This window comes from Shinella sp. HZN7, from assembly GCF_001652565.1.
Classification (GTDB): Bacteria; Pseudomonadota; Alphaproteobacteria; order Rhizobiales; family Rhizobiaceae; genus Shinella; species Shinella granuli.
The window spans coordinates 57,672-171,099 of the sequence record NZ_CP015738.1 but is presented as its reverse complement, the minus strand read 5'-3'; the positions used below and the strand labels follow the sequence as shown (position 1 = coordinate 171,099).

Annotated in this window: 105 protein-coding genes and 4 pseudogenes (2 of these 109 only partly in view); 57 read left to right on the top strand and 52 right to left on the bottom strand. The window is 63.9% G+C overall.

From position 1 onward, the window contains the following. The 3 genes from shn_RS26065 to shn_RS26055 form a co-directional block, all read left to right on the top strand. Nucleotides 1-441, top strand: the end of a protein-coding gene (locus tag shn_RS26065; RefSeq protein WP_064333443.1) for a bifunctional methylenetetrahydrofolate dehydrogenase/methenyltetrahydrofolate cyclohydrolase. The gene continues 456 nt to the left of window position 1, outside the view; 441 of the gene's 897 nt are visible here — the last part of the coding sequence; its start codon lies off the left edge, out of view; it ends in the stop codon at nt 439-441. Nucleotides 442-461: 20 nt separating this feature from the next. Further along, a complete protein-coding gene (gene purU, locus shn_RS26060; RefSeq protein WP_064333442.1) occupies nt 462-1,358 on the top strand; it encodes a formyltetrahydrofolate deformylase in 897 nt (298 codons plus the stop codon). A 150-nt stretch (nt 1,359-1,508) separates the two neighbouring features. Next, nucleotides 1,509-2,840 carry a D-serine ammonia-lyase gene (locus tag shn_RS26055; protein ID WP_064333441.1) on the top strand — a complete coding sequence of 444 codons (1,332 nt, stop codon included), beginning with the start codon at nt 1,509-1,511 and terminating at the stop codon, nt 2,838-2,840. Between the two features lie 96 nt (nt 2,841-2,936). On the opposite strand, the gene shn_RS37195 is transcribed toward shn_RS26055, so the two are convergent. The 5 genes from shn_RS37195 to repA all read right to left on the bottom strand — a co-directional run bounded on the left by shn_RS37195 (nt 2,937) and on the right by repA (nt 10,702). Beyond that, on the bottom strand, nt 2,937-4,067 hold the full coding sequence (locus tag shn_RS37195; protein ID WP_245337489.1) for a caspase family protein: 1,131 nt from the start codon (nt 4,065-4,067) through the stop codon (nt 2,937-2,939). Between the two features lie 17 nt (nt 4,068-4,084). Beyond that, nucleotides 4,085-6,559, bottom strand: a complete 2,475-nt coding sequence (locus shn_RS26050) for a lysozyme inhibitor LprI family protein (RefSeq protein WP_168168972.1) — start codon at nt 6,557-6,559, stop codon at nt 4,085-4,087. Nucleotides 6,560-6,884: 325 nt separating this feature from the next. Further along, the gene (gene repC / locus shn_RS26045) at nt 6,885-8,111 is read right to left on the bottom strand and encodes a plasmid replication protein RepC (RefSeq protein WP_064333439.1); all 1,227 of its coding nucleotides are present in this window, start codon (nt 8,109-8,111) and stop codon (nt 6,885-6,887) included. 261 nt (nt 8,112-8,372) lie between these two features. Next, the gene (gene repB / locus shn_RS26040) at nt 8,373-9,449 is read right to left on the bottom strand and encodes a plasmid partitioning protein RepB (RefSeq protein WP_064333661.1); all 1,077 of its coding nucleotides are present in this window, start codon (nt 9,447-9,449) and stop codon (nt 8,373-8,375) included. Further along, a complete protein-coding gene (gene repA, locus shn_RS26035; RefSeq protein ID WP_064333438.1) occupies nt 9,449-10,702 on the bottom strand; it encodes a plasmid partitioning protein RepA in 1,254 nt (417 codons plus the stop codon). Before repA ends, repB begins: the two co-directional genes overlap by 1 nt. Before the next feature lie 490 nt (nt 10,703-11,192). On the opposite strand from repA, the gene shn_RS26030 reads away from it, so the two are divergent. Then, nucleotides 11,193-11,450, top strand: coding sequence for a WGR domain-containing protein (locus shn_RS26030; protein ID WP_064333437.1), 258 nt, complete (start codon nt 11,193-11,195; stop codon nt 11,448-11,450). A 245-nt stretch (nt 11,451-11,695) separates the two neighbouring features. Here the strand turns inward: shn_RS26030 and shn_RS26025 are convergent, their stop codons facing one another. Genes shn_RS26025 through shn_RS26000 form a run of 6 tightly spaced genes read right to left on the bottom strand, consistent with a single transcriptional unit; the run spans nt 11,696 to nt 18,083 of the window. Next, a complete protein-coding gene (locus tag shn_RS26025) occupies nt 11,696-12,820 on the bottom strand; it encodes a substrate-binding domain-containing protein (RefSeq protein ID WP_064333436.1) in 1,125 nt (374 codons plus the stop codon). 60 nt (nt 12,821-12,880) lie between these two features. Beyond that, nucleotides 12,881-13,882 (bottom strand): ABC transporter permease, encoded by a 1,002-nt coding sequence (locus tag shn_RS26020; protein ID WP_064333435.1) that lies wholly within the window; start codon nt 13,880-13,882, stop codon nt 12,881-12,883. Beyond that, a complete protein-coding gene (locus tag shn_RS26015) occupies nt 13,879-14,859 on the bottom strand; it encodes an ABC transporter permease (RefSeq protein WP_064333434.1) in 981 nt (326 codons plus the stop codon). Before shn_RS26015 ends, shn_RS26020 begins: the two co-directional genes overlap by 4 nt. Continuing rightward, on the bottom strand, nt 14,856-16,364 hold the full coding sequence (locus tag shn_RS26010) for a sugar ABC transporter ATP-binding protein (RefSeq protein WP_084438568.1): 1,509 nt from the start codon (nt 16,362-16,364) through the stop codon (nt 14,856-14,858). The genes shn_RS26015 and shn_RS26010 overlap by 4 nt, the downstream gene beginning before the upstream one ends. After that, entirely contained in the window at nt 16,361-17,209 is an 849-nt protein-coding gene (locus shn_RS26005; RefSeq protein ID WP_064333432.1) for a sugar phosphate isomerase/epimerase, read from the bottom strand. Before shn_RS26005 ends, shn_RS26010 begins: the two co-directional genes overlap by 4 nt. Before the next feature lie 7 nt (nt 17,210-17,216). Further along, on the bottom strand, nt 17,217-18,083 hold the full coding sequence (locus shn_RS26000; RefSeq protein WP_168168971.1) for a sugar phosphate isomerase/epimerase: 867 nt from the start codon (nt 18,081-18,083) through the stop codon (nt 17,217-17,219). Between the two features lie 162 nt (nt 18,084-18,245). Here shn_RS26000 and shn_RS25995 point away from each other — a divergent pair, with 162 nt between their 5' ends. Next, a complete protein-coding gene (locus shn_RS25995; protein ID WP_084438512.1) occupies nt 18,246-19,280 on the top strand; it encodes an AraC family transcriptional regulator in 1,035 nt (344 codons plus the stop codon). Nucleotides 19,281-19,352: 72 nt separating this feature from the next. On the opposite strand, the gene shn_RS25990 is transcribed toward shn_RS25995, so the two are convergent. Both shn_RS25990 and shn_RS25985 read right to left on the bottom strand, forming a co-directional pair. Next, on the bottom strand, nt 19,353-19,730 hold the full coding sequence (locus shn_RS25990; RefSeq protein ID WP_064333430.1) for a DUF4112 domain-containing protein: 378 nt from the start codon (nt 19,728-19,730) through the stop codon (nt 19,353-19,355). 106 nt (nt 19,731-19,836) lie between these two features. Further along, nucleotides 19,837-20,298: an MgtC/SapB family protein gene (locus shn_RS25985; RefSeq protein WP_064333429.1), complete on the bottom strand. Its 462-nt coding sequence runs from the start codon at nt 20,296-20,298 to the stop codon at nt 19,837-19,839. A gap of 250 nt (nt 20,299-20,548) precedes the next feature. Here shn_RS25985 and shn_RS25980 point away from each other — a divergent pair, with 250 nt between their 5' ends. From shn_RS25980 to shn_RS25960, 5 genes are read left to right on the top strand one after another with little or no spacing between them, the layout of a single operon-like run. Continuing rightward, entirely contained in the window at nt 20,549-21,163 is a 615-nt protein-coding gene (locus shn_RS25980) for a gluconate 2-dehydrogenase subunit 3 family protein (protein WP_245337484.1), read from the top strand. Nucleotides 21,164-21,177: 14 nt separating this feature from the next. After that, on the top strand, nt 21,178-22,938 hold the full coding sequence (locus tag shn_RS25975) for a GMC family oxidoreductase (RefSeq protein WP_064333427.1): 1,761 nt from the start codon (nt 21,178-21,180) through the stop codon (nt 22,936-22,938). After that, entirely contained in the window at nt 22,935-24,158 is a 1,224-nt protein-coding gene (locus tag shn_RS25970) for a cytochrome c (protein WP_064333426.1), read from the top strand. The genes shn_RS25975 and shn_RS25970 overlap by 4 nt, the downstream gene beginning before the upstream one ends. Beyond that, nucleotides 24,155-24,916 (top strand): cytochrome c oxidase assembly protein, encoded by a 762-nt coding sequence (locus shn_RS25965; protein WP_245337483.1) that lies wholly within the window; start codon nt 24,155-24,157, stop codon nt 24,914-24,916. Before shn_RS25970 ends, shn_RS25965 begins: the two co-directional genes overlap by 4 nt. Beyond that, the gene (locus tag shn_RS25960) at nt 24,913-25,413 is read left to right on the top strand and encodes a CopD family protein (RefSeq protein ID WP_064333424.1); all 501 of its coding nucleotides are present in this window, start codon (nt 24,913-24,915) and stop codon (nt 25,411-25,413) included. The genes shn_RS25965 and shn_RS25960 overlap by 4 nt, the downstream gene beginning before the upstream one ends. On the opposite strand, the gene shn_RS25955 is transcribed toward shn_RS25960, so the two are convergent. After that, nucleotides 25,391-25,891, bottom strand: coding sequence for a DUF2231 domain-containing protein (locus tag shn_RS25955; protein ID WP_064333423.1), 501 nt, complete (start codon nt 25,889-25,891; stop codon nt 25,391-25,393). The two genes, shn_RS25960 and shn_RS25955, sit on opposite strands and share 23 nt — an antisense overlap. A 27-nt stretch (nt 25,892-25,918) precedes the next feature. On the opposite strand from shn_RS25955, the gene coxB reads away from it, so the two are divergent. From coxB to shn_RS25935, 4 genes are read left to right on the top strand one after another with little or no spacing between them, the layout of a single operon-like run. Further along, nucleotides 25,919-26,623 (top strand): cytochrome c oxidase subunit II, encoded by a 705-nt coding sequence (coxB, locus tag shn_RS25950; RefSeq protein WP_064333422.1) that lies wholly within the window; start codon nt 25,919-25,921, stop codon nt 26,621-26,623. Then, nucleotides 26,620-29,127: a cytochrome c oxidase subunit I gene (gene ctaD / locus shn_RS25945; protein WP_064333421.1), complete on the top strand. Its 2,508-nt coding sequence runs from the start codon at nt 26,620-26,622 to the stop codon at nt 29,125-29,127. The genes coxB and ctaD overlap by 4 nt, the downstream gene beginning before the upstream one ends. Beyond that, complete coding sequence (locus tag shn_RS25940; RefSeq protein ID WP_064333420.1) at nt 29,124-29,441, top strand: hypothetical protein; 318 nt, start codon at nt 29,124-29,126, stop codon at nt 29,439-29,441. The genes ctaD and shn_RS25940 overlap by 4 nt, the downstream gene beginning before the upstream one ends. A gap of 36 nt (nt 29,442-29,477) precedes the next feature. Then, entirely contained in the window at nt 29,478-29,837 is a 360-nt protein-coding gene (locus shn_RS25935; protein ID WP_084438510.1) for a hypothetical protein, read from the top strand. A 105-nt stretch (nt 29,838-29,942) separates the two neighbouring features. Here the strand turns inward: shn_RS25935 and shn_RS25930 are convergent, their stop codons facing one another. Continuing rightward, nucleotides 29,943-31,016 carry a helix-turn-helix domain-containing protein gene (locus shn_RS25930; RefSeq protein WP_168168970.1) on the bottom strand — a complete coding sequence of 358 codons (1,074 nt, stop codon included), beginning with the start codon at nt 31,014-31,016 and terminating at the stop codon, nt 29,943-29,945. A 219-nt stretch (nt 31,017-31,235) separates the two neighbouring features. Next, nucleotides 31,236-32,852, bottom strand: a complete 1,617-nt coding sequence (locus shn_RS25925; protein ID WP_064333658.1) for a GMC family oxidoreductase — start codon at nt 32,850-32,852, stop codon at nt 31,236-31,238. A 281-nt stretch (nt 32,853-33,133) separates the two neighbouring features. Between shn_RS25925 and shn_RS36870 the strand changes: the two genes are divergently transcribed. Continuing rightward, the gene (locus shn_RS36870; RefSeq protein ID WP_206362244.1) at nt 33,134-33,301 is read left to right on the top strand and encodes a hypothetical protein; all 168 of its coding nucleotides are present in this window, start codon (nt 33,134-33,136) and stop codon (nt 33,299-33,301) included. 142 nt (nt 33,302-33,443) lie between these two features. Here the strand turns inward: shn_RS36870 and shn_RS25915 are convergent, their stop codons facing one another. Further along, entirely contained in the window at nt 33,444-33,914 is a 471-nt protein-coding gene (locus shn_RS25915; protein ID WP_064333417.1) for a MarR family winged helix-turn-helix transcriptional regulator, read from the bottom strand. A 167-nt stretch (nt 33,915-34,081) separates the two neighbouring features. On the opposite strand from shn_RS25915, the gene shn_RS25910 reads away from it, so the two are divergent. After that, nucleotides 34,082-34,864: an alpha/beta hydrolase gene (locus shn_RS25910; protein WP_145926075.1), complete on the top strand. Its 783-nt coding sequence runs from the start codon at nt 34,082-34,084 to the stop codon at nt 34,862-34,864. Nucleotides 34,865-34,950: 86 nt separating this feature from the next. On the opposite strand, the gene shn_RS25905 is transcribed toward shn_RS25910, so the two are convergent. Continuing rightward, a complete protein-coding gene (locus tag shn_RS25905) occupies nt 34,951-35,427 on the bottom strand; it encodes an Lrp/AsnC family transcriptional regulator (protein WP_064333415.1) in 477 nt (158 codons plus the stop codon). A gap of 154 nt (nt 35,428-35,581) precedes the next feature. On the opposite strand from shn_RS25905, the gene shn_RS25900 reads away from it, so the two are divergent. Next, the gene (locus tag shn_RS25900) at nt 35,582-36,601 is read left to right on the top strand and encodes a 1-aminocyclopropane-1-carboxylate deaminase (RefSeq protein ID WP_064333414.1); all 1,020 of its coding nucleotides are present in this window, start codon (nt 35,582-35,584) and stop codon (nt 36,599-36,601) included. Nucleotides 36,602-36,752: 151 nt separating this feature from the next. Here the strand turns inward: shn_RS25900 and shn_RS25895 are convergent, their stop codons facing one another. Beyond that, nucleotides 36,753-37,535 (bottom strand): SDR family oxidoreductase, encoded by a 783-nt coding sequence (locus shn_RS25895; RefSeq protein ID WP_064333413.1) that lies wholly within the window; start codon nt 37,533-37,535, stop codon nt 36,753-36,755. Continuing rightward, the gene (locus tag shn_RS25890; RefSeq protein ID WP_064333657.1) at nt 37,532-37,861 is read right to left on the bottom strand and encodes a nuclear transport factor 2 family protein; all 330 of its coding nucleotides are present in this window, start codon (nt 37,859-37,861) and stop codon (nt 37,532-37,534) included. The genes shn_RS25895 and shn_RS25890 overlap by 4 nt, the downstream gene beginning before the upstream one ends. Nucleotides 37,862-38,059: 198 nt before the next feature. On the opposite strand from shn_RS25890, the gene shn_RS25885 reads away from it, so the two are divergent. From shn_RS25885 to shn_RS25800, 18 genes are all read left to right on the top strand, one after another. Beyond that, nucleotides 38,060-38,464 carry a helix-turn-helix domain-containing protein gene (locus shn_RS25885; protein ID WP_084438506.1) on the top strand — a complete coding sequence of 135 codons (405 nt, stop codon included), beginning with the start codon at nt 38,060-38,062 and terminating at the stop codon, nt 38,462-38,464. A 453-nt stretch (nt 38,465-38,917) separates the two neighbouring features. Continuing rightward, nucleotides 38,918-40,024, top strand: coding sequence for an ABC transporter substrate-binding protein (locus shn_RS25880; protein WP_064333412.1), 1,107 nt, complete (start codon nt 38,918-38,920; stop codon nt 40,022-40,024). 41 nt (nt 40,025-40,065) lie between these two features. Next, nucleotides 40,066-41,175 carry an iron ABC transporter permease gene (locus shn_RS25875; RefSeq protein ID WP_064333411.1) on the top strand — a complete coding sequence of 370 codons (1,110 nt, stop codon included), beginning with the start codon at nt 40,066-40,068 and terminating at the stop codon, nt 41,173-41,175. Next, nucleotides 41,172-42,023 (top strand): ABC transporter ATP-binding protein, encoded by an 852-nt coding sequence (locus shn_RS25870; RefSeq protein WP_064333410.1) that lies wholly within the window; start codon nt 41,172-41,174, stop codon nt 42,021-42,023. The genes shn_RS25875 and shn_RS25870 overlap by 4 nt, the downstream gene beginning before the upstream one ends. 31 nt (nt 42,024-42,054) lie before the next feature. Beyond that, on the top strand, nt 42,055-43,374 hold the full coding sequence (locus tag shn_RS25865; protein WP_064333409.1) for an NtaA/DmoA family FMN-dependent monooxygenase: 1,320 nt from the start codon (nt 42,055-42,057) through the stop codon (nt 43,372-43,374). A gap of 52 nt (nt 43,375-43,426) precedes the next feature. Beyond that, entirely contained in the window at nt 43,427-44,455 is a 1,029-nt protein-coding gene (locus shn_RS25860) for a ketopantoate reductase family protein (RefSeq protein ID WP_064333408.1), read from the top strand. Between the two features lie 94 nt (nt 44,456-44,549). After that, the gene (locus shn_RS25855) at nt 44,550-45,152 is read left to right on the top strand and encodes a 2-hydroxychromene-2-carboxylate isomerase (RefSeq protein WP_064333407.1); all 603 of its coding nucleotides are present in this window, start codon (nt 44,550-44,552) and stop codon (nt 45,150-45,152) included. Between the two features lie 96 nt (nt 45,153-45,248). Next, entirely contained in the window at nt 45,249-46,628 is a 1,380-nt protein-coding gene (locus tag shn_RS25850; protein WP_064333406.1) for an FAD-binding oxidoreductase, read from the top strand. 146 nt (nt 46,629-46,774) lie between these two features. Further along, the gene (locus tag shn_RS25845; protein WP_064333405.1) at nt 46,775-47,347 is read left to right on the top strand and encodes a TetR/AcrR family transcriptional regulator; all 573 of its coding nucleotides are present in this window, start codon (nt 46,775-46,777) and stop codon (nt 47,345-47,347) included. Between the two features lie 272 nt (nt 47,348-47,619). After that, a complete protein-coding gene (locus shn_RS25840) occupies nt 47,620-49,272 on the top strand; it encodes an ABC transporter substrate-binding protein (protein WP_064333404.1) in 1,653 nt (550 codons plus the stop codon). 35 nt (nt 49,273-49,307) lie between these two features. After that, a complete protein-coding gene (locus tag shn_RS25835) occupies nt 49,308-50,315 on the top strand; it encodes an ABC transporter permease (RefSeq protein WP_064333655.1) in 1,008 nt (335 codons plus the stop codon). Then, nucleotides 50,312-51,154 (top strand): ABC transporter permease, encoded by an 843-nt coding sequence (locus shn_RS25830; RefSeq protein WP_064333403.1) that lies wholly within the window; start codon nt 50,312-50,314, stop codon nt 51,152-51,154. The genes shn_RS25835 and shn_RS25830 overlap by 4 nt, the downstream gene beginning before the upstream one ends. Further along, nucleotides 51,133-52,854, top strand: coding sequence for an ABC transporter ATP-binding protein (locus shn_RS25825; RefSeq protein ID WP_064333402.1), 1,722 nt, complete (start codon nt 51,133-51,135; stop codon nt 52,852-52,854). Before shn_RS25830 ends, shn_RS25825 begins: the two co-directional genes overlap by 22 nt. Continuing rightward, complete coding sequence (locus shn_RS25820) at nt 52,851-53,939, top strand: LLM class flavin-dependent oxidoreductase (protein WP_064333401.1); 1,089 nt, start codon at nt 52,851-52,853, stop codon at nt 53,937-53,939. The genes shn_RS25825 and shn_RS25820 overlap by 4 nt, the downstream gene beginning before the upstream one ends. Nucleotides 53,940-54,080: 141 nt before the next feature. Next, entirely contained in the window at nt 54,081-55,184 is a 1,104-nt protein-coding gene (locus shn_RS25815; RefSeq protein WP_064333400.1) for an LLM class flavin-dependent oxidoreductase, read from the top strand. Then, nucleotides 55,184-56,407: an acyl-CoA dehydrogenase family protein gene (locus shn_RS25810; protein ID WP_064333399.1), complete on the top strand. Its 1,224-nt coding sequence runs from the start codon at nt 55,184-55,186 to the stop codon at nt 56,405-56,407. Before shn_RS25815 ends, shn_RS25810 begins: the two co-directional genes overlap by 1 nt. 56 nt (nt 56,408-56,463) lie before the next feature. Next, nucleotides 56,464-57,024, top strand: coding sequence for an FMN reductase (gene msuE, locus shn_RS25805; protein WP_064333398.1), 561 nt, complete (start codon nt 56,464-56,466; stop codon nt 57,022-57,024). Between the two features lie 84 nt (nt 57,025-57,108). Beyond that, a complete protein-coding gene (locus shn_RS25800) occupies nt 57,109-58,119 on the top strand; it encodes a C-terminal binding protein (protein WP_064333397.1) in 1,011 nt (336 codons plus the stop codon). Nucleotides 58,120-58,164: 45 nt separating this feature from the next. On the opposite strand, the gene shn_RS25795 is transcribed toward shn_RS25800, so the two are convergent. Continuing rightward, entirely contained in the window at nt 58,165-59,352 is a 1,188-nt protein-coding gene (locus shn_RS25795; protein WP_064333396.1) for an alpha/beta fold hydrolase, read from the bottom strand. A 135-nt stretch (nt 59,353-59,487) separates the two neighbouring features. Between shn_RS25795 and shn_RS36570 the strand changes: the two genes are divergently transcribed. The 3 genes from shn_RS36570 to shn_RS25780 all read left to right on the top strand — a co-directional run bounded on the left by shn_RS36570 (nt 59,488) and on the right by shn_RS25780 (nt 61,667). Then, on the top strand, nt 59,488-59,745 hold the full coding sequence (locus tag shn_RS36570; protein WP_064333395.1) for a hypothetical protein: 258 nt from the start codon (nt 59,488-59,490) through the stop codon (nt 59,743-59,745). A gap of 217 nt (nt 59,746-59,962) precedes the next feature. After that, a complete protein-coding gene (locus tag shn_RS25785) occupies nt 59,963-60,382 on the top strand; it encodes a hypothetical protein (protein WP_064333394.1) in 420 nt (139 codons plus the stop codon). A gap of 31 nt (nt 60,383-60,413) precedes the next feature. Continuing rightward, complete coding sequence (locus shn_RS25780) at nt 60,414-61,667, top strand: PHB depolymerase family esterase (RefSeq protein WP_064333393.1); 1,254 nt, start codon at nt 60,414-60,416, stop codon at nt 61,665-61,667. 108 nt (nt 61,668-61,775) lie between these two features. On the opposite strand, the gene shn_RS25775 is transcribed toward shn_RS25780, so the two are convergent. The 9 genes from shn_RS25775 to shn_RS25735 are packed head-to-tail and all read right to left on the bottom strand — an operon-like array spanning nt 61,776 to nt 71,256. Continuing rightward, nucleotides 61,776-62,135, bottom strand: a complete 360-nt coding sequence (locus shn_RS25775) for a cupin domain-containing protein (protein ID WP_064333392.1) — start codon at nt 62,133-62,135, stop codon at nt 61,776-61,778. Nucleotides 62,136-62,146: 11 nt separating this feature from the next. Next, entirely contained in the window at nt 62,147-63,529 is a 1,383-nt protein-coding gene (locus tag shn_RS25770; protein WP_064333391.1) for an FAD-binding oxidoreductase, read from the bottom strand. A gap of 26 nt (nt 63,530-63,555) precedes the next feature. Then, a complete protein-coding gene (locus tag shn_RS25765; protein WP_064333390.1) occupies nt 63,556-65,043 on the bottom strand; it encodes an aldehyde dehydrogenase family protein in 1,488 nt (495 codons plus the stop codon). A 35-nt stretch (nt 65,044-65,078) separates the two neighbouring features. Beyond that, nucleotides 65,079-66,179: a class II histone deacetylase gene (locus shn_RS25760; protein WP_245337482.1), complete on the bottom strand. Its 1,101-nt coding sequence runs from the start codon at nt 66,177-66,179 to the stop codon at nt 65,079-65,081. A gap of 7 nt (nt 66,180-66,186) precedes the next feature. After that, nucleotides 66,187-67,338, bottom strand: coding sequence for a Xaa-Pro peptidase family protein (locus shn_RS25755; protein ID WP_064333389.1), 1,152 nt, complete (start codon nt 67,336-67,338; stop codon nt 66,187-66,189). A gap of 23 nt (nt 67,339-67,361) precedes the next feature. Further along, nucleotides 67,362-68,129 carry an ABC transporter permease gene (locus shn_RS25750; RefSeq protein WP_064333388.1) on the bottom strand — a complete coding sequence of 256 codons (768 nt, stop codon included), beginning with the start codon at nt 68,127-68,129 and terminating at the stop codon, nt 67,362-67,364. Continuing rightward, nucleotides 68,126-68,971 carry an ABC transporter permease gene (locus shn_RS25745; protein ID WP_064333387.1) on the bottom strand — a complete coding sequence of 282 codons (846 nt, stop codon included), beginning with the start codon at nt 68,969-68,971 and terminating at the stop codon, nt 68,126-68,128. Before shn_RS25745 ends, shn_RS25750 begins: the two co-directional genes overlap by 4 nt. Nucleotides 68,972-69,025: 54 nt before the next feature. Next, nucleotides 69,026-70,105 carry an ABC transporter substrate-binding protein gene (locus shn_RS25740; RefSeq protein ID WP_084438564.1) on the bottom strand — a complete coding sequence of 360 codons (1,080 nt, stop codon included), beginning with the start codon at nt 70,103-70,105 and terminating at the stop codon, nt 69,026-69,028. A 35-nt stretch (nt 70,106-70,140) separates the two neighbouring features. Further along, entirely contained in the window at nt 70,141-71,256 is a 1,116-nt protein-coding gene (locus shn_RS25735) for an ABC transporter ATP-binding protein (protein WP_245337481.1), read from the bottom strand. Nucleotides 71,257-71,378: 122 nt separating this feature from the next. Here shn_RS25735 and shn_RS25730 point away from each other — a divergent pair, with 122 nt between their 5' ends. Further along, on the top strand, nt 71,379-72,251 hold the full coding sequence (locus shn_RS25730) for a LysR substrate-binding domain-containing protein (RefSeq protein ID WP_064333384.1): 873 nt from the start codon (nt 71,379-71,381) through the stop codon (nt 72,249-72,251). Nucleotides 72,252-72,472: 221 nt separating this feature from the next. On the opposite strand, the gene shn_RS35230 is transcribed toward shn_RS25730, so the two are convergent. After that, nucleotides 72,473-72,736 (bottom strand): DUF2798 domain-containing protein, encoded by a 264-nt coding sequence (locus shn_RS35230; protein ID WP_084438502.1) that lies wholly within the window; start codon nt 72,734-72,736, stop codon nt 72,473-72,475. A gap of 4 nt (nt 72,737-72,740) precedes the next feature. Next, nucleotides 72,741-73,640, bottom strand: coding sequence for an NmrA/HSCARG family protein (locus shn_RS25720; protein WP_064333653.1), 900 nt, complete (start codon nt 73,638-73,640; stop codon nt 72,741-72,743). Between the two features lie 108 nt (nt 73,641-73,748). Here shn_RS25720 and shn_RS25715 point away from each other — a divergent pair. Further along, a pseudogene (locus shn_RS25715) lies at nt 73,749-74,641 on the top strand (LysR substrate-binding domain-containing protein). An 81-nt stretch (nt 74,642-74,722) separates the two neighbouring features. Here the strand turns inward: shn_RS25715 and shn_RS25710 are convergent. Continuing rightward, nucleotides 74,723-75,592, bottom strand: coding sequence for an NAD(P)-dependent oxidoreductase (locus tag shn_RS25710; protein WP_064333652.1), 870 nt, complete (start codon nt 75,590-75,592; stop codon nt 74,723-74,725). 1 nt (nt 75,593) lies between these two features. Further along, the gene (locus shn_RS25705) at nt 75,594-77,213 is read right to left on the bottom strand and encodes an MFS transporter (protein ID WP_245337480.1); all 1,620 of its coding nucleotides are present in this window, start codon (nt 77,211-77,213) and stop codon (nt 75,594-75,596) included. A 91-nt stretch (nt 77,214-77,304) separates the two neighbouring features. Between shn_RS25705 and shn_RS25700 the strand changes: the two genes are divergently transcribed. Continuing rightward, nucleotides 77,305-78,207: a LysR substrate-binding domain-containing protein gene (locus shn_RS25700; protein ID WP_064333382.1), complete on the top strand. Its 903-nt coding sequence runs from the start codon at nt 77,305-77,307 to the stop codon at nt 78,205-78,207. 83 nt (nt 78,208-78,290) lie between these two features. Here the strand turns inward: shn_RS25700 and shn_RS25695 are convergent, their stop codons facing one another. The 7 genes and pseudogenes from shn_RS25695 to istA form a co-directional block, all read right to left on the bottom strand. Beyond that, entirely contained in the window at nt 78,291-78,737 is a 447-nt protein-coding gene (locus shn_RS25695) for a hypothetical protein (RefSeq protein ID WP_064333381.1), read from the bottom strand. 16 nt (nt 78,738-78,753) lie between these two features. Next, nucleotides 78,754-78,981, bottom strand: a complete 228-nt coding sequence (locus shn_RS25690) for a MarR family winged helix-turn-helix transcriptional regulator (RefSeq protein ID WP_133034784.1) — start codon at nt 78,979-78,981, stop codon at nt 78,754-78,756. Between the two features lie 189 nt (nt 78,982-79,170). Further along, nucleotides 79,171-80,169: an ABC transporter ATP-binding protein gene (locus tag shn_RS25685; RefSeq protein ID WP_245337479.1), complete on the bottom strand. Its 999-nt coding sequence runs from the start codon at nt 80,167-80,169 to the stop codon at nt 79,171-79,173. Between the two features lie 19 nt (nt 80,170-80,188). Continuing rightward, a pseudogene (locus tag shn_RS25680) lies at nt 80,189-81,216 on the bottom strand (ABC transporter ATP-binding protein). A gap of 5 nt (nt 81,217-81,221) precedes the next feature. Beyond that, a pseudogene (locus shn_RS25675) lies at nt 81,222-81,788 on the bottom strand (ABC transporter permease); the annotation flags it as partial. Nucleotides 81,789-81,860: 72 nt separating this feature from the next. Next, nucleotides 81,861-82,655 carry an IS21-like element helper ATPase IstB gene (gene istB / locus shn_RS25670; protein ID WP_064328778.1) on the bottom strand — a complete coding sequence of 265 codons (795 nt, stop codon included), beginning with the start codon at nt 82,653-82,655 and terminating at the stop codon, nt 81,861-81,863. After that, nucleotides 82,645-84,177: an IS21 family transposase gene (gene istA / locus shn_RS25665; protein ID WP_145925847.1), complete on the bottom strand. Its 1,533-nt coding sequence runs from the start codon at nt 84,175-84,177 to the stop codon at nt 82,645-82,647. The genes istB and istA overlap by 11 nt, the downstream gene beginning before the upstream one ends. Nucleotides 84,178-84,292: 115 nt before the next feature. On the opposite strand from istA, the pseudogene shn_RS25660 reads away from it, so the two are divergent. Both shn_RS25660 and shn_RS25655 read left to right on the top strand, forming a co-directional pair. Next, nucleotides 84,293-84,643: pseudogene (locus shn_RS25660) on the top strand (amino acid ABC transporter permease); the annotation flags it as partial. A gap of 129 nt (nt 84,644-84,772) precedes the next feature. Next, nucleotides 84,773-85,573: a transporter substrate-binding domain-containing protein gene (locus shn_RS25655; RefSeq protein WP_064333379.1), complete on the top strand. Its 801-nt coding sequence runs from the start codon at nt 84,773-84,775 to the stop codon at nt 85,571-85,573. 87 nt (nt 85,574-85,660) lie between these two features. Here shn_RS25655 and shn_RS25650 read toward each other — a convergent pair whose 3' ends face one another. Further along, the gene (locus tag shn_RS25650) at nt 85,661-86,809 is read right to left on the bottom strand and encodes a Xaa-Pro peptidase family protein (RefSeq protein WP_064333378.1); all 1,149 of its coding nucleotides are present in this window, start codon (nt 86,807-86,809) and stop codon (nt 85,661-85,663) included. 175 nt (nt 86,810-86,984) lie between these two features. Here shn_RS25650 and shn_RS25645 point away from each other — a divergent pair, with 175 nt between their 5' ends. The 4 genes from shn_RS25645 (at nt 86,985) to shn_RS25630 (ending at nt 89,912) form a co-directional block, all read left to right on the top strand. Then, a complete protein-coding gene (locus shn_RS25645) occupies nt 86,985-87,896 on the top strand; it encodes an NAD(P)-dependent oxidoreductase (RefSeq protein WP_145926061.1) in 912 nt (303 codons plus the stop codon). 61 nt (nt 87,897-87,957) lie between these two features. Continuing rightward, the gene (locus tag shn_RS25640; protein ID WP_064333376.1) at nt 87,958-88,623 is read left to right on the top strand and encodes a GntR family transcriptional regulator; all 666 of its coding nucleotides are present in this window, start codon (nt 87,958-87,960) and stop codon (nt 88,621-88,623) included. Nucleotides 88,624-88,721: 98 nt separating this feature from the next. Further along, entirely contained in the window at nt 88,722-89,333 is a 612-nt protein-coding gene (locus shn_RS25635) for a glutathione S-transferase family protein (RefSeq protein ID WP_064333375.1), read from the top strand. Between the two features lie 78 nt (nt 89,334-89,411). After that, nucleotides 89,412-89,912: a cupin domain-containing protein gene (locus shn_RS25630; protein ID WP_064333374.1), complete on the top strand. Its 501-nt coding sequence runs from the start codon at nt 89,412-89,414 to the stop codon at nt 89,910-89,912. Between the two features lie 413 nt (nt 89,913-90,325). On the opposite strand, the gene shn_RS25625 is transcribed toward shn_RS25630, so the two are convergent. Both shn_RS25625 and shn_RS25615 read right to left on the bottom strand, forming a co-directional pair. Beyond that, nucleotides 90,326-91,539 (bottom strand): IS3 family transposase gene (locus shn_RS25625; RefSeq protein ID WP_145926060.1). Its coding sequence is split into 2 segments (ribosomal slippage): nt 90,326-91,203 and nt 91,203-91,539, totalling 1,215 coding nucleotides; the frame shifts between segments, so codons are not numbered across the junction. Further along, nucleotides 91,506-92,744, bottom strand: coding sequence for an MFS transporter (locus shn_RS25615; protein WP_084438496.1), 1,239 nt, complete (start codon nt 92,742-92,744; stop codon nt 91,506-91,508). The genes shn_RS25625 and shn_RS25615 overlap by 34 nt, the downstream gene beginning before the upstream one ends. A gap of 93 nt (nt 92,745-92,837) precedes the next feature. Between shn_RS25615 and shn_RS25610 the strand changes: the two genes are divergently transcribed. The 6 genes from shn_RS25610 (at nt 92,838) to shn_RS25585 (ending at nt 99,067) form a co-directional block, all read left to right on the top strand. Continuing rightward, nucleotides 92,838-93,290: a helix-turn-helix domain-containing protein gene (locus shn_RS25610; protein WP_064333371.1), complete on the top strand. Its 453-nt coding sequence runs from the start codon at nt 92,838-92,840 to the stop codon at nt 93,288-93,290. Between the two features lie 30 nt (nt 93,291-93,320). Continuing rightward, nucleotides 93,321-94,664: an aminotransferase class V-fold PLP-dependent enzyme gene (locus tag shn_RS25605; RefSeq protein WP_064333649.1), complete on the top strand. Its 1,344-nt coding sequence runs from the start codon at nt 93,321-93,323 to the stop codon at nt 94,662-94,664. Nucleotides 94,665-95,187: 523 nt separating this feature from the next. After that, entirely contained in the window at nt 95,188-96,015 is an 828-nt protein-coding gene (locus tag shn_RS25600; RefSeq protein WP_064333370.1) for a methyltransferase domain-containing protein, read from the top strand. A 15-nt stretch (nt 96,016-96,030) separates the two neighbouring features. Continuing rightward, nucleotides 96,031-97,197: an ABC transporter substrate-binding protein gene (locus shn_RS25595; protein WP_064333369.1), complete on the top strand. Its 1,167-nt coding sequence runs from the start codon at nt 96,031-96,033 to the stop codon at nt 97,195-97,197. A gap of 41 nt (nt 97,198-97,238) precedes the next feature. Continuing rightward, nucleotides 97,239-98,297 carry an iron ABC transporter permease gene (locus shn_RS25590; protein ID WP_064333368.1) on the top strand — a complete coding sequence of 353 codons (1,059 nt, stop codon included), beginning with the start codon at nt 97,239-97,241 and terminating at the stop codon, nt 98,295-98,297. Next, complete coding sequence (locus shn_RS25585) at nt 98,294-99,067, top strand: ABC transporter ATP-binding protein (protein WP_064333367.1); 774 nt, start codon at nt 98,294-98,296, stop codon at nt 99,065-99,067. The genes shn_RS25590 and shn_RS25585 overlap by 4 nt, the downstream gene beginning before the upstream one ends. 160 nt (nt 99,068-99,227) lie before the next feature. Here shn_RS25585 and shn_RS25580 read toward each other — a convergent pair whose 3' ends face one another. The 8 genes from shn_RS25580 to shn_RS25545 are packed head-to-tail and all read right to left on the bottom strand — an operon-like array spanning nt 99,228 to nt 108,445. Beyond that, nucleotides 99,228-99,638 carry a helix-turn-helix transcriptional regulator gene (locus tag shn_RS25580; RefSeq protein WP_145926058.1) on the bottom strand — a complete coding sequence of 137 codons (411 nt, stop codon included), beginning with the start codon at nt 99,636-99,638 and terminating at the stop codon, nt 99,228-99,230. A 6-nt stretch (nt 99,639-99,644) separates the two neighbouring features. Beyond that, nucleotides 99,645-100,349 (bottom strand): PAS domain-containing protein, encoded by a 705-nt coding sequence (locus tag shn_RS25575; RefSeq protein ID WP_084438492.1) that lies wholly within the window; start codon nt 100,347-100,349, stop codon nt 99,645-99,647. An 8-nt stretch (nt 100,350-100,357) separates the two neighbouring features. After that, a complete protein-coding gene (locus shn_RS25570; RefSeq protein ID WP_064333365.1) occupies nt 100,358-101,854 on the bottom strand; it encodes a sugar ABC transporter ATP-binding protein in 1,497 nt (498 codons plus the stop codon). Continuing rightward, on the bottom strand, nt 101,851-102,927 hold the full coding sequence (locus shn_RS25565) for a strictosidine synthase (RefSeq protein WP_145926057.1): 1,077 nt from the start codon (nt 102,925-102,927) through the stop codon (nt 101,851-101,853). Before shn_RS25565 ends, shn_RS25570 begins: the two co-directional genes overlap by 4 nt. Further along, a complete protein-coding gene (locus tag shn_RS25560) occupies nt 102,924-105,035 on the bottom strand; it encodes an SMP-30/gluconolactonase/LRE family protein (RefSeq protein ID WP_064333363.1) in 2,112 nt (703 codons plus the stop codon). The genes shn_RS25565 and shn_RS25560 overlap by 4 nt, the downstream gene beginning before the upstream one ends. Nucleotides 105,036-105,048: 13 nt before the next feature. Continuing rightward, entirely contained in the window at nt 105,049-106,065 is a 1,017-nt protein-coding gene (locus shn_RS25555) for a sugar ABC transporter substrate-binding protein (protein WP_064333362.1), read from the bottom strand. A gap of 38 nt (nt 106,066-106,103) precedes the next feature. After that, nucleotides 106,104-107,120, bottom strand: coding sequence for an ABC transporter permease (locus shn_RS25550; protein WP_064333361.1), 1,017 nt, complete (start codon nt 107,118-107,120; stop codon nt 106,104-106,106). Beyond that, entirely contained in the window at nt 107,120-108,445 is a 1,326-nt protein-coding gene (locus tag shn_RS25545) for a hydroxymethylglutaryl-CoA reductase, degradative (protein ID WP_064333360.1), read from the bottom strand. Before shn_RS25545 ends, shn_RS25550 begins: the two co-directional genes overlap by 1 nt. Nucleotides 108,446-108,559: 114 nt before the next feature. Here shn_RS25545 and shn_RS25540 point away from each other — a divergent pair, with 114 nt between their 5' ends. From shn_RS25540 to shn_RS25525, 4 genes are all read left to right on the top strand, one after another. Next, the gene (locus shn_RS25540; protein ID WP_245337478.1) at nt 108,560-109,960 is read left to right on the top strand and encodes a PLP-dependent aminotransferase family protein; all 1,401 of its coding nucleotides are present in this window, start codon (nt 108,560-108,562) and stop codon (nt 109,958-109,960) included. A gap of 294 nt (nt 109,961-110,254) precedes the next feature. Further along, nucleotides 110,255-110,866 carry a hypothetical protein gene (locus shn_RS25535; protein WP_064333359.1) on the top strand — a complete coding sequence of 204 codons (612 nt, stop codon included), beginning with the start codon at nt 110,255-110,257 and terminating at the stop codon, nt 110,864-110,866. 260 nt (nt 110,867-111,126) lie between these two features. Beyond that, a complete protein-coding gene (locus shn_RS25530) occupies nt 111,127-112,770 on the top strand; it encodes a Na+/H+ antiporter (protein ID WP_064333358.1) in 1,644 nt (547 codons plus the stop codon). 331 nt (nt 112,771-113,101) lie between these two features. Continuing rightward, a protein-coding gene (locus shn_RS25525; protein WP_064333357.1) for an ABC transporter substrate-binding protein crosses the window boundary here: on the top strand, nt 113,102-113,428 show its 5' end (the start). The gene runs 717 nt beyond the window's last position; the window shows 327 of its 1,044 coding nt (coding positions 1-327); it begins with the start codon at nt 113,102-113,104; its stop codon lies off the right edge, out of view.

Sequence of the window (113,428 nt, the reverse complement as noted above, 5' to 3'; positions counted from 1 at the left end):
CTGATGCTGCTGAAGCACCGGCTCGGCGGCGATCTTTCCGGCCTGCACGCCGTGGTGGTCGGCAAGTCGAACATCGTCGGCAAGCCGATGGCGCAACTGCTGCTTTCGGAAAACTGCACGGTGACCATCGCCCATTCGCGCACGCGGAACACGCCGGAGCTCTGCCGCACCGCGGACATTCTCGTCGTCGCGGTCGGGCGGCCGGGCCTCGTGCGCGGCGACTGGATCAAGCCGGGCGCCACCGTCATCGACGTCGGCATCAACCGGGTGGAGATCGACGGCAGGTCGCGCATCGTCGGCGACGTCGCCTTCGAGGAGGCCCGCCATGTGGCCGGCGCGATCACGCCCGTTCCGGGCGGCGTCGGCCCCATGACGATCGCCTGCCTGCTCTCCAACACGCTCACGGCCTTCAGCCGCCAGCATTCCATCCCTATCGACTGATCGACCCGAAAGGATCGCCAATGTCCGCCCTTTCCAACCGCTATGCCCTGCGCGTCGCCTGCCCCTCGATCCGGGGCGTGACCGCCACCATCGCCACCTACCTCTCCGCCAACGGCTGCAACATCTCCGACAGCGCCCAGTTCGACGACAAGAGCACCGGCCGCTACTTCATGCGCGTCAGCTTCCAGTCCGAGGAGGGCCGCACGCTGGAAGCGCTGCGCGAGGGTTTCGCCGAGATCGCCGCGGCCTATCAGGCGGATGCCGAATTCTTCGACGAGACGACCAAGCGCAGGGTCATCCTCATGGTCTCGCGCTTCGGCCATTGCCTCAACGACCTGCTCTATCGCCAGCGCATCGGCGCCCTGCCGATCGACATCGTCGGCGTCATCTCCAATCATTTCGATTACCAGAAGGTGGTCGTGAACCACGACATCCCCTTCCACCACATCAAGGTGACGAAGGAGAACAAGCCGGAGGCCGAGGCCGAGCAGATGCGCATCGTCGAGGAGACGGGCGCCGAGCTCGTCGTGCTCGCCCGCTACATGCAGGTGCTCTCCGACGAGATGTGCCGGACGATGTCGGGCCGCATCATCAACATCCACCATTCCTTCCTGCCGTCCTTCAAGGGCGCCAATCCCTACAAGCAGGCCTTCGAGCGCGGCGTGAAGCTGATCGGCGCGACCTCGCACTACGTGACCGCCGATCTCGACGAGGGCCCGATCATCGAGCAGGACACGGTGCGCGTGACGCACGCCCAGAGCGCCGAAGACTATGTCAGCCTCGGCCGCGACGTGGAAAGCCAGGTGCTCGCCCGCGCCATCCACGCCCATATCCACGGCCGCGTGTTCCTCAATGGCAACCGGACCATCGTCTTCCCGCCCTCGCCCGGCTCCTATGCTTCCGAGCGCATGGGTTAGGCCCCGCCCGCCGCGGGACCCGTGAAAGGCGTCATTCCCGGCACGCGCCTTGCCAGGTCGAGATCGCCGCGGCTATCGCTACCCCCTGAAGACCGGCACGCCGCCGCCAATGGCGCGGCGCGCGCCTCCCACCCGAAGCAGGATCACGACATGGCCATCCACCTACCCGACAATCCCGCCCGCTCGGATGTGCTGGCGGCGCGCCCGACGCTCTGGACGAACCCGCACTACACGGAGAACGCCATCGCGGATGCGACGCTTCCCGTGCGGCCGTCGGATGTGGACGAGGCGCGGGAAAACTGGCGGCGGCTCGCGCCCCTGCTGGAAGCCTGCTTCCCCGAACTGCAAGCCACGAACGGCGAAATCCGCTCCGATCTCGTGCCGCTGGAGGCCATGCGCAAGGCGCTGGGCTATGACGCCGCCGAATTCGGCACCCTTCTCGTCAAGGCCGACAACGCCCTTCCCGTCGCCGGGTCGATCAAGGCGCGCGGCGGCGTCTACGAGGTCTTCCTGTTCGCCGAACGGCTGGCCCGGCGCGAGGGCCTGCTGAAGGCGGGCGAGGACATCCGGCGCCTTGCCGGACCGGACGCGAAAGCCTTCTTCTCCCGCTACACCATCGCCGTCGGCAGCACCGGCAATCTCGGGCTCAGCGTGGGCGTCGCGGCCCGCGCGCTCGGCTTCAGGGCGACGGTCCACATGTCCGCCGACGCCAAGGCGTGGAAGGTCGAGCGGCTGACGCGGCTCGGCGTCGCGGTCGTCAGGCACGACGCCGACTATACGACCGCGGTGGAAAATGCCCGCATCGCCGCCGAGAGCGACCCGACGATCTACTTCGTCGACGACGAGCAATCCCGGCAGCTTTTCCTCGGCTACAGCGTCGCCGCGCTGGAGCTTGCCGGACAGCTCCAGGCCCGCGGCATCGTCGTCGATGCGGAGCATCCGCTGTTCCTCTACCTGCCCTGCGGCATCGGCGGCGCACCGGGCGGCGTCGCCTATGGCGCGAAGACGGTCTTCGGGGACAATGTGCACTGCTTCTTCGTCGAGCCGGTGCAATCGCCCTGCGCGCTGGTCCATCTCATGAGCGGTTCAGCGGATCTCGTCTCCGTCTACGATGTCGGCCTGACCAACCGCACGGAGGCGGACGGCATGGCCGTCGCCCGCATGTCGGCCTTCGTCGCCACCGTCATGCGCCGCATGCTGGCCGGCGTCTTCACCGTCGACGACCCGTCCCTGTTCCGCTGGCTCCTGAGCGCCCACCAGAGCCAGAACCTGCGCCTCGAACCGTCCGCCGCCGCCGGCTTTGCCGGCCCGGACTTCCTGGTGAAGCACCCGGCAGGCAAGGACTTCTGCGCGCAATGGCAGATCGGCGGCCGCCTCGCCCAGACCACCCATGTCATCTGGACCACCGGCGGCGCCTTCGTGCCGGAGGACCGGTTCCAGGCCTTCCTGCGCACGGCGAACGAGATGGGCGGGCCGACCTGACGGCCGGCAACCCGCCTTGGTGCAAAGCGGACATACCGCGGCACGGCCCGTTCGCATCATCGATGCGTGCGCCACCAAGCGCCCGTATCCGCCGCCTCAGAACAAGGCCATGTCGCCGACCAGCAGGTTGCGGGCGAGCCACGGGCTTTGCCGGCCTTCCGTGTCGCGCAGCACGCGGGTCTTGACCGCGGCGTAGAACTCGCCGAGGTCGATGACGCCGTTGGCGTCCGCATCCGCCGCGCCGCGCCCGGCGCCCAGCACCTCGACGATGGCCGAGGTGAAGACGCCGCCGCCCCTGCCGGCGCTTTCCAGCGCCACCTGCCGGCCCTTCGAGGCGGCGAGCACCACCATGGGCGCGCCGGCACGGGTCAGGAGCGCGCCGGCCACGTCGTCGTTGGTCGCGAAGGCGCTGCTGCCGGCAAGGCCCGTATGGCAGGCATCGAGCAGCACCACGACCTTCGCCTCGGCCTTGGCCAGGACGGCCGCGACCTCCCGCCAGACCAGCGCGGTTTCCTTCAGCGCCGCGGTGCGCGTGCCGGGCAGCGCGAGCAGCAATTCGCCCGTCGTGCCGCGCTCGCCCGAGCCGACGGCATGGCCGGCGAAGGAGAAGAGCAGCGTATCCTCCGGCCCCGCCGCCGCGACGGCATCCGCCACCGCCTTCAGGATCGTTTCCGCCCGCGCGGCCTCGTCGGTCAGCAGGATCGGTTCCCTGCGCCCGTCGCCCGCCTGCGCCAGAACCGCCTTCAGGCGCTCGGCATCGCTGCGCGCGAAGGAAAGCGCGGGAATGGCGGGATCGCCGCTATAGGCGTCGATGCCGACGAGGACGGCATGGAGCGTTCCCCGGCCGCCCGCGGGCGGCGGCAGGACGAGGCCCTTCGGCGTGCTGACGAGGCCGTCGGCATCGTCGGCGAGCACGGTGATCCAGTGGCCGCCGCCGGGATCGTCTATCTCGAAGACCGCCTCGGCCGTCGCGCCCGTAACGGCGCGCTCGCTCACCAGGCGGCCGTCGACGAAGACGCGCAGGCGGGCAAGCGCGGTATCGTCGCTGGCGCTGACGACGAGGCGGCGCCGGCCGGCCTCCGCCGCGCGCGCGGAAAAGGCGACCAGCGGCGGCGCGCCGAGCGTTTCCGGCCGCGCGGCGACGTCGTGGCCCGCCAGCACCGCCTGTGCAAGGCCGGGCCGGTGCAGCGCCGCGCCGAACTGGTGGACGGTCTGCAGGCCGGCCATGCCGGCAAAGCGGACATTCAGCGCATGCGCGCCCTCGTAGCTGGTGTCGAAGCGGCCGTCCGGCAGCATGACGACGATCTCGTCGTCGATATGCACGCCCGCCAGCGCCTGCTCGCCGGTATCGACGCGGGAGACAGTGAAGCGGCCGTCGTGGTTGAGCTGCACCAGATGCCGGCCGTCGCGGGTGAGCCGCATGGCGCGCACCAGCGTCGGGTTGTCCAGCGGCATGAGGTTGCCGATGCGCCTGCCGGTGCGCGTGTCGATGACGGCGGCCATGCCGGAATAACTGGCGGAGACGAGGATGCGCTCCTGCGCCACCGCAAAAACGCTGATCGCGCTGGCATCGGACGCACTCCAGCCGAAGGCGCTCGTATCCTCGGAGGCCTTGTCGGGCACGAGCTGCCGGTCGATATCCACGATGAGGCCGTCCGAAACCAGGATGAGGCCCGCCTGGCTGATCCGCGAGCTGCCGGCATAACAATTGACGAACAGCAGGCGGCGGACCTTCGTCTCCTCCCCCAGCGCCAGGCTTGCTCGATGGCGGCCGGATCGAACGCCTCGGCGGAGGTGCTGCATGCAAGGCCGATGTCTTCCCGCGGCAGCGGGCGGATGCGCCCGCGGATGGCCGGCGTGGCCGCGGCGATCTCTGTCACGAGCGCGTCGATCTTCGCCTTCCGCGCGGCGCCGAAATCCATATGGTCGCCATAGGTGTCGTGATCGATCCGCGACACGCGGTCGATCTCGCCGATGACATCGCCGATCCGGTCGAAGATTGTCGCCTCGGAGGTCTGGAAGACGGGTTGCGGCAGGCGGCCGAGGCCGCGGCCCGCCACCGCGACGGCGCAGAGCACGTCCCCGCCCTCCACGCGGGCAAGGCCGCGCCCGTCCTCGGCCGTTTCACAGCGCTCGTCGGTGTCCGCCGCCGTCGCCGTCACCGCCGGCAGGGGATTTTCGACGGCTTGGTCCTCGGCCACGAAGGCCTGCACGTCCGGTTCGCGCGCGTTGATACGGTAGCTCTCCATGCCATGGGTGACACGAACGGGTTCGCCGAACCGCCAAAGCGGGCTTTCAAGCGGAATATCGATGCCGCGGTGGGTTTTCACAAGCTGGCGAAGCGCCTTGCGTGCGCCATCGGGCTCGAAATCGTCGCTCTTGCCCTGTGCCATCAAGGCAAGGAGCCCCGGCCCGCTTTCCGCTAGATCGTGGGTCTCATCGGAAATCATGTCCCAGAACAGCCCGCCGTCCTTCAAGCCGTCGGCGTTGGGGCCGGTCATCGCCACGAACATGCGGTCGATATCGAGCACGATTTCGGTGAGCCAGCCGACCTCCATGTTCCGCATGGAGGTTCCGGTGACAAGATCGCTGTCGAGGGTGGAGACGACGGTGTTTTCCAACTGGCGGATTTCCGCGCCGAGCACGATGAAACTGTCGTTGCGCGCCCAGGCGAGCACTCCGGGGCGCAGCACCTGGATCACCGCGCCATCGGCAAGGTCGACGACCTCGATCCGGTTGTCCGTCGCCCGCCCCGCCGCCACGAACCGCCCCGCCGGCGAGAACCGCGGGTTCAGCCCCGCCCGGGCGAGCAGCAGCGCGCCCGTCTCCCGGTCGAAGACCTCGTAGCGGCCGTCATAGACCTTCATCGCGTGGCGGCCGGAGGCATCGGCCAACACCATCTCCGGCGCATCGGTCGTGAAGCGGTCCTGGACAACGATCTCCGGCAGGCCGAGCTGGACCGTCAGGTCTGGCGAACGCTCCGTGCGCAGCACATGTTCGCCGCATTTTCCGCCCGTCACCAGGCTGACGCCGATATCCTGCCGGCCGGCGGAAAGCAGGAAGGCCGTGATGAGCCCGCTTGCCGCGGGCTGGCGGCCGGAGAGCGGGATGATGGCGCGCGTGCGCGCCTGCGCATGACGCAGGCCGTCCGGCCCCTTCGCCCCGGCCGTCAGCGGCAGGAAGCCCTTGCCCCTGAAGCGCGTGGCGGGCGGGAAATCGGCGACGATGAACAGCGGCAGGGGCGAAGGCCGCGCCGCCGGGAACTGGTAGCCCAGTTGCAGGCCGGTGCCCGGCGTCAGCTTCTGCGTCAGGCCGATGGTGAACCGGATGCCGGCGACGAGCGCCCGCGCCTCGGCGAGCGCCTCGGGACAGGCCAGCGTCCCGGTCTCCACAACGGGAGAGCGCCGGAGCGCGGCGATCCTTTCGCGCATCTGCCGGCCGAGGCAGGCGGCATCGCCGCCGCAGCGGCCGCGTTGCCGCAGCCAGGCGCGCTGCTCCGCCACCAGCGTCTCCGCGGCGCTGCCCGTCGCCGCGGCGCGCGCGGCGCCGTAGACCGCCGACATTTCGGCATCGAGCGCCGCCAGTGCCGGATCAGCGCAGATCGCCCGCTCCACCGCGTTCGAGGCCTTCCGGCAATCGAAGCTGGGCTGGGCGGTCGCGGAAAGGGCGAAAAGCAGCAGGAGAACTGCGGAGGCCGGCAGGACGAATGTCAGGCGCATCGGCATCACCTCGGAAACGAAACCGCGATCCCTTGTCTTCCGTGCCCCGGCGCTTACGGATTGTCCGCCCTCTTCGCGCCCCGCCCCAGAACGTCGTGCATGGGAATTCCGGGCCAGGCGGCGACTCCACGCTCACTTGTTAGCGCTAACGGATCAAAGGCGCCGCTCATTCGCGGCATGGTTAAATAAAAGACAAAGGAGGCGCCCCGTCGATCTCACATCAACACGCCAAGCGGAGGCGTTCTTGCGCCCCAATGCAATATCGCAAGCGAACGAGATCGATGCCCGGTCGGGCCGGATTTTGTCGAAGGCGGGCGCTTTTGCATCAGTCGTCCCCGGCGGACCGCCCGCGTTCGAGTGCCTGCAGCATCGGATAGATGCTGAACGCCCCGCGGACGGCCTTTTCGGTGAGATCGCGCAGGTAGCCGCCGGGCGAGCGGATGGCTTCGCCCCGCTGCAGGAGGGCGGCGATCACCACCGCGGCCGCCTGTTCGCCCATCGCGGCCTTGGCCTTCTGCCAGGCATCGGGCGAAATGCCCAGCATGGAGCGCACGAGATCGGCCGCCGCCAGAAGATCGGCCCAGCTTGTCAGGCCGTCCCGTCCATAATCGGCGATGTCGGGGCAAAGCCTGACCAGCCGGCCAAGGCTGATCGCCATTTTCTGTTCCGGCGCCGGCCTCGCCTCGTTCACGGCCTTCGCCTTTTGGGTTTCCCGGCCGTAGGATTCAAGATTCTGGTCTGTGTTTGAATTCTGTATATGCTGCTCGGTTTGAAGGTCATTGCCGCTCATTTCTTCTTCCGAAAGGCTTGAGAGATAAGCGTTTTCCACTTCGGCCCGAAGGCGCAGCAGCCCCGCGCGCCGCGCCGCGAGGAGATCGCCGGCGGCGCGGCGGCCGAGCCCGGCGGAAAGGTCTGCCAGGCGCGCGGAATAATCCAGCCAGTCGCCGGCCCTACCCTCCTCCAGGGCCGTGGCGAGGATCTTGGCGATGTCGCGCTGGTGCAGCGTCACCTCGCCGCGCAGGGCCCGCACGGCCCTGTCCTCGGCCCGCACGGCCTCCGCCGCCTCGAAGATCTCGCCGGCCCGCAGCGCCAGCGGCGCAAGGTCGAAGCCGAAGGCATCCTCCAGCGCGCCCGTCTCGTCGCGGCGGCAGAAGCGCTTGCCGTTGGCGCTGTCGCGGCGGAAGATCAGGCCGGCCTCGACGAGCGCCGCAAGATGGCGGCGGATCGTCGCCGGGGCCATGCCGCGCGCGCGCAGCGAAAGCTCGCGATTGGACGGGAAGACGATGATCGGCGCCGCGCCGTCGAGCTCCCGCTCGGCGACGAAGGAGACGAGCGCCTCCAGCACGCTGATCGTGCGGTCGCCGATGCCGTAGGCCCGGCGGGCCTCCGTCACGGCGCGCATGAGCTGCCACTTGTCGGCGCGCCCGGTGTCGTTGCCGCCCGCGCCGGCGCGCAGCTTTTCCTGCCGCCCAGCCGCCGCGCGCTGGCGCAGGAAAAGGCGCGCACTCATCCGTCCGCCGCCGAAAGGCGTCGTTGCAATCTGCTCCATCATTGTCGGGTCCCCTTTTCCGAGGCAAGGAGGTCCCGTCGACGCCGGCCATCAGGCAGACGAAGTCCTTCATTTCGTGCGGCGACCAGGCCGGACGACTCTTGACTTTGACTGTTGGAAGTGATTCTCTCGAATTGCTACATAGAAGAGGGCTTCCGAAATGGTGACGTTTTGGGGGCCTTTTTTCTTGTCTCCGCGTTTCCTTTCGCTGGTTTCTCAGGTGTTTGCCGGCCGCTCAGGCGGTCGAATCACATGTGTTCGCGCTCAGTCCCTGCCCGCCTTTTCGGCCAGAAAGACCGCATAATCCTCCCGCAGGCGGCCCGTCAGCGCCGCGATGAAGGCCGGATCGACATCCTTCGCGAAGGAAAGGCGCACCGCCCTGCCCTTGCGCTCGACCGTGGCAAGCAGCGCGCCGTCGGCCCGCACGATCTTCTCTTCGGCCGCCGCCGGCGCCTTCTGCGCCGGGCGCAGCAGCCGGTCGAACAGCATCTGGAAGCGCTCGTCGCTTGCCGCCGCCGCAAAGCGCTCGGAGGTCGTCTCGTCGGCCGCCTTCTCGATCTCCGCCCCGTTGCCGTTGGAAAACAGCGTGCCGAGCGCCATCCAGCGCTCGCGCCCCGCCTTCGGCGCCGGGCCGATCGCGCGGATGAAGCGGAAGGGCACCGCCTCGGCCACCTGCAGCAGCCGCGACAACTCGCTCTTCTGCACCGTCAGCGCATCGCAGACGAGCCGGCGCTCGAAGCCGCGGCCGACCAGCGTATGGGCAAAGAGCGCGCGCTCGATGAAGCTCAGATTGCGCCGCTCGGCATTCTCCTTGCCCTGGGCGAGCACCAGCTCGTCGTCGGTGAGCGGCCGCACGATCGCCTTGACCTTAACGCCGAGGCGGTGGGCGGCCTTCAGGCGGCGGTGACCGTAGGCAACCTGGTAGCGGCCTTCGCCCTCCCCTGCCCCGCCCGCCGCCGGCGAGGGGCGCACGAGGATCGGCACCTGCTGGCCGTTCTCGCGCATGCTCTCGACGAGGGCGAGGAAATCCGGGTCGTCGCGCTCCTCGTCGGAAAGGCGGTCGCTGACGAAGGAGACGTCGATCCGACCGGTATCGAGCGAGACGATGCGCTCGCCCTCTTCCAGCGCCTGGCGCAGCGCGCGCGCCTCCTCCGCCTCGCGGGTGATGGAGGAGAGCGTCAGCCCCATCGCCTTGACGGCGCCGGAGGACGCGCGGCCGGAGACGGCGGGCGTCTCGGCGCCGGGAAGCGACTTCGTCTCGGGCGCGCGCTCGGGGCCAGCGGGCAGGATGTCGCCGCCGAACAGCGCCTTGATCGAATTCTTGCGGTCGCGGCCGGTCATCATGCACGACCCCATGCGCTGTGGACGAGCTGCTCGATCTCCTGGTTGACGGCTTCGAGCGAATCCATCGCCCGGTCGTAGGTGCCGCGGGAGAAATTCTCGCGGCCGACCTCGTAGAGCGTCTGCTTGGTGAGGCCGGCATCGGAGACGGCGGTGGATTTCAGCATGGCCGCGGTCAGCACGCGGTTGCCGAAGAGCGAGCGCAGGAAGCCGACGATCTGCGCCTGCGGCCCGTCATGCGGCTCGTAGCGGGTGACGAGGTAGCGCAGGAAATCGAAATTGAGCTGGCCGCCCGCCTCGCGCACCACGCCGAGCAGGTCCGAGGTCATGAACAGGAACTGGCTCATCGAGGCAACGTCGAGCATCTGCGGATGCACGGTGACGATGACCGAGGTGGAGGCGCAGAGCGCCGAGAGCGTGAGGTAGCCGAGCTGCGGCGGGCAATCGATGACGACGACGTCGTAATCGTCGGCGACCGAGGCGAGCGCCGCCTGCACGCGGGTGAAGAACAGGCCGTGCGCCTCCCCTGCCCGGCGCTCGGCGAGCGCGCGCGGCGTCGCATGCTCGAATTCCTGCAATTCCAGATTGCCCGGCACGAGGTCGAGATTGTGGAAATAGGTCTTTCGCACGATGGCGGAGAGCGGGCGGGCCTCGCCGTCATAGCGGATCGCGCCGTAGATCGTGTCGTTGCCGGCCAGGTCGAGCTCCGGCTGGTAGCCGAAGAGCGCCGAGAGCGAGGCCTGTGGGTCGAGATCGATGGCGAGCACCCGGTGGCCGGTCATGGCGAGGTGCTGGGCGAGGTGCACGGAGGAGGTCGTCTTGCCGGAGCCGCCCTTGAAATTGGTGACGGAGAGGACCTGCAGGTGCTCGCCGCGCGCCGGATCGCGCCACTTCACATAGGAGCGGGCCTTCGCCGCATTGCCCTTGGCGCGGGCCTGTTCGGCGAGGTGATGGCGCAGCGCATCGATGTCGGCGAGCGAATACATGCGCCGCCCGCCGGGACCCGTGGCCAGTTCCGGCCCCTCTCCCGCCAGCGAGATCTGCCGCAGGTAGCCGTCCGAAACGCCGATCAGCCGGGCCGCCTCGCCCGACGTGAAGCTGCGCAGCGTCTTCTGCGAGGTCGGCGGGAAGAGCCGGTCGCGCATCGCCTGGAGCTGCACGGACAGCGCCTGTGCATCCTCCGCAATGGTTTCGTCGGCCGGGCGAAGCGTCGACATGGATTCTCCCAGGGCTGTGTGCGACGGCTTGGCCATCGGCAGTCTCCGTTCATTCCCGACCCGCGGCCCCTCATGGTCCGGCGGATCGCCTTGCCCATAGTCTCCCCGATTCTCCACCCGGGGATATGCGGGGACGGAAAAATCTACAGAGGCTTCTGGCAGTTACGGCAAAAAACACAATCTTTGCCCAGTTCCGTAAGAGACGGTGGGACAGGTTCCGAGTCGCGTCAAGCGTTTTTTGGTTAACGAGCCCTTAACGGAGGAGGGCCGGAGTCCCGGAGAATCAGGGTTCATGCGAGTCTTGCGGGATCGTCGTCCACCGGATTCTGGCTCCGCCGCGCGTGAGGCCGGACGACCGCTGCGCCAGGCCGCATGCCGATCCTCGGCCGATTCGCGTCCCCGCCTTACCGGCCCACGCCGTTGACAACTGTCAACGGCGCGATCCATCAGCATCGTGAATCGATGCGACGTCATCGATTCCAAAAAGGCGTTGGACGGGATTCGCTCCACCGGCGAGACTCGCCCCATGGAAGAGACGAGGTCAAGCCATTTCGAGCGCCGCGATGCGGCCCGCAACATGCAGCGCTTCTACCGCCTGACGGTGACGCGCGATCTCTTCGGCGCCGTGCTGCTGGTGCGCGAATGGGGACGCATCGGCGCCTATGCCCGCGAGCGCAGGGAGGTCAAGGCAAGCCTCGCGGACGCCCGCCGGGACGCCGCGAGGCTTGCCGCGCAAAAACAGCGGCGCGGCTACCGCGCCGTCGAAGAAGGGGACCGGCGTTGAGACCCCTTGAGAAGGGCTTTTCGGCCTTGTCGCCGAAGCGCCGGAAAGGTTGCTGGTCCGCCGCGTCGCGCGACGATCTCTTCCGAGAGCCCCCAACATGTCGGCGCTCATCCTCACCGACGGCCCGCTGATAATCGAAAACCCGGCCATCATCGACTGGATCGCGTCAAGGCTCGACGGCGCTGCTGCAGCGCCGCCGTGCCTTTCGAGAAACCGGGCCGCGCGTCGCACGGCCCGGCTCCTGTTTACTTGCCGCCCCAGGCGGCCGGATAGTCCGGCAGCTTTTCGCAGCCGCACATGGCGTGGTGCAGCGGCGGCATCTTCTCGTTGACGTACTGGTCGAGCGTCTCGGCGGTGATGGATGGCTGCGGCATCACCCATTCCGGACCCGGCACCGCCTCGCCGTTCAGCACCTTGACGGCGGCAATGATCGGCGTGCGCCACTGGTAGGTCGGATAGGTCGGGGCGATCGCCTTGAAGCCCTCGGCCTTCCATTTCATCAGGAAGTCCTGCTGGTCCTCCCCGGTGATGATCGGCAGCGGCAGGCCGGAATCCTCGAAGGCTTCCAATGCCGCGACAGCCGTCGCGCCCGCATCCATCCAGATCGCATCGATCGAGCCGCGTTGCAGATAGTCCTCGACGATCGACTTGGTCTTGGCATTGTCGCCCTCGGTGAATTCCTCGCCGATGACGTTCAGTCCCTTCTCCTTGAAGATGCGCTTGGCGGCGGAGGCGCGGGTCTCCAGCACGTCGACGCCGGGCACGATGCGCAGCATCAGCACGTTGGCGCCGGCCGCGGCGTTGGCGGCCACGAACTCGCCGGCCTGGATGCCGAAACCGTAGCCGCCGACCGGATGGATGAAGGTCACCGGGCACTTGGTGTTGACGCCGCGGTCGAAGACGATGACCGGCAGCCTGGCGCAGGCCTTCTCGACAGCGGGGGTCAGGGCGGCGGTGGTGTTCGGCGAGACGATCAGCACCGAGCACTTGCCGCCGTTGATCAGGTCGTCGATGTCGGAAATCTGCTTATCGTCGGAACCTTCGGCATCGACGTGGATGAGCTCCTTGATCTCCGGATGCAGCTTCACCTCGGCCTGCATGTTGGTCCAGCCGGTCACGCGCCAGGCATTGTTCACCCCGGCATTGGAGAAGCAGATCGTATGGGGACCGTCCTTCCTGTACTGTGCGGTGTCGGCCATCTGGTCACCGTAATATTGCACCCATGGCTCCCCCTCCGGGCCATTGGCCTTCGCCGTCAGCATCTCGCGCTGCCTGGCGAATTCGGCGGGGTCGTCGAAGTTCAGCTGTTGGGCCTGCGCGGTGCCCGCAAAAAGGGCAGCCGAAACAGCGGCGGTCAGCAGTCTTTTCATGTCTCACTCCCGTTGATCATGATGTTCAGTTCCTCCCGGCGGCCTTGCGGCCGACGAAATTCAGGTCCCGCCGGCGCGGTTGCGCCGGTAGGTGGCAAGCACGACGGCGACGATCAGGATCAGGCCCTGCACGACATCGCGCACCGGCTTCGGCAAGCCGATGAAGTTGAGCAGCGTGAAGATGGCGGTCAGCGTCAGCGCACCTGCAATCGACGCCGGCACCGAGCCACGCCCGCCGAGAAGCTGCGCCCCGCCGATGACGCAGGCGGTGATCGCCTGCAATTCGTAGCCCACGCCGACATCGGTCGACACGCCCGCAAAGCCGCCGAGCAGGATGCCGGCCGTCACCGCGCTCAGCGACGAGATGACGAAGGCGATGATGCGCACCTTCTCGATCGGCACGCCCGACATCTGGGCGGCCCGCGGATTGTCGCCGAGCGCATGCAGCATGCGCCCGAGATTGGTGCGGTGCATGAGCCAGAACAGCACCGTGCCGACGACCATGAGCACCAGCAGCGCCACCGGCAGGAACTGGACGAGCGGGATGCCCTGGAGGTTCACGCGCCCGAAAAAGCGGAACGTCTCCGGCAGGTAGCCGCGCGGCGAACCGCTCGACCACATGAAGGCCGCGCCGTTCAGCGTGATCATCATGCCGAGCGTGGCGATCAGCGAGGGCACCCTCAGGAAGCTGACGACGACGCCGTTGACGACCCCCACCGCCAGCCCGACGGCGTACATGACCGGGATCACCCACCAGGTCGCATCGGCATTGTTGTCGAGCAGCATGGAGGAACCGACCACCGTCAGGGTGATCAGCGAGCCGGCGGACAGGTCGAAGCCGCCGGAGACGATGACGTAGATCTGGCCGGCCGCGAGGATGGCGAGCGGCGCGGCACGCTTCAGGAAATTCATGTAGCCGGTGGGCTCGACGAAGTTCGGGTTCGACAGCGTGATGGCGACGAGAAGCGCTGCCAGCACGAAGAAGACGGGATTGATCTTCGGCAGGCGCCCCGCCCTGGCCGCGGCGTGCGTCTTTGCGGAGCCGGCGGTTTCCCGGATCATGCCACTATCCTCTTTGAACGTATGGCGTAGAAGGCGACGGCGGCGACGATGATGATGCCGCGCATGACCTGCTTGGCGAAAGCGTCGACGCCGGCCAGGTTGAAGATGGAGTCGATCAGCGAGAAGATGATCACGCCGGCGACGGTGCCCCAGATCCCGCCCTTGCCGCCGGACAGGATCGTGCCGCCGATGACGACGACCGCGATCGATTCCAGGTCGTAGGCGCCCTCCGTGCCGATCCAGGGCGAGCCGGATTTCAGGCGGCTGGCGAGATAGAGGCCGGCCAGCGATGCGCACAGGCTGCAGATGATGTGGCTCGCCATCACCACGCGCGTCGTCTTGATGCCGGCCGCGCGCGCCGTGTCGCGGTTGCCGCCGACCGAATAGATGTTGGAGCCGAAGCGGGTGAAGCGCAGCACGATCCACGCGGCAAGGACGAGAAGCGTCAGCACGATGAGGCTGACCGGCAGGCCCAGCACCGCGCCATAGGCGAAATACTGGAACGCATCCGGCACCGAACCGCCGAACCGGCCGTGGAAGGAGGCAAGGCACCCCTGGATGACCAGCGCCATGCCGAGCGTCGCGATCAGCGGATTGACCTCCAGCCGGGTGATCATCAGCCCGTTCAGCGTGCCGACCAGCGCCCCCATGAGAAGCACGGCAAGAACGGCCGGCAGCATCATCGCCGGATCGCCGTTCATGATGACGGAGGCGACCACCGCCGATGCCGAGATCAGGTGCGCCACCGACAGGTCGATGGAGCCGACGAGGATGGCGAAGGTCTGGCCGACGGCCGTGATGCCGAGCGCGATGGACCGGTTGAGGATGGCGATCGCCGCCTCCGGCGTCAGGAAGCGCGTGAGGCCGAGGCCGAGTGCGATGGCGACGTAGATGGCGAGCGCCACGCCGAGCAGCAGCGCGGGTGCGTAGCGTTCCATGCGCCGGGCCGGGCGCTTGACGAAAATTGCCGTGCTCATGCCGCGACCGCCTCCTCGCCGGTTGCCGCCAGCATGACATCCGCCTCGCTGACGCCGCGCGGGAACGCCGCCACGAGCGCCCCGCTGCGCATGACGAGGATGCGGTCGGACGCGCCCAGCACTTCCGGCAGATCGGACGAGACCATCATGATGGCCGCGCCCTTGCGCGCCAGATCGCGCATGAGATGGTAGATGCCGGCCTTGGCGTTGACGTCGATGCCGCGGGTCGGCTCGATGAAGATCAGCAGGCGCGGCGCCAGCGCCAGCCAGCGCGCGACGATGGCCTTCTGCTGGTTGCCGCCGGACAGGGCCTTGATGTCCTGCGAGAAGCTGCCGGCGCGCACATCGACATTGCGCAGCAGCATCTCCATCTCCCCTGCCGAGACGAAGGGCGTGGCGTCGGCCTTTGCGGAAAGGCTGGACAGTGCCCGCGCCGTCAGCATGCCATTGTCCGAGACCGACTGCATCAGCACCAGCGCCTCGGCCTTGCGGTCTCCCGGCAGGAGGCCGACGCCGGCGCGGATGGCCTCGCGCGGACTGGTAAAGCGTGCCGGCGTGCCGGCGAGCGTGACCTCGCCCTCGGTGAACGGCGTAAACCCGAATATCGCCTGGGCGAGCGCGACGCGCCCTGCCCCCTGCAATCCGGCGAAACCGACGATCTCGCCGGCGCGCAGATCGAACGACACGGATTTCAGCCGGTCATTTCCGGCGTTTCGCACGCTGAGCACGACATCGCCGATCTCCTCCGGCCTGGCCGGCTCGGCATAGAAATCGCCGAGGTCGCGGCCGACCATGGCGCGCACGATCGCATCGGGCTCCGGCACATGGTCGAAGCTTGCCGCCGTCTCGCCGTCCTTGAGCACCGTCACCCGGTCGGCCAGCCGCGTGATCTCACGCATGCGGTGGGTGATGTAGACGATCGCAACGCCCCTTTTCCTCAGCGTGTCGACGAGGCCGAAGAGGACCTCGCATTCCGCCTCGTTCAGCGCGGCGGTCGGCTCGTCCATCACGATCACCCGCGCGTCGAGCGACACCGCCTTGGCGATCTCGACCAATTGCTGGCTGGCGACGTCGAGGTCTGCCACAACCGTGTCCGGCTCGATGCGGTGCGCCGAGCCGAACAGCGCGAGCACGCGCCGCGCCTCGTCGTTCATCGCCCTGTGGTCGATCAGGCCGAGGCGCGTCGGCTCGCGGCCGAGGAAGATGTTCTGCGCGACCGTGCGCTCCGGCAGCAGGGAGAATTCCTGGTAGATCACGGCAATGCCCGCGCGGATCGCCGCCAGCGGATGGGTGAAATGCCGTTCCGTACCGCCGACGACCACGGCGCCGCCATCCGGCCGGTAGAGGCCGGAGAGGATCTTCATCAGGGTCGACTTGCCGGCGCCGTTCTCGCCGGCAAGCGCGTGCACCTCGCCGGAAAAGGCCGAGAAGCTCACGCTCTTCAGCGCCTTCACGCCGGGGAAACTCTTGGTGATGCCGCGCATCTCGATTGCGGGACTGCTCATGCTGCTGCCCATGTCTTGCGAATGAAGGTTGCGCTTTCGGAGAAAAGCGTCTCGAAATCCGGGAACAGCGGCCGCCAGACGCGGGTCGCCGTCGCGATGGCCGGCAGTCCGGCCCCGAAGGCCTCCAGCGTCAGCCAGCCGTCATAACCGATCTCCTTCAGCACCGTGAACATCGCCGGAAAGTCTATGTGCCCGCGCCCGGGGATGCCACGGTCGTTCTCCGAGACATGGAAGACGCCGATATGCTCTCCGATCAGCCGGATGGCCTCCTGCGGCCGGCGCTCCTCCACATTGGCGTGGAAGGTGTCGTACATGATCTTGAAGGCGGGATGCCCGACCCGGTCGACATAGGCGCGGGCCTGTTCCATCGTGTTGAGGTAATAGGTCTCGAAACGATTGAGCGGCTCCAGGCTCAGATGCATGCCGCTGGCCGCCGCCCGCTCGGCCAGCGCCCGGTGCGCATCCGCGCCGTATCTCAGCTCGTCCTCGCTGGCGCCCGCGCCGGTAAAGAAGCCGATCGGCGCATGGAACGGTCCGCCCATGCTTTCGGCGCCGAGCGCAATGGCGCAATCGAGCGCCCAGTCGAGATGGGCAAGGCCGCGCGCGCGCATCGCGGCATCGAGGCTGACCGGATTGGCGTCCGGCGTCGGCACGATCGACGTCGTCGACCGGCCGAGCCCGAGGGCATCCAGCCTCCTGCCCAGCCGCTCGTAGTGTCCGACCTCGCCCTTGAGGACCGGCACTTCGACGCCGTCATAGCCGAGGTCGCGCAGCCGCCCGATGCTGTCGAGATGCCTCTCCTCGACGAAATCGGTCAGGCAAAGGAGATTGATGCCGAGTTTCATGATGCGCTCAATGCAGCCTGATGCCGAGATCGCCGCAGGTCGCGCGGAGCCAGGCCAAGGATTTTTCGATCATCGGGCCGGCGGTTCCCTCGCATTCGAGGCTGAGCACGCCGTCGTAGCCATGGTCGCGCAATATCGCGAGGCAGGCCTTGATGTTGTCCGCATTGACGCCGTCGCCCAGCGCGCAATGGCTGACCGCAATGCCGGTCTGCCCGCCGCGCACCGCATCCGCCAGCGATTGCGACACGTCCTTGACGTGGACATGGCTCACCTTGTCGATGAAGCGCTGCAGGAATTCCGTCGGCTCCTGGCCGGCGATAAAGGTGTTGCCGGTGTCCATGTTCAGGCGCAGCCACCTGGAATCGACGAAGGCCAGCATGCGCTCCATGAATTCCGGACGGGTGGTGAAATATCCGTGCGGCTCGATGTTGACGATGATCTCGTGCGCTTCCGCAACCTCGATGATCGTCTCGTAGCTGCGCTTCATCAGCGCCATCGATTCTTCCTCGGAAAGGCCCTCGGGCATATGGAGGCCGTCGGTCGTATCGACGCAGGGGCTGCCGGCCTGCGCGGCCCAGGCGATCGACTTCAGCACATAGGGCACGCCCCGCAGCGGCCCGTCCTTGCCCGAAAGCGGATAGGCGGCATCGACCTGGGAGAAGCGTACGCCGTAGCGGTCCATCTTCCGGCGCAGCAGGACAGGATCCTCGTAAAGCGCGACATGCGGCTGGTAGCCAAGCCCGTGGATCCAGCTCACGCCGTCGATCAGGCCGCATTCGATGAAGTGCACATCATTGTCGCTCGCCCACTGCAAGCATTTTTCGAACGACCAGTAGGCCGAGTTGAACGCGTCCGTGTGGAAGCCTATCCGCACCGGCAAATCCTCCCAATTTCTCCTCCATACCGTTGAACTTCAACGGTAATCACCAGCGCCTCCATTTTGTCGCTTGATGATGGCGCAGCATTGCGCAATAAATCCCTGCCCGCGTTCGAAATAGAGGACTGGTAAATTTCAAACACGGGCGGAGGAGATTTCATGAGCAAGACCAACAACGAACGCGCCGTGAACCGGCCGGCGGTTTTCCGCGAGCCGGGCGCGCTGCTCTATGCCGGAAACTGCCAGGACCTGATGAAAGCGTCGCTCGCCGGCCAGGTTGCGCTCAATGCGTGGACACGGCGCGGCTATCCCGGCATAGACCTCGGCAAGGCCCTGCCGCAGGTCTGCTCCGTCGGCGGCTGGGATGCCACGACCCCGCAGGACTGGGGTCTGCGCGAGCATTGCAACGAGGGTGTCAAGATCGCCTATCTCGCACGCGGCTCGCTGACGATCACCATGGATGGCCGCAAGACCACCATCAGCGAGGGGCAGATGTTCGTCGTGCGGCCCTGGCAGTTGCATGCGCTCGGCGATCCCACGATCGGCGCCAGCCACATCATCTGGGTTCTCATGGACATGGGCGTGCGACGCCCGCACGAGACCTGGCTCTGGCCCGACTGGATCGGCTGGCCGGAACGGGACCGCAAGCGGCTGAGCGAGCTCCTGTCGAAAAACGAGCAGATGTCCTACCTCGCCTCACGCGACGTCGCCCGCACCTTCCTGGAGATCCACGAGGTGGTCGCGGGGGGCGATATCGAGGGCGGCGAGGCACGGTTGCGCCTGCTGATCTCGATGATGTTGCTGCAGTTCCGCCAGATGCTGGAAAGCCAGTCGCCCGTGTTGGACCTTGCGCTTGCAAGCTCCAAGCGCACGGTGGAGATTTTCCTGAAGCGGCTCAGGCATGCGCTCGACGAAGACTGGACGCTGGAAAACATGGCCGCCGAGTGCAATCTTTCCCGCACCCAGTTCACCCAGCATTGCCAGGTCCTGACCAACATGACGCCCGTGCGCTACCTGCAGATGCTGCGGCTCAATGCGGCGCGCGAACTGCTCGAAAACGGCCAGCACTCGGTCACGCACGTCGCCTTTGACTGCGGCTTCTCCTCCAGCCAGTATTTCGCCACCTGCTACAAGAAACGCTTCGGCTTCTCGCCGATCGAGACGCCCCGGCCGCAGGTATCCATCGCCAATTGAGCCACAGGCTCGAATGCATGGCGTTACCGAGCGTGATGCGACGCACGGGATCGTGCGTCGGCCTGACCGGCGTTACCGGTCAAGGTCGCCCTGATCGAGACCGAAGTGATCCAGCACCAGTTGAAGATTACGGCGGTTGGATTTGAAATAGACATCGAAGACGTCGCCCAGCACCGGCACGCTTCCCGCGACCGTGTCGAAGCCGACATTGACCAGCATCCTGACGAGCTTGTCGTTGGGCACGCCAAGGCGGCGGGCCTCGTTGACGATGACGAGGCTGACGGCCGCGGCCGCGAAATCGCCGATGCCCGGGATCAGCCCGAGGACCGAGTCCGCCCCGAGCGAGATCCGCGTGCCCGGAACGCGAAGCGCCGTGTCCATCAGACGCGCCAGTCCGCGGATCCGTCGAAGACGCGTCAAATGCTCGATGGGTATGTCCTGCTTTTTCATTCTCCTTATGTGGTCTCCGCGCCCTGGCATTCAAATGTCATGCCGCAGCCTTGTGCTTGCCGAGGCAGCCACCCCGGCGACGATGCGCGGGCGCTTCGCCCCGGGGTCATTCGTGCGGCCTGGCGGCATCGTCAGGATCATCCTTGAAGGTCGACATCGCGCGAAGGGTCACGAAGGTCACCACGGAAAGCACGATTGCGGTATCGTAGGATCCCAGACCGACGGCCGTGCCGATGGCACCCGTCGCCCAAAGGCTTGCGGCCGTCGCCGTTCCGCGCACGCTGTTCTTCACGACCAGGATCGCCCCTCCGCCGATAAAACCCATGCCCGTTATCAGGCCTTCCACGATGCGTGCGGTCGCTTCCGCATTGCCCTGAAGAAGCGGCTCGGCGGCCTGTACGAAGCCGCAACTCGCGATGGCGACGAGGGGAAAGGTTCTCAGCCCTGCGCTGCGTTCGTGCCTCTCGCGGTCCCACCCTATCGGAAGCGCAAGAATATAGGCGGTCAACAAGGTAGCGAGGTGAGGAAGCACGTCGAGATTGACGCCGATTGTCTGCAGCCACTGCATGGAGGATCCGGGGTTCGGGTTTATTCCTGACGTGCGAAATAGCCGCCCTCGTCATCACGGCAAGGTCACGGCCAGTCACATCTTTGTTTTGGAACCATTCCAAGTCACCGCGGTTCAGACGTTTGGCTGAGGGAGGAGCGACTTGGCGACGCGTCGACAGTTCATTCATTCGATTTTGTTTGCAAGCGCAGCGATTGCTGCGCCTTCGGCTTTCGCAAGGACGATATCCGGAATCCCGTGGGTTGCGGGCATGGCGGACCAGCCTGCGCTGCCGGACCCAACCCGGACGTTCTTCACTGCGGCCGAGCGCGCCTGCGTGCGCGCCATCAGCGCGCGCCTGATACCCTCGGACGACACCGGTCCGGGTGCCGAGGAGGCCGACGTCGTCACCTTCATCGACCGGCAGCTTGCCGGCTTTTATGGCCGCGGCGAACGCTGGTACACGAAAGGCCCTTTCTCCGAGGGCACCGAGCAGCAAGGATACCAGTTCGAAAGCCCGCCGGCCGGGCTCTACCGCAAGGCGCTCGCCGCGCTCGACGCGCACTGCCGCAGGACCCATGAAGGAAAGGCGTTCGACGAACTCGGCGCCGAGGTCCAGGACGGCATCCTCACGGCCATGGAGGAAGGCGAACTCGAATTCGAGGGCGTCGCGGCGGCGGCCTTTTTCGAACTCGTTCTCGACAACACGATCGAGGGTTTCTTCAGCGATCCGATTTATGGCGGCAACCGGGACATGGTCGGCTGGCGCCTCGTCGGCTTTCCCGGCGCGCGCTACGACTACCGCGACTACCTCGACCATGACGGAAAACGCCTCGACATCCCTCCCGTCGGCCTCGCCGGACGGCCGGAATGGAAAACCCCGTAGGAGGAGGCGAAGGCATGGCGAAAAAATTGCCGCCGGTGGATGTGGTACTCGTCGGCTTCGGCTGGACCGGCGCGATCATGGCGCAGGAACTGACGGAGGCCGGCCTTCAGGTTCTGGCGCTCGAACGCGGCGGCTGGCGCGACACGCCGACCCACTTTCCGACGACGATCGCGCCCGATGAACTGCGCTTCTACTGGCGGCACGAGATGTTCCAGGACACGGCCCGCGAAACACTGACCTTCCGCAACAACGACAGCCAGAGGGCCCTGCCGATGCGCCGCTGGGGATCGTTCCTGCCCGGCAGCGGCGTCGGTGGAAGCGGCGTGCACTGGAATGGCCAGACCTTCCGCTTCCTGCCGTCGGATTTCGTCGCCGCCAGCCACAATACCGATCGCTACGGCCCGCTACCGGAGGGCATGACCGTGCAGGATTACGGCGTCACCTATGACGAACTGGAAACCCATTTCGACCGCTTCGAGAAGCTCTGCGGCATCGGCGGCAAGGCCGGTAACCTGCGCGGCGCGCTGCAGGCCGGCGGCAATCCGTTCGAGGGCCGGCGCAGCGACGACTATCCCAACCCGCCCATGGAGATGACATTCGCCCAGAAGCAGTTCGGCACGGCGGCGAGGGAACTCGGCCTGAACCCCTTTCCCGCGCCGTCCGCAAACATGAGCCGCCCCTATACCAATCCGCTCGGCGTGCAACTGGCGCCCTGCACCTATTGCGGCTTCTGCGAGAAATACGGCTGCGGCAACTATTCCAAGGCCATTCCGCAGACGACGATCCTGCCCGTCCTGATGGGAAAGCACAACTTCACGCTGAAGACGCACAACGAGGTGCTGGAGATCAGGCGCGACAGCAGCGGCCGGCGGGCGACCGGCGTCACGCATGTCGACGTGCACGGCGAGGTCTTCGAACAGCCGGCCGAGATCGTCATCCTCTGCGCCTATCCCCTGCAGAACGCCCGGCTGATGATGCTCTCCGGCATCGGAAGAACCTACGACCCACGCAGCGGCGAAGGCCTTGTCGGCAAGAACTACTGCTATCAGGTGGTCTCGTCCGTCGATGTCTTCTACGAGGACAGGTACACCAACCAGTTCGTCGGGGCCGGCGCGCTCGGCATGGTGATCGACGAGTACAACGGCGATAATTTCGACCATGCCGGGCTCGGCTTCATCGGCGGCGGCTACCTCGCCTGCTGGACGACCAATGCGCGGCCCATCGAAACGCACCGCACCCCGGAGGGCACGCCGGAATGGGGCGCGGGCTGGAAGAAGGCCGTCAAGGAGAACTTCCTGAAATCGACCGGCGTCTCGACCCACGGCGCGTCCATGGCCTATGCGCAGAACCACTTGGACCTCGACCCGACCTATACGGACGTCTACGGCCGGCCGCTCCTGCGCATGACCTACGACTTCACGCCGAACGACCGCGCCATGACGGCGTATCTCACCGAACGCGCCACGGAGATCGCAAAGCGGATGGGCGGCCGGGAGATCAAGGTGAATGCGCGCGAGGGCGCCTACGATTCCATGCCCTACCAGACGACGCACAATACGGGCGGCACGATCATGGGCAGCACGCCGGCAAACAGCGTCGTCAACCGCTACCTGCAAAGCTGGGACGTGCCGAACCTCTTCGTGATGGGCGCGGGCGTCTTCCCCCAGAATGCCGGCTACAACCCGACGGGCACCGTCGCCGCGCTGACCTACTGGGCGGCCGAGGCCATCAAGTCCCGCTATCTTCCAGATCCCGGCCCGATGGTGCGGGCATGAGGAAGAGCGCGTCCTTCCTTGTCGCGGGCTCGGCTCTTCTCGGGGCGGTCGAAGCCGCTCGGGCCAACGATTTCGCTGCGGTCGAACGCGGGCGCTATCTCACACAGGCCGGCAATTGCCAGGGCTGCCACACGCCTGCGGGCGAGGAACCCTTCGCTGGAAGCCGCCCGCTGGAGACACCCTTCGGCGTGATCTACACCCCCAACATCACCTTCGACACCGAGACCGGTCTCGGGCGCTGGACCAAGGACGATTTCTGGCGGGCGATGCACGAGGGCAAGGCGAAGGACGGGTCTCAGCTCTATCCCGCCTTTCCCTACCCGCACTTCACGAAGATGCCGCGCGAGGACGTGGATGCGATCTACGCCTATCTCGCGACGCTCGAACCGGTGCGCAAGAAGAGGCCGGAGAACGAACTGCCCTTCCCGCTGAACTGGCGCTTCACCGTCAAGGGCTGGAACATGACGTTCTTCGAACCCGGCGTCTTCCGGCCGGATCCCGAAAAATCACAGGCCTGGAACCGGGGGGCATATCTCGTCGAGGGCCCGGGGCACTGTTCGGGCTGCCACACGGAGAAGAACCTCCTCGGGGCTGACAAGAAGGGCAGGCACCTGGCGGGCGGCAGGCTGGAGAACTGGTCGGCGCCCGATATCCGCGCAGGACGGCACGGCGGGCTGGAGAAATGGTCCGAGGAGGAGATCGTCGAGTTCTTGCGAACCGGGCGCAATGCCCATAGCGCCGCATTCTCGATCATGTCCGAGGTCATTTCCTACTCCACGCAGCACATGGCCGAAGCGGATCTGAAGGCGATCGCCACCTATCTCAAGGACCTCACGGGCGAGGAACGCGCAGCACCACGAAAACCGGCCGACGCCGTGATGACGGCGGGCGCGGCGATCTATCTCGACAATTGCACGGCCTGCCACGTTTCCGATGGCAGCGGCATTCCCCGCTTCTTCCCGCCGCTCGCGGGCTCCGGCAAGGTGAACAACCCGGATCCGACGACCGTCATCCGCGTGCTCCTCGAAGGCGCGCGGGCGGTGCCGACGAAGACGCATCCTTCGCCGCTCACCATGCCTGCCTTCGGCTGGAAGCTCGACGACGATGAAATCGCGGCGGTTGCGACCTATGTCAGGTCGAGCTGGGGCAATTCCGGCGGCGCAGTGGAGGCGGACGAGGTGCGCAAGCTGCGCGGCCTGCTTGCAGAAGGTCCGCCATGATGGGAGCTCCGAGGGAGACGACGATGCCGCAGGCCATCTACGACATCTATTGCGGCCCCGCTCCCGATCTTGCGTCCCTGCCGTGGCGCTGGAACCTCGATCCCCTACTGCTTGCCGCATTGGCCGTGCTCGCGCTCGCCCTTTTCCGGAACGGGGGTGAGCGTGTCTCCGCGGCGCTCGGGCTCACGGTCCTCGTCGTCGCCTTCGTCTCGCCGCTCTGCGCGCTGGCCTCGGCGCTGTTTTCCGCGCGCGTGTTCCATCATGTGCTGCTGGTCGCCGTCGCAGCGCCCTTCCTGGCCCTGGCGCTCGGCCGCGCGCCCTGGCTCGCGCGCGCGCCGCAATTCGGCTTCGCCGCCCATACGCTGCTGTTCTGGCTCTGGCATTCGCCGGCCGCCTATGGCTTTGCGCTTTCGTCCCACACCGCCTACTGGCTGATGCAGCTTTCCCTGCTGGGCTCGGCGGTTTGGCTCTGGGCGGCGGCTCTGAATCCACGCACGCCGGTTGGCAGCGCCTGCGCCCTTCTGTTCGGCTCCGTGCTCCAGATGGGCATGCTCGCCGCGCTTCTCACCTTTTCCCGCGCACCGCTTTACGACGCGCATTTCGCAACGACCGCGGCATTCGGCCTGACACCGCTTGAAGACCAGCAGCTTGCCGGCGTGCTGATGTGGGTTCCGGCCGCAGGCCCCTATCTTCTCGCGATGCTGTGGCGCATCCGCGCGGTCCTTTCGGAACGCAGCCCCGATCGGCGGGCTCCATGATCGCGCTCACCAAGTTCATGCACATTGCAGCGATCGCGATCTGGGCTGCGGGCGTGGTCAGCCTGCCGGGCCTTTACGTGCAGAGGGCCCATGTGAAGGACGAGGATGCGCTTCTGCGTCTACAGCGGCTGGTGCGGTTCGCCTATGTAGCCGTCATTTCGCCGGCCGCTTTTCTCGCCGTTGTCACGGGAACGGCGCTGATCTTCCTGCGCCAGACATTCGAGCCGTGGTTCTCGGTGAAGCTCGCCTTCGTCGGCGTTCTCGCGACCTTCCACGTCCTCACCGGGCTCGTCGTCATCCGGCTCTTCCGCAAGGGGGAGATCTATCCGGTCTGGCGCTTCGTCACGGCAACGGTGCTCAGCGGCGCGGTCGTCGTCGCGATCTTCTTCATCGTCCTCGCCAAGCCGGCCATCGACCTTGCCGTTCTCGACGTCCTTGCCGAACCCGGCGGCCTCAAGCGTCTCTATGACGAATTCAGTCCTTGGAGGAAACCATGAGGCCGACGCCGTGATCGAAGATAAGCTTGCCCCCGTGCCAGCCGGCGATCCCCGTAAGAACGGCGGAAAGCCCCGACAGGAACAGCCCCTGCGGCAGGACGTCGAGCAGGTTGGTCGCGCGCACGCCCCAGTTGGCACCCATCACCGCGATGAGGGTCATGGCCGCAATGGCATGCGCCCAGCTTGCAACGCGCGCGCGGATGCCCGGGACGAGCAACAGTTCAGCCGTTCCGACGGCACCGGCGGCCATGCCGAGGAAGAACGCGCCGCCGGAAGACCAGAGCCCGACACGAAGCCAGAATGCATCACCCGTCCACCAGTAAAGGAGGTCCACACCGAGCGTGGCAAAGACGAAGGCGATGGGAAAATGCACGCTCATGGCATGCAGCGGATGGCCACTGATCGCAACGAGCGAACTCGCATCCTTTTCTTCCACCTTCTGGATGACCGGATTTCCCTGATCTCGCGTTTCTTCCATGCGCGTTCTCCCTTCCGGCCGATAACCATGCGGCGCGCCATCGGGTTCCGCGGCGTGCTCGCCTTTTCCTCGGTCCTTCCGCTCGCCGGCTGCACGGGCGACCTTTCCGCGCTCGATCCGGCCGGCCCCTTCGCCGCCGCCATCGCGGATCTTTGGTGGCTGATGCTGGCAGGCGGGGCGGCGATCTTCCTTCTCGTCCTCGGGCTGTTCCTGCTTGTCCTCTTCAGGCCGGGATCGGGACGGCGGATATCGCCCTCCCGCTGGATCTGGGTCGGCGGCGTCGTCTTTCCGCTCGTCACGCTGGTCGCACTCATCGGCCACGGCCTGATGCGCGGCGAGTACATCCTCAACCTGCGGATCGGCGGCGATCCTGTCGAGGTGGAGGCGCGCGGCAGCATGTGGCACTGGGAGTTCCGCTATGCGGACGGCGCGCGCGCAAGCCGCGGCGTTCTTCATATTCCGGTGGGCAGGACGGTCGTGGTGACGGCAACCAGCAAGGACGTGATCCATAGCTTCTGGGCGCCGCGGCTCGGCGGCAAGATCGACGCGATCCCCGGCCATGCCGCCACCGTGCGCATCCTCGCCGACCGCCCCGGCATCTACGGCGGCATCTGCTCGGAATATTGCGGCACGGGCCATGAGGGCATGCGCTTCGAGGTCCATGCGCATCCGGCCGAGGCGTACGAGGCGGTGCTGGCCGGCCTTTCGGACGAACGGGAGGCGGCGCGATGACCCCTTCCCGCCATAAAACGGCCCTGCGCCTCCACCGGGAACTGACGGACATCTGGGCCACGCCACCGGGATGGGGCCGCCTGCAGGCGGTCAACCACACGGTCATCGGCAAGCGCTTCATGCTGACCGCGCTCGTCTTCTTCGCCATCGGCGGCGTGCTGGCGATGCTGATCCGCACGCAGCTTGCGACGACGCAAAGCGCTTTCCTCGACGCCGCCGCCTATGCGCAGGTCTTCACCATGCATGGCGTGGTGATGATGTTCCTTTTCGCCATACCTTTCTTCGAGGGGCTGGCCATGTACCTGCTGCCGAAGATGCTGGGCAGCCGCGACCTCGCCTTCCCGCGCATGTCCGCCTATGGCTACTGGTGCTACCTTTTCGGCGGCATGTTCCTCGTGGGCGCGCTTGTCGCCGGCGTCGCGCCCGATGGCGGCTGGTTCATGTACACGCCGCTCTCCTCGGCAACCTATACGCCGGGCGTCAATGCCGACGTCTGGCTGCTCGGCATCACCTTCGTCGAAATCTCCGCCCTTTCCGCGGCGATCGAGATCCTCGTCTCCGTGCTGAAGCTGCGCGCGCCCGGCATGTCGCTGACGCGGATGCCGATCTTCGCCTGGTACATGCTCGTCGTCGCGGGCATGATGCTGATCGGCTTTCCGCCGCTGATCCTCGGCTCCATCCTCCTGGAGGCCGAAAGAGCTTTCGGCCTGCCCTTCTTCGATCCGGCCCGCGGCGGCGATCCGCTGCTGTGGCAGCATCTCTTCTGGCTGTTCGGCCATCCGGAGGTCTACATCATCTTCCTGCCGGCCGCCGGCGCCCTCTCGACGATCATACCGACGCTCGCCCGCCGCCCGCTCGAAGGCTACGAGATCGTCGTCGCGGCGGTCATCGCCATCGCCTTCCTCTCCTTCGGCCTGTGGGTCCACCACATGTACACGGTCGGCATTCCGCATGTCGCCCTCTCCTTCTTCTCGGCGGCGAGCGGGCTGGTCGCGGTCCCGACCGGCGTGCAGATCTTCGCCTGGCTCGCGACGCTCGCGCATGGAAAGCCACGCATGTCGGTGCCCATGCTGCATGTCTTCGGCTTCCTGTTCGTCTTCGTGCTGGGCGGGCTGACGGGCGTGATGCTTGCCATGGTGCCCTTCGACTGGCAGGCGCACGACACGCATTTCGTCGTCGCGCATCTCCATTACGTGCTGGTCGGCGGCTTCGTCTTCCCCATGATGGCGGCCGCCTATTACTGGCTGCCGCACATCTTCGGCCGGCAGTCCGTGCAGCATCTCTCGCACGCGGCCTTCTGGATGATCTTCATCGGTTTCAACCTCACCTTCTTCGCCATGCACCTCACGGGGTTGCGCGGCATGCCCCGGCGCATCTCCACCTATCCGCCGGAGGCCGGCTGGGAGACGCTCAACTTCGTCTCCTCCATGGGCGGCTTCATCATGACGACGGGCTTTGCCCTCGTGGCGCTCGACTTCCTGTTGCTCGCCGTCTTCGGCAAGCCCTTTCGTCGCAACCCCTGGCGGGCGGGAACGCTGGAATGGGCGATGCCGACACCGCCGCCGGCCTATGCCTTCGCATCGCTTCCCGGGATCTCGGCGCGCGCGGACCGGCTCGACCCCGACCGGCTCGGACCGGCGCTTGCAGCGGGAAAAGGCTATCTGGGTTCCACCCGCCACGGATGGATGGAGATTCTCGGCGTCGACATGGTAACCGGACGGGCCGAGCAGGTCGTCGTCCTGCCCAACAGAACCTGCCTTCCCCTGCTGACGGCGCTCGCGAGCGGCAGCGTCTTCGCGCTCCTCCTCCTGAAGCTCTATTGGCTCGCCCCGCTGGCTCTTCTCGTCGTGGTCGCGCTGTTTCTGCTATGGACCCGCGATTGCGGTCTGACGTCCGATCTTGCCGACCTGCCCGTCGGCCATGGTCCGAACCTGCCGCATCACTACCATGCCGAAAGACCGCCATCCTACTGGGCGATGGTCTTCACCCTCGCCGCCGACGCGACGCTCTATGCATCGCTCCTGTTCGGGGCACTCTTCCTCTGGCTGTCCGCCCCCAACTGGCCACCCGGCCTCGACATCCCCGTCGATGCCTTCACCTGCGTGGCGGTCGTCGCGGCCTTGGTCATCGCGGCAGCTTTCGGCCGCCGATCCCTTTCCGGCAATGACAGGGCGGCGAGAAGCCTGTGCTTTGCCGCGCTCGCCTATGGCGCCGCGCTGATCGTCCTCGTCGCCTTCCTCGTCGGCATCCATGGCGCGGCGACACGGCACGCCGCCGTCGCCAGCATCTTTGCCGTCAAGAGCTACGCTGCCCTTCACATTGCCGTCGGTCTCGTCCTGTCGTTGTTCTGCTTGTGGCGCATCGGAAGCGGACATGTTTCCGCCCGCAGGGATCTCGACCTGCGTCTCGGTCGGCTCTGGCATATGTTCACCTTGATCACGGGCCTTGCCGCCATGGCCTTCCCGTTCATCCTCACACTCCTGGCCGGCGGAGCAGGCCCATGAGCGGAAATCCCCTGTTTGGTCTCTTCGCAGCCTGGATCGGCTGGGCCGGCGGCTTTCTCATCCTCTACACCCTTCAAGCGACCGGCTGCCGGGCGGGCTGGGACAGCCACATGATAGGCCCGGTCTCCACGCTCCGCCTGCTGCTGGTCGCGACCGCCTTGACCATCGTCTTCGTCCTCCTCGGACTTTCATGGAAGGCGAGGCGGAACGGGCCGGCATCACCGCTGGCGAGGATCGGCGCCCTGGCAAACGGCGCGGCGATCCTCGCCACGCTGTGTTTCGCCGGCGTCCTGTGGCTGGGCATGTGCGCGTAACCTGGAAGAGACCGCCTGACAGGCAGGCATAATTTGATGCAGGCGGAACAAATTGTTCTTGTCGATGTTCCTGCGATACTGATTGCGTCGGGGTCCGTAGCAGCCGCTCGCACCGACCACGCTTGCCTCGACATTGGCTGTTTGAGCGGAGGCAAGGCGATGCCGAAATTTTATTTTCACGTAAGGACCGCTTTCACCTTCCACAGGGACCTGGAAGGCAGTGTCCTCGCCACCATGGACATGGCGAGGCAGCAAGCGGTCGCCGCCGCACGAGAGATCTTGTCCCACTCTGTCGCGCGTGGCCAGACGATAGACGGGCGCTCCTTCGAGATCGTCAATGAAGACGGCGTGATACTTGAGATCATATCCTTCATGTCGGCGATCCGGCGTGGCTGATTTCGCGGATGGGCTGGTCATTCGCAACCCCGGCGCCGGATGCAACAATGGTGCACTATCACGTTACAATGCGCATTCGGCCAGCAACGTGGTCAGCCTATCCTCTTATGCGCGAAAACCCGCTGCTTCTCGTTGAAGCACCATCAGATGAATCCGCTGGGAAGCTGCCTCGGCAATGGTGATGAGCGCTTCACGGTCTTCCTTGCCCAGCGTCCTGGGGACGACGTCGATGACACATATCGAACCCAGCGCAAAACCGAGCGGGTCGCGGACGGGCGCGCCGGCATAGAACCGAAAGCCATAGGGTTCGGCCAAGGTCGGATTCTGCGCGAATTTGTTCGCTTTCGTAAGATCCTCAATCACGGTCAGTTCGTTCGCGACGAGCGTTTCATTGCAGAAAGCCCAATCTCGCGGGGTATCGGAGCCCTCGAAACCAACCCGCGATTTGAACCACTGTTCGGCCTGCGTGATAAGCGTAAACATCGCGATAGGAGCACGGGTAGCGTGCGCCGCCAAGCGTACAAGCCGGTCGAAACCGGCATCCGGTGGAGAACCCACCAATCCCGACTGCCTCACCGCCTCCAGGCGTGCGCGCTCGCTCCAAGGCTTCGGGAATGCCGCAGGCTCGCTCTCGTCCTGCTCGTGGGCGGAGAGATAGTCCACAATTGCGGCACTCGTTGCGGCAACATCGGCCGCCATCCTGAACTGGACATGCCGTGGCGCCAAAGCGACGGGACCAGCGGCGCCGGCCGCTTTCAGGCTGATGATGAGCGTCCGGTTGAAGCGCACGTCATTGCTGAGCGCGGCCACCAGCCTCTTCCGCTCCCCCTCATCGGCGTTCTCGACGACGACAAGCATGGGCGGAATGAAAGCGAGCCACGCCTTCACGATTTGAATTTCTTCGGCAACATCCACCAGCAGCCCCGATCCGGGAAGACCGGCAGTGCGCCACCGGGCGGCACGCCCTTCGCCCGCCAATATCACGGCATGAGCCCGGACGGCCGATTGCTCGTGGGCGGAGTTGTCAATGAGATCGAGCACAGCCTGACGCGGTATCCGCCGGTGACCTCCGGGCGTTTTCCAGGAGGGCAACTGACCGCTCTCCACCCAAAGCTGGGCAGTGCGTACCGATACGCCTAGTAACTGGGCTGCCTTCGCAGTTGTAAGAACATCATCCACGGCTTGATCCACGATTGTGGCGCAAGATATAGTAAAAAATGCTAAATATGCAATAAATGAAAGACGCCACCTTCCCGCGCAGCCTCGGCTGACGGCCCGGGGAGACGCGGACTTGGAACGACGCAACCGACTGGCGGCATAAGTTCGAGAAAACCGGGCCGGACGTGGCGATGGATATCGCCACGTGCTGAACTGCCTGAAAGCAGCTACCTATGAACTTCAGCCTTGTTCGCTGTTTCGTGCGGGCGACAAGCCGTGCTGCAGCCGGATCATGTCGGCGGCCCGTTCTCCGATGACGACGCAGGGCGCCATTGTGTTTCCGACGGTAATTCGCGGCATGATGGAGGCATCGGCGATGCGAAGGCCTTCTATGCCGTAAACCTTGAGCCGGTTGTCGACCACCGACATCCAATCACGCCCCATCTTTGCCGTGCAGGACTGATGCCAGTAGGTGACCGCGGACCTGCGAATGAAGTCGATCATTCCCGCCCGGTCCCGCATGCGCGGGGCCGTCTCCCCCTTGATCAGCGGGGTGAAAGCCTCGCTGTTTCCGACCTCGCGGCACAGTTCCACGGCCGCCAAGGCGGCAGCCATGTCTTCAGGCTCGCTCAGAGAGTTTGGCTCGATGAGGATAGGATCATCCGCAGCAGGCCCCGAGAGGCGCAGCCGACCACGGCTTTTCGGTTGTGCAAGCCCGGCAAACATCGTCCAGCCATGCTCCGGCGTCTCCACTTCCACCTCTGCCGGCGAAGGCACCGCGAATTCGAGCTGGCACTGAAGGATATCCGGCTGGCGGAGACGCGAATCGCTTTTCCAGTAGAGTGTCGCTTCGCAGCCACCGCCGCCGACGCCTTCAGGCTTGCGGTAGGCCCAGGTGCAGCCGAACGCGATGTGATCCTGGTGATTGCGGCCGACGCCCGGGAGATGCTGGACAACAGGAATTCCGTGGGCCTGCAACTCTTCCTTGGGACCGATGCCAGACTGCATGAGGACTTTCGGCGTATGGACCGCGCCGAGGGACAGCACCGTCTCGCAGCGCGCGCGATACTGGCGGTGCTCGCCATCGAGCAGAACGTCGACCCCGATCACCGTCTTGCCATCGAGCATCAGCCGCGTCACCAGCGCATTCGTGAGAACGGTCAGGTTCGGCCGCGCCATCATTGGATAAACGTAGGAGCGGAACACAGATTCCCGCTTGCCGCCGCGGATTCGCAACTCCGCGATCGATGCGCCTCCCGCACCTTCCATCATCTCTCCATTGGGGCTGTCAAACACCGGAATGCCCGCCAGGCCCGCGGCGTCGACCAGGGCCTGTGCGACCGGCTGGGGGCTATCAGGCTGCGCCACGTAGACCGGTCCTCCGGTTCCCCTTCGCAAGGGATCCGGTGCGCCACGCCAGTCTTCGATCCGGCGATAGTAGCCCAGCACCGACTCATAACCCCAAGCCTCATCGCCCGCTTCGGCTGCGAAGTGGTTCCAGTCCTCCTTGTGGCCGCGCGCCCACACCATGACGTTGATGCTCGAGCCGCCGCCAAGCCCCTTGCCCATGCTCAAAGGAAGCCGCCGTCCATTAAGCCCGGGTGTGGGTTCTCCGGAGAAACCCCAATCCCGCTCGCTGCCGAGGTTCAGCGGCCACCGGGATGGATCGGAGACACTCTCGGCCGCGTCGTCCCCGCCCGCCTCGAGAAGCAGCACCCGCGCATTGCCGTCTTCCGCCAATCGGGCTGCGACGACGGATCCGCTGGAGCCGCCACCGCACACGATGAAATCGAAATCGTTGCCGGAATATTCGCGCAGCACGTCCTGTTTCTCTGACCGGGCTTCGGCTTCGGTCATGAGCTCAATTGTCCTTTTCATGGGATCGACCTTTCCTGAGGGTTTCCAGTGAAGAGGGTTGCTACATAACCTGAGCTATTTTCAAAAACAACAATTTTATCATTTCTATCGTTTTTTACGAATTCTATCATCCGTGAAGAGGGCTGAGCAGGGCGTGCATCGGGGCAGCCGCGACCGAAGATCGCCGGCTCAGACGGGGAAAAATTGATGAGCAGCGATAGGACCGCATGCACCTGTCCCACCTTCCGATCCGGCCGAAGCGGCTTGCGCAGCAAAGGCCCATGGAAGGCAGGCAGGCATGGCTTGCCGCCAGATCGGGATTTATCCGTTCAGTCCGCCCTGCCGGCCAGGGCCGGACGATCGACATGGTCGTTCACGGCCTGAACCAGGCCGCGCAATATGCCGATCATGTGATTGCGGTTGGGCGGCGGCATATTGGCGACAGGTAGTCCCGGCGCGTTGCTGCCCCGCCCTCGTTAAGGCGACCTCATCCAGCCGACGCGATGCAGGAACGCGCGCCTGACGGCACGCTGAATGTCCTTGGCCGAGACCACTGCGATATCGTGACAGCCGACAGGCATGGAGCCTGGATCACAACGGTGCCGACCATGACCCCGTGTGATCGTAGATCTGGTTGCGCAGCTCCCGGATACCCTTGTTCAGCGTGGCGAGATCGCCGGGCGTCTTTCCGGACGCGCTCAGGAGCGCGTCTCCGAGACAGCCCCCGCGAAGCCTGAGCGCCTTGCCCTCATCGGTCAGCGCGACCACGACCTGTCGTTCGTTTTCCGGGTTTCGTGACCGGTGTACCAGCCCGGACGTCTCAAGCCGCTTGAGCAGCGGCGTCAGTGTGCTCGATTCCAGGGCCAGCTTTTCGGCGATAGCGCCGACGGTCTGACTGTCATCGCGCCAGAGCACGTTGAGGACGAGATACTGGGGATAGGTCAGCCCCAGTTCATCGAGAACCGGCTTGTAAAGCCGCTGGATGGCGATGCCGGCCGTGTAGATGGCATAGCAGAGCTGGTCATCGAGTGGCACGGGGATATTGGCGGCTTCATCGGTCATGGCGGTTCCTCTTCGCCCTATATAGCGGTGTGAATGGCGAAAATATATATCGCGATAAAAATTTCGCTGGACAAATCGAACGCCCTCCTTTACGTCATTATTTATCGCGATAACATTTATCTTGATATGGCAAATTCACCCCTGAAGGAGACAGAACGATGCCCTCGATGACCAAAGCCCTGCTCGCCGCCACCGCCGCCGCCGTCATTTCCGCCGGTTCCGCAGCGCATGCCGAAGACCGTATCCCGGCCGACCAGGCCGTCCGCAACGTCGTGCTGGTTCACGGCGCCTTCGCCGATGGATCCGGCTGGCGCGGCGTCTATGACAATCTCACCGCCCGCGGCTATCACGTCAGCATCGTGCAGAACCCGCTCACCTCGCTGGAAGACGACGTTGCGGCAACCAAGCGCGCCCTCGACCGCCAGGACGGCCCGGCGATCCTCGTCGGCCATTCCTGGGGCGGGGTCGTCATCACCGAGGCAGGCGATCACTCCAAGGTCGCGGGCCTGGTCTACGTTTCCGCTCTTTCGCCCGATGCCGGCGAAACGACCGCCCAGCAGTACGAAGGCTTTGCACCGACGCCCGACTTCGTCATCGATATCGGCGAGGATGGCTACGGCTTCGTGAATCCGGACAAGTTCAAGGCCGGCTTCGCGCACGATACCACCGATGCCGATGCCGCATTCCTGCGTGACTCGCAGGTGCCGATCAACATGTCCGTCTTCGGCACCAAGCTGACGAACGCGGCCTGGCGGACGAAGCCGAGCTGGGCTGTTATCGCCACCGAAGACAAGGCCTTCGACCAGGCCATGCTGATCCATATGGCCGAGCGCATCGGGGCGAAGATCACCAAGGTCTCCGCCAGCCATGCCCTCTTCATGACCCAGCCGACGGTGGTCGCAGACGCGATCGACAGTGCCGCACAAAGCGTTGCGGCCGAGCTAAAGTGATGGCCAGCGCTTGCGCTTGAGAAAAGCAAAGCGGGCGAAGCATCAGTCGCTTCGTCCGCTTCGCAATGCCAATCCACAGCTACGCCCTAGAACGGCAGGCGTGCATTGTCCTTGACGTTCTTCATGACGAAGAAGGTCCGCGTCTGCCGGACGCCGGGCAGCGCGATGAGTTTGTGACCATGCAGCTTGTTGAAATCCGCCATGTCTCGAACGCGGATCTTGAGAAGATAGTCGAAGTCACCGGCCACCAGGTTGCAGTCCAGCACCTCCTTCAGTTCGAGCACCGCCCCCTCGAATGCCGCAAAGCTCTCCGGGGTCGATCGATCCAGTACGACGCCGACCATGACCAGCGCCCCCAGCCCGACCGAGGCCGGCGCGATCTCGGCCCGAACACCGGTGATGTAGCCCTCTTCGAACAGGCGCTGGGTGCGCCGATGGCAGGTCGCCGGGCTGGCATTCACCCGGCTGGCCAGTTCCGCATTGGTGAGGCGCCCCTCGACCTGGAGCGTGCGCAGGATGCGCAGGTCGGTACGGTCCAGAGGAGCCTTGGAAGAATCTTCCATATTCTCATCCATTATGGTTCATAAATCTCATCTTATCGTAAGTCTATCATGATAACTACGTAAAGTCAGGCAAACTTCGGAAGCACCTTTCAGGAAAAGCGCACTATTCTGCGGATGATGTGCAAACACCAATCCACCGTTTCCGGAGCTCCCGATGTCCCTTCTCGAAAAGTTCGAACGCTACCCTCTTACATTCGGCCCGACCCCGATCGAGCATCTGCCCCGCCTGACCGAAGCGCTGGGCGGCAAGGTGCAGATCTACGCCAAGCGCGACGACTGCAATTCGGGCCTGGCCATGGGCGGCAACAAGCTGCGCAAGCTGGAATATATCGTGCCGGACGCAATCGCTTCGGGCGCCGACACGCTGGTCTCTATCGGCGGGGTGCAATCGAACCACACGCGCATGGTCGCCGCGACCGCCGCCAAGATCGGCATGAAATGCGTGGTGATCCAGGAAAAATGGGTGCCGCACTATGACGCCGTCTATGACCGCGTCGGCAACATCCTGATGACCCGCCTGATGGGCGCCGACAGCCGCCTCGTCGACGACGGCTTCGACATCGGCATCCGCAAGAGCTGGGAAGACGCGATCCAGTCGGTCAAGGATGCCGGCGGCAAGCCCTATCCGATCCCCGCCGGCGCCTCGGTGCACAAATATGGCGCCCTCGGCTATGTCGGCTTCGCCGAGGAGGTTGCCGAACAGGAAGAGGCGCTCGGTTTCACCTTCGACTACATCGTCGTCTGCGTCGTCACGGGCTCCACCCAGGCCGGCATGATCGTCGGCTTTGCCGCGCAGGATCGCGCCGACCGGGTGATCGGCATCGACGCCTCCGGAACGCTGGACCAGACGAGGGCGCAGGTGCGGTCCATCGTCGACAACACGTCCGAACTGGTCGGCCTTGGCCGCACGGTCCGCGAGGACGAGATCGTCATCAACCCCGACTATGCCTATCCGGCCTACGGCGTTCCCTCGGACGAGACCAACGACGCCATCCGCCTCGCCGCCCGCACCGAGGCGATGATCACCGACCCGGTCTATGAGGGCAAGTCGATGCAGGGAATGATCGACCTGACGCGCAAGGGTTTCTTCCCGGAAGGGTCGCGGGTGCTCTATGCGCATCTCGGCGGTGCGCCGGCGCTCAACGGCTACAGCTACTATTACAGGGAGGGCTGAGAGCTTATGCGCTCAACCGGTCCAGCCTTCTGCCCGCAGTTGACGGGCGACCTGCACCGCGACACCAAGACGGCTGTCCAACCTTGCGGGGCGGTGAGCGGGTGAAGGGCGGGAGGCCGGGAAGAGGGTAGCCCGGCCTCCCGAAAGCCGCCTATGCCGTCGGGACAGTGCCGCCGTCGATCGTGTATTCGGTTCCCGAGATCGAACCGGCCCGCGGAGAGGCAAGGAAGGTTATCAGATCCGCAACCTCCTGCGGCTTGGCAGGCCGCCCGAGCGGGATCCCGCCGAGGGCCTTCATGATGATCTGCCTGCCGCCCTCGACGTCGGTTCCGGCGTCGGCTGCCAAGCGCTCCGCCAATGCGACCGCCGCTTCGGTTTCGATCCAGCCCGGCGAGACGCGGACCACACGCACGCCCTTGGGCGTGACTTCCTTGGAAAGGCTCTTGCTGTAGGTCGAAAGCGCCGCCTTGGCCGCCGCGTAGCCGGTCGTGGCCTCCGGCAAGGGCAAGACATGCTGGATCGACGTGACGTGGATGACGACGCCCGATCCCTGCTCGATCATCGACGGCAACAGGGCCCGGTCGAGGCGGACGGCTGACATCAGATTGAGGTTCAGCTCCTTGAGCCATTCCTCATCGGTAAGGGCCGCAAAACCGCCGGGCGGCGCAGACGAGCCGCCCAGCACGTTGACGATGATGTCGACGCCGCCAAGGCGCTCGATGACGGCCCTGGCAACGACGGCGCAGCCTTCGGCGGTCGTCACGTCGGCGGCAACGTAGTGGACACCATCCGGGGACGTCTCAGGCACGGTCCGCGCGGTGGCAAGGACCGTCACTCCGGCCCCTGACAACGCCCGGACCACGGCCGCGCCGGTCCCTTTGGTGCCTGCCGTCACCAGTGCGCGGCGGCCGGCAAGCTGAAGATCGAAGCTCATACGGCGATCTCCAGCTCTGCGATCTTGTTGCCTTCGAAAACGAAGACGTAGCGCAAGTCCACGGGGCTGCCGGGGAAATCTCCGGCCAGATGGCTTGTGACGACTGTCCTGCCGTCTTCGGCCGCGATCGCGAAAGGGTCGACGGTGTAGGTGTATTTCGTGGAGGAGCTTTCCTTCCAGAGCCGGATCGCCTCACGCCCGGCATAGGTGTTGCCCTCGTCCCTGACGATGGCGCCTTCGGTGAAGCATGCGGCGACATCCTCAGCGCTTCGTCCTTTGTCGGCGGCGAAATAGTCTGCAGCGGGTTGCGGTAGGTCGATAGGCATCTTCATTTCCTTCCTGAGCGACACGGATAATGGCGTGATCGGGTCAGCAGAGATCGCCGGCGGTGGTCGTCTCCTCCCCCCGCACTGCACGTTCTCTCCTTCACCCCGACCCGACGGCTTCAACGGTGCGGCGTCGGCCGCAATGAATGCCGGCGCTATCGGGGTTGATCAAAGAGATAGATGCTGTATTCTGAAAAAATGACAAGTACAGACAAAAAAGTAAGATACTTACCTAAAAGTAAGCAAGGCGCGTATACGCGTGAGACCGCGGCCGCAGGCGTCGAACAGGCGCTGAAGCTGCTTGAGGGACGCTGGAAGCTGGTGATACTTTTCCATCTGTTCGGCGGCCATGTGATGCGCTTCTCCGATCTCGAACGGGCAATTCCCGCGGTCTCGCAGAAGATGCTGATCCAGCAGTTGCGACAGATGGAGAAGGACGGGATCGTCCGCCGCATCGTCCATCACCAGGTTCCGCCGAAGGTCGAATATGCGCTGACGGATTGGGGCCAGGCGCTGTGTCCGGCGCTGGATGCACTGCTTACATGGGCCGCCGACCGTCCCCCCTTGGAGACCTCCGCCGCCACAGACGAAACGGCGCAATAGTCGTCGAGACGTCATGAGCCGTCTCCGATTGGGGCGGAGCGCTGCTCCCGCCTCGATCATGTGAACATGGTTTTGAACCTCTGTCCGCTGACGGCCGGCGACATGCTGGCCGCATGGCTCAGGGCAAGCAGCGTCTCCGTCATGCTGCCTCGATGCCGCGCCCGGGCCAGCGCTCGCAAGCGCGTTGCGGGGCGGCGTGAAGGCCGTCTCACTTCCCTCGTTCAAACGAGCCGAACCAGACCTCACCCTCAATCGGCGGCAAGCCCCTCCCAGACGCTACAGTTTCCGCCCGGTTCATCTCAGGGCATAATTTTCTACTATTTATATAGAAAAAGAACGACCTGTCTTTCTCAGGGGCGCGCCGCTCCGTACGTTCTAGGCATGCCACGACCGGATAGCAGGACGCTTCTCGAGTTCGGGCGTCCAACCAGGCTCAAACAGCAGGAACCGATCATGTCTCGTGCAGTCTTGAAATCCCGCCGCACCGCCGGCATAGGCGCAGCGTTTCTCCTGTCGGCCGCACTTGCCGTCGGCTTCTCGGCCGCCGCCAAGGCGGAGGATCGGCAGACGGTGACGATCACAGACGAACTCGGCCGCGAGGTGACGTTGCCCGTGCCGGTGAAGGCGGTCTATCCGGATCTCTGGTATCAGACCGAAATCGTCCGGGCGATCGGCGCCGGCAAGACGATCGTCGCCGTCGACCAGACCGCCGATCCGCGCAAGAACACCGCAAACAAGGACTATTTCTCGGAGTTCGCCGACGTACCGGATGCCGGCCATTTCGATGGCCCGAACTGGGAGACGATTGCGACTTCAGGCGCCGAGGTCTTCTTCGCCCGCCGCAACTCGCCCTGGCAGGATGCCGAGGAAAAGCTGAAGCCGTTCGGGATCGAGGTCGTGGTCGTCAGCACCTGGGATCCGAAGGTGCTGCGGGCGCAGCTGCCGAACATCGGCAAGATCTTCGGCGCGGAAAAGGGCGCTGCCGACCTCGCGCAGCTTTACGACGACATCGAAAAGGTCCTGACCGAGAAGCTGAAAGGTGTCGAGCCAAAGACGGTCTACTTCGAGAACAATGCCGATTTCGTCACGTCCCTCCCCGGCTCCGGCTGGCACGACACCATCGTTCTGGGCGGCGGCCAGAATATCTTCGGCGACATCAAGATCGCCAATACCGGGAGCGCGTCCGTCCATACCTATACGGTCGACCCCGTCGAAATCATCAACCGCAATCCCGATGTGATCATCCACAACGGTGTCGACGGCCTGGCCTCCGGCTACGAGCCCTGGGACCAGAAGCAGCTCGCCGATCAGTCCGACCGCATTGCCGGCCGCGCCGGCTGGAGCGCGATCAAGGCCGTTCAGGACAAGAACGTCTTCGTCTTCAGCAACTTCTTCTTCTCCGCGCTGGGCAAGCAGATCGGCGCCCTTGCGGTCGCCAAATGGCTCTATCCCGACCGCCTGGCCGATGTCGACGTCGATGCCTACTTCGCCCGCTGGCTCGAAGCGCAGGGTGTGAAGCCGCGGCCGGTTTCCGACTACGCCTACAAGCTCGGCAGCTAAACCGACGCACCGCAGCAAGCAACCGATTAGCGAGGACTGCAATGAGTTCCATCGAGACAGACCCCGATCTGGCCGACGCACCCGGCGGGGAGGCCAGGAAATCCCGGCGCGCCCGCGACCGATATGCGTTCCAGAACGCCGCGATCGCTTTCGGACTGGTCGCGGTGCTGGTTACCGCCGTTATCGGAATCCAGATCGGCACGTCGGGGGCAACGCTCGGCGACGTCTTGCAGACGTTCTGGGCGAAGATAACGGGTGCCGTGCCCGCGGATCGCGCAACGCTCCAGATCCAGACCGTCATCTGGGAACTGCGCGTGCCGCGCATCACGCTGGCAATCCTCGGGGGCGCGGCGCTCGCGGTCGCGGGCACCCTGTTCCAGGGTCTGCTGCGCAATCCACTCGTAAGCCCCTATACGCTCGGGATTGCGCCGGCGGCGGCTTTCGGTGCATCGCTCGCGATCGTCCTGTTCGGGGCGACCGCCGGCAGCGCAGCGCTCTCGCTCGTGTTCGGGGCCTTGCTGTTTTCCTTCCTCAACACCGCATTGGTGCTGTCGCTGGCCTCGACCCGGAACCTCAATCCCACTTCGCTCATTCTTGTCGGCATCGCCCTGTCGCAATTGTTCGGCGCGCTCACGGCCTGCATTCAATACTTCGCCGAGGATGAAATCCTTGCAGCCATCGTCCGCTGGACCTGGGGCTCGGTCAATAATTCCGCCTGGTATCAGGTGCTGGTGCTGCTGGCCCTGCTGGGCTTTGCCTTCCCCTACATCCGCTACCGCAGCGGCGCGTTGAACGCCATTGCCTTTGCCGGCGACGATTCCGCCAAGAGCCTCGGCGTCGCGGTCTCCAGAGTGCGGCTGGAGACCATTGCCATCGCCGCCACGCTGACTGCCGTCACGATCGCCTTTACCGGCATCATTGGCTTCGTCGGTCTGGTCGCGCCCCATATCGCGCGGCTGGTGGTCGGTTCCAACCACCGCTTCCTCACGACCTTCTCGGCCATCATCGGAGCGCTCTTGCTTGTCGTCTCCGATGCCGTCGGCAGGCTCGTCATTTCGCCGGGCGTCATTCCGGTCGGCATCATCGATGCCCTGGTCGGCGCGCCCATCTTCCTCTACCTCATCCTCACTCGGCAAAAGGCGATCGAATGACCCTCAGGATTGACTCCCTCGTCGTTGGCTACGGAAAGAGAGAGGTCGTCAAAGGCGCGACCCTCCAGGTCAGGAAAGGCGAACTGGTGGGGCTGCTCGGCTCCAACGGCTCCGGAAAATCCACCCTGATCAAGACCATTGCCGGCATCAACCGCCATACGCGCGGCTCGATCACCTGGAATGACGGAACGGACCTCGCGGCGCTGCCGCGGCGGGAACTGGCGAAAATCGTCGCCTATGTGCCCCAGTCCATCGGCCTTTCCTTCGCCCTCGACATCAAGGAGGCGGTCCTCCTGGGGCGCACCCCCTATTTCGGCACCCGCCCGCGGGACGACGACTGGGATCACGTGGAAGCGGCGATGCGCCTGCTCGGCCTCGACGAACTCGGCGACCGCGCCGTGAACGAACTCTCGGGCGGCCAGGGCCAGCGCGTGCTGATCGCCCGCGCCCTGGCGCAGGATCCGGAAATCCTGCTGCTCGACGAGCCGACCAGCGCCCTCGACATCCGCTACCAGTGGCAGACGCTGAGCGTCGCGCGGGCTGTCACGCGGAAGAACAACGTCGCCGGCGTGATCGCCATCCACGACCTGAACCAGGCGGCCCGCTTCACCGACCGCGTCGTGTTCCTGCATGACGGCGAGGTCATCGCCGACGGTCCGCCGGCCGACGTCTATTCGCCGGAACTGATCAAGCGGGTCTACGGCGTCGATGTCGAGCTCTCCGCCTACAAGGGCTTCGTTCAGGTCCATCCGCTTTCGGAGCACGCCGAGCACCATCACCGGCCGGCGCCGTTCGCCCCGGCCTTCACGCCGCGGCCCGCCGAAGGACGGCTGGAACTCCAGGCCTGAAGACCGCCACCATTTCTTGAGGACGACCGCCATGACGAACAAATGGGGAGGCCGCACAAGCGAGCGCGGCCAGGGATTGGTCCTGGGCCTGCTCCTGGGCGGGACCGGACAGACGAAGAAGCCCGGAAGGGACGGGCCGACCGACAACCTGCTCGACATCGACGCCTATATCGAGCAGGCCCGGCAAGCCGAGCGCGGCAAGATCCACACGATCTTCCTCGCCGACGCCCTCGTCACCAGCGAGACGGCGCCGAAGCCCGGACTGGAGCCCGTCACCCTGCTGAGCGCCCTTGCCGCCCGCACGTCGCGGATCGGCCTCATCGGCTCCATCTCGACATCGTTCACCGAGCCCTACAACCTTGCCCGCCAGGTCCTCTCGCTCGATCACATCTCGGGTGGACGGGCTGGCTGGAACCTCGTCACCTCCTCGGCCGGCGAGAAGAACTTCGGCAAGCCGCTGCCCGCCCATGACGACCGCTATGCCATCGCGGAGGAGTTCGCCGGCGTCGTCCAGGCGCTCTGGGAGAGCTGGGAGCGCGACGCCGTGACCTATGACGACAGCGGGCGGCAGCGTGTCGATGCCAGGAAGGTCCACCGGATCGACTGGAGTAGCCGGCATTTCTCTGTTCAGGGTCCGCTCAACGTCTCGCGCAGCCCGCAGGACAAGCCGATCCTCGCCCAGGCCGGCTCGTCGGCCGAGGGACGCCAGCTCGGCGCGCGGATCGCGGACGTCATCTTCACGACCGGCCTGACCGAAACCGAGCCGTCCATCGAGATTTACCGGGATTTCAAGCAGCGCGCGTCGGCTTTCGGCCGCTCGCCGGATGCCATCAAGATCCTGCCGGGTGTCGCCCCCGTCATCGGCTCGACGGACGAGGAGGCCAAGCGCTTCTGGCGGAATGTCATCGACGACATCGATTTCGAGGAAGGGCGCAAATCGCTCGCCAGCCAGTTCGGCGGCGTGGACTTCGAGGGGATCGACCTCGATGCGCCGATCCCTGTCGCCGAACTGCCCCAGACGGCGAAGGTGGAGGGCCGGCGGTCCCGGTTCGGCGTCTTCCGCGACCTGATCGAAAGCGGGAAGGTGCGCACGGTGCGCGATCTCATCATCTATCATTCCAGCGGCGCCGGGCACTGGTTCCCGATCGGCTCCGTGGAAAACATCGCCGACCAGTTGCAGGACCGCTACGAGCGCGGCGCGACCGATGGCTTCAACTTCCTTGCCTTCACGCTGAAATACGAACTCGGCCTGACGGCGCTGACCGATCATCTCATTCCGGAACTCCAGCGCCGCGGCATCTTCCACCACGACTACCAGCACGAAACCCTGAGACAGAACCTCGGGGTCTGAGCCGGCGCCGCTGCCCCGGCAGCAGCCGTCGCGTAACGGAGACAAGAAAGCGATGACCCGATACATCATCATCGGCGCGGGCGCCGTCGGCGCAAGCCTTGCGGCACAGTTCGAGCTTTCCGGCGTGGACTATGCGCTCGTCGGCAGAGGCGCCCAGATCCGCCATATCCTCGAGCATGGCCTCACCTATCAGCGTCCTTCCGGCACGCGCCGGCTCCGCCTGAAGGCCTTCGATACGGCGAGCCCGCCGCCCCTGCGCCAGGACGACATCTTGCTCCTCACGGTCAAGGCGCAGGATGCCGGGGGCGCCGTTTCCGATTGGGCCTGGCGTCCCGTCGACGGCACCGATGGCGAGACGGCGTCGAGCCTGCCGATCGTGACGTTCCAGAACGGGCTTGCCACGGAATCCATAGCGCTGCGTCGCTTCGCCAATGTCTACGGCGCCAGCATCCTCACCCCTGCCCGCTTTACCGAGACGGGCACGGTGGTCGTCGGCGGTCATCCGCAGGTCGCCGTCGTCACCGTCGGGCGCTACCCGCATGGCACGGACGATATTGCCGCCCGGATCGTCGCCGACCTCGCACGGTCCGAATACATCGCCGAGACCACGTCGGATATCCGCCGCTGGAAGGCAGCCAAATTGCTGCACAATGTGCGCAATGTGCTCGAACTGTTCGATGGCGCGAACGAGGAGCAGGCCCGGGTGTCCGAGGCTCTTGTCGAGGAAGCGCGCAAAGCGCTGACTGCCGCGGGCTACAGCCTGGCTTCCCCCTCGGAACGCACGATCAGCATTGCCCATTGGGGAACGGCTGAAAACAGCGGCATCGAACCGGGACAGCAATCCACCTGGCAAAGCTTCAAGCGCGGCGCATCGAGCGAGGTCGACTATCTCAATGGCGAGATCGTTCTGCTCGGGCGTCTTTCCGGCATCGCGACGCCCTATAACGAGGCTGCCCAGCAGCTTGCCGGCCGTGCCGCCGGGCAACCCGCCTTCGAGAGATTGCTGCCGCTGGAAAGGCTTCAGGCACGTGCGAAGACCATCTCCGATGCGACCGGCGTCACTGCGCCACATGCTGCCTGAAGGCGGCAGCGGCCATCACCGTTGCACATGATTGTGCGCTTGCCGCCTTCGATCTTGCCCTTGGCAAATACCAACCTGCAAACGAGATGACACAATGACCCGCAGCATCGACTACTTCTTCGGCATCGGCTCTCCGTGGGCCTATATCGGTCTCGACCCGTTTCTTGATCTCGCTCGACGCTTCGGCGCAGAGGTCCGGCCCTATCTCATCCCGCTCATCGTCGAAAATGGCGGCATCTATTCACGCGACCGGCCGGATGCCCGCCGCGCCTATTGGCTGAAGGACCTTCAGCGCTGGGCGGCGTTGCGCGGCAAGGTCATCGATTTCTCCAACCGGGCCGGACTTTCCGATCCGACACCGGCGGGTTTTCTCATTCTGGCCGCCCAGCTCGAGGGCGAGGACTGGATTGGCCTGACACGAGCCTTGCAGGCGCCCTATTGGAGCCGCAAGGTCGATATCGGCGATATCGCGGTGCGCCGGCCGATCATCGAGGCCGCGGGGTTCGATGCGGACGCTCTGGAGACCCGGGCGGCGCAGGACGATGTCGCCGCCCTCTGGCAGTCGAACCGGGAGGTCGCGAAGGAGGCGGGCGTTTTCGGCCTGCCGACCTTCCGCTACCAGGGCGAACTCTATTGGGGCCAGGACAGCCTGCCCTTCCTGGAACGCCACCTCGAAGGTGCACGGCTCATCGCCTGACCGGATACCCGTGGAGACAGACATGCCTCTTACACTGCCCGGCCCGCTCGTCACGACAAGCTGGCTTGCCGAACACCTTCACCAACTGACTGATGCATGACCGTGCTTCCTCAAGAGTTCGTCGCGCAACTGGAGGCGCGCTTCGCCGAGCGCTTCACGACCAATGCAGCGGTACTGGAGCAGCACGGCCGCGGTGAATCCCACCATGTGGCAGCCCTGCCGGATGGTGTCGTCTTCGCCGAGAGCACGCAGGAGGTTGCCGACGTTGTGACGCTTTGCGCGCAACACCGCGTTTCCGTCATTCCCTATGGCGCAGGCACGTCGCTGGAAGGGCATCTCACCGCCGTAAAGGGCGGCATCTCGCTCGACCTTTCGCATATGACCGGGATCCTGCGCATCAGCCAGGACGATCTCGACTGCACCGTGCAAGCCGGCGTCACCCGCGAGCAGCTGAACACCTGGCTGCGCGACAAGGGCCTGTTCTTCCCCATCGATCCCGGCGCGAATGCCTCGATCGGCGGCATGGTCTCTACCCGTGCTTCCGGCACCAATGCCGTCCGTTACGGCACGATGCGTGAAAACGTGCTGTCCCTGACCGTGGTGCTGCCGAACGGCGAGGTCATCCGGACGGGCGGCCGGGCGCGAAAATCCTCCGCCGGGTATGACCTGACGCGGCTCTTCGTCGGCGCCGAAGGGACGCTTGGCGTCGTCACCGAGGTTACGCTGCGGCTCTACGGCATTCCGGAGCACACCGTCGCCGCGCTCTGCTCCTTCCCCAGCGTCCAACAGGCGATCGACACCGCGATCGCCGTCGTGCAGCTTGGCATTCCCGTCGCGCGCATGGAGTTCATGGACCGCGGGCTGATCGCCGCAGTCAACGCCTATTCGAGCCTGTCCCTGAAGCTGGAGGATACGCTGGCCTTCGAATTTCATGGCCCCGTCGGCGCCGTCGAGGAGCAGGTCGCGCTCGTCGCATCGCTGGTGCAGGAAAACCGCGGCAACGACTTCGAATGGGCGACATCGCCCGAGGAGAGAAACCGGCTGTGGAAAGCACGCCACAGCGCCTTCTACGCTGTCGTTTCGCAGCGACCGAATGCCAAGGGCTGGTCGTCCGACGTCTGCGTTCCGGTTTCAGAACTCGCCGGCTGCGTCCTGCACACCCGCGAATTGCTGAAGAGCTTTCCCGTCCCGGCCGCCATCCTCGGCCATGTCGGCGACGGCAACTACCACGTCGTCTTCGCCGTCGATCCTTCGAGCGAAAGCGAGCTGGCCGCCGTCGCTGCCATCAACAAGAAGATGGTCGAAAAGGCACTCTCGGTCGGCGGAACGTCGACGGGCGAACACGGCGTCGGCACGGGCAAGATCGCCTATCTCAGGCAGGAACACGGCAAGGCCGTCGACCTCATGGCCGTCATCAAAAACGCCCTCGATCCGCTCGGCATCATGAACCCGGGAAAAATCCTGCCGACGGCATGACGACGATCATCCACGGAAGGACTAAAAATAGGAACGACCTGTCTTTCTCTTCACCGCCGGATGGCCTAGAACCTTGCTGGCCTCATGCTGAACGATCTCCGTCGTCTGAGGACCATAGGTGACGTACTCCAATCCGAAGCAATCCCATGAAAGAACCCATATCAGATCAGATCGTCACAGCCGCCGGAGCGCTTTTCTACGGCGAAGGCATTCGTGCTGTCGGCATAGATCGCATCATCGAAGAAGCGAACGTAGCGAAGGCAACGCTCTATCGACACTTCCCGTCGAAGGACCACCTCGTCGCGGCCTATCTTCAGGATCGCCACGAACGGGTCATCCGTTCCCTCCACGAAGCTCTGGAAGCCCAATCGGACCCGCGAAATCAGATCAAACTGATTTTCGAACGTCTGCACGAAAAGGCCGATACCCCTGAATTCCGCGGCTGCGCCTTTGCGCTTGCCGTTGCCGAACACGGCGATTCCGACCGGATCGTGTCCGTTGCCCGAACGCACAAGAAGATGGTCGGCGACATTTTCCGGAACATCATGTCGAAGGCCAATGTCGAGGGACAGCAGGCAGGTGCGCATCTTTGCCTGCTGTATGAAGGGGCGCTTGCAACCGTCGCGGTCGGACGCGATCCCCAGGCCGTTCTCGTCGCGCGCGACTGCGCGCTCGCCGTTTTCGACGCGGCTACCCTTTCCGTCAAAAGCCCGCCCTGAAGAGCACCTCTGTCCATCGATCGGCCGGAAACAGCACTGGGCAACACGGGGTCGGCGACGCACCCGCCGTGCGGGTGTTCGAGGAAATGCGGCTTGCGGTCGGGAGCGGCGATGCCGAAGAGGCTTCGGGAAATGCTGATCCACCCCGTCGCGGAAATCGAACAAAATAATCCATAGATTTAGTAGAAAAAGAATAACCAGTCTTTCTCTCTGCTGGCCTCCTGCCTACGCTGTGCACCATGATCCGCCCGGCAACAAACAGGACCCGCACCATGACTGACCGCTTCCTCCCGTTCTCCCTTTCCCGGCGCCGCCTGCTGACAGCCACCGCGGTGCTGGCATTCACCACCCTGGTTGGCACGGCGAATTTCACGCCTGTTCAGGCAGAGGACAGCGACGCCAATGGCGGCGACATCACCTTCCTCATCGATTCCCTGGGAGACACCTGGATTCCCAACAACAGCGCGATCTCCAGCTTTCAGGGCCACATCTGGGGCCATGTCACCGACAAGCTTCTCTACGTCGATGCCGAGGGCAAGGTCAGCCCTTGGATTGCCGAACGCTGGGAGCAGAACGATGATGCCACCGAGTTCACCCTGCATCTGAAGAGCGGCGTGACCTTCTCCGACGGCACTGCGCTCGATGCCGCAGCGGTCGTCGCCAATCTCGACATCTGGTATGCCGGCCGCAAGAACGAGGGCATCAACCCGATCGGCCTCTTCCCGAAGACCTACGACCATGCCGAAGCTGTCGATGCGACGACGGTGAAGGTCTTCTTCAACAAGCCGACGCTCGGCTTCATCCCGACGCTCGGATACCACGGCTCGATCCTCATCTCGCCGAAGACGCTCGCGCAGCCTGCCTCCGAGCAGGCGGACCTCAGCAAGACGTCGGGCAGCGGCCCCTATGTCGTCGATTCCTGGAAGGAAGGCGACTTCGTCAAGCTGGTCAAGCGCGAGGACTACAACTGGGGACCGGCGGCCGTCGGCCATACCGGTCCGGCATTCCTGGACACGATCACCTACAAGCTCGTGTCCGAACCCTCGCTGCGCGTGGCTTCCGTCCAGTCGGGCCAGGCCGATATTGCCTACAACGCCTCCCCTCAGGAGCTGAAGTCACTCAAGGACGAGGGCTTCACGATTGCCACCCCGCGCTATCTCGGTTTCGTCAACGGATGGGCCGTCAACACGAAGCTGCCCCCCTATGACGATGTGAAGGTGCGCCAGGCCCTTCAGGCCGGCATCGATCGCCAGGAGATCATCGACACCGTCTACACCCCCGACTGGAAGCTCGCGACCTCCTTCATCCAGAGCAACGTGCCGGGCGCGACCGACCACAGCGACTTGCTGGCCTACAATCCCGAAAAGGCCGAAACGCTGCTCGACGAGGCGGGCTGGGTGAAGGGCGCCGACGGCATCCGCACCAGGGATGGCAAGCCGCTGTCGCTGACGCTCCACTCGAACCCCTATCTGGCGACGTCGAAGTCGGTCGACGAACTCATCGCCCAGCAGCTCGGCAAGATCGGCTGGAAGGTCGATATCCGCGCCTATGACGTCGTGACCTTCGGCGAGAAGGTCAAGTATGGCGGACCGGCCATCCCGGCCTACGAGGTGACGCGCAGCTTCATCGACGCCGGCACCGTCGCCGGCATCCTCACCAATGCCAACAATGGCGAGAACTGGTTCGCCCTCGACGACCGCGATCCGAAGCTCAACGACCTGCGCGACAAGATCGCCGGCGCCGGCTCCACCGAGACCCGCAGCCCGCTGCTGGATGAGCTGCAGACCTACATTCTCGACCAGGGCTACTTCATCCCGCGCACGCAGATCGTCCAGCGCATCTACGTGCAGTCCCCGACGGTCAAGGGCGAAGTCTATAACGGCGTCGCCTATGCCAGCTACTACACGGCCAAGAAAAGCGACTGATCCGCAATTCCGAAGAGCAACGTGAGGTGACCGGCATGAGGAATGCCTACCTGACCTACGCCGCAAAGCGTCTTGCCCAGGCCCTGGTCGTCATTCTGCTGACCTACGTCTTTACCTTCGTCGTCGTCAGCATCCTGCCGGGTGATCCCATCACCAACGTCCTGAACAATCCGCAGAACGGGTTCACGCAGGACGAGATCAAGGAGATCATCGCCGCCCAGGGCCTGGACAGGCCGGTGCTTGTCCAGCTCTGGTCGTCGTTCTCCGGCTTCGTCACCGGCGATCTTGGCCTGTCCATGCGCTCCCATCGGCCGGTGGCGACCCTGATCGCCGAGGTGCTTCCGTCGACGCTGATCCTGGCGGCGTCGGGCCTTGCGGTCGCGCTGGTCCTGGCCGCCGCGGTCGCCTACGGCACCCAGTTCGTTCCCAAGAGATACGGCCAGGGGCTGCTGCGCGGCTTCCCGTCCCTGTTCCTGTCCGTGCCGAATTTTGTCATCGGCCTGGTGCTGATCCATTTCTTCGGCTTCCAGCTCGGCGTCTTCCGCGTCATCGAACCGGACAGCGTCTGGGCAACCCTCTTTGCTGCGATCGCGCTCGGCATTCCGATTTCCGCCCAGATCGCCGAAGTGCTGATCGCCAACCTCGACAACGAGGCGGCGCAGGAATATGCGGCCGTCGCGCGCGGTCGCGGCCTGGGTCAGGCGCGCCTCTTCGCCAGGCACCTGCTCAAGCCCTCGTCGCTTCCGGTCGTCACCGTCATCGCGCTCACCATCGGCGAACTGCTGGGCGGATCCCTCATCACCGAGACGGTGTTCGGGCGCACGGGCATCGGCAGTCTGGTGCAGCGGTCGGTCAGCACGCAGGACCTGCCCGTCCTGCAAGCGGTCGTCTCGCTCGCGGCGGTGGTTTTCGTGCTCGTCAACCTGATCGCCGACCTGCTCTACCCGCTGCTCGACCCGCGCGTGACGCTTCTCGGCGGGCCGAAATCCCGTGCCGATACCAAGGACGGCTCGACCGGCGTTTCTCCGGCGGTGGCATCATGACCCTCACCTCCTATTCCACCACCCCCAACGTTTCCATCCGCAAAAGCCGTCTTCGCGTGCCGCCGACCGTCACGCTTTCATTTGCGATCGTCGCGCTGGTGCTTGCCTGGTCGCTCGCCCCGGCCCTCTTCACGAGCTTCAGCCCTGTCAACGGCGTTCCCGCCGACAAGCTGCTGGGGCCGAGCTTCGCGCACTGGTTCGGCACCGATCATCTGGGCCGCGACGTCTACACCCGCGTCGTCTATGGCACCGCCTCCTCGGTTTCGAGCGCGCTCATCGCCGTCGTCATCGGCGTCGTTGCCGGCGGCATCATCGGCCTGCTCGCCGGCTTTTTCGGCGGCTGGGTAGATACCGTGCTTGCCCGTCTGGTCGATGTGCTGCTCGCCATCCCGAAATTCCTGCTGGCCGTCATCGTCGTGACGGCGATCGGTTTCGACACCATCAATGCGGCCATCGCCACCGGTGTATCGGCTGTTGCCGTCTTTGCGCGCGTCATGCGCTCGGAAGTCATCAAGACCCGGCGCGCGACCTTCGTCGAAGCCTCGTTCCTCCTGGGAGGCACGCGCGCGCATATCCTGTGGCGGCATGTCCTGCCGAATGCGTCGCGCTCGGTGCTGCCGCTCGCGGTGCTCCATTTCGGGGACTCGATCCTCGTCATCGCCAGCCTTGCCTTCCTCGGATACGGCGACCCGCCGCCGGCCTCCGACTGGGGCCTGCTGATCTCGATCGGCAAGGATTACCTCAAATGGCCGTGGCTGGTTTACGCCCCCGCCTTTGTCACGATCGCGACCGTCCTCTCTGTGAACAGGATCAGCCGATGGCTACGCAAGACAGACTGACCACCCTTCCCTTCCGCAAGGATTTGACCGCGCCGGTATCGACGCCCCTGCTGCGCACCGAAGACCTGTCGGTTTCCTACGGCTCGCAACGGGTCGTCACCGGGGTCGGTTTCGAGCTTGCCCGCGGCAGGAGCCTCGCCCTTATCGGGGAATCCGGCTCGGGCAAATCGACCATCGCCCGCGCCGTGCTGCGGCTTCTCGCCGGCGGCGGACGCGCGACGGGCCGTGTGGAATTCGATGGCGAGGAGGTGCTCGGGCTTTCGGAGCGCCGCTTCCGCCCGCTGCGGGGACGGGCCATGGGCTTCGTGCCGCAGGATCCCGGCAATTCGCTCAACCCGGTGCGGACGATCGGCGCCCAGGCGATGGAAGCGGCGGCACTGCTCGACGAGCCGGACAAAGCCATTCGCAAGGCGCTCGTCCTGGAAACATTTTCGCAGGTCGGGCTCGACAACCCTAAGCGCGTCTACGATTCCTATCCGCACCAGCTCTCCGGCGGCATGCTGCAACGCGTGCTGATCGGCCTGGCCGTCCTCCCGCGGCCAAAGCTGCTGGTCGCGGACGAGCCGACCTCCGCGCTCGACGTCACCATCCAGAAGCGGATCCTCGACCTGCTTTCGCGCCTGCAAAATGACCTCGACATCAGCCTCCTTCTCATCACCCACGACCTTGCGATCGCCGCCGAGCGTGCCGATTCCCTCGTGGTTCTCAAGGACGGTGTCATCCAGGAGGCCGGCAGCACCGCGGCGGTGTTCGCCTCCCCGAAATCCGCCTATGCGCGAAAACTCCACGCCGACGTGCCCGCACTCAATCCCGACCGCTACGCCGCGCTGCGCGATCCCGGCTTCCACCGCCTCAATGCCGGCGCAGAGAAAGAACCGAAGATCACGGTGAATGCCGTCACCAAGTCATTCGCCCTCGACGGCAAGCTGCTGACAGCCGTCAACGGCGTCTCCTTCTCCGTGCCCGCCGGCACGACCCACGCGCTGGTCGGCGAATCCGGCTCCGGCAAGACGACGACGATCCGCCTCCTGCTTGGCCTGGAGGCGCCCGACGCCGGCCAGATCGCCATCGCCGGAGAGCGGCTGAACGGCCGCTCGCATACATCGCTGCGCACGACCTGGCGGCACCTGCAGCTCGTCTACCAGAACCCGTTCACCTCGCTCGATCCGACGTGGAAGGTCGGGCAGCTGGTGCGCGAACCCCTCGACCGGTTCAGGATCGGCACCCGTGAGGAACGGGACGAGCAGGTTCGCGAGGCGCTGGCCAATGTCGGCCTCGGCGAGCATCTGCTCGCTCGCAGGCCGGACGCCCTGTCGGGTGGCCAGCGCCAGCGCGTGGCGATCGCCCGGGCACTCGTTCTCAAGCCGGACGTGATCGTGCTCGACGAGCCCACCTCCGCGCTCGATGTCAGCGTTCAGGCCGATATCATCGAGGTCCTGTTGTCGTTGCAGGCCAGGCTGGGGCTGACCTATGTGTTCGTCTCGCACGATCTCGCGCTGGTGCGCCAGCTCGCGCACACCGTTTCGGTCATGCAGCACGGCCGCATCGTCGAACATGGCACGGTCGCCGACATCTTCGACCATCCCAAGGCACCCTATACCCGGTCGCTGCTGGACTCGATCCCGGCCGGTCTCGCCCGCCCCGCCCGCATGGCGCGCCCGCAGACCCGGCAGGTCCTCATCGCGGAAAAGATCGCATGACCATCGCCGCACCCGCCCATACCCTGCCCGCATCGTTCCGCCCGAAACAACGGCTTGGCTTCAACACACGCGTCTCGTTCAATGACGATGCCGGTCCGGCACAGGGCCTGCGCGAGGGCATCGACCTGTTCAAGGCGGCCGAACAGCTGGGCTTCCAGTCCGGCTGGGCCTACCAGCGGCACTTCGACCACTATCTCTCCTCGCCGCTTCCGTTCTTCGCCGCCGCCGGCCAGCACACAAGCCGGATCACGCTCGGTTCGGCGGTCATCCCGATGCGCTATCAGGACCCGATCCTGCTCGCCGAAGCGGCCGGAACGACCGATCTTCTGATCGGCGGCCGGCTGGAACTGGCCATCGCCACCGGCGCCAATGGCGCTTTCGATGCCGTGTTCGGCGCCATCGAGACGGATGCCCGCACGGAAGCAAAACGCCGCCAGGCCCGCTTTCTTGCCGCCATCTCCGGCGCGGTGCTTCACACCGTCGTGGAAGCCGGCCAGGGTGTGCCGGAGGGCGCCGAGCTGCGCGTGACCCCGCATAGCCCGAGCCTCCGCGCCCGGATCCGGCAGGGTTCGGCCAGCATCGAATCCGCCGTGCAGGCCGCCGAACTCGGCATCGGCCTCATCTCGGGAACCGTGCGCCACGGCCAGGCCGAGGGCGAGACCTTCGGCGCCTATCAGGCCCGCATCATCGAGGCCTATCGCTCCACCTGGCATAAGACTTGGGGCACTGCGCCGCCATCGGTCGCCGTCGCCGCCTCGATCCTCGTCGGCACCACGGCCGAACTCCGGGAGAAATACGCGGCCTATGACCTCGAACGCCGGACGCTCGGCATCGCCGCCTCCCGCCCGAAGGGTGCACTGGCGCCCGCCAGCCAGCCTGCGCCCGCAGGCGCCCAGATTTCCCCGGTCTTTCAGGGCACGCCCGATCAGGTGATCGAAGCCGTGTTCACGGATCCCGGCCTTGCCGCGGCGGACGAGATCGTCCTCTTCCTGCCGCCCGCCTACGGGCTTGCCGAGAATATAAGGCTGCTGAGCGATCTGGCGGAAACGGTCGCGCCAGGGCTCGGCTGGTCGCCCGCGCGATGACCGGCCTGTCGCCGGATTCTCCCGGGGGTGATCCCGAGGGAATATTTTCTATCATTTCACTAGAAAGAGAAAGACCTGTCTTCCTCATCACGGCACATCGTCTTAACGTGCCCGCATTATCGGTAAAAGATTGGAGCTCCCATGGCCGCGGAATTCATCAGCGTTAGCTTCCCGAACGCCTCGAACGACCTGACCCCTCTTCCCGACGCGCCGGTGGATCCGCTTTTCCTGGAGCGCTATGCCCGCGCCCTCGACGATTACGGGTTCAACTATACCCTGCTGCCCTACTCCTCCTCGTCTTTCGATCCGTTCACGCTCGGCGCCACGGTTCTCGCCCACACCAGGAACATCAAGATCATCGTCGCGCTGCGCCCCAACACCGTCTATCCGACGGTTGCGGCCAAATCGCTTGCAACGCTCGATCAGCTGAGCGGCGGGCGTGTCGTCGTGCACTTCATTGCCGGCGGCAGCGACGAGGAGCAGGCCCGTGAAGGCGATTTCCTCAACAAGGAGGAGCGCTACGAGCGGCAGGAAGAATACATTCGCATCCTGCGCCTTGCCTGGACCTCGAAGGAGCCCTTCGATTTCGACGGCAAGTATTACCAGTTCAAGCAGTTCCGCAGCGCGGTGCGCCCGACGCAGGGGCTGATCCCGATTTCGCTCGGCGGCTCGTCGGATGCAGCCTACCGCATCGGCGGTTCGCTCTGCGACATCTTCGGCCTCTGGGGAGAGCCGCTGGCGGAGACGAAGCAGCAGATCGACCGGATCTATGCGGAAGCCGCCAAAGCCGGCCGGACCGATCGTCCGCGCATTTGGGTCACCTTCCGCCCGATCGTGGCCGAAACCGACGAACTCGCCTGGGAAAAGGCACACCGGGTTCTGGAGCGGCTGAACGACAACCGTCAGAAGGGCCTCGGACGTTCGCCCCTTTCCGCGCCGCGTCCCGCCAATGTCGGGTCCCAGCGTCTCCTCGACATCGCGGCGCGCGGCGACGTGCATGACCGGGCCCTGTGGTATCCGACGGTCACCGCGACCAATGCCGGCGGCGCCACCACGGCGCTGGTGGGTTCGCCCCGCACGATTGCCGATTCCATCCTCGACTACATCGATCTCGGCGCCGACCTCATCTCGATTCGCGGCTACGACAATTTCAACGATGCGGTCGATTATGGCCGCTATATCCTGCCGCTCGTGCGCGAAGGTATCCGCCAGCGGGAAGATGCTAAGAAGACGGCCGCCGCCTGATGACGGCGCTGTTGCTGAACCAGCCGGAAAGCCCCGGCGGCACGCCCTATGACACGGACGTGCTGAACGCCACGACCCGCGCACTCGCTGAAGCGGCACCGGACGCCGACCGCACCGGTGCGTTCCCCTGGCCGGGCATCCGTGCCGTTCACGAGAGCGGTCTTCTGGAAAGCACCGTCGCCATCCGTCATGGCGGACAAGGCGCCAGCCTCTGCGATGCCGCCCACATTCTGGCGGCACTCGGCCGGGGCGACCCGTCGGTCGCCCTCATCAGCGCCATGACGATCTTCAACCATCTCGGTCAGGCGGGGAAGAACCACTGGCCGGAGGGTCTCTACACGCGCCTGCTGGCGGAGGCGAAGCACCGTCCGCTCCTGCTCAACGCCGCCCGCGTCGAGCCGGACCTCGGCTCGCCGGCGCGCGGCGGCCTGCCGGCAACGCTTGCCCGGCGCACGGCGACCGGCTGGTCGATCACCGGCCGCAAGCGCTTCGTGACCGGCGCGCACGGCCTCACGCATTTCCTGGTGTGGGCGCATACCGACGAGACGCCGGCGCGTGTCGGGACCTTCGTCGTGCCGAACGGCCTTCCCGGCATTCGGGTGATCGAAAACTGGAGCAGCCTCGGCATGCGCGCCACGGGTTCGCATGACGTCGAATACACCGATGTCGAGATTCCAGCGGACGACGTTCTCGAACTCGTCGATCCGTCCGTCGCCCAGCAGGACAACCGCGCCCATGCGGGGATCACGCTGGCGCTGACCGCCATCTACCTCGGCGTGGCGGAAGCCGCACAGGCAGCCTTCATCCGCTTCGCCCATGAGCGCATCCCCACCAATCTCGGCCATCCCATCGCCCGCACGGAGCGGTTCGTGACGCTTTCGGGTGAAATCGACCTTCTCGTCTCCGGTGCCCGCCAGATCATCTTCGATGCGCTCGGAGCCGACAAGAGCGAACCGGAACGGTTGATCAGAGCCCGTATTCTTGCCGGGCGGCACTTGCGCGAGGCCGTCCAGATCGCGGTGCGCGGCATCGGCAATCCGGGCCTCGGCGCCGATCTCGGACTTGAACGGCATTTCCGGGACATCCAGTCCGTGCTCGTCCATGCGCCCCAGGAAGATACGTCCATCGCGATACTGGGCCGCTCCGCCTTCGATGCGTGGAAGCAGACGGAGGCCGGCGGGTCGAGCCATCCAACGAGAACACCTGTTCTCAAGACGGCATAACGGGAAGGACTTCCGTCCTCCCTGCGAGCTTCACGCGAACGATTGAGGGAATTTGAATGAGCAACAATCTGATCGTCGGCTTCTCGGGAAACATCACCCGTCCGTCGAGCACGCGAGGTTTCGTGGAAAGCGTCACGGAAGCGCTCGCAAGAAAGGTTGGCCGGCAACATGTGGTCTTTGACGTCGAGGACCTCGGATCATCCTTGGCGGCGGCAAGGTCGGTGGCTGGCCTGGCCCCCGAAGCACGCAATGTGATCCGAACGATTGTCGAGGCTGACGCGCTCGTTATCGGATCTCCGACCTACAAGGGGAGCTATACGGGGCTCTTCAAGCACGTCATCGATCTGCTCGATCCCGCTGATTTACGCGGCAAGCCGATCGTGTTGACGGCAACCGGCGGCGGAGACAGGCATTCGCTCGTCGTCGAGCATCAGTTGCGACCGCTTTTTGCATTTTTCGAGGCCTTTGTTACGCCGACCGCGATCTATGCCTCGGGTCGTGATTTCATCGACGGCACAGTGTCGCCTGTCATACTCGGTCGTGTGAATCAGGCAATCACGGAAGCTTCCCTGCTGATCGGCGCACAGCCGATTTCGGCGGCAGTCGCGGCGGAATAGGCTCCCGCCATGTTCCGCGCGATCCGCATTTGTCGCAGGCACCCGGATTTGCAGGCGATGCGAGCGCCGCGAGGATAGAGACCAATGATACCAGCAAAAAAACATGTGGTCGGAATTACCGACCACATGATCGGCGCGCCCGATCTCGAAGCCGGCGTGCTCGGTGACGATGTCGAGATAGACTTCTTCGCCAGCACGGACGAGGCGTCCTTCACCCCCGACCGGCTGGCGAGGCTCGATGCCCTGATGGTCTGGGGTGCGAGACTCGGGCCGAAAAGCATCGCCCACCTGACCCGTTGCAAGGGTGTCGTGCGCTATGGCGTCGGCTACGAGAAGATCGATCTTCATGCGCTCGCAGAGGCCGGCATCCCCTTCGCCAACAATCCGGACTATGGCACCGAGGAGGTCGCAGACCACGCCGTTGCGATGATCCTTTCCCTGCACCGGCGGCTTTGGGAACATGATGCCCGCGCCCGCGGATACACATCCGGATGGCAGGTCCATAGCCTGAAGCCGCTTTCACTCTCCAACAGAGCCACGGTCGGCGTTGTCGGCGTCGGCCGGATCGGAACGGCGGTGATCAACCGGCTGAAGCCCTTCGGCTTTCGTCTTCTCGGTTATGATCCAAACCAGCCGCCAGGGCATGAAAAGGCCATCGGCTATGAACGGCCGGAGCGACTGGACGAACTCTTTTCCCAATCGGATATCGTCACGCTCCATTGTCCGGCAAACGACGAGACTCGCGGCATTCTGAATGCCGAAGGCCTCGCAAAGCTGAAGCCCGGCGCCATCGTCGTCAACACCGCGCGCGGAGACCTGATCGAGGATCTCGATGCGCTCGAGGCCGCACTGCGGAGCGGGCATCTCGCTGCGGCCGCTATCGATACGCTGGTCAAGGAACCGCCCGGCGCTCATCCGCTGCTTACGGCGTGGCGAAGCCGCGAGGACTGGATTGCGGGCCGATTGGTAATCACTCCGCACAACGCCTTCTACTCTGACCACGCGTCCGTCGAGATGCGTCGCAATGCGGCGAAGACGGTGAGAATTCTGCTCGATGAAGGCAAGCTCAGAAACCGCGTCACGGAAAGATCGTGAGCAGCGGTGACATAGCGCCGATGGAGGTTCGCGGGACACAAACGGCTATCGTTTTGTGTCCGATGCGCGCACGAACGCTTCCAGGCGGTCGAAGAAGGTCCGCCAGGCGGCTTCCTGCGGAAGCGGGATATGATTGCGGCTCTCAAGAAGCACGAATTCCGCTCCGGCAATGCGGCTGGCCAGTTCCCGACCCTGGTCGAGCGGCTGGACGCTGTCGCCACGGGCGTGCACGACGAGGGTCGGAATGTCGATCTCTTCCACGATGGAGCTGACGTCGAACGTATCGACCGCCCGGCGCAGGGCGACGGCATTGTCCGGCGAGGTCGTGCGGCACTGAAGGCTCACGAGCGACTCGATCTGCTCGCGCGTGCCGTCGGGAATGAACATCGTCGCAAACGCATCGATGAAAGCACTTCCGGCTCGCCCCCAGCCGTGGCGCATCAGCGTCAGGATCGCCTCGGCCTGCTGCCGCTCGCCCTCGCGCATGCGGATCAGCCGGCCCTCGACAAAACCGCCATGCAGGACGAGATGGGACACCCGTTCGGGATGGCGGTGCGCATAGGCCAGGGCGATCGGCGCGCCCTGGGAGGTGCCGTAGAGGGCGAAGCGTTCGAAACCGGCCGCGTCGACGACCGCCGCGAGGTCGTCGACGAACCGGTCGAGCGAGAGGTCGCCGATATCCCAGTCGGAAAGACCGTTTCCGCGCTGGTCGTATCGCGCGACCCGAAAGGCGCTGTTCAGCCTGTCGAGGAACGGCCGCCAGATCGGACTGGTCCAGTCGTGATCGAGATGGGTCAGCCAATGCCCGGCCTTGACGAGCGGATAGCCCTCCCCGCTCGTGGCATAGGCGATCCGGGTCCCGTCACGTGAACGGCAGAAGGCGATGTGCTGGTTGCCCGCCGCCGCAGGCGGCCTGCCGGGCGCTTCCACCGCGACGTCTCCGACGAAGCGGAAACCCCGGCGGGGAAAGGTCCGTATCCATCGCTGCCGCTTGCCGTCGTCCTCGACCGCCGAACGCGCAGCGCTGATCCTCGCGCTGACCGCGGCCTCCGAGACGATCCGGCCACCCCAGATCGCCCCGACAAGATCGTCCGTGGTGACGACGCGATCGCGCGATTCGATCAGGTATAGCAGAAGGTCGAAGACCTGCGGTTCGACCGGGCGCGGTTGTCCCCGCGCGAGCAGTTCGCGCGTTTCCCGTACGAGCTCGAAATCGCCGAACCGATAACGCATGGGCAACAGTATAGACGGCCGGCATCCCGCCGGCAGGGAAAATTCAGGAAAAGACAAGACAATCGTGAACGTCTCCTCAAGCGGCGTGGCCGATCCCGTCCGACAATGGCGCCGAACAGCCAGGGAGCGTCCACCATGCCGATCCAGCCGCCAGCCGACATCGTCCGCCGCAGCGACGGCTCCATCGATATCGATTTCTATGCCCGGCAGGGGGCAAGGCTGCGGGACAAGGCCAGGACGGAGGCCTTCGGGCGCATCGCCGCCACGTCCGCCCGCGCGCTGCGCTTTCTGGCAAGGCCGATGAAAGCGCACCGTCATGGCGACGCGCAGGCGCACCTGACGACCACGGAGCATCGCGCGCCAGCCGCCGGGAAACGAGAGCAGGCTCCTTGACTGAGGGCCACCCCATCGTCCCGGCTCCTTTATGCCTCTTCCGCACGGCAGCATGTTTTCCAAACCCTATCGCCAAGGCGATCCGGTCAGTTCCACGGACGACCTTCTCGCGGTGCAAGCACCGGGCCGGCCAATGGCGGGCAGACGTTTTCCAATCGACAATCCTTGAAATCACGTATCAACCATCCATATACCATCCATACGGATGGAGAATGTCATGGCAAACAATGTGTACAAGCTTCGCGACAAGGGCGCGGACCTGGAGAAGATCACCATCAACCTCGGCTATGTCGACCTCGGTCGAATCGACCTCCTCGTGCAGGAAGGGTTCTACTCGAACCGCACCGATTTCATCCGTACGGCGATCCGCAACCAGCTTGGCGTCGATGGAGAGGCTGTCAAACGCTCGATCGTCCGCCACACCCTCGAACTGGGACTGCGCGACTACAGCAGGGCGGATCTGGAAACCGTGAAGGCAGCCGGCGAGAAACTGCATATCAAGGTGGTCGGCCTCGCCCGTATTGCGCCGGACGTCACCCCCGAGCTTGCCCTCGCGACCATCGAATCCATCACCGTGCTCGGCGCGCTTCAGGCCAGCGCGGAAGTGAAGGCCGCGCTCGCAGACCGCATCCGATAGGGCCTTCGCGCCCCTAAACAAGGACGAGACCATGAACAATGAATTTGCCGCGGCCATGCGCCGGGCGACGCTCTCCACGTATGCCTTGAACCTTGCCGAGGCAACCCGCGTGATCCAGGACGCCCTTGCCGACCGAGCGGGCAGTATGGAGCCCGAACCGACAGCTTCCGACATAATACCCCCCAAGGCGAAATCGCGCTCGAAACCCTTTTCCGTCGATCCGAACGCCGAGGTCATCGAGTCTTCGGCAAGACCGGAGCCCGCCGGCACCCGGACGGGATTGTCGCAGCCGCCACGGCGACGATCCCTGGCGGACACGTTGAGGATTTTGAGCGAGGGCCGTGCGTCGACCGGCACGCTCGGTTCGCTTTCGAGCGGCAGCCTGCCCGGTATCGCGAAACGCTGCCTTTCGCCCGTCATTCCCGAGGGCGCCGAATACATGGCCCGCACCTTCTCCTGTGCGGCAGGCACACGAGGCTACAAGCTCTATGTTCCGGCTTCCGCGCCGGGCCGGCCACACGGCCTCATCGTCATGCTGCACGGGTGCAAGCAGGATTCCGACGACTTCGCGATTGGAACCGGCATGAACGCCGTCGCCGAAGCGCAGGGCCTTCTGGTTGCCTATCCTGACCAGACCGGAGCGGACAATGCATCGTCCTGCTGGAACTGGTTCCGACCATCCGACCAGAGACGCGACGCTGGCGAGCCTGCGATCATCGCAGGCATCACGGAAGAGATCATCCGTGAATTCAACCTCGATCGTAGCCTGATCTTTGTCGCGGGCCTGTCTGCCGGCGGTGCCATGGCGGCGGTGATGGGCGAGACCTATCCTGATCTCTACGCAGCCGTGGGCATACATTCCGGGCTGGCCTACGGATCGGCTCACGACGTCGTCTCGGCGTTCGCCGCGATGCGTGAGAATGCCGGTTCCGCCTCTCGCCCAAAACCGCTCTCAGGTGCCGACCAGGCAGGCCGGGTCCGCACGATTGTCTTCCACGGCAACGCGGACCGGACGGTCCATCCCTGCAACGCGGATCGGATTGTCGCGGCAACAACCCCGTCTCGGCACGCTAGCCCGGTTCGCAATTCCGGCCGTTCCGCTGGCGGGCTCACCTATACGAGAACCCTTGTCGCGGACGAGACGGGACGCACGGCATTGGAATGCTGGCTGGTGGACGGAGCGGGCCATGCCTGGTTCGGCGGCCATACCCCTGGATCATATACCGATCCCCGGGGGCCTGACGCCACGACAGAAATGGTGCGTTTTTTCCTTGATCAGCGGTAAGGCCGGTCATGATCCGAATGAAGGACATCAGCATCGCGGAAAGTCCCTTGGGGTTGGCCAGCGCACAAGCGCAACATGGCGGAAAATATTTCCGTCCCAAACGTAAGCTTAGCCAAGGATAAAGAAAACCTTCCTCACATACGTGAGGTTTTCCCAAGTGCCTTTGAAACCGGCCGCCACGACGAAGCTGTCGCCCGCTGCGAAGGTTCGGGCGACGCCTCCGGCATCCGTCAGCCTCACCCTGCCCTCAAGGATATGGCACAGTTCGTCATAATCGCAATCGACGCGTTCAAGATGCGGCTCGGCCTCCCAGATACCGGCAAGCGCACCCTTGTCGGCTCGTTCGAAATGCCGCCAGCTGCAGGCCCGGTAAGGCTGATCGACCACGACGGGATCGGAGATTACGGTTTCTCTTGCGTCGATCGCGCCATCGTCAAAGGCGATGAGATGTCGGGGAGAAGGGTGCAACGTATGTCCTTTCAGGAATCGAAGCCGACGCCGAACGCGTCGAGGGTCTTGTTGAACAGGGAACGCCGGCCGGTTTCATCTTCACGGGCAAGGCCGTTCTGGGCAAGACGGATGCCGAGCCAGCGGAGCGGTTCCGGCGGGAACGGGAAGGGCGGGCGGCGGAGCATCGCCAGCCTGGTCCGCTCGGTATCGTGCCCTTGCAGAAGATCGAGCATGGTCAGGGCGGCGAACCTGCTTGCCGAGACCCCCTGTCCGGTAAATCCCATCGCATAGGCCACGCGACCGGCGTGTGCCGTGCCTGCGAAAAAGGTCGTGCGCGCCGAGGTGTCGATAATGCCGCCCCAGGCGTGGGTAATCGGCACATTGGCGAGGGTGGGCAGCGCCCGGGCCAAATTGGCGGCAAGGCGGGCGAAGCTGTCGCTTTCCCGAAGGAAGGCCTCGTCCCGGCGAGAACCGAAGTGATAGATCGCGTCATAGCCGCCCCAGAGGATGCGATTGTCGGCGGTCTTGCGGACATAGTGGAACTGGTTGCCGCAATCGGCGACGCCGTGCCGGCCGGCCCAGCCGATCGACGCGAGTTCGCCATGGCTGAGCGGCCGGGTGACGATCGCATAGTCGAAGATCGGGATGGCTGCGCTGCGAAGGCGCCTGAGCAGCGGCGGCGCCGCATTGGTGGCGAGAACGACCCTGGCCGCGCGAATGACGCCGCCCCGCGTTACCAGTTCGACACCGTGCGGGGTGTCCCGCACCTCGGTGACGCCTGTGTTTTCATGGATATCGATCGATTTTGACAGCGCGACGCGCCGCAGCTCCGCCACCATCTTTCCCGGGTTGAGCAGTGCGTAATTCGGTTCATAAAGGCCGGCGGTGTAGACCGGCGAGTTGAAATTTTCCCGCAGCGCGTCTCCGGTCAGATACGTGCAGTCGATGCCGAACCGGCGGTAGTTTTCAGCTTGCGCCTTCAGGCCCTCGATCTGCCAGGGTTTCTCCGCAACCGTCAGCTTGCCCTTGCGTTCGAAATCGACCTCCATGCCGAACTCGGCAAGGTCGGCTTCGAACGCATCCAGATTGGCGCGTCCGAGACGCACCAGAGCCTCGGCCTCCGCCGGCCAGCGCTTCACTGCATTGCCGACGCCATGCGAAATCGAGGGCGCGCAGAACCCGCCGTTGCGGCCCGACGCCGCGTTGCCGCAGCGCCCGCCATCCACGAGGACGATCCGCGCATCCGGCTGGCGGCGTCGGGCTTCGAGCGCGGTCCACAGGCCCGTGAACCCGCCGCCCACGATGGCGAGATCGCAGCTGGTGTCGGCGGCAAGGGGCGGACAGTCCGGTTGCGGCCCGACCGTGTCGTTCCAGAACGGTGCGCGAACGGCCTGGGCGGGGGTGTCGGACATGTCAGGCATCCTTGCGCTTGCGTTGCTCATTCCGGCGCATCGAGATACCAGCCCCAGCGTTCGCGGTGATCGAAACGGGTGATCTGCTTGGTCTCGAAACAGGCGTCGAAGCCCGCACGGCCGAGCTCGCGGCCGATGCCGGACATCTTGTAGCCGCCCCAGGGCACCTGCGTGAATGTCGGCTGCGAGCAGTTTATCCAGACGATGCCGGCCCGCAGCCTCGCGGCGACGCGTTCGCAGCGGTCGAGGTCGTCGGACATGACCGCCGCTGCAAGACCGTATTTGCTGTCGTTCGCGAGATCGAGCGCTTCTTGTTCCGTGTCGAACGCGTTGATGCAGACGACAGGGCCGAAGATTTCCTCCTGCCAGATCGCAGAGTCGGTGGGGGCATCGGCAAAGATCGTCGGGCGCAGAAAGTACCCGTGATCGAATCCCTCCGGACGGTCGCCACCGGTGACGAGCCGCGCTCCGGACCGCTTGCCGGCCTCTATGGCGTCGCGCACCTTGTCGTACTGGCCCTTGGAAACCAGCGGGCCGAGCTTGACGCCAGATGCTTCTCCCGAACCAATCTCGATCGCCTCCGTGGCGATCCGCAAGCGTTCGAGAAGCCGGTCGAAAATCCCGCGCTGCACCAGAACGCGCGAGGTTGCCGAGCAGACCTCGCCCTTGTTCCAGAAGATGCCGAACAGGATCCATTCGACGGCCTTGTCGATGTCGCAGTCGTCGAAGACGAGGAAGGGCGACTTGCCGCCGAGCTCGAGGGACACCGTGCGGATGCCGGCGCTGGCGGCCTGCATGACCTTGCGGCCGGTCGCGACCGAGCCGGTGAACGCCACCTTGTCGACCAGGGGGTGATCGGCAAGCGGCTGGCCGGCCTCCGGTCCGGTGCCGGTGACGAGGTTGAAGACGCCCGCCGGAACGCCGGCCGCATGGATAATCTCGGCGAGCACCTCGCAGGAGAGCGAGCAGAGCTCGGACGGCTTTAGTACCACCGTGCATCCGGCGGCAAGCGCCGGCGCGACCTTCCACACGGCCATCAGCAGCGGGAAGTTCCAGGGTGTGATGGCGCCGATGACACCCAGCGGTTCGCGCGAGATCGTCGCCTGGAAACGGGCGTCCCCGACATCGACGGTCTCCCGCGGACGCGTCGCATGCTCTTCGGCGAGATCGGCATAATAGTCGAAGCAGAAGGCGGCATCGGCCACGTCCCATTCGGCTTCGGGGACCGGCTTGCCGTTGTCGCGGACTTCGAGAAGCGCGATCTCCTTGAGCCGCGCGCGGATGCCCTCGGCAATGCGGCGAAGGATGCCGGCGCGCGCCCCGCCGTTCAGGCCCGGCCATTCGCCGGCATCGAATGCCCGGCGTGCCGCACGCACGGCCCGGTCGATATCGACCGCCTGTCCTGCCGCGACCTCCGCGAATGTTCCCTCAGTCGCGGGATTGATCGCCGGAAAGTACTGCTCGCCCTCGGGCGCGATGAACATGCCGTCAATATAGAGGCGGGTCCTGTGCATCGAATGCTCCTTGTCTTCTGCGTGCGGCGTCCGCTCTAAATCCCGGCGAGAATGCCGGCCTTCAGCGCCGCGACGTCGCGTTCCGCCCGTTCGCGGGCTTGCGGCATGTAGCCAAGCGGATCCTTCAGGCTTTCCGGCAGGCCGGCAAAACCTTCGATCGCCGAATGCACACTAAAGGCTGCATAGGCAGGATTGTAGCCACCTTCCTGCACGACAAGAAGCCGTCCAGAACAAAGTTCATCGGCCAGGGCACGGGCGCGCGACGCCAGGGCATGGAAGCCGGACATGGTGACGAGCTGCCGGCCGTTGGGATCGAACTGGCCGGCATCGACACCATTGGCGATGATCAGCAGGTTCGGCTTGAACGCGCGCACCTTCGGGGCGACGATCTCGTCAAAGGCACCGAGATAGGTCGTGTCCGACGATCCCATGGGCAGGGGTATGTTGAGGTTAAAGCCGAGGCCAGCGCCCATCCCTCTCTCGTCGATGCTGCCCGTTTCCGGGTGGGTCGGCCCCCATGCGCCGTGGTCCATATGCATGGAGACGGTCAGCACGTCGGCGCGGTCGTAGAAACCCGATTGCGTGCCGTTGCCGTGATGGACATCCCAATCGATGATGGCCACGCGGCCGATGCCGTTTGCCAGCGCGTCCTCCGCCGCGATGCCGACATGGTTGAAGAAGCAGTAGCCGTCAGCCATCGCGCGGCCGGCATGGTGGCCAGGCGGGCGGACAAGCGCGAAGGCGGGCGCTCCCGTTTCCCGAACATGACGGCCGGCGTCAAGCGTCGTGCCCGCCGCCGCAAGCAGCCCCGGCCAGGCGCCAGGCCGGAGCAGTGTCGTCGACGAGAACCGCCGGCCCTCGTGGGCCGCACGCTTTATCTCCGCCACATAGGCTTCATCGTGGAAGCGGACGATGTCCGCCTCCGACGCATGTGTTCCCCTATGCCAGCGCAGGCTCTGGGCGACCGGTCCGCGCTGCAGCACCGCCTTCATGTTGCGAATGCGGTCCGCGCTTTCCGGATGGACCATCTGGACCGAGAGAAGCGGGTTTTCCGGCGCTTCGAAAAAGCCGAACCCCGTGTCGTGGAACAGCACGTCGTCGTGCCAGAAGACATCCATGGCCGGTGCCTGCGTCATAATCGCCTCAATCCAGAATGGTCAGGGTCGGGGGCAGTTCGGAAAGGCTCTTCGAGCCGTTCGCCGAGCAGAGCACCGTATCGCCGAGCTTGAGGCCGAAGCCCTCGTCGTAGAGCGACAGGTTCGGCTCCATCGAGAAGGACATGTTGGGCTCGAACACATGGTCATCCGCCTCGTCCAGCATCATCGCTTCGAGCCAGGTCGGCGGATAGGCGAGGCCGAGGCTGTAGCCGATGCGGTGCACGCGGGTCTTTGCCAGATCCATGCGGTTCAGGACCTTGTTGCATGCCGTGTTGGAACCGCCGACCGGCAGGCCGGGCCTGGCCGCGTCGATCGCCGCGTGGAAGGATTCCGTCAGCAGATCGGACACTTCCTTCACGCGATCGGACGGGTTGCCCACAACCGCGCTGCGCATCAGGATGCTGTGGTAGCGGTTGCACACGCCGGCGAGCTCGATGATGACGACATCGCCGACGCTGACCACCTGGCGGTGCGGCATGGCGTGAGTCATCGTGCTGCGGCGGCCCGTCGCCACCATGGGCGAGATGGCGCTGTATTCGCTGCCGGCCTCGCCGAGCGCCATGGCGATCTCGCCGGCGATTTCCACTTCCGAGCGGCCCGGGCGGATCGCTTCGAACGCCCGCTTCATCGCATAGTCGGCCATGCGGGCGGCGGAGCGCTGATATTCGATTTCCTGCGGCGACTTGATGAGGCGCTCCTCGGCGACCGCCGTCGAAGCGTCGATGAGGGTCGCCTCCGGCAAGTATTTCTGCAGGCGCAGGAACTGGTCGGGCGAGAAGGTGAAGGCGTGGGTCTCGATGCCGATGCGCCCCTTGCCGTGGCCTGCCTCGATCAGCGCCTTGGCCACGAGCTCAAGCGGATCCTCGGTCGCGATGTTGTAGAAGACCGACTCCTCGATGGCCGAAAGCTCGTGCACGCAGGGCATCTCGGAAGTCCGTGTGAAGAACAGCGCCGGCTGTACTTTCTCCGAAATGATCAGCGCCTGGTACCAGAGGAAGCCGAGGCTGTCGAAACCGGTCAGGTAGTTGATGTTGTCCGGAAAGTTCACGATCAGCGCATCGAGCTCCTTGCCCTTGATGCGCTTGAGCAACTTTTTCTGGCGGTCCCGGTAGGTGGCCAACGAAAATGCAGTCAACATGGCAGTTCTCTCCTTGGTATGGATCAGGATTTTGTTTTGCGCATCGCCTGAACGATCAGGACGATGGTCGTCAGAAGGATCATCACGACCGAAACGGAGGCGATGACGGGGTTGATGTCGAAGCGCAGGCCGTCCCAGATGCGCTTCGGCAGCGTCATCACGTTGAGGCCCGAGATGAACAGCGTGACGGCCACCTCGTCCCACGAGATGACGAAGGACAGGAACGCCGCACCGAAGATGCCGGACTTCACGTTCGGCAGCAGCACGCGCCACAGCGTCGTCCAGGTGCCTGCGCCGAGCGAGCGCGAGGCGCGCTCCAGCGAACGGCTGAGCCGCGAGAACGCAACCAGCATGGCTATGACGGCATAAGGCAGCGCGACGACGCAGTGGCCGACGACAAGGCCGACATAGCTGTCGAGGATGCCGAGCCTCGCCTCGAGATAATAAACGATCATCGCCGAGACGACCTGCGGCGCCACGATGGGAAGGAGCGCGATCGTGATGAAGACGGGCGCGAGGCGCGTGTTGGTCAGCCAGAGGCCGCTCGCCATCGCAACCGACAGAAGCGTGCAGACGACGGCGCTGAGGGTCGCGACGATCAGGCTGTCGGCGGCAGAACCCATCCATTTGGGATCGGTGAACAGGGCCTCGTAATGCCGCAGGGAGAGGTCTCCCGCCGGGAACGACAGAAAGCTCGTCGGCGTGAGCGACAGCGGGATGATGACCACCAGCGGCATCAGCAGGAATGTGACGGCGACGGCGATGCCCGTCCAACTCGCGACCTGCTTCATGACGCGGTATCCATCAGCCGGCGGATGCCCACGATCCTGATGAGCAGCAGCATCAGCGCGACGACGATGAGCATCAGGATGGCGCTGAGCGCCGCACCGAGCCCCCAGTTGGAGAGCTGGAACATCTGCAGGTAGATATATTCCGCCACCATGACCACGCGCCCGCCACCGAGCACGGACGGTGTGACGAAGAAGCCGAGGCTGAAGACGAAGACGATGACGGTCGCCGCCAGCAGGCCGGAGCTGGAAAGCGGCAGGAGGATATCCTTGAAGCTTCTCCAGAAACTCGCCCCGAGACTGCGTGACGCCTGGAGGAGCCGGTCGTCGATATGCTGCAGCGACGAGAGGATCGGCAGCACCGCATAGGGCACCAGAAAATGGACCATGCCGATCATCACGCCGAGTTCGTTGCGCGCCAGCGCCAGCGGCTCTGAAATCGCACCCACGGATTGCAGGAACGTGTTTGCCAGACCATTCCCACGCAGGATCATCAGCCAGGCGAAAGCGCGGATGAGGGCGGAAAGCCAGAACGGGATCAGCACGCCGATCAGCAGGATCCGCTTCTTCAGAAGCGAGCCGAAGCGAAGATGATAGGCGAGGAAATAGGCGATCACGACGCTCACCAGCGTCACGACGGTACAGATCCGCAGCGTGCGCCAGAGGATGGAAAGGATGAGCGGGTCGGTCGCAATTTGCCGGTAGTGGCCGAAACCGATGCCAGCCGGCGTACTCACACTCCAGGCGAGCACGCCCGCGAGTGGCAGCAGGTAGGCCAGCACAAGCAATGTCGGCAACGGCAGGGCAAGCGAAAGCCCCAGCCAGTTCGCAGGATGTTTGAGCATCGATTCAAATCCGGAAAAGGGGGTGCCGGCGGGAGACCCGCCGGCGGTTTGGGTTCAGCCGGAGATCAGGGCGGTGTATTTGTCGAGGGCCTGACCGTAGTTTTCGGCATACCACTGGTTCTGCATCGACACCGAACGCTCGATATTCTCCGGCGCCGTCGGGCTGATCTTCTGAAGCTCGGGTGACAGGAGCGCGTTGGCCGCGGGGTTTACCGGCCCCATGCCGTAGACCTCCATGAGCTTCGCCTGGACCTCCGGCTCCTGCGTCATGCGAATGAAGCGCATGGCAGCATCGCGGCCAGCCGGGTTACCCTTCGGCACGAACCAGACCGACGGCGAGACTACGGCCTGATCGAACGTATAGTCGATCTGCCCCGACGTCTGCTTCTTCACCAGTTCCGCGCGTGTGTTCCAGACCTGGCCCATGACGATCTCGCCATCGCGCAGGAGCTGCTGGCTTTCCGCGCCGGTCTCCCAATGGGTGAGGATATGCGGCTTCAGCTCGGCGATCTTGGCGAGCGCCCGATCGAGGTCGAGCGGATAGAGTTCCTCCGGCTTGACACCGTCGGCGAGCAAAGCGATCTCGAGGTTGGCGCTCATCCACTTGTAGAGCGCGCGCTTGCCAGGATATTTCTTCACGTCCCAGAAATCGGCCCAGCTCTTCGGCGGATCACCACCGAACTTGGCAGCGTCGAAGGCGATGACATAGCTGTAGACATAGTTGGCAATGCCGAAATCGTGGACGTCGCCGAAGCCGACGAGGTTCTTGTCGATCACATTGAAGTCCAGCTTCTCGACAAGGTCCTCCTTGCCGAGGCGATAGGACGAATACATTTCGCCGTCGCAGACGTCCCAGCGCACCGCGCCACTGTCGACCTGCGTCTTGATGGCGCCTTCGCTCGGCCCGCCGCCGTCGACGACGAGCTTGCCGCTGTTCAGCTTGCCCCACGGTTCGGCGAAGGCCTGTTCAAAGGCTGTTACGGCGTCGCCGCCCCAGTTGGCGACGACGAGCTGGTCGGCGGCGAAGACCGAGCGCGGCATAAGGGCACCGGCCGCGGCTGCGGCGATGGCCGACAGGCCAAACTGGCGGCGTGTCATGGCCGGGAGGATGCGATCCGGTTTCATCACAGTCATTTCATTCCCCTTCTTTGTTGTGCTGATGCGGTTGGTCATGCAGGAACGAGATAGCCGGTACCCTTGGGCCAGCTCAGCCAGTAGTCCCGGCCGTCCTGAAGGCCGGTATGGCGGGCTCGCGTCGTCGTGAGGCGCACGCTGAAGAGCTTGCCGGCGGAATCTTCGAGCAGCGCTTCCACCCATCCGCCGAAATAGACCGAGCGAAGCAGCCGGACTTTGATGGCGTTGAGATCGGCGCTTGCGGGTGCGGAAGCATGCAGCTCGGCCTCTTCGGCTCGCACGCTGAGCTTGCCCGACCCAGCATGCGCCAGATGCTCCGGCCCCTTGCAGATGATTTCGACGTCTCCATAGCGGGCGCGATAGAGACCGTTGCCGTTGCCTGCCACGAGATCGGTGACGTCGAGAAGGTTCGTCTTGCCGACGAAGCCGGCGACGAATGTCGAGGCCGGCGCCTCGTAGATGTCGCTTGGCGATGCGACCTGCTCCATCTTCCCCTTGTTGAAGACGGCAATGCGGTCGGAGAGCGAAAGCGCCTCGTCTTGATCATGCGTCACGAAGACGAAGGCCGTGCCGAGTTCCTTGTGGATGCGCGCCAGCTCCGACTGCATCTCACCGCGCAGACTGCGGTCGAGGGCGGAGAACGGCTCGTCCAGAAGCAGGAGCTTCGGCCCGAAGATCAGCGCACGCGCAAGGGCGACGCGCTGCTGCTGGCCGCCGGAAAGGCCCAGGATGCGCCGATCCTCATAGCCGCCAAGGCCGACGGTCGACAGCATGGCCCGGATGTTCGCGTCACGCTCGGCCTTTGGGACTTTCCGGACGACCAGCGGGTAACCGACATTTTCGGCGACCGTCATGTGAGGAAAAAGCGCGTAGCCCTGGAAAACGACGCCGAGGCCACGCTTTTCGGGTGACAGGCGCGTGACGTCCTCGCCACGATAGAGGATGCGCCCGCGCGTCAGCGTCTCGAAGCCGGCAAGACACATGAGCGTGGTACTCTTGCCGGAACCGGAAGGTCCGAGGAGCGTGAGAAACTCTCCTTCGCGCACATCGATGCTGACGTCGCTCAAGGCCGTGAAGTTGCCGAATACCTTGTTGACGCCCTCCATGCGGATGAGAGCATCCCCGTCATCGGCAGCTGGTTGCTCGTGCATTCCCATGTTCGGTCGGATCTCGCGTCGTTGGTATGCCGCGAACCGTACATCCAATAATTAAATTGACGCAAATTAATAAATTTCGCATGTTACGTTAAATCAATTGACGCTTTGAGACCCGGATGAACCCAGAACTCTTGTATCTTACGTCGTTGCGGGCGTTCGTTTCCGTAGCAAAGCTGGGCGGCGTCCCTTTGGCCGCCAACGACCTCAACGTCACTCCCGGCGCGATCAGGCATCATCTGCGCGTGCTGGAAAAAGAGCTTGGAACGCAGCTCGTCGTCAGGAGCCGCAAGGAATTCAGCCTCACCCCATCCGGAGCAGCGCTCTTCGCGAAACTCAGTCGCTCCTTCGAGGAAATCCAGAGCGCCTGCCGGACCGCAGCAAGCGAGAGCTTCGAGGGAGAGCTGCGCGTCTCATGCGCACCTGCTCTTGCCGCCTTGCGCCTGATGCGGATCCTCGACAGGTTCGCCGAGCGGTTTCCCCTCGTCACGGTCCGGCTTTTCCCCATCGAGCAGGCCAGCGAGGCGATGGATGTGGTCATCTCCTACGGAGAGCGGCCAATCCATGGATCGCGCTACGCCATCCTCAAGAACGAACGGTATTTTGCAGTCTGCAGCCCGGACCTGTTTTATCGAAACGCCCTGCGGTCCGAGGCAGACCTGCAGAACCATGTCCTTCTGCACTCCGACAACGGAGAGGACTGGCAGCGGCTGATCAGCACCAGCACGGTGAGCCAGGCCGTCCCTCGTCAGCACATGTATTTTCCGAACGCCTTCCTTACTTTGCAAGGCGCGCGGGAGGGTTGCGGTTTGGCGGTGGGCAGTTCGATCCTCTGCGCCGACGATCTACGCCGGGGCTCGCTGATCAAGGTGCTGGACCTCGAGATCCCCGCACCCTACCCCTACTTCGTGATCCATCCCAGCGAGACCAAGCGCGCGGTCGCCGAGGTGTTTTCGGCGATCTTGATCGAGCAGCTGGAGAACTCCGGCTAGCAGGGTGCGGACGACGTTTGGGCGTAAAGCGGCCCCCGAACGAGCGTCGCAAACCCGTCATGCCGATATATCGCGGCGTATGCGGTTATTCCGGCACACATGACAGGTGCCGTCGTCGGCGGTCCGCATCATCGGCCAGGATTCCTTCAAGCTGGCATGGCGTGTGCAGGTCGCATCCAGAACAGTTCGGGAAGCGCCTTCGATGGCACACCAGAAGGGGCTCACGTTGACTGCTCGACGACCATGGCGACGATCCGGCGAACGATCGGCAATGCGAAAAGCAGCGTTGGGAACGCGACTATCCAGGAGGCTCCCCAAGCCCCTGGCCAGGCTGCGGCAAAGCTGGTTCCCGGCCCGATGCTTGTCAAGGTCGCCACCGCCGACACGATTGCCGACATAAAGATCGACAGGATCAGTGGCATCAATATCCGGGCGGAGCCCGGCGGGAGTTTTCTCAGTCCCGATCGTTTTTGATTTATTTTCATATTCCTACTTCATGACGGAATTGCTGGATTCGATGTCCTGCCGACGAGCCAGTTCGCGGATATACTGGCGCAGCGAACGCGGTTCGCGCCCCAACGCAGCGGTCAATGAGAGGCTGTTTCCTCCCAATCCGTATTTCCGGTAGTGATCGTGGACCTTCGAGAGAAGGTGAAGCTGTTGGTCGCTATAGGGCAGCCGGGCGCTATGCGCCCATTCGCTGAAGCTGGGCTCGAAGGCTTCTATCGGACGCCCGAGTTCGTCCGAGATTGCCGCAACAATGTCGTTGCGGCTGAACATCCCTGCCGACAACTCCAGTGTGGCGAACGCCAGCCTATCCTCCGTAAGAGCAATAGCTGCGGTCTCGGCAACGTCGCGATAGTCGACGCGAGCGATCCTTATGTCCTTGGGGAAGGGCTCCCCGAAACCGCCGTCACGAACGATCGATGGCCAGGCCATCCCGATGTTCTGCATGAAGTTCGCCGGATGCAGGATCGTGTATTCGAGCCGGGACGAGTAAAGCGCCTCCTCGACCGGAATCTTGCTCGCGTGGTTTTTCAGGCGCGTGTTCGTCGGCTGGATCACCGACGAGAAGGCGAACTTTTTGACGTCGTTTCGCTCCGCGGCCTCGACGAGGGCGACACCCATTGCCGCTTCGTCGGGAGTGAACGCCGGACCGATATGGAAGACGCCGTCCACGTTCCGGGTAGCCTCGGCAAGACTGTCCCTGTTGCGGAGGTCTCCAATGACGGTCTCGGCCACGCCCAGCGAGCGAGCAAGGTCGGCGCGTGCATCGTCGCGCACAAGCGCGCGGACCAAAGCATTCCGCCGCCGCAATTCGGGAACGACCAGGCGTGCGAATTTGCCCGTGGCTCCCACGACCAGAATGATGGGTTGGGTGGATCCCATGACCATTTCCTTTGTGCAGATAAATTGAACCGGGAGCACTTTAATTTCTCACGGAAAATGCAACAATCTTTGCTATAGTTGAATCTTAATCACTATCTGCGAGATAATATGAGCCGCCTTGAGGACCTTGAAGCATTCGTTCATATCGCCGACACGGGGAGCCTTACGGCGGCTGCGCGTCGTCTCGATCGCTCTTTGCAAGCGGTGAGCCGCTCTCTCGCATCACTTGAAGAGGGCCTTGGCGTTCAGCTTGTCCACCGAACCACACGGCGTTCAGTGCTCAGCGACGCCGGTCAGGCGTTCTATCGGCGCGTGAAGCCGGCGGTCCTGGAAATCAACGAGGCGCGGCTGGAAGTCGCGGATCGCCGGACGGAGCCATCGGGCATTTTGCGGGTGGGCGCGCCAATGCTGTTCGGCCCCGATTTCCTTGTTCCGATTATCGCGGAATACATGGAAACCTATCCGCAGATCGAGGTCGATCTTCAACTGACGGATAGCTTCGTGGACCTTGCAAGCGAAGGGCTCGATCTGGCTGTGCGCATCGCCGATCTGCCGGATTCCGGCTTGCAGGGAAAAAGGCTGGGCGCGCTACGGCGCGTGGTGTTCGGTGCGCCGTCCTATTTCGCCCGGCATGGTCGGCCGGCCCATCCCATGGACTTGCGCGAGCACGCCTGCATCGTCAGAACCGTCGACAGCCGACCGGGTCAATGGGCCTTTCAGATTGGGGGAAGAGGCGCATGGTGGGCGTCCGCGGTGCGTTTCGATCGAACACGATGGCAGCGATCTACTCGGCCGTGAGTGCCGGACTCGGCCTGGGGTACTCGCCGCTGTGGCAGATCAGGCACCTCGTGGAGGCCGGTGACGTGGAGATCGTCCTGAACGAATTCGAACCCAAGCCGGTGCCGATCCACGCACTGTGGCAAGAAAGCAGACTTCCGCCCGCCAAAGTTCGGGTCTTTGTCGATCTTCTGGCGAAACGGCTCAGGCTGGATGGCCTGTGATGCGAAGGCATCCGATAAGACCTTGACGGCCGAGCAGAGCCTTATTGAAGCCGGTGCCGGGGGATTTGCCGGCGCCCCAAGCTAAACTGCAGGCGCGTCAAGCAACTCTGCGACAACGCCCGAAATATCCTCGCCGCCATGGCCCTTGTCCACCCGAGCCGCCACGAGCTGCTGCATCGGCACCATCAGCGCAGGGCCGACCCCCAAGTCTCTGCTGGCCGCGACAATGTTGTTCAGGGCGATCGCCTGCATGGCCAGATTGGAGACGACGCCTGTGACGTGGTCGCCGCTGTCGACCTGCGCGGCCATCTCGTCCAGCGTCTCGATCATCGCGCCAAGCCATTGTTTGAGCAGCGGCGCCAGTTCGCCAGCAGGCCTGCCACTGGCTCGGAACATGGCAAAGGCGTGAGCCGCACCGGAGAACACGCCATACATGCCGGCCAGCAATGCCAGGTCATTCAGCGGCGCAAGGCGCAGATCGCCTCCCATGAACTGGGCCGACCCCAGCGCCATGAGTGTCGGCAGGTGGTCCTCATAAGCGTGTTGGTCGCCGCTATAGAGGATCAGGGCGTCGCTGGTGCCGATGATTGGCGGTACGGCCATGATGCCGCCGCTCAGCAATCGTGCGTTTTTCCGATCAAGACGCCCGGCGAACCCGATCGCCTCATCCGGCGTTCCATTGGTCAGGTTGACAACCACCTTGCCGGACATGTCGGGAAAGTCGGCCGCGATCTGACCAGCGGCCGTCTGATCGAGCACGCACAAGATGACAAGCTCTGCGGGCGCGACGGCCCTTGCGACGGTTGGACTCGCCACGATCCTGTCCGATGCCAGTGCCTGTGCCATGGCATGCGTCCGGTTCCACACGGTCAGGCTATGCCCATTCCGGCTTAGCGCGAGGGCGATTGAACGGCCCATGGCGCCCAAGCCGAGGACTGCGATCTTTGTCATGTCAAACTCCATTCTGATTCAAGCGTGTTGCCCTGCTCTTCATGGCGAGCGAAGCCAGTGCGGCGAGGAGGGCCAGGGCAGCACAGGCGGCACTTTGGGCGGCGAAACCGACATTGAAAGCCGATGTGGCAGCAGCCCGCAAAGTCTCCTGCGCAGGCTGGCCGAGGCCGCCTATTGCTGCGTGGAGCGTGCCCAGACTGTCGGCGGCCGCCACCCGCACCGTTTCGGGCAGACTTGCATCGAGCGCCGGCCCGATGGCACCGCGATAAACCGATATCGCCATGCTCCCCATAACCCCGATGCCGAGCGCGCCCCCCAGTTCTGAACTGGTTTCGGCAATGGCAGCGGCAGAACCGGCACGCGCGACCGGAACGGCTCCCACGATGAGGTCGGTCGAAAGCGTCAGGACGGGTCCGACGCCCAGCGCCATGAGAAAAGCCGCGGCCAGAACGGCTGGAAACAGCCCTGCCATAACGCTCCACGAGAGCATGGCAAACCCGGCGCTCGCAACCAGCAGACTGACCGGGATGACCCTCGTCGGGCCTGCCCGTTCGGCGAGTGCGGGAGCGCTCAACGAACCGATGAGAAACCCGGCCGCGGAGAACAAGGTCCACAACCCCGCTTCAAAGGGCGGCATTTCCAGGGCCAGCTGCAGATATTGGGCAAAGAGCAGGAGCGTGCCGAAGGACAGGAACAGCCCAGTGAAATAGATGCCGACGGGGATGGCGAACGAAGCCTGCGCGAACAGGCGGAAGTCGATCATCGGCCGGCCGGCGGCCAGTTGCCCGCGCACGAGCAAGGTGCCGAGCACGATGCCTGTGGCCAGGGCGACCATACCGGCAGGATCGAAACTCCCGACCAGAACCCGCTTGGCACCATAGACCAGGGCCAGCATGGCCGCGATCGAGAGGAGCGCGGTCCCCACCTCGACCCGCGCACCATCGGACTCCTTGAATTCGGGCAGCAGGCGCGGAGCCGCAACCAGCAATAATGCCATCACCGGGACAGCGATCAGGAAGACGGAACCCCACCAGAAATGTTCGAGCAGCGCTCCCCCGACCAGCGGTCCGATGGCGCCGCCGAGCGAAAAGCTCGCCATCCAGATGCCGATCGCCAGGCTGCGCTGCCCGGGGTCACGAAACATGGTGGAAATCAGCGATAGCGTGGATGGCGCCAACGTTGCGGCCGCCAGGCCGAGCAAGGCGCGGGCGACGATCAACAGCTCTGCCGTGGGCGAGAAGGCCGCAAGGATCGACGCGCTGCCGAAAGCAGCCGCGCCCCACATCAACAGCTTGCGCCGACCAATCCGATCGCCCAGCGCACCCATCGTTATCAGCGCGCCAGCGAGGACAAAGCCATAAATGTCCACGATCCAAAGCAACTGCGGACCACTCGGCTGCAGATCCGCGGTCAGGCTGGGAACGGCCAGATTGAGAACCGTCAGGTCCATCGAATAGAGGAGACAGGGCAGCGCGAGAATGGCCAGGCCCCACCAGTCACGTCTGCTGGCCCGCGCCGACAGTGCGGGTCGCTCCTGAAATGAGGACATCGTCATGGCCAGAACCGGCCGGCGGGTACGGAGGGAGACTTTGCTGGGCAATTCATGGCGGTCCTCGATCAATTCATCTGTTCTGATTGATCCTTGCTAAAATGATGGACAAACCATCTCAAGCAGGTGAAATTGCACCCCTGCGTCCACATTTGGAGACGATATGCTCAACCTCAACGACTTGCAGATGTTCGCGCGTGTCGTCGAAAGCGGCGGATTCACAGCCGCCTCGCGGCTCCTGGGCATACCCAAGCAGACCCTCAGCAAGCGTATTGCCGAGCTTGAGCGTGTAACCGGGGTGCGGTTGATCCAACGGAGTTCGCGCCGCTTTGTCGTCACCGATATCGGGCAGGAAATCTACGCGCACGCTTCGGCAATCGTGATCGAGGCCGACACGGTGCTAACGGTGATTGCGGGTCGCTTGGCCGAACCGACCGGGCTGGTCCGCATCACGGCTTCCGTGCCCACCGCCCAGCACCTGCTTGCCGATCTCCTGCCGCAGATCGCGCTATCCTACCCGCGCTTGCGCATCGCGCTCGACGCTTCCGATCGCTTCGTCGATATCGTCGGGGAGGGTTACGACATCGCCTTGCGCGACCATGTCCTGCCCCTGCCGGATTCCGACCTGATACAACGGACGCTGGGCGTCGACGAATTCTGGTTGGTCGCATCGCCGCATTATCTCGGCCCGGGCGGCACACCGGAAAACCCGGAAGATCTGGGTGGTCACAAAGGCATCGATTCCGGCCTGGGTGGAACCACCCTGGCATTGCGGCATCTTGACGGGCGTGAGGTGACTTGCGTGCTCGAAACCTGTTTTCACGCCAACGAGAGCACCACCCTGGTTGCGGCGGCCTGTGCCGGCTTGGGCATTGTGCGGCTACCCAGGTCCATTTGTCTCCAGCCTGTTGCTGCCGGTTCTCTCGTGCGTGTCTTGCCCGACTGGACTGCGGGCCTTGTCCAGACATCGCTCCTCATGCCGCATCGGCGCGGTCAGTTGCCCTCGGTCCGGACGGTCGCCGACATGATAGGACGACACTTCGCCACAGTGCTGATGCCAGCCTGATGCATGAGGGCGTGGAACACGCTTACCCGCTGAGTTTGCTCACGTCTTTAACGCCGCGGTCGACGAACCCCGCTCTTCATCCATCAAGATAACTGTGGTGTGGCGGCGACTTCTGCGGTGAGCAATTCGGCCGCGCGGCGAGTCAGGACTTCCAGGACTCGGCGGGTTGCCGCCAGGTCTTCGCTGGGCATTTCGGCGACAAGGCGGATGGTGATGTCACGCACACGGTCGCGAAGTGGGAGGAACACTCCGAACCCCAGTTCCGTCATGGAGAGTTCAGTTCCGCGCTCTACAATTCCCTTCTCGACCAACTCGTTCACGACATTCAGCTCTTCACCCGCAGCAACGACTCGGGCATCGGCAATGGCCGTGGCAAGTCTTGTGGAGCTGAGTGGGCCGCCAGACAGAACGGTCAGCGTAACCCATTGAGCAAAGGTCAATCCAGCCTGTTGGAGCTGTTGCTGCAACAGTGCCTGCAACGTGCGCTCCGTTTCGCCAATGAACCGGGTAATCGGCGGGGAATTCGTCATCTCGTTCTCCGTGGAATCATGGTTGGGACTGGTCGAGCAAATCGCGCAGTGCTGCGGCAAGGAGAAGCGTGCGCTCCCCGGATGGCCCGCCGAGCGGTTGGGTGAGGCGTTCATCGAGGGCTTTGACAACGGCGCGCGCCTCGACAATGACCTTGAAGCCTGTGGCGCTCAGCGCGAGGGCCACAGCGCGGGAATCGTCTCGATGCGTTTCGCGCACCAGATATCCAGCCGCTTCAAACGACATCGCGTTGGACGGTGCTCCTGAGAGCATCAAACCTCTGCTGCGAGCCGGTTTTCCATACGATGGAGAATAACGGCTGAGGCACTCGCAATAATGTCTTGGATTGCCGGGTAGGACGCAGCACAATTCGCACGTCCATTGGAACATCATATCACAAAACCCTTTGCAGGCGGAAAAACGGGGGGCAATCCGCTACAGTATGCAGCGGGCAGTGTGACCGGCCGAAATTTCGGTCATACCAGGCATCGCCGTATGGCATTTGGGGATAACCTTCGAGCAGCGCGGGGCGAAGGTGCAGCCTGGAGGCAGGTTCGCCAGATCAGGGGGCGAGCCGGGAATTGGATTGAGCCGGTCACCGCGCGTTCCGGCGTGCACAGTCGATCGAAGCAAACCTTCGCAATAGGGGTGCGATGGATTTTGAACGACGTCCTCGATCGACCCGTATTCGATAAAGCGACCGCCATACATGACCCCGACCTTGTCGGACACTTCGCAGGCGACACCGAGGTCATGGGTGACGATGATGGTGGCCATTCCAAGCTCGCGCTGCAACTCGCGCAGAAGCAACAAGATTTGGATCTGCACGGTGGCATCCAGCGCCGTCGTGGGCTCGTCCGCAAGAAGCAGTCTCGGCCGGCACGCCAGTGCCAGCGCAATCATCGCCCTTTGCCGCAAGCCACCCGACATTTCATGAGGATAGGCTGCAAGCCGCGACTTGGCGGAGGGAACCTGCACGAGCTCGAGAAGTTCGAGCGCACGCCGAACACTTTCGGCATGCGAGACGCCATCGTGATAGCGTACCGACTCCGCGATCTGCGTTCCGATGGTGAAGACTGGATCCAATGCCGTCATCGGCTCCTGGAAAATCATCGAGATCAGGCGCCCCCGGATTTTTCGCAATTCGCTTGGCCGTTGCTTGAGGATATCCACGCCGCCGACCACGATCGATCCCCCTATTCTCGCGGTGGGAGGAAAGAGACGCATGAGCGCGCGGATGGTGACGCTTTTTCCCGAGCCCGATTCACCGAGAAAGCACAGGGTCTCGCCGGCGTTCAGCTTGAAGCTCACGCCATTGACCACGCCAACGTCGAAATCCCGTGAGACAAAGCGGACCGTCAGATCCCTGACATCGACCAATGGCGCGGCAGTGGGCACCACAGAAATATCGTTCGATAGCATTTGGACTTGCATCGTCGTCTCCTCAACGAGATTAAGCGAGGCCGCGCCCGGAACTCGCATGACAGGCAACGAGGTGGCCGCCGTCTCGTGCGGAGAGGACGGGCTCCTTCTCCGAACAGATCTTTTCTGCAATCGGGCATCGTTTACGGAAACGACACCCCTGCTGTAGCTGGATCGGGTTGGGAGGATCGCCGGTCAGGGGAGGATTCGATACCCGCCGCTTCGGGTCCATCGACAAACGAGAGGCCAGGAGTGCACGCGTATAGGGATGGCGCGGCGTCTGATAGATGGCGTGAACCGGCCCGATCTCGACCACCGTACCCAGATACATGACGAGGACCCTATCGCTGATGTACTGGACGACATTGAGATCATGGGAAATGAAGAGATATGTCAGCTTCAGCTTGGCCTTCAGATCCTGCAGCAGATTCAGCACCTGGGCCTCGACGGATTTGTCGAGCGCCGAAACGGCCTCGTCGAGGATTGCCAAACGCGGATGCAATGCCAGTGCGCGCGCGATGTTGACCCGTTGGCGCTGCCCGCCGGAAAGTTCGTGCGGATAGCGCTGGGCGAACATCGACGGCGATAACCCGACCATGCCGAGCGTTTCGCGTGCCTGCTCCACGGCCGCGCGTCTGGGCATCTCGTTTGCCCTAAGCCCGAACACGATCGAATCTTCGATCGTCAGGCGCGGATTGAGCGTGGCATAACTGTCCTGAAAGACCATCTGCACCTGCCGTCGCAGGCCGCGGACACTTTCCGCAGACGAAAAGTCGACCGACCTGCCATCGATGCGGATGTCTCCGGCATCGGCATGCAGCAGATGAATGAGCAGTCGCGCCGTTGTGGACTTGCCGCAACCCGACTCCCCCACTATCCCCAAAGTCTCCCCTGCCGCGACGTCGAATGAAACACCGTCGACACTTCGCACATATTGCTTGCTGGAGCCGAAAAACCCTCCCCGACCGGGAAGTATTTCCGGAGATTGCGCGCAGACAGGAGCGGCGACGGATCCAGCGCGGTTGCAACGTTTTCGCTGCCTGATTCACGAGCGTCCATATCGATCATACCCTTACGTCCATTGCCGAGCGCAAACCGTCGCTGATCAGGTTGGTGCACATCGAGACGACAAAAATTAAAATCCCGGGGAGGATGCAGTTCAGCGGCGCAATATAGATCGCTTGCCGGAGCGTGTTCAGCATCAGCCCCCATTCGGCTTGCGGTGGCTGGATGCCGAGACCCAGGAAGCTCAGGCCCGACGCCAGCACGATCGATACGCTGACGAGGCTGGACGCGAAGATCAGGATGGGCGCGACCACGTTGCTCAGCACATGGACCAGCACGATCCTCGTCGCGGATGCGCCTGTCGCCCGCGCGGCCTCGATGTAATCCTGGCTCCGAACTTGTGTCGTCACACTTTCGGCAACGCGTGCAATCGGAGGAATGAAGACCAGCGTCAGAGAAACCAAGCTGTTCAGCAGCCCGGCACCGAGAACGCCCGATATGGCAACCGCGAGCAGGACCGACGGAAAAGCATAGAAAACGTCGATCGTCCGCATGATCATCATGTTGACACCGCCACCCGCGTAACCGGCGATGACACCAAGGCTGCCTCCGACCAACGCCGCGATTGTTGGTTTCCACGCAGAACTGAGCCGGTTTTTCCACCGAGAAGTGAGCCACCTCTGAGTATGGTTTTCTGATCAGGGTTTGGTCAAGGGATTGGCCTTTTCTCCTCTCTTCTGTGCTGCTGCGGCCGAGCTGGCCTTGAAGCGGAAGCTGTCGTTACCGGTTTCCAGGATGTGGCAACGGTGGGTCAGGCGATCGAGCAAAGCTGTCGTCATCTTGGCGTCGCCGAAGACGGTTGCCCATTCGCTGAAGCTGAGGTTGGTGGTGATGACGACGCTGGTGCGCTCATAGAGCTTGCTCAACAGGTGGAAGAGCAGCGCTCCGCCGGAAGCACTGAACGGAAGGTATCCTAGTTCATCGAGGATCAGCAGATCGAGACGGACCAGCGTCTCGGCGATCTGACCTGCCTTGCCCTTTGCCTTCTCCTGCTCGAGCGCATTGACCAATTCGATGGTCGAGAAGAAGCGGACCTTCCGGCGGTGATGCTCGATCGCCTGGACCCCAAGGGCAGTCGCGACATGTGTTTTTCCTGTGCCCGGCCCACCGACGAGCACGATATTCTGCGCCCCGTCCATGAACTCGCATCGGTGCAGTTGGCGCACCGTCGCTTCGTTGATTTCGCTGGCGGCGAAGTCGAACCCGGAGATGTCCTTATAGGCTGGGAAGCGAGCAGCCTTCATGTGATAGGCAATCGAGCGAACCTCACGTTCGGCCATCTCGGCTTTCAGCAACTGGGACAGGATCGGCACGGCCGCATCAAAAGCTGGAGCCCCTTGCTCAATCAGGTCTGTGACGGCTTGGGCCATGCCATACATCTTCAGGCTCCGCAGCATGATGACGACGGCGGCACTTGCGGGATCATGACGCATGGCGACCTCCCACGATCCGGACACGCAAGCCATCGTAGCGTTCGACGTTGGCCTTGGGTTCACGCAACAAGGTCAGCGCCTGTGGCGTGTCGATGTCGGGGCCGTCAGTCGTCTTCCCATCGATCAGACGATGCAGCAGGTTCAGCACATGCGTCTTGGTCGCGACGCCTTGATCCAGAGCCAGCTCCACAGCCCTGACGACGACCTGTTCGTCGTGATGAAGCACCAGAGCAAGGATATCGGCCATCTCACGATCGCCGCCCAGGCGACGCAGCATCTGGTCCTGCAACTGTCGAAAGGCCAGCGGCAATTCCAGGAAAGGCGCACCATTGCGCAAGGCACCGGGCTTGCGCTGAATGACGGCAAGGTAGTGTCGCCAGTCGTAAATCGTCCGCGGCGGTTTGTCGTGGCTGCGCTCAATCACCCTCGGATGTTCGCATAGGACATTACCCTCGGCCGCAACGACCAGTCGCTCGGGATAGATTCGCAAGCTGACAGGCCGGTTCGCAAACGATGCAGGCACGCTATAGCGGTTCCGCTCGAAGGTGATCAGGCATGTCGGAGAGACACGTTTGCCCTGCTCGACGAAGCCGTCAAACGCAGCGGGGAGCGCCATCAATGCTGGCTGTTCCGCGGACCAGACGTCCGCGATCGTGCCGGGCAAGGTGCCGTGTGCTGTGTCGCGCCACAGGTCCTGGCAATGCTGTTCCAGCCAGGCATTCAATGCCGCCAGATCAGGAAAGTCCGGCATCTGTTGCCACAGTCGCGGCCGGGCATCCTGGACATTCTTCTCGACCTGGCCCTTCTCCCAGCCCGCGGCAGGATTGCAAAACTCAGGCGCAAAGACGTAGTGGTTCGTCATCGCGAGGAAACGGATATTGACCTGTCGCTCCTTGCCACGACCGACGCGATCGACCGCGGTTTTCATGTTATCGTAAATGCCGCGAGCAGGGACGCCGCCGAACACACGGAAGCCGTGCCAATGGGCGTCAAACAGCATCTCGTGCGTCTGCAGCAGATACGCCCTGACCAAAAACGCGCGACTGTGCGATAGCTTGATATGCGCGACCTGCAGCTTTGTGCGCTCGCCGCCAATGACGGCATAGTCCTCACTCCAATCGAATTGGAATGCTTCGCCTGGGCGGAAAGACAGCGGAACAAATATGCCGCGGCCCGTCGTCTGCTGCTCACGTTGTCGTTCCGCTCGCCAATCACGGGCGAAGGCGGCAACCCGACCATAGGAGCCGGTAAAGCCGAGAGCCACCAGGTCGGCATGAACCTGCTTCAGTGTTCGTCGCTGTTTGCGCGACTTCCCGGCCTCGGTCTTCAGCCAGGCCGCCAGCTTGTCGGCAAACGGATCAAGCTTGCTCGGTCGTTCCGGTACGGTGAATGTTGGTTCGATTGTACCAGCGTTCAGATACTTCGCGATCGTGTTCCGCGACAGCCCTGTTCGCCGGCTGATCTCGCGGATCGACTGCTTCTCACGCAGCGCCATCCGACGAATGATATTTAAAAGTCCCATGTGGATCACTCCGTTGCCCCCGTCGCTCTCCGCGTTGGGGGAAGGTTCACATGGCTCAATTCTCAATGGAAATTATGCGCCTAACCGGCTCAGTTCTGCGTGGAAACCAACAGGTGTTGCGGAGATCATCCGGGGAGGACTGATGGCGATACCCAAAGGCCAGTTTGAATCCCCTATCGCATTGGGCATGACCCAAACCCAGGCGATGCGGCGCATTATTCTTCCCCAGGTCGCCCGGATCATCGTCCCCTCGATCACCAACGAGGCGATTGCGACCCTCAAGAATACGTCGCTTCTGTCTGCGATTACTGTAGTCGAGCTGACATTCCATTCGCAGATCGTCATCGCCCGTACATTCCAGCCTTTCCAGTTCTACATCCTGGCAGCGCTCTTCTACCTGGTCCTTACGACCATACTAACGCGTGTGTCGACGTCCATCGAGCGACGCAACGCACGCAACAGCTAGCACCGCCCGCAAAGAAACAAGGCAGATTCAACAGTTACCGTCCTCCTGGAAGCAAGGAGGAAGCGGGTCTTTTTGACTTGGAAAATAGACGGCTTGCAACTTCGTTTAAGACAATCGGGAGAAAAGCACATGAGCATTCCAACGCAAGTAATCACCCTCATCCTCGCGCTACCCATGATTCTTGTCTCGACCTTCGCGCCGGCCCGCGCGAATGAACTCGAGCTGGTGCTGCCCGGCCATCTGACTGTAGCGACCGAAGGGACCTACCCGCCATACAGCCTGCAGAACGAAAACGGTGAGCTCGATGGAATCGACGTGCGCCTGATGCGCGAAATCGCAAATCGTCTCGGCCTGGAATACAAACCGGTGCTGTTGAAATTCGACTCGCTCCTTGTCGGGCTTGAAGCCGGCCAGTTCGATGTCATCGGCTCGCCGCTCGACATAACCGCTGAACGCAAGCAACGGGTTACCTTCTCGGATGGCTGGATCGAATCCGGTGCCCGTCTGATCGTGCGGCAGGATTCCTCTGTTCAAAGCCCTACCGAAATCGCCGGCAAGATCATCGGCGTTCTCGCCGCGTCCACATGGGGTGACATGGCAACGCCGCTGAACCCCGCAGAACTGAAGACCTACAAATCCGAAACAGACGCCTTCCAGGATCTCGTCAATGGCAACATCGATGCAATCGTCACCGACGGCATCTCGGCGTCCTTTAACATCAAGCAGTCGAACCTGCCGTTACGGCTCGTCGATACACCTCTGAGTTCGCTGCAAAAGGCCTGGTCGATAAAGAAGGGTAAGCCGCACCTGGTGCGCGCCATCAACAAGGCGATCGCCGATATCGTTGCCGACGGAACCTACGTCAAATTGACGTCCGACTTCGTTGATTTTGACGCCGCGCCGAAAGAGCCGATCCGTAGCGAGTTTTGATCGGAATCTGGCGGAGGCGGGATTCAGTCCCGCCTCCATAAATTTATCGCACCGCACAGGATCCCTCCGTTTGCGGTCCAGCAGCCGTCAGCTTTCAGTTGCACAGATGATGTCTGACCGGCCAAGCCTTTCGCAGCCTGTTTCGGTAACGAGGAAGGTCTCTCCCGGCACAGCATTCGTCCCCTTGTCGGTGATGGACAGGAACATGAAAAAGATCATGCCGGGCTCTGCGATGATCGGATTGTCGCGATAGAGCATGGGCCAATCCATCCAGTTCGGCGAGAACGTCGCTCCAAGGCTGTATCCACATGCATTCAGGTTATTGTCAACGAAGCCGGCCTTGGTGAGCGTCCGCATATAGGCGTTGAAGACATTTCCAACAGGTTCGCCAGGCTTCAGCGCCTGCGCGCTGGCATCCAGCGCATCGAGTGCGTGCCGGTGCACGTCCCGTTGCCGCTCATTCGCCTTGCCGATCGTCAGAACGCGCATGAGACAGGCGTGGTAATGCCGAAAGACGCCGGCGAACTCCAAGGTCAGTTGCTCGCCGCTTGCCAGATGACGGCGGCCCGACGTGTAGCGCCCGAGATGCGAGCCCGGACCGGATTGAATGATGAACTCGTTGCCGGAATAGTCGCCATCGCCCCTGAAGACTGTTCCTTGCAGGGCGGCGAGTATGTCACCTTCAAAGGCTCCGGGAACCGCCAGTTCGAGACCCGCAGCAAGTGCCTTGTCTGCCAGCTCGGCGGCCTTGCGGACATAGGCGATTTCAGCAGGGCGCTTGACGACGCGCTGCCGGGTAATCAGGAGCGACGCATCCTCCAGGGTGCAGAACCCATCCAAAGCAGCAGAAAGCAGCCGCCCGTTTTGCGCGGTCAGGCCGTAGGCGTCCCATTCGACGCCGAGCTTGCGCCCGGCGCAGCGATGCTCGACCAGAATGGCCTTCAAATCAAGCGCGGGATTGGCGTCTGGTCCGTCGGCCCAGATACGGATATCATCGATGTTCGACGTGTATCGTGCGGCGCGCGCGTCGGGAGCGCGCGTCAGTAGCGTCATGCGCCCATCCGCACCAAGGTATAGGCACTGGAAGAAACAGTAGCCGAACGTGTCGTATCCGGTGAGATAGTACATGCTTTCCTGACGGAACATCAGAAGGCCGTCCATTCCCGATCGTTCCATGCCTGCAATGGTTTCGGCTTTCCGAGCGGCAAATTCCTGGTCTGTGAAGTGAAGCGGCATAGGGCCTCTCTCTCATTCAAATCGACTCGACTATCAATTTATTAGCAATTTTGTCAACAATCTGTTTGGCTATTTTTACAGCGGAGAAGATCTGCCGGGCAGCGAATTCATATGGGAATTGACATTGTTGTCCTTATTGCTGACAATCAAGAAAACGAATCCGCAGAAGTTTATCGTGGCAAGCAAGCTCATATCCATCATAGGTTTTGGCGAGGCGGGATCAATCTTCGGCGCAGAGCTGGCGAAACATGCTCCTGTCCACGCCTACGATATCCTTCAGGGAACACCCGCCTTTGAAGACAGGCTGCTCCCCTTTCGGGATATGGGTATCGTTTTTGCCGGTTCGGCCGCCGAGGCCATCAGCAATGGCCAGATTGTTCTTTCACTGGTGACGGCGACGGCGGCCGAACAGGTCGCGCGCCAAGCAGCATCGTATATGCGGCCAGGTCAGTTTTTCCTTGATCTAAACTCGGTTTCGCCAGGGACGAAGAATGCAAGCGCTGCGGCATTCGAAAGGTCGGGAGCGGCTTACATCGACGCAGCAGTCATGTCTCCAGTAACGCAAAACCTTTCCGCCGTTCCGATCCTGCTTGCTGGCAAGACAGCCCACCAGGTGGACATTGCGCTCAAGGCGTTCGGCTTGAACACGGAAGTTGTCTCCGACCATGTGGGCCCTGCCTCTGCGACCAAGATATGCAGAAGCGTGATCATAAAGGGTATCGAAGCGCTTTGTGTCGAAAGTTTTCTTGCGGCTCGTGCCCACGGTGTCGAGGCACGCGTCCTAGCATCCCTCTCGACGACGTTCCCCGGAACGGACTGGCACAGGTTTACCGGCTACCAGGTAAAGCGCACACTCGTTCATGGGCGCCGGCGCGCTGCCGAAATGCGCGAGGCGGCTGCTACGGTTCGTGAAGGTCACATCGAGCCCCTGATGGCCTTGGCAACTGCGCGTCGCCAGGATCTGTCCGCCGATTTCTCAGACATGAACCCCGAGTTGAAGACCAAATCTGAGGCGGCATGGCTCGAAATTCTTGATGGCATCTTGACTATGGCCTCTAGAGATGACGTCAAGAAAAGCGAAACTTGATTCACATTGGATCTTAGTTTGCCACCTGTAGCGCTCGGAACGATGACAATCGAAAGGTAAGATGGAAGTGGCACGCGCCAAGGAGAAGAAGGACCCGACCGAGACGTTGCGTAAGGCGATTGAGACGGGGCAATTGATGCCCAGCCAGCGGCTGATCGAAGCGGATTTGGCCGCATGGCTGGGCACCAACCGATCAAATGTGAAGTTGGCCCTCGGGAAGCTTCAGCAGGAAGGCCTCGTTGTTTCCGAGCCTAACCGGGGCGCGCGCGTTAGGGTGATCAGTGAGGAAGAGGCGCTCGAGATCCTGCAGGTCAGAAGCATGCTCGAATCTCTCATCGCCCGGCAGGCCGCGGCGAAAGCAACCTCGGCAGACCACAAGCGATTGCGCGAAATTCTAAAAACGCTTCGCGAAGCGATCGCGCAGGAAGATTTCACAGCATATTCAGGGCAGAATGGAGCTCTGCACGCGGAAATCCGCAGGATTTCCGGCCACCAGACCGCTAGCCGTCTGCTGGCGACCCTTAATTCGCAAATCGTTCGCTTTCAGTTTCGCACCATCCTGTTCCCAGGGCGAATTAACCAGTCCATCGGCGAGCATGCCGAAATCGTGGAAGCGATCTGCGAAGGCGATCAGGACCGCGCTGAAAAGGCGATGCGCGAACACCTCGCCCATGTCACGGAGACATTGCAGCGCAGCCTCGCCGCCCTTTCATCGCACGGCGTTTGAACCTTTTTTGAATGCGGCCCAGACGAACTGAAACGGGAGAGACAAGCGGAGATCCGTCGACAAAACCCTGGATTTACCACCGTGAAAGAGGAGGTTTTATGAAGATCCATGGCGACATGATCTCTCCCTACGTTCGTATGTGTTTTGTCGCGGCGCACGAGGCAGGCATCGTTGATCAGATCGAACTGATTGCGACGGAAGTGGCAATCGCCGAGGAAAACACGCAGCTTGCCTTGCTATCGCCAATCGCTCAGATTCCGGTGCTTGAGACAGCCGAAGGGGCCGTGCTGCACGACAGCCGGGTGATCGTTGAGTATATTTGCCACATGGCTGGACGGACGCAGATGACCGAAGGTGTCGGCGGGCGTTTTCGCACCTTGACGCTTCAGGCAATTGCGCAAGGAATCGCCGACGCCGCGGTCGCTCATCGGAACGAAAGCGCCCAGCGGCCAATGGAACTGCATTGGCGCCGCTGGCTCGACAGGCTGAGGCAAAGAGTGGAACGCGCGCTCGACGCCCTGGAGGCGCAATGGCACGCCGACCTGGCCAACGTAAACATCGGGTCCATCAGCGTAGCCGTGGTCCTGAGCTATTTGGACTTTCGCTTCAGCATATGGAACTGGCGGACGGCACGGCCGCGCCTGGCAGCCTTCCATGCCGAATTCAGCGCCCGCCCCTCGATGAGGGCGACGGCGCTGCCGACGGCATGACCCTCTTATTGACTTTCGCAATTGAACAGTGGGTCGACACCCTATGTAATACACTCTTTCGAGGAGACCAGAGGTCCGATGTCCAAGCAAAGTGAAGAACACGGCGATCATCCGGCAGACCCGCCACGTTGGAAACACGACGGGGTCAGGGTGATCAAGGGCGATCAGCTCGACTCGAATACGGCCCAGACACCCGGCATGTTCCGTCAAGCTGCCATAAACCACGCGCGGGTGGGCGCGCAGAAAATCTGGGCCGGCACGGTCGCCATAGAGCCGAACGCCAAGACCGGCGTCCATCATCACGGCGCTCTGGAAAGTGTGATCTATGTCATTCGGGGTAAGGCGCGTATGCGCTGGGGAGACCGACTGGAGTTCGTTGCCGAAGCCGGCCCGGGCGATTTCATTTTCGTGCCGCCTTATGTCCCGCACCAGGAAATAAATGCGGATCCGGATTCGGTACTGGAATGTGTATTGGTAAGGTCAGACAATGAAGCAGTCGTCGTCAATATTACAGACGTCGATCCCATTGAAACGCCTGAAGACGTTTACTGGGTTGATCCGATCCACAAACATCCATGACGGGACCCACTAGGCAGCCGACCCTCCTAGCGCTTTTCCATATCGGTTCGACGTTGCGTCATAAGAGGCTGCTGCCGCGGCAATGCGCCATACAACGGCGCCCGACGTCAATCGGCGTCTCGCGTGGGATAAAAGCGGGCAGTGAAAGCTACATAAGCCGACAGCCGTTAATTACGACTGTCGTCACGTAACAACTCTGATCGGCGAAAATTGGTGGCAACTTGCCTTTTGCTGATCACTTCATACTACCCGGCTCGCTTCGCATCTGGACATGCGGTGCTCGCTCGGCTGATCGGCAAACGAAGCGTGGTTCGCCAAACCAATAAGGCGATAGTGCTAAGGCCCGCACCGAGCATCGACACGCCGGACCATCCTGCTTGGTGGAGTGCACCCCGTTTCGCCGGACATGTCGGCTAGTTTGATTTAGCCCTGATGAACTGCCGTGGGGAAGCCATCTTGAGCGCGGAGTGGGGATGGATCTCGTTGTAATCCTCGATCCATCCGTCGATGAGCCGGAGCGCTGTTTCGGCGTCCGGTATAGTCGATATGCGGATGTAATCCCGCTTCAGGGTTTTGACGAACGCCTCGGACATACCATTCGACTGAGGGCTCGCGACAGGAGTGAAGCAGGGTGTCAGATTGAGCGCCTGGGCAAACAGCTTCGTGTCCCGTGCGGTGTAAGCCGAGCCATTGTCCGAGAGATGCTCAATTGCGTTCGGGGCTCGCGTCGCTGCGAACCGCTTCTCGACCGCCTCCAGCATCATGTCGCGCACGTCGGAGCCGGAGATGCCTGCATTCGCGACCGCAGTCCAGGCGATGATCTCCCGGTCGAAGGCATCGATGATGAAGGCGAGACGAATGACCTCGCCATTCCAGCAGGTGAACTCCAGCCCGTCGGAGCACCAGCGCAGGTTCGAGCGCATGACCATGACCTTGCCGTCATGGATGCGGCCCTTGCGAACGGCCGTATGCTTCTCCAGCAGCATGGCGTGGTTGCCCATGATGCGATGAACCCGCTTGGCGTTGACGACAGGCATATCGGCGGCTCGCCTCTCGCGATTGAGGAGCGCTGCGATCCGCCGATAGCCATAGGTTGGCCTTTGATCCACCAGCCTTCGAATGGTGGGCAGAAGCTCTGCATCCTCGGCCTTGTGATAGGCCCCGCGCGGCTTCGATCTGCCTTTCAGGCGCTCGACGAGGTTGGAACGGGAGACGCCCAGCGTGTCGGCGACGGTCTTCATCGGGAACCGTCCTTCGGCAACAAGATCGGCCGCGATATCCGTTTTTTTGAGTCTGCTTTGGATAATGCTTCGCGGAGGATTTCGACCTCCATCGTCTTGCGGCCGAGCATGCGCTCCAGCTCGCGAACGCGATCCTCCAGCTTCTTCACTTCCGAATTGCCGACAACCGGCTCGTCAGAACCCACGGCTGCAGCACCTCCCTCGCTTAAGAGCCTGCGCCACCGGTAAAGCAGATTGGGCGCAACGCCATGGCGGCGAGCGGTAGAAGACACCGTCTCGCCTGGTTCGAAACTCTGCTCAATGATTGTCAGCTTCTGCTCGGTTGTCCACCGCCTGCGGCGGACATCACCCGTCAGCAATTCAATATGTCGGTACTCGTTAGACATAAGCCTATACCCAAGCCTGTGCTTGAGCCTCTCTGCTTATGCCGACTGTCCGGTCGAAACGGGGGGCAGTTCACTTGGGCATAAGCCATCGTGGAACTGATGGCCCCGATGGCGCTGCCGATGGAGTAGAACGCCATGTAGCCGCCGACGAGACGGCTGCGTGCCTGCGGATGCCGGTCGAAGATGATGCTCTGATTGGTGACGTGGACCGCCTGCACCGCGAGGTCCAGCACGACGACACCGACGAGAAGGACAGGAATGGACCATGGCAGAAGGGCAATCAGCCCCCATGACGCCAGCAGAAGTATAAGCGAGATGCCCGTTGTCCATTGTCCGAGCCCCCGTTCCGCGAGCCGGCCTGCACCCGTCGCCGCGATGGCTCCAGCCATGCCGACCAGTCCGAACAAGCCGATCCGGGTGTGAGAATAGTCGAACGGTTCGGCGCTGAGCGGCAGCACCAGCGCGGTCCAGAACGTGCTGAACGACGCGAAGATCAACAGGGCGAGAATGCCGCGAACCAATAGTATCCGGTCGCTCAGGAACAGGACGGGAATAGAGCGTAGCGTGGCAAGGTAGCTGTCATCGCTATCCGGCGAATGCTGTCGCGGCAAGATACGCAGCAGCAAGCCGACCATTACCAGCGTAACAACTGCCGACGTCAGGTAGACAGCTCGCCAGCCACCCAGATCGGCGAGCACCCCGGCAACGAAGCGAGCGCCGAGAATGCCGATGACCACACCGCTTGTTACCCTGCCAACAGCCTTGCCCCGTTTGGCGGGCGTTGCCAGCGTCGCCGCAAACGAGACCAGCACCTGAACCACCACGGCGAGCAACCCTACCGCCGCCATGCTGGCGAACAGGATTGCCTCCGTCCTCGCCGTTGCGACAGCCACCAGTGCGATCGTCGACAAGATGCCCTGGCCGACGACGAGACGGCGGCGGTCAACCAGATCGCCGAGCGGCACGATGAAGATCAGGCCCAGACCATAGCCAACCTGCGTCAACGTCACGACAAGGCCGATGGCGGCGGGCGAGATATCGAAGTCCCGCGCTATCGAGTCGAGCAAGGGTTGGGCGTAATAGATGTTCGCAACGCTGAGGCCGGCGGCAACGGCGAAGACAAGTGTCGTGGCCCTCGACAATCCACCATCCGGTCGGTGCTGTGGCCCTGTTGTGCTTCCGTGCTGCATGGCGATCCCGTTCATGAAATTTAATCTGGTTTCATATTGAGACCACTTGTGTAAACGGAAATCCAGTTCTATTTTAGAACTAGAATCTGACGATGGAGATCGGCGATCATGGTCAAGCGGGTCAGCCTTTGGGATGCCGGATGCCCGGTCGCACGCGCGCTCGATGTCATCGGCGACTGGTGGTCGTTGCTCATCATCCGCGATGCTTTCGACGGCGTGCGGCGCTTCAGCGAGTTTCAGGCCGGCCTCGGCATTGCCAAGGGCATGCTGGCGACGCGGCTGCGAGATCTGACCGAACGCGGCATTCTGGAAACCGCGCCCGCCTCGGACGGCAGCGCCTATAAGGAATATGTCCTGACCGGGAAAGGGCGCGGCCTCTATCTCGTCATCATCGCGTTGCGCCAATGGGGCGAGGACCATCTCTATCGCCCTGATGAACCACGATCCTCGCTGGTCGACACCGAAACGGGTGCTCCGGTCGCCCGGCTGGAATTGCGCGCGGAGAACGGACGACCCCTGGGGTGGAACGATACCCAAGTGGTGAAGATCGATAGCAACTGATCGAAGGCCAGGATGGCAAAGGGAACGCACATGCAGGAACTCGAACTGTTGGCCGAAGCGGACGAGCGTGCGAGAGAGTATCTGACGGGAATCGAACAACGCCCGCCGTTCCCGGATCAGGCCGCGCGCGATGGTCTCGCTGTCTTTGCGGAAGCACTCTCCGACCATGGGCAGGACGCGGCCGAGACCCTGCGAATGCTCGACATCCACGGCTCGCCAGCGACGACGGCCTCGAACGGCCCGCGCTATTTCGGCTTCGTGATCGGGGCTGCCCTGCCGGCAGCGGCGGCAGCCGAGCGGTTGATGCTGGCGTGGGATCAATGCGCCTCGTCCTATGACAACTCGCCGGTCTCCGCGACAATCGAGAGGATCGCCGCGCTCTGGCTTCTCGATGTCCTCGACCTGCCGCGCGAGAGCGCCGTCGGTTTCGGCACCAGCGCAACGGCCTGCACGCTCGCCTGTCTTTCGGCAGCCCGTCGGGTGCTGCTGGCGCGTCAGGGTTGGGATTTTGACAGGGATGGTCTGTTCGGCGCCCCCGAGATCAAGGTCGTCGTCTCCGAAACCGTCCATATCACCGTGCGGAAAGCGCTTCGGCTTCTGGGGTTCGGAACCGCGCGCCTGATTGTCGTGCCGGTCGATGCACATGGCCGGATCGACGCAGACCGGCTCCCTTCGCTCGACGAAAAGACCATCCTCTGCCTGCAAGCCGGCGAAGTGAATACGGGCGAGTTCGATCCCTTTACCCCCCTTATCGAAGCGGCCGGAAAGGCAAATGCCTGGGTCCATGTGGACGGTGCATTCGGTCTGTGGGCGCGCGCCTCATCGCGCCGGGCGCTGACCGAAGGGATCGAAGGGGCGGATAGCTGGACGACGGACGGACACAAATGGCTGAACACACCCTATGATGGCGCGGTCGCCATCTGCCGTGATGCGGAAGCGCTGGCCCAGGCCATGAATGCCGATGCGGTTTATGCGACCGCTTCCGGCGACGCCCAAAAGAACCTGACGCTGGAGTTTTCGCGTCGGGCGCGCGGCATCCCGATCTGGGCGGCACTTAGAACACTCGGACGCGCGGGTGTCGCTGAACTGGTGGACCGTCATTGCGACGAAGCCGCATGGCTGGCGGACCGTCTCCGCAAGGGTGGCTTCGACGTCCTCAACCGCGTGGTGCTCAACCAGGTGCTGGTGCGCTGCGGTGACGATGAGCGCACCGCGCAAGTCCGCCAGACCGTTCTCGATACCGGTGCGGGCTGGTTCGGAAATACGGTCTGGCAAGGCCGCCCCGCATTCCGTATCAGCCTGTCGTCGTGGCGCACCAGGCATGAGGATGTCGCTCGCCTCGCAGACGCGCTGGTGGCGGCGGCAGGAGGTTAGGCTGCGCCTTCCAACGCGTCCACTCGGAGGCCAGAACCAGCGCAACCATATCAAGGCCTGAGAAGTATCGACATCCTGGCGACTGCTTCCAAGTACACCACATTTGCACTGATCGACCGCAATGAGGTCGTAGGCCGAAGGGCTGGCTTCGGTCGATTGCGCCCTGCTGTGTTGCGCCCACAATCGAGGGACGGACAAGCGATCTGGGCTCCGTGGTTGGCCATTGGATCATGTTCGGTTGGACGTTTGATCCTCGCGATCCTCCCAGCCACTGCGCAGCAACGTCGTCACATGTTCGATCGTTTGCCTTCCGTCAGCCATGCAACGGCTTCCGACGATACCTTCCAGCCGAACAGCGGCCCACGCCGCCAATGCATACCCTCCTCAACCGAGCGCAGTGCGGTCGCTAGGGTTCCGGCGTGACGGATTGATTCCGATGGCACATGGACGCCGCTTCTAATAACTAGACTTTCTCCGTCATGTTAATTAGACATTCAGCGAAGCGCCGCCCGTGGGACTGAACATGCCGAAAGCCAACTGGACATTGAAGGATGACATTCGCGAGTATTGGACGTCGCGCGCCGCGACGTTCGATCTCTCTCCAGGGCACGAAATCTTCGGCGACGACGAGCGCCGCGCCTGGCACGCGCTCATCGAAAGGCATCTCGGTGCCGGGGGCGGGCGCAAGGCATTGGACCTTGCAAGCGGCACGGGCGTCATTTCCCGCCTCTTGTGCGAGAACGGCTTTGCCGTGACGGGGCTCGACTTCTCCGAGGCGATGATCGAGCAGGCCCGGCTCAAGGCCGCAAAGCACAGCCTCGACGCGACCTATGTCCTCGGCGATGCAGAGGAGACCCGCCTGCCCGACGACGCCTTCGACGTCATCATGACGCGCCACCTGGTCTGGACCCTGCCCGACCCCGGAACCGCCTTCGCGGACTGGTTCCGCGTGCTGAAGCCCGGCGGGCGCGTCCTCATCGTCGACGCCGACACGACGGCAAGGAGCATGACGTCCAGGCTGCTGCAGAGGCTTGCCGCCGTCCTCAAGCGGTTCGCGCCGCCCTCCCCGACGCCGGGAATGGATATCGAGGTGCACAACCGGATCGTCTCGCAGGTGCACTTTTCCGGCGGCGCCCGCGCGGAGGACGTCGCTGCGCTGCTCGCCGGCGCGGGCTTCGAGACTGTCGTCATCGACCGCGATCACGGACGGATCCGCCGGGCGCAGGGCCGCCACATGCCGCTGCACCAGCGGCTGGGTCGTGCGAGCCAGGACCGCTACGCGATCCTCGCCACGAAGCCGGCAGCGATACCGGCAGCAATCGACGCCCGCTCCGGGCAGCACGCAGCATAGGCAAGGGAGAAAAGGATGCTTGTATTTCTGAACAGGGCGAGGCTCGCGCTCATACGCCCGCTCACCATGGTGTTCTACCTGCTTCTCGCCGTCACCGGTGCGGCCGGACTTGCCGGCGCTCAGGAAAAGATCACCGTCACCGATCTCGCCGGCCGCACGGTCGAGGTTCCGCACGGCGCGAAGAAGGTCATCCTCGGCGAGGGGCGGATGTTCTACGCGACGGTGGTCTTCGACAGGGAAAATCCCTTCGAGCAGCTTGCCGCCATCGGCGACGACCTGCCGAAGTTCGATCCCGACACCTGGAACAAGTATCTCGCGCGCTTCCCGCAGGCCAAGGACGTGCCGATGATCGGCGCGGCCGCCTCGGCGGACTTCAGCGTCGAAAAGGCCCTCGAACTCGATGTCGACGTGCTCGTCGTCACCCTCGGCTTCTACGACAAGATCAAGGAAAGCGGCATCATCGAGACGCTGGAGAAAGCTGGCGTGCCGACCGTGTTCGTCGATTTCCGCGAGCGGCCCACCCAGAACACCGTGCCCTCCATCCTCCTGCTCGGCCGCATTTTCGGCAAGGAAGCACAGGCCCAGGCGTTCGCCGATTACTACATGGCCCAGATGCGCCGGGTCTATATGGGGATTTCCGGCCTGAAGCCGGATGAACGGCCGGTCGTCTTTGCCGAGCGCGCCGCCGGGCTCGATCCCGCCGTCTGCTGCGACACGTTCGGAAACTTCAACTTCGGCGAGTTCATCGCGGAAGCGGGCGGCTTCAACCTCGGAACGAAATATCTGACGGGCGTCAGCGGCAGGCTCAATCCGGAAGCCGTGGTCGTCGAGAACCCGCCGTTCATCGTCGTCACCGGCGCCAACTGGTCGACCTCCAATCCCGGCAACACCGCCGTCTGGCTCGGTTACGAGACGGCCGAAGACAAGGCCCAGGAACAGCTCCGTGGCCTGATGCAGCGCCCCGGCTTCCCGGAAATCAAGGCCGTGAAGGACAACAATGTCCTGGCCGTCTACCACCAGTTCTACCAGAGCCCGTACCATTTCGTGGCCGTGCAGGCTCTCGCCAAGTGGCTTCACCCGGAACGGTTCGCGGATCTCGACCCGCATGCGACCTTCAAGGAACTGCATGAAAAGTTCCTGCCGATCGATGTCAGCGGCGTGTTCTGGACGACCCTGAAGTAACGGAGGGCGCTTCGGCGCCTCTCCTGCCGTTGGAAGAGACGATGGACCAGACGATCACGATGCGGGCCGGTGAACGATACCGCCGACGGATGATGCGCAACAGCCTGTTCGTGGGCGGCGCAATCCTGCTGCTGGTCCTGGCCATAGGGGTCGACGTCGGGGTGGGTCCCGGCTGGTACACGCCGGCCGAGGTTCTGACCGCCCTGCTTTTCCCGCAGGACGTGGCGCCGAAGCTCGCCATCATCGTCTGGGACGTGCGGCTGCCGGTGGCGGTGATGGCCGTCCTCATCGGCGCCATGCTCGGCATCGCCGGCGCCCAGATGCAGACGATCCTGCACAATCCACTCGCCGATCCGTTCACGCTCGGCATCTCCTCGGCGGCGAGCTTCGGGGCGGCGCTGGCGATCGCGCTCGGCATCGGCCTGTGGCCGGCGGGCGGCAACGTCTTCATCGCCCTCAACGCCTTCCTGTTCGCGCTCGGCACGTCGCTGGTGCTCTTCATGTTCACGCGCATGCGCGGTGTGACGGTGGAAACCTTCGTCCTGGTCGGCATCGCGCTCTTCTTCACGTTCAACGCGCTGCTGGCATTCATCCAGTATCAATCCTCCGAAGCGCAGCTTCAGCAGATCATATTCTGGATGATGGGGAGCCTGGCCCGGGCATCCTGGACAAAGATCGCCGTCTGCCTCGTCCTGCTCGCACTCGTCGTTCCGCTCTGCTGGGCGCGCAACGCGATGATGACCGCCCTGGCGATGGGCGACGACCGGGCGACCAGCCTCGGCGTGCCGGTCGCACGGCTGCGGCTGGAAATGCTGGCCTGCATTTCGCTGCTTGCGGCAACGGCGACCGCCTTCGTCGGCACCATCGGCTTCGTCGGCCTCGTCGGCCCCCATATCGCCCGCATGCTGGTCGGCGAGGACCAGCGGCATTTCATCCCGGTCTCGGCTGCCGCGGGCGCCGTCATCCTTTCGGTTTCATCAACCGCATCCAAGGCGATCACCCCCGGCGTTATCTACCCGATCGGCATCATCACCGCCCTCGTCGGCGTGCCATTCTTCCTGAGCCTGGTGATTTCGATCCGGCGGGAGACCTGGCGATGACCCTCGAAATAAGCGGCCTCCGTTTCGCCTACGGCACGAATGTCGTGTTCGACGCGCTACATGCAGCCCCGTTTCAGAAAGGCGAGCTGACGGCCTTGATAGGCCCCAATGGTGTCGGCAAGTCATCGTTGTTTCGATTGATGGCAGGCTTGCACAAACCTGCCGAAGGGAAAATCCTGCTGCATGGAACCGACACGTCGCTGTTGCCTGACAGACGTCGGTCAGAGAGCATCTTTCTCCTGACGCAGCATACTGCGATGAGGGCCGCGCTCGCCGTTTTTGACGTCGTCCTCCTCGCCAAGAGAGGATGGCAAGGTGGAAGAGCGACCAGCAGTGACATCGCTCACGTTGAAGAGACCCTGGATCTGCTCGGCATCGAATTCCTGTCCGATCGTCTTGTCACCGAATTGAGCGGCGGCCAGCAACAGCTTGTGGCCCTGTGCCAGGCCCTGGTACGCAACCCGCAAGTCCTGTTGCTCGACGAGCCGACGAGTGCGCTCGACCTCCGCCGTCAACTGGAAGTCCTGCGCTTGATACGAAACGTCACGCGGGAGCGCCAGATCATTACGTTCGCGGCCCTGCATGATCTCGCACTGGCAAGCCGCTTCGCCGATCGTTTCGTGCTGCTGCACGAAGGCCGTGTGGCGGTTGACGGCAATCCCGAAGAGGTTCTCCGCAACCCCCTTACTGGCAATGTCTATGGCGTACGTTTGGAGATCGACAGGAACGCCAATGGAAGCCTGGTCGTCAATGCGGATCTGACATCATAGGGAAGCTTGCCCTTCCACCATGCCACAACCGCTGCCTTGCCGACCTGCGCCTGATGGCATCACCCATGTCATGACCGACCGCGTTCCCATTCCGGCCCGTGCCGGCATCGCGCTTCTGGCCGTCTGGCGGCCGAACGGCCGTGAACCCGGTGGCATGGTTTCAGCTCTTCGGAAAAGCATGGATATCCACAAATGCTTGTCGCTTGGCGCCCATGCTTGCCAATGGAGCGTTCTTCGACAATTTCACGCCTATTCCCATCGACGACGAGGTGAGGATGATGCCATGTCGCAATAGCGCAGCGGTGATGGCGGAGATCGTCGTTTCCTTCAGGTGTCCCTCGCCCGTTTCATAGCGGCGAATGGTGGCACATGAAACGTCGGACTCCTGCGCGAGCTCATCCGCCGACCAGCCAAGCATCGCCCGCGCCGCGCGGAGCTGCTGCGGCTGCAGGACGGCATCGCCGTCGTTGAAGGAAACCGCATCCTCCAGGCGCCATGTCTCCTGGATCGTGCCCAGCCACTCGATCGGCTTTTCCCCTTCAAAGCGGACGGGCATGCCGCGCAAGGTCACCTGTCTTTATTCCCCGTCCCTGTAGCGCAGGCGATAGGAAACGGTATAAGGCGAGGCCGCGCCAATGGAGGACGACCATTCCTCGACGACGCGCTGCCGGTCCTCGGAGTGAATGGCTTCGGCCCATCCGCCGCCGCATATTTCTGCCTCGCTTTGGCCGGTAATCTCCTTCCATCCTTTGAGGTCGAGGATGGAGCCGCTCGCATCCGCCACCCAGAAGATTTCCCCGGTCATCCTCACCAGGGCCTCGAGCCGCGCGCGTTCGCGCACCACCGCGGCCCGCGACCTCCGTTCCCTGGTCACATCCTCCACGACGCCGACGACGAGATCCTGCGGACCGTCGTTCTGCTTCACCTGATCGATATCGACGCGTATCCAGCGAGAGGCGCGGTCCGCATGCACCAGCCGGACCTCCCGCGAGACCGGCATGCCCGTCCTGGCAAGCGGGAAAATCGATCGGAAGTCCTCCTGGTCATCGGGGTGAACAAGGGAAATCCAGGTCCCCAGGCTGAACCCTTCGTCCGGCGCGAGGCCCATGGCCTTGAAGAACCCCCGCGTCGCCCGGATCGCGCCGGTCGCCATATCGGCATTCCAGAAGCCGATGCTCGTGAACCGTTCCACCATCTCGATATAGTGGCGTGACGAAACAAAGTTCGGCGGTTTTGCCGGCATGGCTGTCCTCGTTTGCTTATATGTCGAGTGGCCTTCCATCGTCTCCCTCAGTGCACCGCCGCATACATGATCTTTTCCTCCGTCGCCTCCTCGATCGACATCTCCTCCACGATGCGCCCCTGCTTGGCGACGAGGATGCGATCGGAGATGGCAAAAATTTCCGGCAGGTAAGAGGAGATGACGACGACGGCGCCGCCGGCATCGGCGAGTTGCTGGATCATGGAGTGGATTTCTGCGATCGCACCGACATCGACGCCCCGCGTCGGCTCGTCGAAGATGATCAGCTCGGGGGCCTGGATGAGGCTTTTCGCGATCACGACCTTCTGCTGGTTGCCGCCCGAAAGCTCGACGACCTTCGCATCCTCCCGGATCGTCCGAATGTTCAGCCGCTCGACCCACTCCGCCGCCTCGCGGCGCGCCTGCGACAGGGTGACGACCGTCGCCGGGTTGGCACCCTTGAAGAGCTTGCCGAAAAAGATGTTCTGGGCGATCCCCGCCGTCTCGAACAGCCCGTCGAGCTTGCGGTCCTCGGTTATGTAGGCGACACCGCGGCTGATCGCATGCCGCGGCACGCCGAAACGAACGCTCCGGCCGTTCAACCGGACGCTTCCGCCGTGGAAGAAGTCGCGCTTGAGGATACCGGCAGCGATCTTCATCATTTCCGTCCGGCCCGCGCCGACCAGGCCGAACATGCCGGTCACCTGGCCGGCGAACACTGACATGGTGGCGCTGCGCACCGCCTTGCCCATGGAGACGTTTTCGAGCGCCAGCACCTTCCGGCCGGCCGGCCGCGCCCGGCGCCGGGAAGGGGAACCATAAAGCTCGTCCTTGAGTTTTCGGCCGACCATGGCCTGGATGATGCGGCCGCGGGTGAAGTTCTCCGCCTCGTCTGTGACGATGCATTCGCCGTCGCGCAGGATGCTGATACGGTCGGCGATCGCCAGCGCCTCCTCCAGGGCATGCGAGATGAAGACGATCGAGCAGCCTTCCGTCTTGAGACGCTCGATCAGCGCGAAGAAGTGCTGCTTTTCCTCGGGTGTCAGCGCAGCAGTCGGCTCGTCGAAGATGAGGACGCGGGCATGGCGCTGAAGCGCCCGGGCGATCTCCACCATCTGCTTCTTGGCCGCGCCGAGGGAGGAGACGAGCGCCGTCGGCTCGACATGGAAGCTCAGGCGCTGCAATTGCTGCTGCGCCCGGATATTGACGCCGCGCAACCGGTTGAAGAAGGCCTCCTCCCCGAGGAACAGGTTCTGCGCCACCGTCATCGACGGGATGAGATTGGTCTCCTGGAACACCATGGCGATGCCGTGCGCGAGCGCGTCTGCCGGCGAAGCGAACATCCGCGGCACGCCCTCCACCAGCATTTCCCCGGAGGTCAGCGGATAGAGGCCGGCGAGCACCTTGGTCAGCGTCGACTTGCCGGCACCGTTCTCGCCGAGCAGGGCATGCACCTCGCCGCGGCGCAGGGTGAAATCCACGTTGCGGAAGGCCGCGACGCCGCGAAACGCCTTGGTGGCATTCCTGAACGCGACGATATCGCTCATGCCGGCACCTCGCCGGCAAGATCGAGGCGAAGAAGCGTTCCGGCGCCGCGCGAGGCCGCGTAGAGCACGTCATCGACCTCGACGACGGAGGCGATGCCGTGCATCCTGCCGTCGGCGCGGGAGTGGTAGCTTTCAAGCGGCGCCATGGTCCGGTCGAGCCGCACGACCATGCCGTAGGAACGCGACGGCGCCCAGGGCTTCATGCTGCCCATCTGCCGCACGGAACCGGCCTGCAGCGGCAGCGACCCGTCATTCCCGCTGGAGAAATCCGGCCCGATCCAGGCCTCGGGCGGAATGGTCGCCATCATCTCGCGGCGATAGTCGCTTTCCCGCAGGACGAATTCGGTCAGTTGCCTGCGGGGCGCGAAGAGTGCAAGCCAGTAGCCGCCGTCGCCGGCGGGAGACAGACGGGCGGGATAGGCAGGCAGATCGTCAAGTTGCACCGCGCGCGATTGCGGTTCGACGATACGGTGGCGCCAGCTTTCCGACACGAGGAGATTGCCTCCCGCATCGAGGGCCAGGCCGTAGGGGAAGGCCAGGCCGTCGCAGAGGATATCCGTCGTCCCGGTCGGGATGCGATGGCGGATCACCGCGCCGCTCGCGCCATGGCTCATCAGGTCGCGTTTCCAGGCGGACATTGCATGCGCCTGCGATCCGACGGCCAGGGCGACGGTCTCCTCGTCCACGAAGAGGGCCGCGGTGATGCAGTCGGCATAGCGCTGCTCCAGCCGAAGCAGCCGCCAGCCGTTCCCCTCGCCGCCGATCTCGACGCCGATGCCCTCGACGGCCACGGCGAGCCTGCCGCGGGGCGAGCCCGCGACCGCGGTGATCGGGCGGCCGAAGCGGCGCAGGTTGTCGGCGCGCCCGGCCTGCAGGTCGATGCGCAGCAACCTGTCGGCGCTGCTGCAATGGAGTGCACCGGCCGCCAGGGCCAGGTTGTCGATGCCGGGCAGGTCGAGGATGCGCGTGGCATCATCGAGGCGGCTGTTCGGCTTGAACACGCCGTCCATCGGCGGCACACTCAGCCCGTCCTCGCCGCTACGGCCGAAGATGCGCGAGAGAAATCCCATCACGTCATCCCCCAGTAGTCGCGCTGCGCCGTCCAGGCGGGGTCCGTATCCGGAAGGCGGATGCGGCCGATGCGGTTGTTGGAAACGCCTCCGAGATAGAGGTAGCCCTTGTGCTCGCAGGTCGAGGTGATCGACGGATGGTTCTCGCCGGCCGCGTCCCACAGCACGTCGAGAACCGCGCCGTTTTCCGCGATCCGCATCACGCAGCCGCGGTTGACGTTCGGAAACAGCCATTCGTCGGCGGCGATCCGCCGCGCCATGCGCCGGCGAAAGGCCGGCTTGCGCATGGCAAGGTCGAATGTCGGCGTCCTCAGGCCGAGGAGCGCGATCCAGTAGGTGCCGTTCGCGCCGCGGTTGATGTTGTCCGGATAGCCGGGAAGATCGGCCAGGACGACCTCCCGCCGACCCTTGTGCGGCCCGTCGAACCAGTAGCGCGAGACCCGGCAGGCCCAGGTCTCGGCAAAAAGCAGGGACTGGCCGTCGCGACAGATGGTGATGCCGTTGGGGAAGATCAGGCCGCCGAGGACGGTCCGCGTCCGGCCCGTCGCCGGATCGTGGCAGATCAGGCGGCCGTTGCCGCGCCCTTCCAGCGCGTCGAGTATCCAGTCCGCCATTTCGTAGCGGATCGTCGCCTCGCTGAAGAAGATGCGTCCGTCCGGCGCGATGTCGAGATCGTCGGGCAACCTGAGCCGGGAATCGTCGATGACGGAGAACCAGCTCCGGTTGGTCTCGTCCGTGACGCAGGAGACGGCGCCTTCCGGATTGACCCTGTATACGCCCATGCCCCCGACGCATGCCAGAAGATCGCCGTTCTCGGCGAAGGCGAGGCCGAGCGGATGTCCGCCTATCCGCGCAAAGACCTCGCTTCTGACATAGTCGGGGGCAAGGAAACGCACGATCGTGCCATGCCGTGTCCCGGTGTAAAGATTGTCCTGCCCGTCGAGGACGACGTCCTCCGGTCCTTCTACCGCGCCGAGGCCGATCAGCTCGACGTCGCGAAGGCGATCGTTGAGCGCAAACGGGTCGTCCTTTGTCCGCGCCCGTTCGGGAAGGTCGAGATAGGCGGGAGAGACATAGACCTTGCTGAGGATCTTGCCGCGGTTCTTCACCCATTTGGCATCGAAGAGCACGGCCAGGATCAGGATCACGCCGAGCAGGAGCTGGTTGACCGACCCGGGCGTCGAAAGCCGGATGAGGCCGTTGGTCAGGATCAGCACGAGGGTCGCCCCGACGATCGCACCGCCGACGGAGCCGCGCCCGCCGCCGAGCGAAACGCCGCCCAGCACGACCGCCGTCAGCACGGCGATCTCCAGGCCGATGCCCGTATCGGCGCCGGTGCTGCCGAGGCGGGCGGAAAACAGGAAGGCCGCGATGGCGGTCAGCAGGCCGGAGGTGACATAGGCCAGGCACACCGTGCGCTTGACGTTTATGCCGGCATTGTAGGCCGATCGCCGGGCACCTCCGACGGCGCGCAGCCGCCAGCCCGGCCGCAGCCGCGAGAGCGTGACGTGGATCGCGACGGCGATCACGGCGAAAATCACGAAGGAGACGGGAAGGCCCTGGACCTTGCCGAAGCCGAGGTAATCCCAGGCCGCCGAATCCGGCGTGCTGCCGACGATCGCGCTCGCCAACCTTGGAAAGACGATGTCGTAGAGGGCCCGGAAGATGACGAGCGTCACGAGCGTGGTGATGAAGGCGCGCAGCCGCAGATAGCCGATCAGCACGCCGTTCAGCAGCCCGCAGGCACCCCCGGCGGCCAGCGTGATCGCAAGTGCCGCCGGAAACGGCAGGCCGAGCACGTTCATGCCGACCAGCGCGGCGAGAACGCACAGCGCGAACATCGAGCCCACGGACAGGTCGATGCCGCCGGACATGATGACGATCGTCAGCGCCAGCGCGATCAGGCCGAACTCGGCGAGCTGGCGCGCGAGGTCGGCGATGTGGCCCGCGCCCAGAAGGCCGGGGATCAGGAAGGACATGATGCCGATCGTCACCAGAAGGGCGACCACGGGGATTGCGGCATCGATCCAGCTCTTGGACAGGACCTCTCCCACCAGGCGGCCGGAGAGATATCTGTACCGGAAGCGGATCAACGCGTTCCTGCCTGCCATTGCCCCGTTCACCCTATTTCAGATCGTCGAGCGTCCAGCAATTGCGCTGGTTGACGTTGTCCTTGGTGATGAGCGTCAGCGGATTGAAATAGATGGCCTTGCTTTCCCCCGCCGCCCCCTCGGACATCAGCAGCCGCACGATTTCCTGGTTCAGGAGATCGCCCTGCAGCGGCACGTTATAGCTGATGTAGAGATTGAAGAGGCCCTTCTCGACATTCTCGCAACCGACGCTGTTGCCGCCGCCCGAGGTGACCAGAAAGACCTGGTCGCTCTTGCCGGCTTCCTTGATCGCTGATGCCGTGCCGGTATCCTGATTGTCCCAGATGCCGATCGCGCCGCACAGGTCCGGATGCTGCTGCAGCACGGTCGCCATGATCGAGCGCGCCTTTTCCGGATTGTATTCCGTCGCCTGCTGCGAGACGACCTGGATATCGGGATGGGCGTCCAGCACCTCGTAGATGCCGTCGAGTTGGAAGACGTCGGAGGCCGCCGTCGGCACGCCCGTATCGATCGCCACCTTGGTGGAAACGCCCTTGCCCGCGTCACATCTGGCGACCACCGCCTCGGCCGCCTTCCTGCCGATCTCCGTCCAGTCGGCTCCGACATAGGAATCGGTCGTGGTGTTGGATTCGAGATTGATCTGGACGATCTTGATGCCCTCGGCCTGCGCCTGCTTGAGAAGGCGCGCGTAGGACTGGATATCGGGATTGTGGATCACCATCAGGTCCGGCTTCTCGGTGATCAGCGACTGGATCGCCCGCGTGCCTGCATCCGTGCTCCAGGCCGGATCGCGGATCTCGAAGCCGTAGCCGAGCCGCTCGGCCTGCCTGCGCATCTGCGCCGCCCAGCCTTCCGTCAGGTCGAAGCCCATCGAGAGCGGCACGAACACCACCTTCTTGTCCTTGAGCGACGTATGGAACGCGGTGCTGCGCGGATTCTCCAGTCCCTTGTCCTGTGCCACCGCCCAGCCGAGGCCGGCGGCGAGTACCGCTGCGGCGAGCGCCGTTCTCTTCACAAATGCGCGTTGCATGATCTCCTCCCGGTTTGAACGTTCCATGGTTGGTGGTGCTACAGATCTCCTTGCTGCGACGTCTGCTCGTCGCGCGGATTGACGATGGAATCGACGACGATCGCAAGCAGCAGGACGATACCCTTGACGAGGTTCTGGACCGTGTAGTCGATGTTGAGGATGGTCATGCCGTTGAGCAGGATGCCGACGAATACTGTGCCGAGAACGACGTTGCGGACCGAGCCGTGGCCGCCGTTGAGGCCGATGCCGCCGAGCACCACGACCAGGAGGATGTCGTAGATCATCGTCGAATTGAAAAGGCGCGCGTTGATGGCCGCGGCCGACGACGCCAGGATCAGGCCGGCGAGATAGGCGACGAAGGCGCTGATCGCATATTGCGCGACCGTCATCGGCCGGAAGGGCACGCCCGTCACGCGCGCGGCATTGGGATTGCTGCCCATCGCATAGAGCATCCAGCCGAAGCGGGTGCGGCTGAGCACGAGGTGGAAAAGGCCGCACAGGGCGGCGAAAAAGACGACGGTCGTCGGAATGCCGAGGACGTTTCCCTGGCCGATGACGCTGAACCAGTCGGTGTCCGGCGGCACGTTCTGCATCTCCAGTGTGAAGAAGAACGTCCGGCCGGTGCCGTAGATCACCGACCCGGCGGCGAGCGTGGCGAAGATCGGCGGCACGTCGCCGAACGCGATCAGAACGCCGATGATCACCCCCGCAGCGATCGCGAAAACCGCGCCGATCAGAAGCGCGAGTTCGAAGGAATATCCGGCCCGCGTGATGACGAACGCCCAGGACACCGAGACCACCATGGTCGCGATCATCGAGACGTCGATGCCGCGGGCGATCACGACGAGCGCCATGCCGAGCGCGAGAATGCCGAGGATGGAGACGCTGCGAACCAGCACCAGGAGATTGCCGGTGCTGAGAAAGCCCGGCAGCAGGATCGCAAACAGCACGAAGGCGAGGACCGCCAGCGAGAAGACGATGCCCTCCTGGCTGCGTAGCAGCCTTGCGTGGAATGGCGGCCGGTCGTCCTTCCTGATGATCGCGGGCCTGGCCATCAGTTCGAAGCCCCCCCGTTTCGCATCGTTTCGAGCAGTTCCCGGGCACGGTCGACGCGGACGTCGTGAGCGGCCGCGAGCGCGGCTGCGACCGTGCCGATCTCGTCCCCGCTCGCACCGGCAACGATGGCGATGTTGCGGGCGTGCAGTGCCATATGCCCCTTCTGGATGCCCTCGCTCGCAAGCGCGCGAAGCGCCGCCATGTTCTGCGCCAGGCCAACGGCGACCGTCACCTCGGCCAGTTCCTGGGCGCTTTCGACCCCGAGAATCTTCAGGGCCGCGCGGGCGCCCGGATGGGTGCGGGTCGCGCCGCCAACGAGGCCCAGCGCCATCGGCATTTCAAGCGTGCCGACGAGGTTGCCCTTCGCATCGATTTCCCAGTTCGTCAGCGAGCGATACCGGCCGGAACGCGACGCCCAGGCATGGGCCCCGGCCTCGACCGCCCGCCAGTCGTTGCCGGTCGCGACCACCACGGCATCGACGCCGTTCATGATGCCCTTGTTGTGGGTCGCGGCGCGATAGGGATCAACCGCCGCGAAAGCGCTGGCCTCGACGATGCCCCGCGCCACCTGCCCGCCCTCATGGTCTTCCGTTTTCAGCGCATCCGGCGTCACCGCCACCATGGCGCGCGCCAGGCGCAGATCGGCGAAGTTGGAGAGAATCCGCAGCCGCACGACGGCGCCGGTAATGTCCTCGATCATCGGCGCGACGCTTTCGGCCATCGTGTTGACCGTATTGGCACCCATGGCGTCGCGCACGTCGACGATGAGATGAACGACGAGCATCGGGCCCACCGGCGTCTCTTCGAAGACATGGACTTCGACATCCTTGCAGCCGCCGCCGAGCGAAACGAGGACCTTGTCCCTGGCATTGGCCGCGGCGATGATGGCTTCGCGCTCCCGCAGGATGCGCATGCGGGCTCCATGGGGATCACCGACCCCGAGCACCTGGACCTGTGCCCGCATGACCGGCGCCGTGCTCGACGTGCGAAAGCCGCCGCAGGCGCGCACGATGCGCGCCATGTAGGACGCCGCCGCCACGACCGACGGTTCTTCGACACTCATCGGGATCAGATAGTCTCGGCCGTTGATGGTGAAATTGGTGGCGATGCCGAGCGGCAGCGTGAACGTGCCGATGACGTTCTCGATCATGCCGTTGGCGAGAGCGGACGGCAGGCCGCCCCCGCCGATCGCCTGCTTGTCGCACGCATCGAGCGGGACCTCGTCCGCCACGCGGTCGAGCCTTTCGGCAGGGGAAAGGTTTCGCAGGTTCTCCAGGCGCGAGTTGACGCCCGGATGTGTCCTGCTTTGTTTCCCTTCGACCAAGGTCGCTCCCTCCCGCGCCGCCGAATCCCATGTAATACTTATGAGCCTCTTGACACCTCAAATAAAAGGTACAGTTGTCCGATATTGTCCCAAACTGTACCAGTGGAGAGCAGCGTGGCAATCAAAGGCGTATCCGAAGCGCACGTTCCCACGCGCGTGACGTCCATCGCGGGAAAGCTGCGTGAGGAGATCGTCTCGGGCGTACGCGCGCCAGGCAGCCGGCTGCCGTCGATCCGCAAGGCGGCAGCGGAATTCGGCGTGTCGAAGAACACGGTCGTCGAGGTCTATGACAGGCTCGTCGCATCGGGCCATATCACCGCGCGGATGGGGTCGGGTTTCGTCGTGACTTTCGCAGACACTGCCGATCCGGCTTCGCGGCCGAGGCATGTCGCCGAAGCCGTCGACATCGCTTCGCTGCTGAACGCCCAGCTCGAACAGGATTTCCAGATTCGCGTGGGCGACGGCAGGCCGCCACCGTCCTGGGCCGAGCAATCCGAAATCAAGCGCTATCTTGGCTCCTATGGCAGGGCCCTGTCGGCGGATGCCGACAGCTACGGGTCCGCCCTGGGCTTCATGCCCCTGAGACAGCAACTCGCGCGTCGGCTAGGCTCCCAGCAGGTGCATGCCGCGGAAGACAACATCCTGCTGACATTCGGGGCAAACCACGCCCTCGACCTCGTCATCCGGGGCATGCTATCTCCCGGAGACACCGTGCTCGTCGACGAGCCCGGCTATTATCCGCTGTTTGCCAAGCTGAAGCTCGCCCAGGTCCGGGCCGTCGGCGTGCGCCGGACGCCGGACGGCCCGGACGTGGACGACTTCGCCGCAAAGCTTGCCACCGAGCGACCCAAGCTCTTCTTTACGCAATCCCTCGCTCACAATCCCACAGGCAGCTCCCTGACGGTCCCGGTTGCTCACGCCGTTCTTACCGCAGCCGGCAAATACGGCCTACCCATCGTTGAAGAGGATCCTTTCGCCGACCTGCCGACCACATCCGACAACAGGCTGGCCACGCTCGACCAGTTGAACCTGGTCATCTCGATCGGAACCTTTTCCAAGACGCTCTCGGCAAGCCTGCGATCAGGTTTCATCGCCGCCAGAACGGACAGGATCGCCGCGCTGGCGGAGCTCAAGATGCTGACCACGGTCAACAGCTCGGGGCATATCGAAAGGCTGCTGCACCGTGTGATCAGCGACGGACATTACGACCGGCATCTCAAGCGGTTGGGTCATCGCCTCACCGCCGCCTCCGACCTCGTTCAAACCAGACTGTCCCATGGCGGCCATCGGGTCTTCTCCAGCGCAAACGGCGGCTATTATCTCTATCTCCTCCTGCCGGAGGGGACCGACGACATCGAGTTGGCACGCGAGGGAGCCAAGGAAAGCATCTTCATCGCCCCCGGCAGCGTCTTCTGCATCGACAAGAACGCACCTCTTGCCAGAGGCATCCGGATCAATGTGGCGCGCGCCAACGATCCGCGATTTTACGATTTTCTTCTGCGCAAGCTTCGATAGGCGCTCCATCGGTTCGATCGCATGAGGTCTGAGGTCCCCCGTCGATCTTCAGTTTGTCCGGATGCTGGAGCGGGTCAATCTGTGCAGCAACAACGGCCAGGGCTCGACAGGTCACGAAACGCCAAGTGCAGATGCCGGGTTGCGAGCCTCTCGAGTGGCGAATATGCTCCGCCTGGGGCACAACGCCGCTCAGTTCACGAGCATAGCCATGGCGAAACGCACTCGCGTGAACCTAATGATGCATCCTCGTGCGATGCGAAACCAGGGTGGTCGAAAAGGATTTTTAGCAGCCCCATGGCAGCAACTCTCGACTTTCTCACGGTCATTGCAACTGCGCTGGCAATCCAGCCTGTCGATCTTCCGCACCTGATGCCCTTTGGCGTCTCCCAGAATGCACGGCCCTCGGAGTTCAGATGCGAGCCGCTTGCGGAAGGGCCGCCAGATGCTACGGGCCAATATGTGTGTCCAGCACTTCCCCGGCCCGCCCCTGATTACGAGGAGTACATCCTTGCCTTCGTCCGGAACGTCGGCGTTTGCAATCTGGTGGCCATCACACCCTACACCGAGGACGACGATCAGGGCACTTTCACACGCAATCTATTTGCCGGGATCACCGCCAAAATGACGGAGGAGCTTGGGGAGCCGGACGAAGAAGTTGACGTCGCACACACACCCGCCGCAGGTAGCGACCTCTTGTTCAAGCACACCGTCATGGCCGAGGAACGCCAGATATTCAATCAATGGAACGACCTTCGCGGGCGGTTTCAAGACCTGCAGTCCGCCAGCGTCGCCCTGGTCGGCGACGAGGAGTACGGGCTTGCCATCTATAGCGCCTATCGTTTCGTCGGAAACGATGATTGCATGCGCCAGATGGAAGAGACAACAGGTCTGTCGACCGATCGATAGTCGTCCTGGAAGAGCGATTTGCGAAGCATCCGCCCGCCGTCAGCGGCAACGGCCGGCCCTATAAGCCTCGTGCCGCCGGCACGGCCGCTGCGATGGCGGAGGAGGTGCGCGGAAGGCTCCAGCTTCAGGTCGAAAGTGCAAACATACAGATAACCGGTATGGACGGCTTGACCATCAAAACCGCCGCTTTCAAACTTGGCGAGACCAGCGGCCCGCGAGATTCCGTGAAATAGCCGCCGATCCGCAAGCAGGGAGAGTGCATGGAGAATATCGGTATCGCGCTGATCCTGCTGCTGGCGGTGGTCGTGAGCGGAACGCTCGCACGGCTCTCCCCGATCGCCATTCCCCTGCCGCTGGTGCAGATCGCGCTGGGCGCGGCGATTGCCGGCGTCACGGGATCCGGGGTGGCGCTCGAACCGCACATCTTCTTCCTGCTTTTTCTTCCGCCCCTTCTTTTTCTCGACGGCTGGCGCATCCCCAAGGAAGGATTGTTCCGCGACAAGGGCATGATCCTCGAACTCTCGCTCGGCCTCGTTGTCTTCACCGTGATCGGAATCGGCTTCCTCATCAACTGGATGATCCCGTCGATGCCGCTGCCGGTCGCCTTCGCGCTGGCGGCCATCGTTTCGCCCACGGACCCGATCGCGGTCTCGGCGATCACCGCCCGCGTGCCCATCCCGAACCGCCTGATGCATATCCTGGAAGGGGAATCCCTTTTGAACGATGCCTCGGGCCTCGTGTGCATGCGCTTTGCCGTTGCTGCCACCCTCACCGGGGTCTTTTCGCCCATTTCGGCGTTCGGCACCTTCCTTTGGCTTGCGCTCGGCGGCATCGTCATCGGCGCCGGCATGACCTGGATCGTGATGAAAGCCAAGGATACCCTCTCCCGAAAGCTCGGCGAGGAGCCGGGCTCGCAGATCCTCATCAGCCTGCTCATTCCCTTCGGCGCCTATCTGCTGGCGGAAGAGTTTCATTGCTCCGGCATCCTGGCGGCCGTCGCCGCCGGGATCACGATGAGCTATGCAGAACAGACCGGCCAGACCCTTGCCGTGACGCGTGTCCGCCGCACCGCCGTCTGGGATACGGTGCAATTCACCCTGAACGGCATCATCTTCGTCCTGCTCGGCGAACAGTTGCCGAGCATCGTCGCCGGAGCGGCGCAGGTCGTCATAGATACCGGCCACCATGAACCGATCTGGCTGGCGGTCTATGTCGTGGCGATCAACCTCGCCCTGGCGCTGCTACGCCTGCTCTGGGTCTGGATATCGCTGCGCTTCACCCTTTATCGCGCCGCAAGGCAGGGGCGAACGGTCGCCAGACCGGACTGGCGGCTTGTGGTGGCAATGTCGGTAGCCGGAGTGCGCGGCGCCATCACGCTGGCCGGCATCCTGACGCTGCCGCTCGTCCTCGATGACGGAACGCCGTTCCCGGCGCGCGATCTGGCCATTTTCCTGGCCGCGGGGGTCATCATCGCTTCGCTCGTGGCCGCCAGCATCGGGCTCCCGTTCCTGCTGCGTAATCTGGAACTGCCGCCGGAACCCGACCATCAGCGCGAGGAGGATGCCGCGCGCATCGCAGCGGCGGAAGCGGCGATCAGGATGATCGAGAGGTTGCAGCACGAACTGGGTGAAGGGCGAGGTAACGTCGACTTTTATGCCGATGTCGGAAGCCGGCTGATGGAACTCTACCGCCAAAGGATCGACACCCGCTCCAAGACCGGCGATGAGGCCGAGCAGGTGAAGCATCTCGAAGAGATCGAGCGGCGGCTGCGCCTTGCCGGTGTGAGGGCAGAGCGAGACGAAATCTACCGCCTTGGGCGCGCCCGCAAATTGTCCGACGAACTCGTGCGAAAGCTCGTACGCGAAGCTGATCTCATGGAAGCCCGCTATATATCCGCCGGATAAAGACCAGGACGTCGTTGCCGGTCTCCATGAACTGCCCGGGGAGGCAGAGATGGTGCAGCCCTCCATCAGCGCCGCGCGTATCTTGGTATTGCGCACGACCGCGGCGAGCTTGTGGACGATGCCGAGAGATCGGCCCGAAAGCGCGCGGGTCCGCGAGCTGCGACTTCAAAAGAAATGGACGATCGCGAGAGCCGATAAGCAGCGCTCATGTCCGCATGACACCTACTTATTTGCGCCGCAGCATGGCGCAACATAGGCTTTCCCCATAGCCCGCACACAAGACGGGCGCTGCGACGGGTCCATCAAATCTGTCTCCAGAGAGGAATTTTCCATGTTCAGGACACGCATGTTTCTGGCAGCGACGACGCTTGCCTATGGCCTGGCGCTCGGTGCGGCAGTCGCCGCCGAGCCGATTTCCGTCATGAGTTTCGGCGGCGCCTATCAGGAGGCCCAGCGAAAGGCGGTGTTCGGCGCCTATGCCGAGGAAACCGGCCGGCCGGTCTCCGAGCAGGAATACGGCGGCGAGATCGCCAAGATCAAGGCGATGATCGACAGTGGCAACACCACCATCGACGTGGTCGACGTCGATGCGCCGACCCTGCTGCAGGGCTGCGACGAGGGCATTTTCGAAACGATCGACTGGGAGAAGATCGGCCCG

What these genes read in the sequence shown, in the direction of transcription:
- istB (WP_064328778.1), bottom strand. Translation starts at nt 82,655, where the DNA reads ATGCGTCATGATCCCGCAAGTGCCGCCGTCGTCATCATGCTGCGGAGC.
- msuE (WP_064333398.1), top strand. Translation starts at nt 56,464, where the DNA reads ATGAGCAACAATCTGATCGTCGGCTTCTCGGGAAACATCACCCGTCCG.
- repC (WP_064333439.1), bottom strand. Translation starts at nt 8,111, where the DNA reads ATGATGGAGCAGATTGCAACGACGCCTTTCGGCGGCGGACGGATGAGT.
- shn_RS25825 (WP_064333402.1), top strand. Translation starts at nt 51,133, where the DNA reads ATGGCTACGCAAGACAGACTGACCACCCTTCCCTTCCGCAAGGATTTG.
- shn_RS25845 (WP_064333405.1), top strand. Translation starts at nt 46,775, where the DNA reads ATGAAAGAACCCATATCAGATCAGATCGTCACAGCCGCCGGAGCGCTT.
- shn_RS25975 (WP_064333427.1), top strand. Translation starts at nt 21,178, where the DNA reads ATGGCGAAAAAATTGCCGCCGGTGGATGTGGTACTCGTCGGCTTCGGC.
- shn_RS37195 (WP_245337489.1), bottom strand. Translation starts at nt 4,067, where the DNA reads ATGGCCGGCCTGCAGACCGTCCACCAGTTCGGCGCGGCGCTGCACCGG.
- shn_RS25860 (WP_064333408.1), top strand. Translation starts at nt 43,427, where the DNA reads ATGACCCGATACATCATCATCGGCGCGGGCGCCGTCGGCGCAAGCCTT.
- shn_RS25810 (WP_064333399.1), top strand. Translation starts at nt 55,184, where the DNA reads ATGACGGCGCTGTTGCTGAACCAGCCGGAAAGCCCCGGCGGCACGCCC.
- shn_RS25935 (WP_084438510.1), top strand. Translation starts at nt 29,478, where the DNA reads ATGCAGGCGGAACAAATTGTTCTTGTCGATGTTCCTGCGATACTGATT.
- shn_RS25855 (WP_064333407.1), top strand. Translation starts at nt 44,550, where the DNA reads ATGACCCGCAGCATCGACTACTTCTTCGGCATCGGCTCTCCGTGGGCC.
- shn_RS25985 (WP_064333429.1), bottom strand. Translation starts at nt 20,298, where the DNA reads ATGCAGTGGCTGCAGACAATCGGCGTCAATCTCGACGTGCTTCCTCAC.
- shn_RS25835 (WP_064333655.1), top strand. Translation starts at nt 49,308, where the DNA reads ATGAGGAATGCCTACCTGACCTACGCCGCAAAGCGTCTTGCCCAGGCC.
- shn_RS25970 (WP_064333426.1), top strand. Translation starts at nt 22,935, where the DNA reads ATGAGGAAGAGCGCGTCCTTCCTTGTCGCGGGCTCGGCTCTTCTCGGG.
- shn_RS25630 (WP_064333374.1), top strand. Translation starts at nt 89,412, where the DNA reads ATGTCCAAGCAAAGTGAAGAACACGGCGATCATCCGGCAGACCCGCCA.
- repA (WP_064333438.1), bottom strand. Translation starts at nt 10,702, where the DNA reads ATGGCCAAGCCGTCGCACACAGCCCTGGGAGAATCCATGTCGACGCTT.
- shn_RS25885 (WP_084438506.1), top strand. Translation starts at nt 38,060, where the DNA reads ATGACAAGTACAGACAAAAAAGTAAGATACTTACCTAAAAGTAAGCAA.
- shn_RS25710 (WP_064333652.1), bottom strand. Translation starts at nt 75,592, where the DNA reads ATGACAAAGATCGCAGTCCTCGGCTTGGGCGCCATGGGCCGTTCAATC.
- shn_RS25765 (WP_064333390.1), bottom strand. Translation starts at nt 65,043, where the DNA reads ATGCACAGGACCCGCCTCTATATTGACGGCATGTTCATCGCGCCCGAG.
- shn_RS25635 (WP_064333375.1), top strand. Translation starts at nt 88,722, where the DNA reads ATGAAGATCCATGGCGACATGATCTCTCCCTACGTTCGTATGTGTTTT.
- shn_RS25925 (WP_064333658.1), bottom strand. Translation starts at nt 32,852, where the DNA reads ATGACCGAAGCCGAAGCCCGGTCAGAGAAACAGGACGTGCTGCGCGAA.
- shn_RS25850 (WP_064333406.1), top strand. Translation starts at nt 45,249, where the DNA reads ATGACCGTGCTTCCTCAAGAGTTCGTCGCGCAACTGGAGGCGCGCTTC.
- shn_RS25750 (WP_064333388.1), bottom strand. Translation starts at nt 68,129, where the DNA reads ATGAAGCAGGTCGCGAGTTGGACGGGCATCGCCGTCGCCGTCACATTC.
- shn_RS25560 (WP_064333363.1), bottom strand. Translation starts at nt 105,035, where the DNA reads ATGGCAGGCAGGAACGCGTTGATCCGCTTCCGGTACAGATATCTCTCC.
- shn_RS25990 (WP_064333430.1), bottom strand. Translation starts at nt 19,730, where the DNA reads ATGAAAAAGCAGGACATACCCATCGAGCATTTGACGCGTCTTCGACGG.
- shn_RS25890 (WP_064333657.1), bottom strand. Translation starts at nt 37,861, where the DNA reads ATGCCTATCGACCTACCGCAACCCGCTGCAGACTATTTCGCCGCCGAC.
- shn_RS25535 (WP_064333359.1), top strand. Translation starts at nt 110,255, where the DNA reads ATGGCAGCAACTCTCGACTTTCTCACGGTCATTGCAACTGCGCTGGCA.
- shn_RS25755 (WP_064333389.1), bottom strand. Translation starts at nt 67,338, where the DNA reads ATGTTGACTGCATTTTCGTTGGCCACCTACCGGGACCGCCAGAAAAAG.
- shn_RS25910 (WP_145926075.1), top strand. Translation starts at nt 34,082, where the DNA reads ATGACCAAAGCCCTGCTCGCCGCCACCGCCGCCGCCGTCATTTCCGCC.
- shn_RS25530 (WP_064333358.1), top strand. Translation starts at nt 111,127, where the DNA reads ATGGAGAATATCGGTATCGCGCTGATCCTGCTGCTGGCGGTGGTCGTG.
- shn_RS25640 (WP_064333376.1), top strand. Translation starts at nt 87,958, where the DNA reads ATGGAAGTGGCACGCGCCAAGGAGAAGAAGGACCCGACCGAGACGTTG.
- shn_RS25610 (WP_064333371.1), top strand. Translation starts at nt 92,838, where the DNA reads ATGGTCAAGCGGGTCAGCCTTTGGGATGCCGGATGCCCGGTCGCACGC.
- shn_RS36870 (WP_206362244.1), top strand. Translation starts at nt 33,134, where the DNA reads ATGGAAGGCAGGCAGGCATGGCTTGCCGCCAGATCGGGATTTATCCGT.
- shn_RS35230 (WP_084438502.1), bottom strand. Translation starts at nt 72,736, where the DNA reads ATGAAAATAAATCAAAAACGATCGGGACTGAGAAAACTCCCGCCGGGC.
- shn_RS25875 (WP_064333411.1), top strand. Translation starts at nt 40,066, where the DNA reads ATGAGTTCCATCGAGACAGACCCCGATCTGGCCGACGCACCCGGCGGG.
- shn_RS25595 (WP_064333369.1), top strand. Translation starts at nt 96,031, where the DNA reads ATGCTTGTATTTCTGAACAGGGCGAGGCTCGCGCTCATACGCCCGCTC.
- shn_RS25800 (WP_064333397.1), top strand. Translation starts at nt 57,109, where the DNA reads ATGATACCAGCAAAAAAACATGTGGTCGGAATTACCGACCACATGATC.
- shn_RS25865 (WP_064333409.1), top strand. Translation starts at nt 42,055, where the DNA reads ATGACGAACAAATGGGGAGGCCGCACAAGCGAGCGCGGCCAGGGATTG.
- shn_RS25650 (WP_064333378.1), bottom strand. Translation starts at nt 86,809, where the DNA reads ATGCCGCTTCACTTCACAGACCAGGAATTTGCCGCTCGGAAAGCCGAA.
- shn_RS25780 (WP_064333393.1), top strand. Translation starts at nt 60,414, where the DNA reads ATGAACAATGAATTTGCCGCGGCCATGCGCCGGGCGACGCTCTCCACG.
- shn_RS25550 (WP_064333361.1), bottom strand. Translation starts at nt 107,120, where the DNA reads ATGGCCAGGCCCGCGATCATCAGGAAGGACGACCGGCCGCCATTCCAC.
- shn_RS25730 (WP_064333384.1), top strand. Translation starts at nt 71,379, where the DNA reads ATGAACCCAGAACTCTTGTATCTTACGTCGTTGCGGGCGTTCGTTTCC.
- shn_RS25740 (WP_084438564.1), bottom strand. Translation starts at nt 70,105, where the DNA reads ATGACTGTGATGAAACCGGATCGCATCCTCCCGGCCATGACACGCCGC.
- repB (WP_064333661.1), bottom strand. Translation starts at nt 9,449, where the DNA reads ATGACCGGCCGCGACCGCAAGAATTCGATCAAGGCGCTGTTCGGCGGC.
- shn_RS25615 (WP_084438496.1), bottom strand. Translation starts at nt 92,744, where the DNA reads ATGAACGGGATCGCCATGCAGCACGGAAGCACAACAGGGCCACAGCAC.
- shn_RS25655 (WP_064333379.1), top strand. Translation starts at nt 84,773, where the DNA reads ATGAGCATTCCAACGCAAGTAATCACCCTCATCCTCGCGCTACCCATG.
- shn_RS25955 (WP_064333423.1), bottom strand. Translation starts at nt 25,891, where the DNA reads ATGGAAGAAACGCGAGATCAGGGAAATCCGGTCATCCAGAAGGTGGAA.
- shn_RS25685 (WP_245337479.1), bottom strand. Translation starts at nt 80,169, where the DNA reads ATGCAAGTCCAAATGCTATCGAACGATATTTCTGTGGTGCCCACTGCC.
- shn_RS36570 (WP_064333395.1), top strand. Translation starts at nt 59,488, where the DNA reads ATGCCGATCCAGCCGCCAGCCGACATCGTCCGCCGCAGCGACGGCTCC.
- ctaD (WP_064333421.1), top strand. Translation starts at nt 26,620, where the DNA reads ATGACCCCTTCCCGCCATAAAACGGCCCTGCGCCTCCACCGGGAACTG.
- shn_RS26020 (WP_064333435.1), bottom strand. Translation starts at nt 13,882, where the DNA reads ATGATCCGGGAAACCGCCGGCTCCGCAAAGACGCACGCCGCGGCCAGG.
- shn_RS26055 (WP_064333441.1), top strand. Translation starts at nt 1,509, where the DNA reads ATGGCCATCCACCTACCCGACAATCCCGCCCGCTCGGATGTGCTGGCG.
- shn_RS25590 (WP_064333368.1), top strand. Translation starts at nt 97,239, where the DNA reads ATGGACCAGACGATCACGATGCGGGCCGGTGAACGATACCGCCGACGG.
- shn_RS25980 (WP_245337484.1), top strand. Translation starts at nt 20,549, where the DNA reads ATGGCGGACCAGCCTGCGCTGCCGGACCCAACCCGGACGTTCTTCACT.
- shn_RS25690 (WP_133034784.1), bottom strand. Translation starts at nt 78,981, where the DNA reads ATGTCGTTTGAAGCGGCTGGATATCTGGTGCGCGAAACGCATCGAGAC.
- shn_RS25830 (WP_064333403.1), top strand. Translation starts at nt 50,312, where the DNA reads ATGACCCTCACCTCCTATTCCACCACCCCCAACGTTTCCATCCGCAAA.
- shn_RS25965 (WP_245337483.1), top strand. Translation starts at nt 24,155, where the DNA reads ATGATGGGAGCTCCGAGGGAGACGACGATGCCGCAGGCCATCTACGAC.
- shn_RS26010 (WP_084438568.1), bottom strand. Translation starts at nt 16,364, where the DNA reads ATGAGCAGTCCCGCAATCGAGATGCGCGGCATCACCAAGAGTTTCCCC.
- shn_RS25570 (WP_064333365.1), bottom strand. Translation starts at nt 101,854, where the DNA reads ATGAGCGATATCGTCGCGTTCAGGAATGCCACCAAGGCGTTTCGCGGC.
- shn_RS25815 (WP_064333400.1), top strand. Translation starts at nt 54,081, where the DNA reads ATGGCCGCGGAATTCATCAGCGTTAGCTTCCCGAACGCCTCGAACGAC.
- shn_RS26030 (WP_064333437.1), top strand. Translation starts at nt 11,193, where the DNA reads ATGGAAGAGACGAGGTCAAGCCATTTCGAGCGCCGCGATGCGGCCCGC.
- istA (WP_145925847.1), bottom strand. Translation starts at nt 84,177, where the DNA reads ATGGGACTTTTAAATATCATTCGTCGGATGGCGCTGCGTGAGAAGCAG.
- shn_RS25895 (WP_064333413.1), bottom strand. Translation starts at nt 37,535, where the DNA reads ATGAGCTTCGATCTTCAGCTTGCCGGCCGCCGCGCACTGGTGACGGCA.
- shn_RS25575 (WP_084438492.1), bottom strand. Translation starts at nt 100,349, where the DNA reads ATGGAAGGCCACTCGACATATAAGCAAACGAGGACAGCCATGCCGGCA.
- shn_RS25880 (WP_064333412.1), top strand. Translation starts at nt 38,918, where the DNA reads ATGTCTCGTGCAGTCTTGAAATCCCGCCGCACCGCCGGCATAGGCGCA.
- shn_RS25785 (WP_064333394.1), top strand. Translation starts at nt 59,963, where the DNA reads ATGGCAAACAATGTGTACAAGCTTCGCGACAAGGGCGCGGACCTGGAG.
- shn_RS25770 (WP_064333391.1), bottom strand. Translation starts at nt 63,529, where the DNA reads ATGTCCGACACCCCCGCCCAGGCCGTTCGCGCACCGTTCTGGAACGAC.
- coxB (WP_064333422.1), top strand. Translation starts at nt 25,919, where the DNA reads ATGCGGCGCGCCATCGGGTTCCGCGGCGTGCTCGCCTTTTCCTCGGTC.
- shn_RS25820 (WP_064333401.1), top strand. Translation starts at nt 52,851, where the DNA reads ATGACCATCGCCGCACCCGCCCATACCCTGCCCGCATCGTTCCGCCCG.
- shn_RS26015 (WP_064333434.1), bottom strand. Translation starts at nt 14,859, where the DNA reads ATGAGCACGGCAATTTTCGTCAAGCGCCCGGCCCGGCGCATGGAACGC.
- shn_RS25600 (WP_064333370.1), top strand. Translation starts at nt 95,188, where the DNA reads ATGCCGAAAGCCAACTGGACATTGAAGGATGACATTCGCGAGTATTGG.
- shn_RS25555 (WP_064333362.1), bottom strand. Translation starts at nt 106,065, where the DNA reads ATGCAACGCGCATTTGTGAAGAGAACGGCGCTCGCCGCAGCGGTACTC.
- shn_RS25995 (WP_084438512.1), top strand. Translation starts at nt 18,246, where the DNA reads ATGAGCAAGACCAACAACGAACGCGCCGTGAACCGGCCGGCGGTTTTC.
- shn_RS25840 (WP_064333404.1), top strand. Translation starts at nt 47,620, where the DNA reads ATGACTGACCGCTTCCTCCCGTTCTCCCTTTCCCGGCGCCGCCTGCTG.
- shn_RS25960 (WP_064333424.1), top strand. Translation starts at nt 24,913, where the DNA reads ATGATCGCGCTCACCAAGTTCATGCACATTGCAGCGATCGCGATCTGG.
- purU (WP_064333442.1), top strand. Translation starts at nt 462, where the DNA reads ATGTCCGCCCTTTCCAACCGCTATGCCCTGCGCGTCGCCTGCCCCTCG.
- shn_RS25695 (WP_064333381.1), bottom strand. Translation starts at nt 78,737, where the DNA reads ATGACGAATTCCCCGCCGATTACCCGGTTCATTGGCGAAACGGAGCGC.
- shn_RS26025 (WP_064333436.1), bottom strand. Translation starts at nt 12,820, where the DNA reads ATGAAAAGACTGCTGACCGCCGCTGTTTCGGCTGCCCTTTTTGCGGGC.
- shn_RS25795 (WP_064333396.1), bottom strand. Translation starts at nt 59,352, where the DNA reads ATGCGTTATCGGTTCGGCGATTTCGAGCTCGTACGGGAAACGCGCGAA.
- shn_RS25605 (WP_064333649.1), top strand. Translation starts at nt 93,321, where the DNA reads ATGCAGGAACTCGAACTGTTGGCCGAAGCGGACGAGCGTGCGAGAGAG.
- shn_RS25760 (WP_245337482.1), bottom strand. Translation starts at nt 66,179, where the DNA reads ATGACGCAGGCACCGGCCATGGATGTCTTCTGGCACGACGACGTGCTG.
- shn_RS25720 (WP_064333653.1), bottom strand. Translation starts at nt 73,640, where the DNA reads ATGGGATCCACCCAACCCATCATTCTGGTCGTGGGAGCCACGGGCAAA.
- shn_RS25735 (WP_245337481.1), bottom strand. Translation starts at nt 71,256, where the DNA reads ATGCACGAGCAACCAGCTGCCGATGACGGGGATGCTCTCATCCGCATG.
- shn_RS25905 (WP_064333415.1), bottom strand. Translation starts at nt 35,427, where the DNA reads ATGGAAGATTCTTCCAAGGCTCCTCTGGACCGTACCGACCTGCGCATC.
- shn_RS26050 (WP_168168972.1), bottom strand. Translation starts at nt 6,559, where the DNA reads ATGCGCCTGACATTCGTCCTGCCGGCCTCCGCAGTTCTCCTGCTGCTT.
- shn_RS25915 (WP_064333417.1), bottom strand. Translation starts at nt 33,914, where the DNA reads ATGACCGATGAAGCCGCCAATATCCCCGTGCCACTCGATGACCAGCTC.
- shn_RS25870 (WP_064333410.1), top strand. Translation starts at nt 41,172, where the DNA reads ATGACCCTCAGGATTGACTCCCTCGTCGTTGGCTACGGAAAGAGAGAG.
- shn_RS25700 (WP_064333382.1), top strand. Translation starts at nt 77,305, where the DNA reads ATGCTCAACCTCAACGACTTGCAGATGTTCGCGCGTGTCGTCGAAAGC.
- shn_RS25585 (WP_064333367.1), top strand. Translation starts at nt 98,294, where the DNA reads ATGACCCTCGAAATAAGCGGCCTCCGTTTCGCCTACGGCACGAATGTC.
- shn_RS25745 (WP_064333387.1), bottom strand. Translation starts at nt 68,971, where the DNA reads ATGCTCAAACATCCTGCGAACTGGCTGGGGCTTTCGCTTGCCCTGCCG.
- shn_RS25900 (WP_064333414.1), top strand. Translation starts at nt 35,582, where the DNA reads ATGTCCCTTCTCGAAAAGTTCGAACGCTACCCTCTTACATTCGGCCCG.
- shn_RS26005 (WP_064333432.1), bottom strand. Translation starts at nt 17,209, where the DNA reads ATGAAACTCGGCATCAATCTCCTTTGCCTGACCGATTTCGTCGAGGAG.
- shn_RS25940 (WP_064333420.1), top strand. Translation starts at nt 29,124, where the DNA reads ATGAGCGGAAATCCCCTGTTTGGTCTCTTCGCAGCCTGGATCGGCTGG.